Source organism: Virgisporangium aliadipatigenens (genome assembly GCF_016863615.1).
In the GTDB taxonomy this organism is placed as follows: domain Bacteria; phylum Actinomycetota; class Actinomycetes; order Mycobacteriales; family Micromonosporaceae; genus Virgisporangium; species Virgisporangium aliadipatigenens.
In genome coordinates, this window is sequence record NZ_BOPF01000002.1 from 283,878 (window position 1) to 394,983 (window position 111,106).

A 111,106-nucleotide genomic window follows, 5' to 3' on the forward strand; every position below is an offset into this window, starting at 1 on the left:
ATCGCGAGGAACTCGTCCTGGCTGCGCTGCGCCACGCGGGCCACCGCGGCCGGGTCGCCGGACGGGATCGTGAACATCTGCTGGAACAGGTGCGGCTGCTGCCGTCCGACCGCGATGAGGGCGGTGAGCGCGGCGCGGAGCCGGTCGACCGGTGCGAGCGCGGCGTCCGCGCGCAGGGCCCGCTGCCCGGCGATGTTGCGTTCCCACGCCTCGATCGCCACCGCGCTGAGCAGGCTCTCCTTGTCGGCGAAGTGCTTGTACGGGGCGCCGCGGCTCACTCCGGCTCGGGCGCCCACCTCGCGCAGGGTCACCGCGCTGGGGCCGCCCTCGTCGAGGAGTTCGGCGGCCGCGTCGACGAGGGCGCGGCGGGTGGCGGCGGCGGACTCCACACGGCTGATCATGCCGACCATTCTACGGTTGACAGTGTCACCCGAACGCGGCTACCGTCGTTCGGGTGACAACGTCATCTGAAACTCGGGAAATGGTCGTGGTGACCGGGGCGTCCACCGGACTCGGTGCGGCGACCGCGCGGGAGTTGGCCGGTCGGGGGTTCCATGTGCTCGCCGGTGTGCGTCGGGAGAGCGACGCCGACGCCATCCGCGCCAACGGCGTCGAGCCCGTCATGCTCGACATCACCTCATCGGAGCAGATCGCCGCGCTCGCGGCCCGCGTCGAGGCGGGGCCGGCACTGCGGGCCCTGGTCAACAACGCCGGCATCGCCGTCAACGCGCCCGTCGAGGCGCTGCCGATCGACGACTGGCGGTGGCAGTTCGAGGTGAACCTCTTCGGCCAGGTGGCCGTCACCCAGGCCCTGCTGCCGGCGCTGCTGCGCAATGCGGGCCGCGTGGTGAACATCAGCTCGATCGGCGGGCGGGTCGCGCTGCCCACCTACGGCGCCTACGCCGGTGCGAAGTTCGCGCTGGAGGCCGTGAGCGACGCTCTGCGCCGCGAGATGAAGCCGCACGGGCTGCAGGTGGTGGTCGTCGAGCCGGGCGGCGTCGTCACCCGGCTGAACGGCCGCGCCGTCGCCACCGTGCGGCAGCTGGCCGACCGCATGACCGCCGCCCAGCACCGCCGGCACGACGGACTGATCGAGGCGATCATCTCGCACTCGGCGGCGTTCACGAAGGCGGGCACGCCGGCCGACCGGGCGGCGCAGGTGGTCGCGAAGGCCGTGACGGCGCGCAAGCCGCGCACCCGCTACACCATCGGACGCGACGCCGCCCTGATGACGCGCGTGCCGCGGTTCGTCTCCGACCGGGTGCTCGACCGGATGCTCGCCGCCGACCTGCGCCCGCACTTCCCGAAGGGGTAGGCGGGTCTCGTCGACCGGCGGCGCGGAAAATTTCGGCCGGGGTGTAGTAGCGGGCGTCCGCCGTTCGTCATGGACACATGGATCACGTGACAGGTGTGGGAGCGGCGGTCGCGGTGACCGTTCGGGTCCCGCGGGAGCGGATGTGGGAACTGGTCACCGCCGTCGAACGGATCGGCGAGTGGAGCCCCGAGGCGTGGGGCGGCGCGTGGTGCGCGGGAGCCGACGGGCCCGTGCCGGGCGCCCGGTTCACCGCCCACAACCGGTTCCCGAACGGGCTGCGGACTACGGTGACCTGCGTGGTGACCGAAGCGGAACGACCCCGGGTCTTCGGGTGGAACGTGCTCGACCCCACCGGCGACGTCGGTTCGGCCTGGCGCTACGAACTGCTGCCGGGCGAGGAACCGGGGACGACGCTGGTGCGGCACACGTTCACCCACGGGCCGGGCGTCACCGGGGCCCGGCAGTCGCCCGGGGGCCTCGACGGCAGGCTGGAGACCTTGCGCCGCAACATGACCGCCACGATTACCGCCATGACGGGAGCACACCGATGAAATACCTGATGCTGGTCTGCTACGACCCCGCCGACCGGCCGGCGCCCGACGACGCCGCGCCCGACGTGGAGGAGTGGGTGCGCGAGATGGACGCCAAGGGCATCCGGATCACCGGCAACCGCACCCGGCCGGCGAGCGATGCCACCACGGTGCGCGTGCGGGACCGGCAGGTGCTGCTGACCGACGGGCCGTACGCCGAGACGCGTGAGCAGATGGCCGGGTTCGACATCCTGGAGTGCGCGGATCTCGACGAGGCCGTCGAGGTGGCGTCGAGGCATCCGATGGCCTGGGCGGGCATGATCGAGATCCGGCCGTTCTGGCCCGATGACGAGTCCTGAGGAACTCCTCGCCGGGCTGTACGCCGACGGGTGGAGCCGGATCGTGGCCGTCATGGTCCGGCTCACCCGCGACATGGACCTGGCGGAGGAGTGCGCGCAGGAGGCGTTCGCGAAGGCGCTCGTCTCCTGGCCCGCGTCCGGGGTGCCGGACCAGCCGCTGGCGTGGCTCACCACCGCCGCGCGCAACCACGGGCTCGACCGGCTGCGGCGGGCGCGGACCGAGGCGGCCAAACTCCGGGAGGTGGCGCTCTCCGACAGCTCGCCGCCGGACTTTCCCGCCGACGGCGACATCCCGGACGAGCGGCTCGAGCTGATGTTCACCTGCTGCCACCCGTCGCTGAACCTGGACGCCCAGGTGGCGCTGACGTTGCGGAGCCTGGCCGGGATGAGCACCGCCGAGATCGCGCGGGCGTTCCTGGTGCCGGAGAAGACGATGGGGCAGCGGCTGTTCCGGGCCAAGCAGAAGGTGGCGCACGCGGGCATCCCGTTCCGCGTGCCGCCGGCGCACCTGCTGCCGGAACGGCTGCCCGCCGTGCTGCACGTGCTGTACCTGCTCTTCACCCAGGGCTACGGCGATCCGGCGCACGCGCGGCTGAGCCTCGAGGCGATCCGGCTCGCCCGCGTGCTGTGCGCCCTCATGCCCGACGAACCGGAGGCGCTCGGCCTGCTCGCCCTCATGCTGCTGCACGAGGCGCGGCGGGCGGCCCGGTTCGACGACGCCGGCGACCTGGTGACGCTGGAGGAGCAGGACCGTGCGCGGTGGGACGCGGCGCGGACGGCCGAGGGCGCGGCGCTGGTCGAACGCGCGTTGCGCCGCGGGCGCGCGGGGGCGTTCCAGATCCAGGCCGCCATCGCCGCGGTGCACGCGAGCGCGAACGACCCGGCGCGGACCGACTGGGCGCAGATCGTCGGCCTGTACGACCACCTGGCGCGCCTGGCGCCGAGCCCGGTCGTGGACCTCAACCGGGCCGCGGCGCTCGGCATGGCACACGGCCCCGAGGCGGCGCTGCCGCTGCTCGACGCGCTGGACGAGCCGCTGCGCGACTACTACCTGCTGCACGCGACCCGCGCCGACCTGCTGCGCCGCGCCGGGCGCCCGGACGCGGCGGCGGGCAGCTACGAAGCGGCGCTCGCCCTCGCTCCCACCGAGGCCGAACGCCGCTTCCTGCGCGGGCGCCTCTGCGCGTCTACTCCGCGTCGATGAACGCCAGCGTGGTCGTGGCGAACAGCGGCGAGTCGACCACGTTGTAGTGCGTCAGCCCGGGCAGGATCGCCAGCGCGTGCCCACCCTTCGGCCGGCCCTCGCCCATCCAGCCGCCGTCGCGCTGACCGCCGTCGAGCAGCCCGAACACCTCGACGAAGTGGCTCGGCGGGCACATGTCGGCGTCGGCCGCGACGATGCAGGTCGGCACCTGGAGCCCGCGCACCTCCGCGGTGAAGTCGAAGTCCACCTGCATCGCCGCGCCGATCTTGTCGAGCAGCTTCGGGAAGTCCTCCGGGCGCGGCGCCACCCGCTGGTACAGCTCGTACATCGGCGTTTCCTTCATGAACTCGACCGCGGCCGCGTTGACCTGCCCCTGCTGCGCCAGAAGCTCCGGGTAGGTGGCCGAACGGCGGATCCCCGCCGAGGCCACCACCAGCCGCCGCACCTTCTCCGGGTGGCGGATCCCGACCTGCAGCGCGACGCCGCCGCCGAGCGAGAAGCCCGCCACGTCCGGCTGTTCCAGGCCCAGGTGCGCGATGAGCGCGCCGATGTCGTCGCCCATCGTCGGAATCTCCAGCGGCCGGTCGACGTCGGCGGTGCGGCCGTGCCCCTGCAGGTCCGGCAGGATCACCTGGTGCTGCTCGGCCAGTGCGTCCAGGACCGGCCCGTAGAACATCTCGCCCGAACCGAGACCGCCGTGCAGCAGCACCAGCGGCCGGCCGCTGCCGTGGGTCTCGTAGTAGAGGTTGATCCCGTTGACCTCGGCGTAGGACATTTCGGCTCCTTTGTGATTTCCGTGTCAGTCGTCAGTGTCGACCGGACGGGTCGCCGGAACTCATCGCTTCGGAAGTGTCATACCCGTGGTTTAGGTTGCGGGGGTGAACGACGTGGCGATCGAGTCCCAGCTCGAGCCGTATCGGCGGGAGCTGACCGGCTACTGCTACCGGATGCTGGGCAACGCGTTCGAGGCGGAGGACGCCGTCCAGGACACGATGGTGCGCGCCTGGAAGGGGTTCGACCGGTTCGAGGGCCGGTCGAGTTTGCGTTCGTGGCTGTACCGCATCGCCACCAACGTCTGCCTCAACACGCTCGCCAGCGCCCAGCTGCGCGTGCGGCCGATGGACCTGGGGCCGGCCGGCTCCGGCCACTCCGACAACCCGGGGGAGCCGCGCGCCGACGAGATCTGGGTGGGCCCGGCACCGGACGACCGCGTGCTGCCGGAGCGCGCCGACCCGGCCGACGTCATCGCCGGGCGCGAGTCGGTGCGGCTGGCGTTCGTCGCCGCGCTGCAGCACCTGCCGCCCAAGCAGCGGGCCGTGCTGATCCTGCGCGAGGTGCTCGCCTGGTCCGCCCAGGAGGTCGCCGAGCTGCTCGACACCAGCGTGCCGAGCGTCAACAGCGCGCTCCAGCGGGCCCGCGCGACCCTCGCCGCCACCGACACGGCGGCCGACGTGCACCGGCCCCTCGACGATGAGCAGAAGGCGCTGCTCACGAGGTACGTGTCGGCGTTCGAGGCGTACGACCTGGACGCGTTGACGTCGTTGCTGCACGAGGACGCCACGCTCAACATGCCGCCGCTGCCGCTGTGGCTGCGCGGGCACGCCGACATCCGGGCGTGGATGGGCGGGACGGGCATCGGCTGCGTGGGTTCGCGGCTGGTGCCGGTGACGGCCAACGGGCAGCCGGCGTTCGGGCAGTACCGCATCGCGGCCGACGGGGTGGGGCACGAGCCGTGGGCGTTGATCGTGCTGGAGGTGTCGGGCGGGAAGATCTCGGTCGTGTCCAACTTCCTCGACACGGCGCGGCTGTTCCCGCTGTTCGGGCTGCCGGCGCGGCTGGGCTGACCGCGCCGCTCAGGCCTGCGGGCCGCCCTCGGCGACGGGCTGCGGGTCGCCTTCAGCGGTGGGCTGCGGGCCGCCCTGGGCGATGGCCTGTTGGTCGCTTCCGGCGCGGGGGCGCGGGTCGCCTTCGGCGAGGACCCTGCCCAGGCCGACCAGGGCGATCAGGCGCCACAGGTCATGACCGGCGCCGGTGATCTCCAGGCGCCGGCCGTGCCGCCGCGCGGTCAGCCGCAGCCGGGCGATCGCCTCGACCGTCACCAGGTCCGGTGCCACCACGGCGGAGACGTCGCAGAGCACCGGTCCGGCCGGGTCCCCGGCGCACGGGTGCAGCGCCGCGGCGAGGTCGGCGCAGAGCACCGGAACGTCCGCGCGCGTCACCGTCGCGCCGAGGCGGAATCTCATGCCCGTACCGACCGGTGAGCGGAGCGAAACTCATCGCAGCGCCGCCTCGACGACGGCGACCCGTTCGGCGAGCGGGCCGGGCGGCACCTCCACCAGGGTGAAGCCGCACTCGAGATACGTCTCCTCGTGGATCCGTTCGAAGCGCAGCGAGTCCGCGAAGCTGATCCGCCGCGCGGCGGTCGGCTCGACGAATCCCTGGTTCCGGACGAAGAAAACCGTCGGCCGGTAGAACGCGACGGCGCGGGCCACCGCGGCGGTCAACGCGGGCGCGGCCGGCAGCCCGGCGTACCGGCTCAGGGCCAGGGTGCACACCGGCGACCGGTCGAAGAAGACGTCGCCCGACGCCCGGACGCCCTCCTCGCGCCGGCGCTGCAGGTCGAGGATCGCGTCGATGAACCCCGGGAACGGCTGCTGCTGCCCGAGCGCGAGCCGCAGCGCGATCACGTCGGTGGCCGCCTCCTCGACGACGGCGTGGCCGTGCAGTTCCAGCATCCGCAGCACCGCCGTCTTGCCGGCCCCGGGGGTGCCCGTGAGGACGAAATTGCGCACGCGTTCGCACGCTCCCTACGAAAGATGGGTGTGGTGCGAGGCGCACCGGAGACGGCCACGAGCGTGACCTCGCGAGTACCGTACCGCTCCCGCCCGCCGGGGCATACGGCCTAGCCTCCTAGGATGGGTTAGGGCGTGTGCGCCCGGTCGCCGGAGGCTGTCCTCGTGTAGCCGGCGAGCGTCGCGGGTACGGAGCGACCATGCCGAAGTTCGTGACGATCGGGTACGGCGACGCCGCCGGCTATGAAGGCACCGACGCCGCGGTGCGCGACGCGGCCCACGCGCACGACGCCCACCTGCGGGAGCGGGGCGTCGAGATGGGGATCGCCGGCCGTCCCGTGCAGGTGCGCAACCACGACGCCGCCGGGGTCAGCGCGCAGGAGGGGCCGTTCATGCGCTCCGAACTGCCGGTGGCCGGGTTCGCCGTGATCGAGGCGGAGACGATGGAGGAGGCCGTGGCGCTGGCGTCGCGCACCCCGTGCGCGGTCGCCCACGGCGTGGTCGAGGTCTGGCCGTTGAACGACGCGGTCTAGCCACCGAGCGCCGCCGCGGCGGCCAGGGCGGCGTAGCGCTCGGCGAGGCCGGGTGCCGCCGGGGCGCGCATCAGCGCCAGTTCGTGGAAGAGCGGCGCCGTCGCGGCGACCAGCACGGCCCGCGGGTCGGCGTCCGGGGCGGCGTCCCCCCGGGCGATCGCGCGGGTGACGACGACGGCGGCCCGGGCGTACCTGTCCTCCCAGAACGCCCGCAGCGCGTGCGCGGCGGCCGGCGAGCGGAACGACGCGGCGATGAGCGCCGTCGTCACCGGCGGCCGGCCGGTCAGCGCCTCGATCACCTGCGCGTTGACGGCCGTCAGATCGCCGCGCAGCGAACCGGTGTCGGGCGGCTCCCAGGCCTGCTCCCGCGCCGCGTCGAGGGCGTCGGCGAGCAGCCCGCCCGGGTCGCGCCAGCGGCGGTACACCGTGGTGCGGTGCACCCGCGAACGGGCGGCGACGGCGTCCACGCTCACCGCGTCGAAGCCCTCCTCGGTGAGGATCGCCGCGACGGCGGAGAGCACGCGCTCCCGGGTGTGCGCGGTGCGGCCGCCCGGCCGGCGGGTGACTTGCGCGTCGTCGGGCATTCGTTAATGCTACATCCGTCGCGTTAACGATGGGGGTGCGCATGCGCGTGATCGAACTGCCGGACGGCTGGGCGCCGTACGCCCTGGCCGCCGACGCCGACGGCGGCATCTGGATGACGCTCGTCGCCCCGGCCGGGCTCGCCCGGCTGGATCCCGCGGCGGCGGCCGGTCCACCGGCGTTGCACGGGATCGGTGCGGATGCCCGGCCGATGCAGCTGGTTGCCCGTTCGACCGGATCGGTGGCATACCCGCGGACCGACGACCGGATCGCCCACCTCGCCCCCGACGGCGCCGAGAGGCTGGACGAACTGCCGGCGGGCGCCAGCCCGTACGGCATCGCGGAGGCGGGCGGCGACCTGTGGTTCACGGCCACGGGCCTCGACCGGCTCGGGCGCCTCGCCCCCGACGGGACGCCGACCTGGGTCGAGCTGCCCGCCGGCGCGCGGCCGGCGATGGTGACCGGCACCGCCGACGGCGCGGTGTGGGCCACCCTGAACGGCGCCGGCGCGCTGGCCCGCCACCACGACGGCGAGCTGGAGATCCGCCCGCTGCCGGCGGGCGCGGCGCCGGTCGGCATCGCGGCGGACGGCGACGGCGTCTGGTACGCGGACATCGCGCGCGGCCTGGTCGGACACACGGCCACCGGGGAGGTGCGCCTCCCGGACCCGGCCTGCCGGCCGCACGCGGTCGCCGCCGACCCGGACGGCGGCTGCTGGGCCACGCTGTGGGGCTCCGGCGAACTGGCGCGGATCACCGCCGGCGGGGAGATCACGATCCACCCGTTGCCGGGAGCGGAGCCGCACGGGCTGGTCGTGACCGGCGGTCACGTCTGGGTGGCGATGGAGAGCGGCTCCCTCGTCGCCGTCCCTCGGTAGCGGAACCGGCGCCGACGATCGCACCGCTGACGACCGCGGTCAGCGTTGCGGCCGTGATCTTCATGTGCGGCGAGCGATTGTCGAACGACGCCAGTAGCCTCATGTCCGCTCACGTCTGTCGCGTCTCGGCGAGCTGAGCGAAAGATGAGCTGTTCGGTACTGAAAAACGGGGGTATGTGGCGTTGCTTCATATCGATCGGACCCAGGCGCGGCGGATCGCCGTTCGGGCGCAGCTGCTCGACGCCACCCGCCCCACCGGCCTCCTGGACACCCTCCGGCGGCTGACGCTGCTCCAGATCGATCCGACCGCCGCGATCGCGCCGAACGCGGACCTGGTCGCGTGGTCGAGGCTCGCGGACGCGTACGACCCGTCCCAGCTCCAGCAGGCGGTCGAACGGGACCGGAGCGCGTTCGAGCTCGGTGCCATGATCCGCCCGATCGAGGACCTGCGGCTGTACCTGCCGGACATGCACACCCGGCCCCGCGACGCCAAGGCACGCGAGTGGCTCGCGGCCAACGCGACGTTCCATCGGGACGTGCTCGCGCTGCTGGCGGAGAAGGGGCCGCTGCTGTCCCGCGACATCCCGGACACCAGCACGGTGCCGTGGCCGTCGAGCGGCTGGACCGACAACCGCAACGTCACGCAGTTGCTGGAGATCCTGAACAACCGCGGCGAGGTGGCGATCTCGGCGCGGCGCGGCCGGCAACGCCTGTTCGACCTGGCGTCGCGGGTCTATCCGACCGTCGCCGCGGACCTCTCCGTCGAGGAGGCCGCGCGGCTGCGCGACGAGCGCCGGCTCGGCGCCCTGGGCATCGCGCGCGCCCGGACCACGGCCTATCCGGTCGAACCCGCAGACGTCGGCGAGGCCGGGGAGGAGGCCACCGTCGAGGGGACCAAGGGGACCTGGCGGGTCGACCCGACCCTGCTCGGGCAGCCGTTCGAGGGGCGCACGGCGCTGCTGTCGCCGTTCGACCGGCTCGTGCACGACCGGACCCGCATCGAGGAGATCTTCGAGTACGAGTACACGCTGGAGATGTACAAGCCGGCGGCGAAGCGCCGATGGGGCTACTTCGCGCTGCCGATCCTGCACGGCGACCGGCTGGTCGGGAAGCTCGACGCGACCGCCGACCGCAAGGCCGGGGTGCTGCGGGTCAACGCGATCCACGAGGACGCGCCCTTCCCGAGGGCGGCCGTCGACGACGAGATCGCCGCCCTCGCGGCGTGGTTGGGGCTCGACGTCGCCCGTGCGTCATGATCGACGGGTGGAACTGCGCCCCTCGTATCCCGTCCGCACCGAACGGCTGCTGCTGCGCCCGCTGACCGTCGCCGACACCGATGCGCTGCTCGCCTACCGGGGCGATCCGCAGGTGTGCCGGTACCTGCCGTTCGCGCCGATGGACCGGCGGGTGATCGGCGAACGCTTCGCCGGCGTCTGGGCCACCACCGCACTGACGGACGAGGACCAGGCGATGACCCTCGGGGTCGAACTCGCCGCCACCGGTGAACTCGTCGGCGACGTGGTGCTGTTCTGGCGCAGTCGCGAGCACCGCCGCGGCGAGATCGGCTACGTCATGAACCCCGACCACCACGGCAAGGGCTACGCCACCGAGGCGGCGCGCGCCCTGCTGCGACTCGGGTTCGACGAACTGGGCCTGCACCGCATCACCGCCAGCCTCGACGAACGCAACACCGCCTCGGCCGCGCTCGCCCGCCGCCTCGGCATGCGCCAGGAGGCCCGGCTGGTGCACAACGAGTGGTTCAAGGGCGAGTGGAGCACCGAACTGGTCTTCGCCATGCTCGCCGAGGAGTGGGCCGCGCACCGCTAACCTTGGATGAATGCCCACTCCTGAGCAGATCACCCGGCACGACTCGTTCGACCCGCCCGAGGGACAGTCGGTCTGGGTCGGGAACGCCCGCCCGCGCACCGGCATCCACGTGGTCGACCCCGATCCGGCGTGGCCGGCGGCGTTCGCGGCGCTCGCCGACCGGATCCGTGGCGCGCTCGGCGAACGCGCCCTGGCGGTCGAGCACGTCGGTTCGACCTCGGTGCCGGGCCTGCCGGCGAAGCCGATCATCGACATCGACCTCATCGTCGAGGACCCGGCCGACGAGGCCACCTACGTGCCGGCACTGGAGGCCGCCGGCTTCGTGCTGGTGATCCGCGAGCCGTGGTGGCAGGAGCATCGCTGCTTCACCTCCGACGAGCCGAAGAGCAACCTGCACACGTTCGGCCCGGACGCGGCGGAGCCGGTGCGGCACCGGATGTTCCGGGAGTGGCTGCGTGCGCATCCGGAGGACCTGGCGCTCTACCGCGACACCAAACTCGCGGCCGCCAAGGCGTCGAACGCGGCCGGCGAGCACGTGATGGAGTACAACGCCCGCAAGGAGTCGGTGATCCGGGAAATCTACGACCGGGCGTTCCGTGCGGCGGGGCTGCTTCCCACGCGTTGACGCTTGCACGTGGCCATGCGGCAGGCGGATGGTCGGCATCCGCATTCCGCGTTGGCGGGCCGCGGCGGACCCGGTCACATTGGCCGGCATGCCACAGCCATTGATCGCGCTGGCGGTCGCCGCCGCCGCCGTGCTCCTGCCGGCGCGGCCCGCGGCGGCGCACCCGCTCGACGTCTACCTGCAGGCGGCGTACCTGAGCCCGGCACCGGACGCGATCCGGCTCGAACTCGCCATCTCCCCGGGTGTCCTGGTCGCCCCGGACGCGCTGGCCGACCTCGACACCGACGCCGACCGGCGGATCACCGACACCGAGGCCCACGCCTTCGCCGAACGGGTCCTCGCCCGCCTGCACATGAGCGTCGGCGACACGGTGCTGCGGGCCGGCCTGACCGGGGTGGAGATGCCGCCGTACCCGACGATCCAGGCCGGGTACGGCACGATCCGCCTCTTCGCACGGGCGCCGGGAGCACCCGCCGGCCCGGGCGCGTTCGAGCTGCACTTCCGCAACGACCACGTGCCGCGGGGCGCCGCCTACCAGGTCAACGCCACGGTGGAGGAACGCGGGCCGGTCGCGCTCGGGCGCCAGCAGCGCGATGCGACCCAGCGGGAGAGCCGCATCGGCTACCGGATCGACCCGACGACCCGCTCCCCGCAGGTGGTCGTCTCCCGCCCCCGAACCTCCGACCGCCTGGCCGGCGTGCTCGAGTCCGGGCCGCTGTCGCCGGCCGTGGTGCTGCTGGCGCTGGCGTTCGCGGCGCTGCTCGGCGCGTCGCACGCGTTGACGCCCGGGCACGCCAAGACGCTCATCGCCGCGTACCTCGTCGGCAGCGGCGGCACCCTCCGCAACGCCCTCACGCTCGGGGCGGTCGTCACGTTCACGCACACGGCGTCGGTGATCGGGATCGGGCTGGTCGCGCTCCTCGCCGGCCGGGTGCTCGTGCCCGGGGTGCTGATGCCCGTCATGGCGACGGTTTCCGGGGTGCTCGTGCTCGCCATCGGGCTGCGCCTGGTGCGCCGGCGGTGGCCGGGGAGCGGCCTGTCCGCCGGGGGAGGCGCGCGCGGCGCCGGGGTCCCGCCCGGTCCCGCGCACGTGTCCGGATCCGTGCGCCCGTCCGGCATCGGGGGTCTGGCCGGCGTCGGCGACGCGCACGGCTCGCGCGGTGACGCGCACGGCTCGCTCGGCCGTGTGCACGGCCCTGGCCGAGGGCATGATCACGGGCACGGGCACAGTCACCTGCCGCCGGACGGCAAGGTGACCGCGGGCGGCCTCATCGGCATGGGCGTCTCCGGCGGGCTCGTGCCGTGCCCTGAGGCGCTCGGCGTCATGGTGCTGGCCGTCGGCGTCAACCGGACGCTCTTCGGCCTCGGCCTGATCCTCGCGTTCAGCCTCGGCCTCGGCGCGGTGCTGGTCGGCCTCGGCGTCCTCCTGGTCCGGTCGCGCCGGTTGATCGACCGCTTCGCGCGGGTCGGCGACCGCTGGGGCCGGGTGCTGCCGTTCGTCAGCGCGGTGGTGGTGACCGTGCTCGGCGCCGGGCTGCTCTGGCAGGGCGTGCGCGCCGGCCTCCCGCTGATCGCCGGGCCGTGAAAGGCGCACGCGACCGGCTCGTGAAGGGTGCGGCGGGTCAGCAGACCGTGCCGCCGTAGTCGTCGGTGGGGTCGCGGTAGATGCCGTGGACGTGGTTCGTCGCGTCACCGCCCATCGCCTGCGGGGCGTACTCGACGACGACGTGCGGGCCGGTGATCCGGAAGTACGCCGCGCTGCCGGCCGCCGTCGGGCCGTACCAGGCGAAGTGGGTGTCGGGGAGGTCGTCGCGCAGCTGGGCGCGCCGGGCGGCGTTGAGGCGTTCGGTGCCGAGCCCGCCGTAGCGGTCGAGCAGGTCGAGGAACGCGGCCCGCTGGGCGGTTGTCATCGCCGAGCCGGGCAGCCCCTCGGCCGGGATGCGCCGGCAGTCCTGACCCGCGCCGAGCACCAGGTCGACGGGGGTGCCGCCGAGCACCGCCCGCTGCCGCGCGTTCGCGTCGAACGAGTTCACCAGCGCGAACGCCCGATCGACGATGTCGCCCAGTGGCCGCACCGTGGTGCCGCCGGCCGGGTAGCTCGCCGGCTGGGCGCCGAGGAAGCTCGGGGTCAGTGAGAGCCGATCGCCCCGGATCGTCGCGTTGACCGTCACGTGATGGCCGCCGAACTGCCACTGCCACGGCTCGGTCGCCGACGGTTCGCCGATGAGCGCTATCCAGTAGTGCTCCCGGCCGTAGGTGATCCGGCCGCCGCCGGCGGGCATCGCGTCGTCGGCCGACCACTGCGCGACCACCCGTTCGTAGCCCTCGGCGCTCAACGTCGCCCGCATCAGCGCCAGGAACGCGTCGAGCTGCGGCCGGTCGAGGTCGCCGGTGCGCACGCCGCGGCGTTCGTAGAGGCCGGCCGGCAGGTTGGACCAGCGCTGCTTCTGCGCACGGTCGCCCCGGTCGAACAGGACGGCGTCGCGCTGCCGCGCGTCGAGCGTGCCGAGAAACGCCTGGGCCGCGGCGGCGATCCCCACGTCGGCGGCGCCCGAAGGGGGCGCGGGCGCGGGCGAGACCGTCGGAGTGGGCGCGGCGGCCCGATCGGGGGAGGCGGTGCACCCGGCGAGACCGAGCGCCAGGATCCAGGCCAGGGAGGGATGGACGCGCATGGCGGCCAATCTGGCGGCTCCCGGCGCCGTCCACCAACGCGAAAGCCGTATGCATACTATGCGCATGCCGCATAGCGAACTCGGACTGTTGCACGAGCTGCGTGCCCTCGCTGTGCTGCTGGAGGAACGCCACGTCTCCCGCGCCGCCGTCCGGTTCCACCTCAGCCAGTCGTCCATGAGCCGCACGCTGCAGCGGCTGCGCGCGCAGTTCGGCGACGAACTGCTGGTCCGCGCCGGCGCCGACTACGAACTGACGCCCCGGGCCCGCGAGATGCAACGCGAGCTCGCCCTCCTGCTGCCCCGCATCGAGAACCTGGTCGCCGGCCGCGGCTTCGACCCGGCCACGGCGACCGGCACGCTGCGCATCATCGGCACCGACTACACGACCTCGACGCTGGGCCCGCACCTGCTGCCCCGGCTGTACCGGGAGGCGCCCGGCCTGGAGATCCGCGTCGACCAGCGGGACCAGGACAGCTACGCGCATCTCGAACGCGGCCGCGCCGACCTGGTCCTGTCGCCCGTGGTGCCCTCGGCCCCGCTGCGCTGGGAGCAGCTGTTCACCGACGACGTGGTGTGCGTGGTCGACCGGGGGCATCCCGAGACGAAGCGCCTCGCGCTGGCCGACTACGTCGCCGCCGACCACGTGGTGATCACGACGATCGCGCAGGAGCAGCCGCTGATCGAACGCTGGCTGCACGACCTCGGCCGCAGTCGACGGGCCGCGCTGCGGGTCTCCCATTTCAGCGCCGCGACCGTGGCCGTTCCGGGCACCGCGCTGGTGGCCACGATCCCGCGCCGGCTGGCCGAACTCCAGGCGGCCGACCCGCGGCTGAAGCTGGTCGAGGCGCCGGAGGAGTTCGACGCGCTCGCCTACGGGATGGTCTGGCACCCGCGCCTGGAGACCGACCCGGCGCACAGCTGGCTGCGCGCCACGGTCCGCGCCGCGGCCCGGGAGATGCGCTAGCAAAGCCCAAGAGATGCGCCAGCAAAGCCCGGGGATGCGCTAGTTCAGGCCGCCGCCGCGCACCCGGTGGGCGTGCTGCACGAGCGCGATCAGCACGTCCTTGCCGGACTGCCGCTGCCGCGCGTCGCAGAGCACCACCGGCACCTCGGGATCCAGGTCGAGCGCGAGCTGCACCTCATCCAGTTCGTAGCGGCGGGCGCCCTCGAAGCAGTTGACCGCCACGATGAACGGCGTCCCGTCGGACTCGAAGTAGTCGATCGACGGCCACGAGTCGGCGAGGCGCCGGGTGTCGGCGAGCACGACCGCGCCGAGCGCGCCCAGCGCCAGTTCGTCCCACATGAAGCGGAACCGGTCCTGCCCGGGCGTGCCGAACAGGTAGAGCACCAGCGAGTCCGAGATGGTGATGCGGCCGAAGTCCATCGCCACTGTGGTGGTCTCCTTCGCCTCCACCCCGGACAGGTCGTCGACCCCGACGCTCTCGCTGGAGAGCACCTCCTCGGTGCGCAGCGGCGCCGACTCGCTGACCGAGGTGACGAGGGTGGTCTTGCCGACCCCGAACCCGCCCGCGACCAGGATCTTCACGGCGGTCGGGACCGGGTCGGCCGGGTCCGTTCCGTCAGAGTTGGCGTAAACCATCGATCAGCGCCTCATAAAGTCGGGAGTGGGGTTGGTCGGCCGGCCCGGGGTCGTGGATCCGGATGAGGCCGGCGTCGAGCAGGTCGCCGAGCATGACCCGCACGGTGCCGAGCGGCAGGTTCAGGTGCGCCGAGATCTCGGCGACGGAGAGCGGCTCGCGGCAGCGCCGCACGATGGCCTGCTGCTCCGGTGGCAGATGTTCGAGCCCCGGGCCGGCGTCGGCCGCCGGCGGGTTCCGGGTGGCGACCACCATGGAGATCAGGTCGAACGTGCCGCGCACCGGCCGGGTGCGACCACGCGTCATCGCGTACGGCCGCACCACCGGACCCGCCTCGTCGTCGACCCACACGTCCTCGTCGTGCCCGCGACCGGCCGCCGTCACCGCTCACCCATCGCCGGCCACCTGCTCGTCGCTGCGCGGCGGCGTGCCGAGGAACTTCCCGGCGCGGGTGACCAGCATCGCCATCTCGTACGCGATGAGCCCGACGTCGGCCTCCTCGGAGGCGAGCACGCACAGGCAGGCGCCGTTCCCGGCCGCGCTGACGAACATGAACGACGTCTGCATCTCGATGATGGTCTGTCGGGGCGGCCCGCCGCCGAAGCGTCGTCCGGCCCCCTTGGCGAGGCTCTGGATGCCGGAGGCCACGGCGGCGAGGTGCTCACGGTCGTCCCGTTCGAGCCCGCGGGACGACGCGACGAGCAGCCCGTCCACGGACAGGACGATGGCGTGCTGGGCGTGCGCCACCCGTTCCACCAGATCGTCCAGCAACCACGTCAGGTCACCGCTCGAAGCTGTTTTCTGCACGGCGTTGGTCTCTCTCCTCGTTGATGGACGCGGCGGCGGGGAGTTATTCCGCGGCGTCTGGGTCGGTGAGGCGCGCGGCCGCTGCCCGGCCCTCGCGGGTGCCCTGCTGGTAGGAACCCATCCGGCGGCGGATGTCCTCCGGCGACGAGCCGTCGGTGACGGCCGGTTCGGACGGCGGCTCCTCGGCGGGGCCGGAACCCGGCGCGGGCGGGGCGGCCCGGCCGGCGGTGGGGCGCCGCTGGCGGACCCGGATCGGCAGCCCGGACGGGGTCTGCGAGCCGCCGAGCGCAACGGTGTCGGCGTCCTCCTGGGACACCGCGGCGCCGGCCGTCGCACCGTCCACATCGGACGGTGGCCGGGCGTGGCGGGGACCGGCGGACGGCACCGGCGAGGGCCGCTGCGGCAGCGGCGGCAGCGGTGCGGGTGCGGGCGGCGGCAGGTCGGCCGCACCCGGCGGGGCGTTCTCGGGGGCGCCCGCGGCGTTCGTGGCCGCGGTCCGCGTCGGGGGAGCCGGGCGGGCCGCGGCCGCCGCCGTGGGCTCCGCCGGCAGGGGCAGCGGCGCCGGCTCGTCGGGCTCGGCGTCGTGGACGGCCACGATCGAAAGCGGCAGCAGCACGATCGCGAGCGTGCCGCCGTAGGCGGAGTCCTTCAGCTGCACCCGCACGCCGTGCCGGGCGGTGAGCCGGCTGACGACGTAGAGGCCGAGCTGGGAGGCGTTGTCCGACAGGCGGTACTCGCGGTCGCTGGTGATGCGTTCGTTCGCGACGGCCAGGTCCTCCGGGCTCATGCCCAGGCCGCGGTCCTCGATCTCGACCACGTAGCCGTTCGCGACGAGCTGGCCCTTGATCTCCACGACCGTGTGCGGCGGGGAGAACGAGAGGGCGTTGTCGATCAGCTCCGCCAGCAGGTGGATCACGTCGCCGACGGAACGGCCGGTCAGCTCGACCGGGCCGAGCGGCAGGACGTTCACCCGGGTGTAGTCCTCGACCTCGGCGACGGCGGCGCGCACCACGTCGACGACCGGGATGTTCCGGCGCCAGACGCGGCCGGGGTTGGCGCCGGTGAGCACCAGCAGGTTCTCCGCGTTGCGCCGCATCCGGGTCGCCAGATGGTCGATCCGGAACAGGTCCTCGAGGTCCTGCGGGTCGTCCTCGCGGCGTTCCATCCGGTCCAGCAGCGTCAGCTGCCGGTGCACGAGCGCCTGGGTGCGCCGCGAGATGGACAGGAACACGTCGCGGACGCTGCGCCGCAGCTCGGCCTGCTCGACGGCGGTGCGGATCGCGGTCTCCTGCACCGCGTTGAACGCCGTCGTCACCTGCCCGATCACGTCGTCGTCGCCGAGGGCCAGCGGCGGCGCGGCGGCGGCGACGTCGAGCTTCTCGCCCTGCCCGAGCCGGTTGACGACGTCCGGCAGCCGCTCGTCGGCCAGGTGGTGGGCCGCGTCGCGCAGCTGCTCGAGGCGGGCCACGAGGGCGCGGGCGGTCGAGATCGACAGGCCGATCGAGGCGATGACGGCGATGAGGCCGAGGCCGGCCGCGAGGAGCAGCCGCAGCAGCACGCCCAGCGCCACCGGCGTGGAACGCCCCACGATGTCGTCGCCGCCGGTGAGCACCACGCCGTGCAGGGTGGCCAGGGCCGGCTCGACGGCGGCCCGCCACTCCTCGTTGGACACCGGCGGCTTGGCCCCGGCCTTGGCCTCGTTGACGACCTTGTCCTCGAGGGCGCGCAGGCGGGTGAAGTCCGGGCCGGCGGCCGCGGCGTCGTAGCGGGCGCGGTCGGCCTCGGTGAGCTTGGCGGCCGTCTCGGTGCCGAGGAAGCGCTGCGTCCCGACGAACTGCGTGAACTGGTGGTGCTCCGTGGCGGTCATCGAGCCGGCCGCGATGACGCCGGTGAACATGGCGTCCTCGCGGGAGATCAGCTCCCACATGCGGTTGAGCTGGATGAGCGCGGCCGCGTCGGCGGCGATCTCCTTGTCGTCGAGGCCGGCGAGGGAGTCGTACACCCGGAAGATGCCGTCGATGACGCCGGTGAACGCGTCCGCGGCCTTGCTCCGGTCGATGGTGCGCGTGTCGACCGCCTTGCGGGTGGCGGTGAGCGCGTCGAGGCCGGCGAGCAGGCCGTCGATGCGGGCGCGCAGTTCGTCGCCGGTGGCGAGGTCGGCCTGCCAGTCCTGCACCGAGGAGCGGAACGCCCGGGCGTGCCGTTCGGCGTCGGCGCGCGCCGCGGCCAGGGCGTCGCGGGGTGCGGTGGCCGGCCCGCCGAGGTACGCGGTCGACAGGCGACGCTCGGTCTGCAGGTCGAGCAGCAGGGGTTCGCTCGGCTGGTAGATCTTGCTGTTGTGGGTCTGCACCCACAGGAGGCCGAGCCCTTCCCGCCCGGTCACCCAGGCGGCGAACGCCCAGAGCAGCACCAGGGAGAGCAGCAGCGCGACGATCTTGCCTCGTAGATTGGTGGTACGGGAACGCACCGCACCGGAAGCCTTGCGGCGCCTTGGAAAGATCGCGGGCACTGCGGCACGCTAGCAGTGCCCGTTCGGGGTCTCAAGCGGAAGACGGGGCGGATACCGCGTAAGGACGGGCAAAATTCCCGAATACCTGCGTATCAGTCATAGTTCACGCGTGATGAACAGCGCCGAAAGTATTGCCGCCTCCACTATGGACTCCGGTAGATACAACTCCTTGCCATACCACAAGGTGGGACGCGGGTGGTCGACGGCGGCGCGCAGGAACGCGGTGCCCCGGCGCAGCGCGTCGTCGACCGGCCCGGGCCGGCGCGCGAGCAGGTGCAGGGCGTAGGCGGTCTCCTCGGCCGTTGCGGTGAAGCGGCCCCAGGAGCCGTCGGCGCGCTGCGTGGCCCGCACCCACTCCGTCGCCCGCCGCAGCGCCGCGGCGACCGCCGGCCCGCGACCGGCGCTCTCGAGCGCGAGCGCGCAGGAGACCGTGGCGTAGTAGGGGGAGGCGTGCCAGCGGTCCTGCCACGAACCGTCCGGGAGCTGCCGGCCGACCAGCACCTGCGTGAGCGCCGCGGACTCCCCGGAGCGCCGGCCGAGCGCCTCCAGCACGTGCGCGTTGGTGCTGACCGAGAAGCCGTCCTCGCCGGGCCAGGTGCAGAAGCCGTGCGCGGTGCGGTAGTGCCACAGGGCGTCGCGGTCCGGCGGGCGTCCCAGCCGGGACAGCGCGTACAGCGTCACGGCCGTGGTGTCGGCGTCGGTCGGCAGGCCCGGGCCGGTCGCGATCCCGGTCGGGCCCAGGCCGGCGGCGAGGGAGTCCAGCAGCGCCGGCGGCACCTCGACCGGCATGCCGCTGCGGGCGATCCAGGAGAGCACCCACGCCGTCTCGAAGGCGGGGATCGGGGTGGGGCAGGGTACCGGGCCGCCGTGGCGGGCGGTGAGCGTTCGGAGGAAGTCCGCTCCGGCGGGGCTCAGCCGCGCGGCCGTCGCGGCGGGGGAGGCGCCGACGATGCCGTCCTGCGCCGGGCCGTCGCCCAGGACCTCCAGAAAGTGCCGGGCCTTCGGTGGTACCGGCCGTCCGTCCGCGATCCGTTCGCGCAGCGCCGCCAGCCTTGTCCGGTCGAACGGCGTGAGCAGGGCGAGCCGTTCGGCGAGCGCCGGCACGATCAGTTCGATCGCCGGGGTGTCCGGCAGCGGTGTGCGGCCGTCGAGCAGGAGCTTCAGCGCGCGCGTTCCCCGGTCGACGGCCGAGGCGAGGTCGGCCCGCGTTCCCCAGGAGGGAACGTCCCCGCGGCGCACCGCGGCGAGCGCCTCGACCGCGCTCAGCGTCGGCACCAGCGCGTACCCGCCCGGCATGCCCCAGGTGCCGTCGGGATGCTGCCGTTCGACCAGGAACCGCACCCGCGCGGCGTGCCCGGACAGCCACGGCGCCAGCACCACGAGGCGGGCCGTCTCGTAGACCGACGGCGCCACCCGCCCGAACGGCTCCGCCAGCAGGCCGGCCACCAGCCGCCGGGCTGCGGCCACCGGCGCGTCGTTCACCGGCCGCCCCAGAAGTCGGTGACGTCGTAGAACCCGACGGCGAAGCCGATCTGGCGGGCCAGCACCGCGCCCTGAGCCGGTTCGAGGCCGTCGAGCAGCCGCCGGAAACGCCGGGTCTCCCGGTCCAGCGCACCCTCCACGGTGGAACGGTCGACCAGCGCGAGCGCGTTGAGGTCGCCGGTCGCCGCGTCGCGGTCGTGGGTGGCGAGGTCGTTGACGAGGCGCAGCACCCGCTGGCCCGCCCGGGCGGCCGTCAGGAGGCCGTCCAGTGTGGACAGCCCGTCCAGCGTGCGCAGCCAGTGCGACACGGCCACGAAGACGAAGCCGGTGTTGTCGGCGTTGTCGAGGTACTCCGCGAAGGACGGTCCGGGGCCGGCGAGCCAGCGCCTTTCCCGTTCCATCGCGGTAATGGTCTTGTCGAGGGCGGCCGACCAGAAGGGCCGGCGCCCGCTCGGGATGTCGGCGCGGACGACGGCGAGGAGCCGGCCCAGGTCGCCCACGGCGGGTGCCCCGGCGGCGACGGCGCGGCAGTCCGCGAGCGCCGGGCCGGGATCCGCGGCGCCGGCGTCGACCAGCCGGTCGAGCGCGAAGACGAACAGCGTGGCCCGGTCGGCCACCCGCAGCGCGTCCACGGTGGACTCCGGCGCGGCCGTCGCGTTGGCCAGCGCGACGGCGTGCAGCAGCGCGGCGTCGAAGCTCCGGTCCGCGAAGAGGTCGGGATACTCGGCGACGCGCCGCCGCAGGTCCCGCTCGCCGGCCGCGGCCAGCGCCGCGATCCGCCCCACCTGCGCCGCGGATGCCAGCGGGTCGGTCACCGCGGGGTCAGCACCACGCGTGCCGGCACCTTCGGGCGCAGCGACGCGCCGAGCCGGGGCGTCAGGTCGGCCGGCCCCTCGACCCGGAACCGGAAGCGCCGCAGCAGCGTCGCGATGATCAGCGGCGCCTCCAGCAGGAACAGGTGCTGGCCCAGGCACTGGTGCGGCCCGCCCCCGAACGGGAAGAACGCGAAGCGATGATGTCGCCGCTTCGCCGCCCAGCGGTCCGGGTCGAACTCGTCGGCCCGCTCCCACAGGGCGTCCAGCCGCTGCGTCGCGTAGGGGCTCACCAGCACCGTGCCGCCCGCCCGGATCCGCGTCCCGTCCAGCACCTCCTCGGCGACGGCGGTGCGCGGGATCATCCAACCGGCCGGCCACAGCCGCAGCAGTTCGTCGATGACGCAGCGGGTGTAGGCGCCGGTCGCGCCGCTCTCGGCGGTGAGGCGTTCCTCGACGTCGGGCCGCCGGGCGAGGACCGGCCACAGCCACGACAGCACGGCGATGGTGGTCTCCGTCGCCGTGGAGAACATCGCCACCACGTCGTCGCGGATCCGGCGCAGCGGCACGTCGCGCTGCCGGCACAGGGCCGACACGATGTCCTGCCCGTCGCCCGGCTCCCGCAGCGCGTCGTGGATGACCGGGTACACGATGGCGTCGATGGTCCGCACCGCCGCGTCGAACGCCCGGTCACCCGGCATCGGCACCCGGTCCGGCATGAACGGCACCGCGAAGCGGGACACCATCGTGGTGGCGACCGTCCCGAGCGCGTCCACGATGCGCATGGCGTCCGGCACCGAGATCCGGTCGGCGAACAGCACCCGCATCGTCGCCCCGCACACGATGCGGGTCAGCATCTCGTCCACCCGCACCGGCCGTCCCGCGGCGGCGTCCGCGTCGAGCGGATCGACGGCCGCGCCGATCGCCCGTTCCAGCTCGGCGACCATGGTGTCCAGGCGCGGCTTGGTGAACAGCGGCTGCAGGACGCCGCGGCTCGACTCCCACTGCGGCCCCTCGGTCACCAGGATCGCCTCGCCGACGGCCCGGCGCACCGGCCGCCACAGCAGGCCCTTGCCGTCGCGCACGTAGTTGGCGGCGTTGTCGCGCAGCACGTGCTGCAGATGTTCGGGATCGGTGACCAGATACGGCCGGAACGTCCCGAGGTTGAGCCGCACGACCTGGCCGTCGGCGCGGTTGGCGGCGTCGACCAGCGCCTGCATGGGATCCCGGAACAGCGTGGAGACGACCTGACGGCGCGAGACCGATGTCGGCATGGGCACCCTTCGCGACGACCCCGTTCTTCAGTTGTAAATAGAGTTTCATTGTTCGGCGTGGATCGCTAGACGTGATCGTCTACTCGGCGGTTTGCGACAGTCGTTTCTGCCACCACCGCCGCTTGGGCTTGCCCGCATGTGCGGGTACTTCCGGCGTTTTCGGCCGTTCCTCGCGCGCGGCGGCGCGGTCCTCGTGCCACTGTGCGAGCACCTTCTCGACGTCGACCAGCTTCACCGGCAGCCGTCCGTCGTCGGGTGCCCGCCACGACGCCCGGATGCTCGTGTTGAGCGCCTCGACGAACTCGCGCACCCGTGCGGCGTCCGACAGGCCGCGCACCGTCTCGCGCAGTTCGTCGACCTGCCGGCGGATCAGCACCGCCGGTGGCAGCATCCCGTCGGCCGACGCTTCGTGCCGGCTCAGGAAGCTGCGCAGCCACCAGTCCTCCTCGTAGGCGCTGCCGCGATCCGGCAACGGCTTTCCCGCACCGGGGAGGTCGTCGAAGTCGCCGCGCTCGGCCGCCTCGCGGATCTGCCTGTCGATCCAGGACTCGAACCGCATGCCGGGCGGCTTCCGCTCGGTCATCGCCACCCCCCTTATATTGCGTTTCGTCCACGGTACCGGGGCGTGTAGAAGTGGGGGCGTGGCGCAACCCGTTCTGCGGACCGAGCGGCTGGTCCTCGTGCCCCTGGCCGACGAGCACCTCGACCTCGAGGTGGAGCTGGACTCCGATCCGGAGGTGCTGCGTTTCCTCTTCGGGCGCGCCCGCAGCCGGGACGAGGTGGCCGTCGCCCACGAGCGGCGGATGGCGGCGGCCGTCCCGGTCGACGGGCTCGGCAACTGGATGGCGTTCACGCCGGAGGACGACTTCGTCGGGCTGATGATGCTGCCGCCGACGGATCAGCCGGGCGCCGCCGAGCTGGGCTACCGGCTGCTCCGCCGGCACTGGCGACAGGGGCTGGCGAGCGAGGCGTCGCGGGCCCTGCTGGCGCACGGGTTCGACACCGTGGGGCTGGCGCGGGTGATCGCGACGACCATGACCGTCAACACGGGTTCCCGGCGCGTGATGGAACGCCTCGGCATGCGCTACGTGCGCACGTTCCACCTGGAGTTCGACGATCCGGTGCCCGGGACCGAGCAGGGCGAGGTCGAGTACGAGATCACCCGCTCCGGGTGGGCCGGCCGGCCTCCCCGTTGAGGTGGCGCGCCTGCTGCGGGGTGGTGCCCGACCACTGGTGGAACGCGCGGTAGAACGAGCTCGGTTCGTCGTATCCGAGCAGGAACGCGATCTCGCCGACGGTGATCTCCGGACGGCTCAGGTAGTGCCGGGCCAGCCGGAGCCGGGTCCGTTCCAGGACGGCCTGGAAGGTGGTGCCCTCGCGGGCCAGCCGGCGCTGCAGGGTTCGGCTGCTCAGCGCCAGCCGGCGGGCCACGTGCGCGGCGGTGCCCTGGCCGGCGGGCAGGAGTTCGAGCAGGGCGGCGCGGACCCGGTCGGCCGTCGACTCCACCCGGTCCAGATCGGCGAGGCGCCGGCGCAGGTCCGCCTCGAACACCTGCCACATGGCGGCGTTCACGGTCAGGAACGGCAGCCGCGCGTCGTGTGCGGTGAAGGTGACCGTGACCGAGGGGCCCGGTTCGATCGGAATCCCCAGGTAGGCGCGGTACCCGTCGGCGGCCGGCGGGGCCGGCATGGTGGCCCGGGCCGGGACGACGCGGGCGCGGGTGCCGAGCCGCGCGAGCGCCACCCAGAACGCCAGCTCGTAGGCGACCAGGCCGGCCGGCGGCTCCGGCGCGGGCGGCATCTCGGTGGTGACGCTCAACCCGTCGCCGCCCGTGGTGACCGTGAGCTTCTGCGGGCCGGCGAGGCGCTTGTACGTGGCGATCCGCGCTGCCGCGTGCGTCAGGTCGGGGCTGCACAGCGCGGCGAACAGCGGCGTCTGGAACGTCTCGGCGGTCATCAGCCGGGCCATCGTGGCACCTAGCGCGGGATCCCCGGTGGCCTCCTCCAGGGCGGTGAACACCCGGTAGAACTGCGCGGCGGTCAGCGTCACCTGGGCGTTGCGGAAGAGATCCTCGGGAAGGCCCGCGGTGCGCAGCACGGGGCCGGGCGCGACGCCGAGATCGGCGAGGATCGCACCGGTCGCGGAGGGGAACGTGAACAAATCCGCGGTCACGCCCGCACACTAGCGACATCGACGTCGAGGCCGGTGAGCCGCCGCGAGATCTCCCACAGCACGCGGATCGCCTCGTCGGCGCCCGGGCGGATCAGCCGGCGGCGCACCGGCGGCCCGCCCATGAACCAGCGCGGCCCGTACATCGTGCCGCCCTCGGCGTCGGGATCGGTGGCGGCGCGCAGCTGGCTGAGCGCACCGCGTTCGGGGGACATGCCGTAGCGGTTGGCCAGGCGGGGCAGCAGCCCGCTGCGCAGCCCGCGCCCGGTGAGGTGCACGGCGAGGCCGCTGCGGGTGGCGCCCGGGTGCGCGGTGAGCGCCCGCGCCGGCAGCCCGGCCGCCCGGAACCGGCGGTCCAGCCCCTGCGCGAAGTGCCGGTTGGCGAGCTTGGAGTCGTCGTACGCGCGGAACGGGTCGTAGCGGCGTTCCTTCGCGTTGAGGGGCCGGCCGCTGTGCTGGGCGTTGCTGGTCACGGTGACGACCCGGGCGGCCGGCGCGCGCACCAGCGCCGGCAGCAGGTGCGCGGTGAGCGCCCAGTGCCCCAGGTGGTTGACGCCCAGCTGCGTCTCGAACCCGTCGACGGTGCGCCCCTGCGGCGTCGCCATCACGCCGGCGTTGGCGATGAACAGGTCCACCCGCGGGTGCGCGCCGAGGATCCGTTCGGCGGCGCGGGCGACGGACTCCAGCGAACCGAGGTCCAGCTCCACGCACTCGGCCGAAGCGTCGCCCAGCCGATCGAGGGCCGCCGCACCCCGTTCGCCGTCGCGGGCGGTCAGCACGACGTGTGCGCCCTTCGCGGCGAGCGCCCGCGCCGTGGCGAACCCGAGGCCGCCGTTGGCGCCGGTCACCACCGCCACGCGGCCGCGCTGATCCGGGATGTCGGCTGCCGACCAGGACATGTTCACGCTCCTCGGGAGGGGTTGCCCCGATCACGCTAGGAGCGGGCGGCGCGATGATCAGTAGCCGATCGCGCCACCTGTGTAGCCATCCGCGCCACGCGGGTCGCGTATGTGTCGGCCATACGTTCGTGCGCGGGATGAAAGCCGAACGGTTCGATTCCGGACAGTGCGTCCGACGTTTCCGCCGATCATCGATGAAATCGCTAGCCTGTCCCGGTGACCGCCCTTCACTGTGCGATGCTCGGGCTCGCCGGCGCAACCGTCATAGAGGTATTCCAATTCGCCGGCGATCTGTACAAGTCGCGGCGGTGGCCATGGCGGAAGCGGAACGAGATCGCACCGCTCATGACAGCGGTCGTGCTGCGACTCGGTGGATCTTTCATTCTCGCATTTGTTCTCGGTGCCGACGGAAAGATCGATTCAGCGTCCGCTTCCGCCGCGGTCGGAATGGCGGCTCCGGTCGTGACCGAGAAGCTCATGCTGACGGCCCGCGCGATCGCGGGCGGTCTGGGAGGAAACGTCGATGCGGGGAAGTGACGGCTTCCTGTCGCGGCTGCTGGACGACCTCTGCGGCGTCCGGGTGCCCGGTGCCGGCGGTTCTCCCGCGCCGCGAACGTTCGGCGGTCGCGTGTTCGCGGCGTTGTGCGGCGACCGGCTCTGGACCGACAGTCCGGAGCAGGTGCTCGAGCCGGCTCCTGCGTTCCCACGAGCGGGACATGGGCTTCCGGTACTCGACCTCGGGGTCATTCCGGCGGCGGTTCAACCGGTCGGGTGGTCTTTCGGCCGCCGGCGGGATCGGACGATTGCCCTGGCGGGGGCCGTTGCTCTGGTCGTTCTCGTCCTCGGGCTGACGGCGCAGCTGAGAGGAATCTCCGAGCGTGGGCCGGATCGTGTGGGGGGCGCCGTGGCGGCCTCTCCGGCGTGCGGCTACCGGATCGCTTATCTCGGTGTGCTGAGCGGGGACGCCAAGGCCGACAGCGAGGCCGCGCGCAACGGCGTTCAGATGGCGATCGACAATTTCAACCGGGAACACGCGGGCTGCGCGGCGTCGCTGCGGGAGTTCGACACGAAGGGCGAGGCCGAGACGGCGGCGCGGCTGGCGCATGAGATCACCGCGGATCCGTTGATTGTGGGCGTGGTGGGGCCGTTCTGGTACGACGAGGCGCTGCGGGTGCTGCCGATCCTCGACGCCGCCGGCATTCCGGTGATCTCGCCGGCGTTGTCGATGTCGGAGTTCAGCGGCAGGTACAAGACGTTTTACCGGACTGTGGCATCGGACGCGGACCAGAACGCCGCGGCGGTGCGTTACCTGTTGAACGACTTTCGGGCGCGGAAGGTCTTCGTGGTCGCCGACAAGGACGACCCGACTTTGGAGATGGCCGCCGACGCGCGGGTGAAGCTGAACACGGCGTTCGTCGGCCGGGCCGACATCGAGACGAACCAGACCGATTTCGGTGGCATCGTCGACCAGATCACCTCGGCGACGGCGGACGCGGTCTACTACCTGGGCTATCCGGCAGCGGGTGGCGAGTTCGTGAAGCAGGTCCGCGCGGCCCGGAAGGACATCAAGATCATTGGTTGGGACCGGATCTTCCGCTCCTCGTTCGTCGAAAAGGCCGGCAAGGAGAACGCGGAGGGCGTCGTCATCACGTGCCCGTGCGTGCCGCCGCTCGAGGCGAATGAGAACTTCGGTGAGGACTACAAGAAGCGGTTCAACAAGGTCGGCTACAACGCGCCGGAGGCGTACGACGCCGCGAACGTGTTTCTCGACGCGATGGCCGTGGGCAAGGTGACGCGGGCCGAGGTGGCGAGCTACGTGGACTCGTACGACAGGGTGGGTGTGTCGCACCGGATCAGGTTCACCGTCAAGGGCGACCTCGACCCGAGCACATCGGCGGTGTGGGCGTTCACGGTGAAGGACGGTCAAATCACCGAGGAGAAGCTGATCGGTTGAGCCGTGCACGCCGTGCTCACCGACCGGGGTGTCGAACCAGGGGACTGGTGAGTTCACCGGAGTCGGCCACGCCGTCGCGCACAGATCGACGCCGGGGTGCGAGACTGCCGCATATGTCTAGAACGCGCATCATCCGCCGAGCCGGCGCCACCCTGGCGGCCGCGGCCGCCGCGCTCTCCCTGCTCGGCGCGCCCGCCCGCGCCACACCGCCCGATCCGGGCGTGACCGGGACGATCCTGTGGCAGAAGACCGTCGGCGACCAGGACCTGACCCTGCGGGAGATCCACCTGCCGCCGCACACCGACACCGGGTGGCACTACCACGACGGCACCCTCTTCGCGTGGGTCAAGGAGGGCACGCTGAGCCACTTCGACTCGACGTGCGCCTCCGACGGGGTCTACCCGAAGAACAGCCCGATCGTCGAGGCGCCCGGCAGCGGCAACGTCCACATCGGCCGCAACCTCGGCGACACCGAGCTCGTGCTGCACGTCCTGTACGTCCTGCCCACCGGCAGCCCGTTCTCGCGGGACGCGCCGAACCCGGGCTGCCCGTTCGAGTAGCGGAAAGTGTGACCGGCCCGACACACCAGGAATTGCACACTGTCCCGGTAGGTTGGGCCGGTCATGACCACTGTGGGATTCATCGGTAGCGGCAACATCGGCTCGACCGTCGCGCGGCTCGCGATCGCGGCGGGCTACGACGTGGTGCTGAGCAACTCGCGCGGCCCGCAGACCCTGGCCGACCTGGTGAAGGAGCTGGGGCCGCGGGCCCGGGCGGCCACCCCGGCCGAGGCGGCGCAGGCGGGCGACCTCGTGGTGGTGACCGTTCCGCTGCACGCCTACAAGGCCGTGCCGGCCGCGCCGCTCGCCGGCAAGACCGTGCTCGACACGAACAACTACTACCCCGATCGCGACGGCCGGGTCGCCGCGCTGGACGAGGGCACCGCGACGACCAGCGGCCTGCTGCGGGAGCACCTGGCCGGCGCGCACGTGGTGAAGGCGTTCAACAACATCTATTACGTGGATCTCGCCGCGCTCGCCCGTCCGAAGGGGGCCGCCGACCGCAGCGCCCTGCCGATCGCCGCCGACGACGCGGGCGCGAAGGCCGCCGCGACGGCGTTCCTCGACGCCGTCGGCTACGACGCGGTCGACGCGGGGCCGCTGGACGAGAGCTGGCGGCAGGAGCGCGACACGCCGGTGTACGTGCAGCCGTACCGGGAGCGGCCCGCGCCGGCCGAGGAGATCGTCGCCCTGCTCGCGGAGGCGAAGCGCTGATTTTCGCTCGCGCGGCCGCGCGTGGGGCGCGGCCGCAAGTGGTGGGGCCTTGTGCGGGTTATCGGGGCGTTTGACATGCGTAAGGCCCCGCTACTTGAGCGCGTTGATCAGCGCCGTCAACAGTGGGCCGGGGGCGTGGGTGTGGACCAGGTCGACGCGGTGCACCAACCGCGGCGCCGTGACCGGCACGCCCTGCGGTGCGGCGGTCGCGGGCAGCACGGTCAGCCCGTGGCCCGCCGCCACCAACGCGAGCAGCGTCGCGGAGTCGCCGCCCGGATAGGTGAGCACCGCCCGGGCCCGGTCGAGGCCGGCGGCCGCCCGCACGTCGGGCAGGAGCGCGCTGTCGATCCAGACCGCGTCGGCGAGATCGGACAGCCGCACTCCGCCGCGCGCGGCGAGCGGATGCCCCGGCGGGAACGCCACCGCCACCGGCGACTCGGCGATCGGCACGGTGCGCAGGGCCGCCGTGCCGGGCAGCGGGTCGGTCGGCGCGACCACCCCGTCGACCAGCCCCGCGTCGAGCGTGCCGGCGGCCACCGCGGCCAGGATCTCGGCGCGCGGCAGGGTGCGCAGCGCGAGCGGCGCGTCGGGGCGTTCGCGGCGGACGGCGGCCAGTGCCGCGGCGACCGGGCCGGCCGTGGGGCCGCAGAACCCGAGCGTGAGGCTCCCCGGCGGTTCGGCGGCGTCGCGCACGTCGGCCCGGGCGGCGTCGAGGCGCAGCAGCAGCGGCGCGGCGTGCTGGAGCAGGCGGGTGCCGGCCGAGGTGGGGCGCACCGGGCGGCGGTGCAGCAGCGTGACGCCGAGGTCGTGTTCGAGGGCGGCGATCTGTTGGGAGACGGCCGACTGGGTGTAGCCGAGGTCCGCCGCCGCGAGCGAGAACGACCCGTGCCGGGCCACCGCCACGAACGTTCTGAGCAGGTGCGGGTCCACGACATCAGCATCGCTCATGTGGGCACCACGGATCATCGTTGGACCTGATGCGCACGACCCGCCGAGGATGATCGCATGATCGCTACCACGCTCGCGCTCGTCGGCGACCGCTCGCCGCACGTGCGTTCCCACGCGCGGATCCCGACCCTGCTCGACGCCCTGCGCACCAACGACCGCCTCGACGTCGACGCCGTCTGGGTACCCACCACCGACGCCGCCGAGCCGCACGCGCTCGACGGCTTCGACGCGGTGTGGCTCCTGCCCGGCAGCCCGTACGCCAGCGAGGCCGGCGCGCTGAACGCCGTCCGCCACGCCCGCGAGACCGGCACCCGCTTCCTCGGCACCTGCGGCGGCTTCCAGCACGCCCTGCTGGAGTACGCGCGCGGCGCCTGCGGACTGGCCGACGCCGGCCACGCCGAGAACGACCCCCACGCCGACGAACCGCTGATCGTGCCGCTGTCCTGCTCACTCGTCGGGCACGAGGGCCCGGTGCGGGTGACCCCGGGAACCCTCGCCGAGCGGGCGCTCGGCGCCGCGCACACCGTCGAGCGCTACCACTGCGCGTACGGGCTCGATCCCCGCTACCTGGAACCGTTGCGGGCCGGCGGCCTGCGCTTCACCGGGCACGACGACGACGGCGAGGTGCGCATCGCGGAGCTGCCCGGGCACCCGTTCTTCCTGGCGACCCTCTTCCAGCCCGAACTGGCCGGCGACGGCACCCGCGCGCACCCGCTCGTCCGCGCGTTCCTGTCCGGGGTATGAGGTCGTCCGACCTTGTCCAACGCGAGGCGTCGAACGCCCGGCCGGGCGATAGCGTCCCCGGCCATGCGCAGCCTCAGCCAGGAGGAGCTCGACCGGCTGGTCCGCTCCGACCGCAATCTCAAGATCTCCCTCGTCGTCACGCTCGCGCTGCTCGTGGCGCTGCTCGCCCTGCTCATCGCCAACGACGTCCCGCTGGTCCTCGGCGGCGGCCTCGGGATGCTGATCGGCCTCGCCCTGCTGATCCCGCAGCGCCGCCTCCTGTCCGACCTGGGACTGTCCAAGGAGGAGGCCCGCGAGATCCTGCGGCGCCGCCGCGAGGAACGCAGCGGGCTGGCCGCGCTGCCGCCCGAGGCGCGCGCGGCGCGGGCCACCCGGCGGGCGAACATCTACCTGGGCCTCGGGATCGCGTTCATCGTGGTGCTGGTCCTGTCGGCCGGCTACTTCTTCGGCGAGGCCGGCAAGACGCACCCCGAGGGCGAGCCGCTGAACCCGTGGTTCGGGGCGAGCTTCTTCATCGGCTTCGCGGCCCTGGGCCTCGGACCCGGCTTCCTGTACGCCGCGGCGGCGCGGCGCCGGGAGGCGGAGTCGTGGCGCGAGATGTGACGCGCGGTGGCGCTCCTCAGCCCGTTCGACCGAGTGCGGAGAGCCGGGCGCGGACCTCGTCGGCCTCGGGAAGGCCGAGGTCGTCGTAGATCGCGAGGGCCCGGTCCCAGTGCTCGCGGGCGAGCCGCGGGTCGCCGAGGGCCTGATGCGACCACCCCAACCCGACGTGGGCGAACGCCTCCTGGTCCAGGCACTCGCCCAGGCGCGCCGACTCCAGGGCGGCCAGGTGCTCGTCCAGCGCACGCTCGGGACGGCCCTGCGCGAGGGCGACCGCACCGAGGCCGTTGAGCGCCGACGCGGTCCCGTCGTTGTGCTCGCCCACCTCGCGGAACATCTCCAGCGCCCGCCGGTGGTGCAGGCCCGCGTCGGCGTGATCGCCGGCGCGTGACGCGACGCGGCCCAGCCCGAGCCACGCCCACGCGTGGAGGTGCCGGTTGCGGGTCTCGCCGAAGAGCACCAGCGCGGCGCGGTAGTGCTTCTCGGCCTCCGCGTCGCGAGCGCACCGCAGCGAGGCGTCGCCGAGGTTGACCGTCGCCACCGCCTCACCGTCCCGGTCGCCGTGGCGGCGCATGACGGCGAGCGCGGCGACGATGTGCTGCACGGCGCGTTCGGGGCGGCCGAGGCGCTGCTCCGTCGCGCCGAGGTTGTTGAGCGCCCGCGCCTCGCCCACCTCGTAGCCCGCGAGGCGTTGCGCGGCAAGGGATTGCTCGTGGTACGGCAGCGCGCGCCGGAAGTCGCCGCGGGACAGCTGCACCATGCCGAGGTGCCCGGCGGCCCGGCCCACCCCCGCGTGGTCGCCCAGGCCGCGCGACAGCGCGAGGGCGCGTTCGAGGTGGGCGGCGGCCTCGTCGTTGCGGCCGAGCACCAGGTACATGCCGCCGAGCCCGTTGTGCGCCTCCGCCTGGCCGGCCGGGTCACCGGCCCGCGTCGCCGCGTCGAGCGCGGTCGAGTGCAGACTGAGCGCCTCCTCGGCGTGGTTGTTGGACAGGTAGCGGAAGAGCGTCACCGACAGGGTCACCGCGTCCGCGGCCCGGTCCCGCGCGGCGGCGTTGCGCGCGAACGCGATCAGGCACGCGCGCTCGGCGTCGAGCCACGCCAGGGCGGCCCCGGGGCCGTCGAGGTCGGGCAGGTCCGTGGCGGGCGCCGGGACCCGCGGCCGGCGGTGCGCCTCGGCGGGGTACAGCCGGTCCATCGCCGCACACGCCGTCCCGAGGTAGTAGTGCGCGAGCCTATCCAGTGACCCATCACTGTCTACTGTGGACAGGTCACGCGCGTAGGCCCGCAGCAGGTCGTGCATGCCGTACCGGCCGCCGTCCAGCGGGCGTATCAGATGCTTGCGGGACAGGCGGTCCAGCGCCGCCCGGGCCTGCACGGCCGGCAGGCCCGCGAGCGCGGCCGTCGCGTAGCCGTCCACGTCGGTGTGCGGATGCCGGCCGAGCAGCCCGAACACCCGCGCGTCGGCGGCCGAGAGCTGGCGCAGCGACCACGAGAAGACCGCCCGCACGTCGACCCGGGAATCGCCGCCCGCGTCGAGCAGGTCCAGCCGCCGGCGCTCGTCGGCGAGTTCGGCGGCCAGGGCCGTGAGCGTGGTCGTGGGGCGGGCGGCGGCCAGTTCGGCGGCGACCCGCAGCGCCAACGGCAGCCGCGCGCACCGCCGCGCCAGCAGCCGCGCCGCGTCGGGCTCGGCGTCGACCCGCGGGCCGATGAGGGCGTGCAGCAGGCGTTCGGCGTCGGCGGCCGGCAGCAGGTCGAGGTCGAGCCGGGCGGCGCCGTGCCCCACCACGAGGCCGGCGAGGGAGTCCCGGCTGGTCACCAGCACCAGGCAGGAGGCCGTGCCGGGCAGCAGCGGGCGCACCTGTTCGGCCGTTGCGGCGTTGTCCAGCAGGATCAGCAGCCGGCGGTCGGCGGTCTCGCCGCGGAACAGCGCCGCCCGCGCGTGCACGTCGGCCGGCAGGTCCGCGCCGGCGATCCCGAGCCCGCCGAGCAACGCGGCCAGCGCCTCGTGCGCGCCGAGCGGGGCACCCGGGTCGTAGCCGCGCAGGTCCACGTGCAGCTGCCCGTCCGGGAACCGGGCCCGCCACCGGTGCGCCCAGTGCACCGCCAGCGAGGTCTTGCCGACGCCGGCCGTGCCGGTCACCGACACGATCCGCACCCCGTCGACGGGCGGCGTCACGAGCGCGTCGAGGAACGCCAGCTCCGTCACCCGGCCGGTGAACCCGGCGACGTCGGGAGGCAGGTGCCGGGGAACCGGCCGGGCCACCGGACCCGCCGCCCGCCGCAGCTCCTCGACCCGGTCCCGCGCGGTGGCGAGTGCCCGCTGTTCGGCCGGCGTCGCGCCGAGCAGCTGCGTCAACGCGTCGAACCGGTCCGCCGGTGCCAGGCTCGTCCCGCTCAGGTAGCCGCCGACGATGCCGTGCGACCAGCCGGCCTTCTTCGCCAGCGCCCGGTAGCTGACCCGGTGCGCGCCGATCGCGCGGGCCTGGCGCAGCCGCAGCCGGCGCAGCACCGCCGCGAGGTCGGCGACGGTTGCCACGCCGGTGAGTTCGAGCACCGCTCCATCAAAGCAAGCGGCGCAAGGGGCTACGGATTCGGTGGGTACTGCTCGCCGGCCTCCACCGCGATCGGCAGCCTGTTCTCCGCCGGGGGCAGCGGGCAGGTGGCGAACTCCGTGTACGCGCACGGCAGGTTGGTCGCCCGGTTGAAGTCGAGCACCACGTGGCCGTCGGCGTCCGGCGGCCCGATGTTCAGGTTGCGGTTGGCCGCGTAGGTGGTGACGCCGGACGTCTCGTCGGTGAACAGCGCCTGGAACGTGCCGGCCGCGATGCCGTTGAACACGGTCAGCGCCAGCGGGGTGCCGTTCACCTCGAACTCGACGCGCCCCGGCGACTCGTACACGTGCTCCAGACCCTCGACGGCGGCGCCGACGGTCACCTGGCGCGGCGGGTCGGACGGGACGAACCGCCCGTCGAGCACCCACGCGTCGCTCGGCGCGTAGGCCGGCGTGCCGTTGTACTTCTTCAGGATCGGGCTGTCCGGATGGCGCGGGCGCACGATGTCGTACCCGCCGCGGCGGGCCACCTCGATGACGGCGTCGCCCCAGCCGGCCTTGATCTCCTTGCGCTCCTCGATCGGGCCGAACGCGTAGCGGCCGGTGACGGTGGTGCCGTCGACGACCAGGCTCTCGCCCCCGTCGAGTTCGACGACGACGCCGTCGGGACCGGTCGTCCAGGTGCCGGGCGCGTCGGGGATGCGCTGCGGATCCGGGCCGAGCCAGTACAGGCCGGTCACGGCGAGGAAGCCGTGCTTGTCGGCGCGACGGCGTTCGTGGGCCTCGTGCCAGTCGTTCCACTGCTGGGTGCTCATGCTGCGAGCCTATCCCCCTCTAGTCGGTAGGAATTGGGATCCGTGCCACAGCCAGGATCCGGCGCAGCCGGTCGGCCGTCGGCAGGTTGGCGCGCGCCTCGTACGCGTGCCGCTTGCGGGTGTCCCAGGCCGGCCGCTCACGCACCTCGACGGCGGTGAACCCGGCGGGCAGGCCAGGTCGACCAGCGTCTCGCCCGAACGCAGGCGCAGCGCGGCGGCGAACTCCCGCAGGCCGGTGAGCGGCACGAACGAGAACGGCTCCACCTCCGGCGGCAGCGCGGTGTCGAGGATCGCGCCGAAACGCCCGCGCAGCCAGGCCGAGCGGCCCACCCGGGTGAACGCGCCATCGAACGACATCACTAGACACTAGCGCGCCTAAAGCCGATGCGGCGGCGCCGCGGATGCGGCACGCTGTGCGCCGTGCAGGTGCGGGAGTTCCGGGACGGCGACTGGCCCCAGGTGTGGGCGATCGTGCGGGAGGTCGTACGGGCGCGGGAGACGTTCCCGTACGACCCCGGCATGACCGAGGCGCAGGGGCGGGCCACCTGGATCGAGACACCGCCGGGGCTGACCGTGGTGGCGGTCGACGGCGACCGGGTCCTCGGCACCGCGAAGACGGGACCCAACCGCGCGGGCCCGGGCGGGCACGTCAGCACCGCGAGCTTCATGGTCGCCGCGCCGGAACGCGGCCGCGGCGTCGGCACCGCGCTGCTGCGCCACGCGGTCGACCGGGCGGCGGCGGACGGCTACGCGGCCATGCAGTTCAACGCGGTCGTCGAGACCAACGAATCGGCCGTCGCGCTGTACCGCCGGCACGGCTTCGAGGTGGTCGGGACGGTGCCGCGCGCCTTCGAGCACCCGACGCGGGGACGGGTCGGCCTGCACGTGATGTACCGCGAGTTCGGAGCGCGATGAACCTCGCGGACACCAAGCACGCCTACCGATCCGCGATCGAGGAGTGCGCGCGGAGCCTAGCGGCGGGAACGGTCCCCGTCGAGCGGTGCCGCGCGGCGGCCGTCGCCCGGATCGACGCGATCACCCGATCGGCGAAGCGGGCCATCGACACGCACACCACCCGCCCCGCCCTGTCGGTCAACACCCGCCGGGGTCTCGTGGCCAAACTGGAGGTGCTCCACGGGCGGGCGATGGCGCGACTCGACGCCGTGATCGGCGGGGAAGTGGTGGGATACGACGATGAGTGACAGCTGGGACGAGGAGTTCTCGCCGTCGGGCGCCGCCCGCAACACCCTGCGCTGGGCCCACGGCCACGGCGCGTCCACCCTCGGCGAGGCGTACGACCTGCTCGAGCAGTTCGAGGTCAGCAACGACGTCCCCGAGGTGCTGGGCCATGACGACACCGTCGAGGACGTGCGGGAGGAGTTGGAGCACGGGCTCGAGACCGTCGGGCCGGAGGCCTCGCTCGCGAGCCTGCTCTAGAAGGTCACGGACACGGTCGGCCCGCCGTCGGGGTTCGGGGTCACCGTCAGGTCGGCGCCGTGGCGCCCGGCGACGGCGTGGCCGGCACGACGGGTCCGGTGTTGCCGATCGCGAGGATCGGGTGGACGCACCCAATATCATCCGGGCGGTGGGGGAGTCGCTCGCGTTCCGGATGAGCCGGTGGTCGGCCGCGCATCCCGCACGGGTGGACGCGGCCGTCACCGGGGTGCTCGCCGCCGGGTGCGTGCCGGCCGGCGTCGCGCTGGCCGGTGCCACCGGGCTGCTGCTGTCGCTGGGGCTGGTCGTCCCGCTCGCCGGGCGGCGGCGTTCCCCGCTGGGCGCCGCCGCCGTCGTGGGCGCGGTCGCGGTGGCGCAGCTCGTCACTTTGCCGTTCTGGCTGCCCGCCGACCTCGCCGTGGCGCTGGTCGTGCACACCGTCGCGGCACGGGTGCCGTCGCGGGCGGCGCGGTTCGCCGCGCTCGTCGTGGGCGTCGCCGGCAGCGTCGCCGCCGGCTTCCGCTGGAGCACCCCGCCGGAGTACCGGGCCAACGCGCTCGCGGCCGCCGCCGTGTTGTCCCTCCTCACCGTTCTCATCTGAGGGAACGGGAACCTGGTACGCGGCCGGAACATCGCCCACCGGCAGCGGGAGCGCCTGGTGGCCGCCCGCGACGTCCACGACATCGTGGCGCATTCGCTGGCGGTCGTCATCGTGCAGGCCGACGCGGGCCGGTACGCGGCCGGCCGGGAACGCGAGGTCCTGGCCACCGTCGCGCAGACCGCGCGGGCCGCCCTCGCCGACGTGTACCACCTCATCGACCTCCTGCGCGACGAGCCGGAACGCCCGGACGCCCTGCACCGCCTCGTCGGGACCGTCCGCACGGCCGGCCTCGACGTGCGGCTCGACGCCCGCCCGAGCGTCTTCGACGGGGTGCCCGCGCCGGTGCGCACGGCGGCGCTGCGCGTGGTGCGGGAGTCCCTCACCAACGTGCTCAAGCACGCCGGCCCGGACGGCGCCGCCGAGGTGACCCTGCGGCGCACCGCCGCCGGGGTGAGCGTGCGGGTCGCCGACCGGGGCGCGACGGCCCGGCCCGGCACCGGCCACGGCATCACCGGCATGCGCGAACGCGTCACCGAGCTGGGCGGCACCTTCGAGGCGGGTCCGCAGCCCGGTGGTTTCCTGGTGGAGGCGACCGTCCCGGCGGCGGCCCGGTGATCCGCGTCTTCCTCGTCGACGACCAGGAACTGGTCCGCGCCGGCTTCGCGATGATTCTCGACGCGGCGCCGGACCTGACCGTGGTCGGCTCGGCCGGCGACGGCGCCGCCGCGCTGGCCCTGCTGGCCCGCCCGGAGCACCGTTGCGATGTGGTGCTGATGGACATCACGATGCCGGGCCTCGACGGCATCGAGGCGACCCGCCGGCTGCTCACCGTGCCGCACGCGCCCCGCGTCGTCATGCTCACGACGTATGACAGCGACGAGAACCTGGTGGCGGCGTTGCGGGCCGGGGCATCCGGGTTCCTCGCCAAGACGGCCGGGCCGGAGGCGCTGCTGGCGGCCGTGCGCGCGGCGAACGCCGGTGACGCGCCGGTCGCCCCGCACCTGGTGCGCCGGTTGATCGACGCGTTCGTGCTGGCGCCGGCCGCACCGGTGCCCGCGCCGCCCGGACCGGATCGGCTCACCCCGCGGGAACGGGAGATCCTGGCCGCCGTCGGCCTGGGACTCAGCAACGCGGAGATCGCCGGGCGGCTGCACGTGCCGGAGTCGACGGTCAAGACGCATCTCGGTTCGGTTCCCTGAGCCAGGGCCCGTCCGGGGTGACGGGGCGGGCCGCACCCAGGGCCACCACGGCGGCCGTGGCGAGCACGCACACGCCGGCGGTGGTGCCGACGGCGAGCGGCCAGGTGCGAAGGCCCGGGCGGGTGATGCCCACCCGGTGCCACCCGGCCCCGGACCACCCCTCGCGGGTGACGGCCAGCATCATGAGCAGCGCCACGAGCACCGGCGAGAACGCCAGCACCAGCCCGTCGAGCACGGTGGCCGTGCCGAGCGACATCCCCAGCACGAGAACGACGTAGGTGACCGCTGCGACGCGGTCGGAGAGTCGGAACACACCGGCGAGTCTTCGCGGATCCGCCGTCGCGGCCATCCACCCCGGATCGGAATTCGGCGGCCCGGATCGTCCCCGCGGACTAGCCTCCCCGGGTGACCTATCCCGACCTCTTCGGATTGACCGGGGCCGAGCGCGAACGCCTGCGCGCCACGTTCGGCGAGGCCGCCGAGCTGTATCACCGGGCGCGTCCCGGCTATCCGGCCGCGCTCTTCGAGGACCTGACCCGCCTCGCCGGCCTGACCCGGGGTTCGCGGGTGCTGGAGATCGGCTGCGGCACCGGCCAGGCGACGGTCCCGCTGGCCCGCCTCGGCTGCACCGTCGTCGCCGTCGAACTGAGCCCCGACCTGGCCGCGGTCGCCCGGCACGAGCTGCGCGCCTTCCCGGACGTGCGGGTCGACGTGGGCGCCTTCGAGGAGTGGGCCGCGCCGGAGGAGCCGTTCGACCTCGTGCTGGCGGCTACGTCGTTCCACTGGATCGACCCGGAGGTACGGGTCCGCAAGCCCGCCGATCTGCTGAGGCCCGGCGGATCCCTGGCGGTCGTCGCCACCGACCACGTCGCCGGCGGCACCGAACGGTTCTTCGTGGACGTGCAGCGCTGCTACGAGCGCTTCGACCCGCAAACGCCGCCGGGACTGCGCCCGACGCCCGGTGCCGGCATCCCCGACGAACCGGTCGAGCCGGCGCCTGCGCGGTTCGGCCCGGCGCTGTTCCGCCGCTACGAGTGGGAGGTTGCCTACACCACCGCGCAGTACCTGGACCTGCTGATGACGTACTCGGGGCACCGGGCGATGCCCGCGCCGGCGCGGGACGGGCTGCTCGCCTGCGTCGCGGGCCGCATCGACGGCGACCACGGCGGCCGGATCAGCAAGCGCTACCAGACCCGCCTGACGCTCGTTCAGCTCCGGTAGGCGGGCGCGTCGGCGAGCGGCGCGTCGCCCCAGCGGGATTCCGTCGCCGCGAGGACCCGTTCGGCCAGCGTCGCCAGCCGGGGCAGCACGTCCGGGCGTTCGGCGGCGAGGCGCATCCGGTGCCGGATGACGGCGCGGCGGGTGGGTCCCCGCAGCCCGCCGCCGGGTGGCGTGTCGGCCTCCTCGAAGGCGCCCCGCAGGAACCACGCCGTGGACAGGAACGCCCACGCCGACACCGTCACGTCGAGGTCGCTGTCCACAATGGACGGTGCGGCGGCGCGCCAGCGTTCCAGGGCGGTGCGGGCGACCTCGGCGGGCAGGCCCCACGAGCACCAGCACGTCGGCCACGGGACGATCAGGTACGCCGCGTCCCAGGCGACGTGCTGATGGTCGGCCTGTTCGAAGTCGAGCAGCACCAACCCGTCCGGGGTGAGGACGTTGTTGTCCGGGCACGCGTCGGCCGGGGTGAGCGCGTGCGCGCCGGGGCTGAGGGCGTCGGGTGCGGCGCGCAGTTCGTCGAGGGCGCGCGGCTCCGGGGCGATGCCGAGCGTGGGCAGCAGGTCCGCGAGCGTGCCGGCCGCCTCGTCGAGCAGCGCCGGCATGACGTCCACAGTGGACGGATCGGTGCCGCTCGCGGCGGCGAGGCGGGCGGCGTCGCCGGTGGTCGCCGTGTGCAGCCGGGCGAGGGTGTCGGCCCACGCGTGCAGCATCGTCGTGGCGCGCGCGGCGTCGTCGCCGAGGAGCGCGTCGGCGAGGTTCGGGCCGGTGCCGAGGTCGCGCAGCACGACCAGCGGCGGGTCGGCGACGACGGCCAGGAGTTCGGGCACGGGCAGGCCGCGTCCACCGAGGACGGTCAGCGCGGCGGACTCCCGGCGCCAGTTGTCGACGTGGCCGGGGGCGTGCGCCTTCACCACGACCGTCTCCGGGCCGCCGTCCACCGTGGCGCGGACGACGTGGGCGCGTTCGCCGCCGGCCAGCCGGGCCACCTCGCTGAGCGGGCGTCCCAGGGCTTTGCCGGCGGCCGCGAGCAGTTCCGGTGTCACCGCAGCTGCCCCGCCGCGAGCCCGCGCTGCACCTGTCGATGGAACGCCACATAGCCGGCCAGCACCGGCACGATCGCGATCGTCATGCCGGCGAAGAGGCCGCTGAAGTCGCCCCGGTAGCCCTCGTTGACGGCCAGGGCGGTCAGCCCCTGCGCCAGCACCCAGCGCTTCTCGGCGCCCTCGCCCTGCATGAGCACGATCGGCAGCACGTACTGGTTCCACTGGAAGAGGAAGTTGAAGATGCCCACGCTCACCAGTCCCGGTCGGGCCATCGGCAGCATCACCCGGAAGAAGAGTCCGAAGTGGCCGCAGCCGTCCACCATCGCCGCCTCGGCCACGGTCGAGGGCAGCGTGCGGAAGAACGCCGTGAGGAAGAAGACCGTGAACGGCAGCGAGTACGCCGCGTACACGAACGTCAGCCCGGGCAGCGTGCCGAGCAGCCCGAGATTGCGCACCACGAAGAAGAGCGGCACCAGCGCCAGGAACACGGGGAACATCATCCCGCCGACGAACCCGAAGTACACCACCCGGTGCCCGGGAAAGCGGTAGCGCGCCAGCACGTACGCGCCCATGGCGCCGAGCAGCATCGTGAGCACCAGCGCGCCGGTCACCACCACGGCGCTGTTGAGGAAGTAGCGGCCGATGTGCGCCTCGTTCCAGGCCCGGCCCCAGTTGTCCCAGCGCAGCGTGGCCGGCAGGCCCCACGGGTCGGTCAGGATCTCCTCGTCGCTCTTGAACGAGCTGACCGCCACCCACACCAGCGGCAACGTGGTGAGCAGCGCCCACAGGAACAGGAACCCGTGCGAGAACACGGGTACGACGCGGTCCCTCATCCGGCTTCGACCTTCTCCCGGCGGGTCACCCGCAGGAACGCCGCCGCGACCGACAGCGTCAGGAAGAACATCGCCACCCCGATCGCCGACGCGTAGCCGAACTGCGACTCGTTGAACGCCGTCTTGTACAGGCGCAGCCCGACGACGTCCGACGCGTAGCCCGGCCCACCGTCGCTGACGATCTGCACCACCGCGAACCCGTCGATGGCCAGGATGGCCAGATACACCCACGCCACCTGGATGGTGTCCCACAGCAACGGCACCGTCACGCGCACCAGCGTCGTGACCCGACCGGCACCGTCGAGCAGCGCCGCCTCGTAGATGTCGCGGGGCAGCGACTGCATCGCCGCGCTGAACAGCACCACGTAGAACCCGACGTTGCTCCAGAGCAGGACGACGGCCACGCACCAGAAGGCGAAGCGCGGGTCACCCAGCCAGGGCTTCGCGAGGCCGTCCAGCCCGACCGCGCGCAGCGTGCCGTTGACGACGCCGGTGTTCGGCGCGTACATCTCCTTCCACAGCACGCCGATGACGGCCACCGACAGCACCTGCGGGAAGAAGTACACGATGCGGTAGACCGGGGCGCCCCGCACGCCGTGCACGCCCACCCGGTCGCGCCGCCCGCCGACGTTGAGCATCGAGGCGAGCACCAGTCCGAGGACGATGGTCACCACGGGCAGCAGCGCGAGCAGCACGGCGTTGTGGCGCAGGGCGTTCCAGAAATAGCCGTCGTCGAGGAGCCGACGGAAGTTGTCCAGGCCGACGAACTCGTACTCCGGCGAGAGCCCGCCCCAGTCGGTGGCCGAGATCTGGAACGCCTGCGCGTACGGCGAGACCACGAAGACGCCGTACAGCAGCAGCGGTGGGACCAGGAACGTGACGATGAACAGCCATCTGCCCCGCGCCATTCACGCCCTCTTGTACTTCTTGACGGAGGAGTCGCGCGCGATCTCGTCGGCGGCCTGCTGGCACCGGTCGACGAACTGCTGCGCGTTGATCCGCTTGGCGAACATGTCCGCGCAGGCCGCGTTGACGAACTCCCGTTCGAGCTTGCGGTAGTAGGAGTTGTACAGCCACGTGAACGTGTTCGTGCCGGCGGCGTCGAGCAGTTTCGTGACGGAGGTGAGCCCGGGCGCCGGAGTGGAACTCGTGGCCCCGCGTACCGACGTGAGGCTGTTGACGCGAGTGGTGAAGTCGGAGGCGCCCCTCTTCGACAGCATCACCCGCAGGTACTCCAGCCCGCCGCGCAGGTTCTTCGCCTTCGCCGGCACCACGAACGGTTCGCTGCCGGCCCCGCGGATCGCCTCGAACGGCAGCCTGTCGCCGGTGCTCAGCGACGGCACGGGGGAGACGGCCATCCGGAAGTCGGGCGGCGTGACGGCCTTCTGCTCGTTCTCCAGCCAGGAGCCGCTGGAGTAGAACGCCGCCTTGCCGCGCGACCACTCGGTCTGCGCCTGGATGTGGTCCATCCCCTCGGCGCCCGGCTGCACCAACCCGTCGGCGGCCAACTGGTAGAACGCGTCCGCGGCCGTCCGCACGGCCTCGTGCTTCCAGGCGTTCGGCTCCAGGTTGTCGATGGCCTTGAGGACGTCGAGCCCGCCGAGCTTGCCGGCCGCCGCGAGGATCGGCCAGCTCATGTACCGCGCGTGCACACCGGGATAGGTCCACGGGGCGATGCCGGCGGCCTTGATCTGCTTGCACAGCGCGATCATCGCGTCCCACGTCCTGGGGTACTGCCAGCCCTTGTCGGCGAAGAGCTTCGCGGAGTACCAGATGCCGTAGGCGGAGTAGGCGTAGTTCAGCGAGAGGAACCTGCCGTCGTAGGTGCCCATCTCGACGATGCCGGGCTGCAGCGTGTCGCGCACCTTCACCTTCGGGTCGTCGAGCGTGGGCGCGTCGAGCAGCGGCCCGAGGTCGGCGAGCGAACCCTGCGACACCAGTCCGTTGAAGTCGATCTGGAAGCCGCCCGAGTTGTTGAGGACGTCCGGCACGTCGCCGGCGACGAAGCGCGGCTGCATCGCCTCCTGGATCTTCTGCGTGGCCGAGTGCTTGATCTCGGCCTTCGGATAGCGTTCCTTGTACATCGCCTCGTGCGCCTTGGCGTACTCCTCGCCGAAGCCGCCGTTGAAGATGACGACCTCCAGCGGCGCGTCCTCCTTGACGCCCAACGGGTTGGCGGTGTTGACGTCGCCCTCGGCGCTGTCGCTGTCGTCGTTGCCGCCGCCCATCGCGCAGCCGCCGAGCAGGGTGCCGCCGACAGTTCCGGCACCGGCGACCGTCATGAGGCCGCGCCTCGTCAGTCCCATCGAGATCCTCCCCCGAATCCGTGCTAGGTGGTGGCCGGCACCCATCCGTCCGCCACCAGGCGGGCCTCGTCGGTGAACAGGGCGCCGTGCCGGTCGAACGCGAGAATGTGGTCGGCGTAGACGCCGCGGCCCTGGGCGCCGACGTCGGTGCGGTAGCTCCACCGCAGGTGCGTGGCACCGGCGGGCAGGCTCGCCGTCACCTGCCACCACCGCCGCCCGCCGTATCCGGTCAGCGGGCCGTCGGCGGTGAACCCTCGGCCGGGCGCGCGCAGCGCCAGCGGCACCGTCGTCCACGCCGCGCCGTCGGCCGACGACTCGACGGAGACGGCGTCGTAGCGCGGTTCGGTGTCGTACCAGAGGAGGAACGTCGCCGCGGCGCCGTCCCGCGCCGGACGATCCAACGGGGCGGTCAGCGTGACGGTGCTGTTGTCGCGGCGTTCGGTGCGCCACGCGCGGCCGCCGAGCGGGGGCCGCACGGGGTGCGCGTCGGCGAACGACCGCGCCAGCGCGCGCCGGGCCACGGTGTTGGTGCCCCATGCGCGGTCCGGGTGCACGCGGTTGCTCAGCAGGATGAGGAACGAGTGGCTGAGCGGGTCGACGACCACGGAGGTGCCGGTGAAGCCGGTGTGCCCGAACGTCACCGGCGAGGCCATCGCGTCCATGTAGGAGTGCTTGCCCAGCTCGAACCCGAGCCCGCGGTCGCTGTCGGGGTACGACAGCTCGAGGCCGGCGTTGTAGTTGACGAGCGTGTCCCGCACGGTCCCCTCGCGCAGGATCCGCCGTCCTTTGTAGACACCGCCGTTGAGCAGCGTCTGGCACAGGATCGACAGGTCGTCCACGGTGGAGAAGAGGCCGGCGTGGCCGGAGACACCGCCGAGCGCCCAGGCGTTCTCGTCGTGCACCTCGCCGTGCACCATGCCGCGCCCGACGTAGGGCTGGTACTCGGTGGCGGCGATCCGGTCGCGCAGTGCGGCCGGCGGGTTGTACCGGGTGTCCTTCATGGACAGTGGGCCCGTGATGCCGTCCCGCACGGCCCGCGCCAGGCCCTTGCCGGAGACGCGCTCCACGAGCACGCCCAGCGCGATGAGCCCGATGTCGGAGTACACGTACTGCTTCCCCGGCGCGGTGCCGTCGACGACGGGCGTGGCGAGCGCGGCCGCGAGGCGTTGCGCCGGGGTGGGGTAGAGGCTGTAGAACGGCAGGAACGCCGGCAGCCCCGAGGTGTGCGTCAGCAGGTGCCGCACGGTGACGGTCGGCTTGCCGAACTCCGGCAGGTAGCGCGCCACCGGCGCGTCGAGCGCCACCCGGCCGGCCTCGACCTGCTGCAACAGCGCGATCGTGGTGAACAGCTTCGACACCGACGCGACGTCGTAGATCGTGTCGACCCGGGCGGCCCGGCGTTCGGCGGGCGGCAGCTCGACGCCGATCGCGGCGTAGCGCACGGCGTCCCCGACCGCGAAGCGCTGCACCACGACGCCCTCGTGCGCGGCGAGCACCGTCGCGCCGGCGTAGGCGGGGTGGTCCGGATGGTCGGGTGTGGGCCGCAGGTACGACGCGGCGATGTCGCGCAGCGCGGCGACCGGCCCCGGCAGCAGGCCGACCTGCCCGGCCGCGCCGGCGCGCAACACGTCGTCGCGGAACGTGATCTCGGCCGGCGTGACGGTCGGCGGTCCGGCGGCGGGGGGCGGGGCCGCGCCGGCCCGGCTGCCCAGGCTCGCGACGAGGCAGGCGACAGTGCAGAGCAGCACCGACGTTCGCCTCATCATCAATACCTTTCGACGTATCGATGGCAGTTGTTGGCCAGGATGGTGCTTTCCTTCAAAAGTTGCAAGGGCTCCGAAGGTTATTGCCACCCAGTCGTATCACTAGTAGTTTCGCCGCCATGACCGGTAGTAGGCGGCGTTTCCTCCAGGCGGCGGGCGCCGGCGCGGCGGCCGGTGCCGGACTCGTCGGTTCCGCTCCGGCGGCCGCGCTGCCCGGACTGCTGCCCCGCGTGCCGGTGCGCACCGGCCTGGACCGGCTCGCCGCGTCCGACTGGGAAACGCTTCGCGGGCAACGGGTCGGCGTCGTCTCCAACCCGACCGGGGTGGACCGGGAGTACCGGCACCTGGTCGACCGCATGCACGCCGACGGCGTGTCGATCGGCGGCGTGTTCGGGCCCGAGCACGGGTTCCGCGGCTCGGCGCAGGCCGGCGGCAGCGAGGGCACCGGGATCGACGCCCGCACCGGGCTGACCGTCTACGACGCCTACGGCGCCACCCAGGAGGCGTGGGCGCGGATGTTCACCGCGGCGGGCGTGCGGACCGTGGTCTTCGACATCCAGGACATCGGGGCGCGGTTCTACACGTACATCTGGACGCTCTACGACTCGATGTGCGCGGCGGCCCGGCTCGGGCTGCGCTACGTGGTGCTCGACCGGCCCAACCCGGTGGGCGGTAAGGCGTTCGGGCCGATGATGACGGCCGGCTACACCTCCGGCGTCGGCCGCAAGGAGATCGTGCAGCAGCACGGCATGACCGTGGGCGAGCTGGCCCGCTTCTACAACGGGGAGTTCCTGCCGGCCGAGGCCGGGCGCCGGGTGCACCTGGAGGTCGTGTCGTGCCACGGCTGGTTCGGGCGGCTGCGGGCCGGCGACACCGACCTGCCGTGGGTGCTGCCCAGCCCCAACGTGCCGACGCCCGACACGGCGATCGTGTACCCGGGCACGTGCATGTTCGAGGGGGTCGCGTCGCTGTCCGAGGGGCGCGGCACCACGCGGCCGTTCGAGCTGATCGGGGGGCCCGACTTCGACTACCGCTGGGGCGACCTGGTGAACTCCTACGGGCTGCCCGGCGTGGAGTTCCGCGAGGCGTACTTCACGCCGACGTTCAACAAGTTCACCGGCCGGTTGTGTGCAGGGGTGGAGGTCAAGGTCACCGACCAGGCCGCGTTCGACCCGATCCGCACCGGCGTGGCGATGGTGGTAGCGGCGCGCACGTTTCCCGCCTTCGCGTGGCGGGTCGACGGGGGTGCGCGCCCCTACTGGATCGACCTGCTCACCGGTTCGCCGCGGATGCGCACGATGGTCGACGCCGGTGCGCCCACCGACGAGGTGGTCGGCGCGTGGCGGGACGAACTGGCCGCGTTCGAGGCGCGGCGCCGGCCGTACCTGCTCTACTCGCGGCCCGGCTCATGACCGGAGGTCAGTCGACGGTGGACGGTCGGGTCCACCGTCGTGCCGGTGAGGCGCGCGAGCGCCAGCGCGGCGGCGCCGCCGGCACCGTCGGACGCGGTGCGCGGCCGGACTTCGTAGCGTTCGGCGACGGCGGCGCGGATCTCGCGGGCGATCGGGCCGTCCCGCAGGAGCACCGAGCCGCCCAGCACGACGGGCCGCCCCACGCGCGGACCGACCGTGTCGAGGCTGTGCAGCAGTCGGTCCCGGGCCTCGGCGCAGAGCCGGACGGCCACCGGGTCGCCGTCGTCGGCGGCGGCGCTCACGTGCGGCGCCAGGCGGCCGAGCGCGGCCGGCGGTTGCGCGAACGCGGCCGCGAGCACCGCCTGCGCCAGGGCCTCGCGTTCGTCAGGACCGGCCCAGGACCGCGCCGGAAGGCCGGCCCAGGACTGCGGGGGGATGCCCAGCAGCACGCACGCCGGCGCGACGAGCGCGGTCGGCTCGCCCCGGCCGTCGAGGGCGGCCAGCACGGCGCGCAGCGCCCGCACGCCCAGCCACACCCCGGAACCCTCGTCGCCGAGCAGCCAGCCGTAGCCGTCGCAGCGCCGGGCGACGGCACCGCCGGCGAAGCGCACCGCGACCGCGCCGGTGCCGGCCAGCAGCAGCGCCCCGTCGGGCTCCGCCGTCCCCGCCGCGAACGCCACCTCCAGATCGGTGACCGTGTGCACCTTCCCGGTGAGCCCGACGCGCTCCCAGGCGTCCGCGGCGGCCGCGCGGAACCCGGTGGCCCCCGCCCCGGCGGAACCGGCCCCGCCGAACACGCCCAGCCGCACGTCGCGTCCGTCCAGAGTGGACAGTGCCGCTCCCAATGCGGCGGCGAGCGTCTCCACCAGGGCGCCGCCGCTGCTGTGCGGATTGGCGCCGCCGGCCCGGCCCCGGCCGGCCACCGTGCCGTCGGGTGCGGCCACGACACATCGGGTGCGCGTGCCGCCCGCGTCGACCCCCACCACCATCGTCCGGCTCATCAAGGAAGCATTATCGCGTGACCAGTTCCCCCGGAAAGACCACTGCCGCGGTCCGGGCCCGCGGCCTGCTGCCCTCCCTGTCCCCGGCGGAACGTCGGGTCGCCCAGGTCGTCATCGACGAGGCGGCGACGGCCGCCCACCTGACCATCACGGACCTGGCGCGGCGGGCCGGCACCTCCGAGTCCACGGTCATCCGCTTCTGCCGCGCGATGGGCCTCGGCGGATACGCGGAACTGCGCCTGGCCCTGGCGATGGAGGCGGGCCGGTCGGCGCCCGAGGAGAGCATCGGCAGCGACATCGGGGAGGGCGACGACCTGGCCGGGGTGGTGCGGAAGATCGCGTTCGCCGACGCCCGCGCGATCGAGGAGACCGCGGCCCAGCTCGACCTCGCCGTGCTCGAACGGGTCGTCGACCTGGTCGCCGCCGCCCGCCGGGTCGACATCTACGGGGTCGGCGCGAGCGCCTTCGTCGCCCAGGACTTCCAGCAGAAGCTGCACCGCATCGGCCGCGTCGCGTACGCCTGGAGCGACCTGCACGTGGCGCTGACCAGCGCGGCGCTGCTCGACGGGCGGGACGTCGCGTTCGGCATCTCACACACCGGCAGCACCGTGGACACCATCGAGGCGTTCACCGAGGCCGGCCGGCGCGGCGCGCACACCGTCGCCCTGACGAACTTCCCCCGTTCGCCGATCGCCCAGGTCGCGGGCCACGTGCTGACCACGGCCGCGCGGGAGACGACGTTCCGCTCGGGTGCGATGGCGAGCCGCCTGGCACAGTTGACGGTGATCGACTGCGTGTTCGTCGGGGTGGCGCAGCGGACGTACAAGGAGACCAGGATGGCGTTGGAGGCCACCTACCAGGCCGTCAGCGGCCGGCGCGTCGGGCGGCGCGGGTGAGCGCGCTGGCGCGCACGGAGCAGCGCAACCCGCGCAGCGCCGGGATGGACCGGATGCCCACGCTCGACCTGCTGCGGCTGGTCAACGAGGAGGACCGCGCCGTTCCGGACGCCGTCGGGAAGGTGCTGCCGGAGCTGGCCGCCGCCGTGGAGCTGGCCGTCGCCGCGCTCTCCGCCGGGCACCGCGTGCACTACGTGGGGGCCGGGACCTCGGGCCGCATCGCGGTGCTCGACGCGGCCGAGCTGATCCCGACGTTCGGGATCGAGCCCGGCCGGGTGGTCGCGCACCTGGCCGGCGGCACCCACGCGCTGACCAACCCGTCCGAGGGCGCCGAGGACGACGAGAGCGCCGGGGCCGCCGTCGCGGGCGAGGTGGTCGCCGGCGACCTGGTCGTCGGATTGACCGCATCCGGTCGAACGCCGTACGTGCGCGCGGCTCTCGTCGCCGCGCGTGCCCGGGGCGCCGCCACGGTGCTCATCTCGGCCAACCCGGCCGCCCCGATAGCGTCCACTGTGGACGTTCACGTCGGCGTCGACACCGGTCCGGAGGTGCTCACCGGCTCCACCCGCATGAAGGCCGGCACGGCGCAGAAGCTCATCCTGAACGCGTTCTCCACGGCCGCGATGGTGCGCCTGGGTCGCACCTACTCCAACCTGATGACGGACATGCTCGCCAGCAACGAGAAGCTGCGCGACCGCCAGGTGCGCATCGTGGCCGAGGCCACCGGCGTCGACGTGGCCGCCGCCCGGGAGGCGCTGCGCGCGTCGGCCGGCGAGGCGAAGGTGGCCGTCGTGACGCTGCTGGCGGGCACCGACGCGCACCGCGCGCGCGACGCCCTGGCGGCGACGCACGGCTACGTCCACGACGCCCTGCGCCTGCTGAACGGCCACGCTTGACCTCAAGTGCGGTTGAGTCCCTACGTTCGCTCGCATGGATCTGGCACACCTGACCGACGCCGAACTGGCGGCCCAGCCCACCACCTATTGGACCGGCGTCGCCCACGAGGCCCTGTCCGCCTTCACCCGTGCGCGGCAGGCCGAGTTCGGGTTCAGCCAGCCGCAGTTCTGGCTGCTGCGCCACCTCTCCACGAACGACCTCTCGCCCGACGGCCGCGGCATGACCATCCCCGAGCTGGCACACGCGATGCGCACCTACCTCCGCCCCGAGGACGACCTGGGCGCCGAGGCCGACGTGCTGCTGGGCCGGGGCTGGCTCACGCGTGACGGGGAGTCCAGGTGGTCGATCACCGACGCCGGCGAACGGGCCCGGATCGGCATGAAGGAACGCGCACCCGCGATCCGCGCGCTGATCCACGCGGGGATCGACGACGCCGACTACGCGGCGGCGCTGCGGGTGCTGGACCGGCTGATCCGCAACGTCACGGATCCCGCCGGCCGGTGATGCCGGAAAGGATGGTGACCAGCGTGTGGTGGAACGTCTCCGCGGCGTCGAGGTGGGCGCCGTCGACGACGAGCCGGGCGACGGTGGGGTAGCGGCCGGTGTCCAGCATGCGGGTCAGGTAGGGGCCGAGCGCGGCCTGCCAGTCCGACACGTCGGTGCCGGTGGAACGGGCCGTGCGGCGCTCGGTGATCTCCCTGCGCAGCGCGCCGACCAGGAACGCGTTCAGCGCCCCCACCGCCCGCTGCAGATCCTCGATGCCCCGCACGCCGGGCGCCCGGCTGAGCGCCGCGGCCGTCGACTCGCCCACGGCCAGCGCGTGCGGGCCCAGGTGCGGCCGCGCCCCGAGCAGGTCGACGAACCACTCGTGCTCCAGCGCGACCTCGCGCGTGCGGTGCACCACGGCGAGGAGCGTGGCGCGCCATCCGGTGTGCTCGTCGGCCTCGGCGATCCGGGCGTACACCGCGTCGACCATCAGGTCCAGCAGTTCGGAACGGTTGGCCACGTAGTCGTAGAGCCGCATCGGGCCGACGCCGAGTTCCTTGGCGAGCTTGCGTACCGACAGCCCCTCGAGGCCCTGCGCGTCGGCGATCCGGATCGCCGTGGCGGCGATCTTCGCGCGGCTCAGCGGCACCGGCGCCGCCCGGGGTCGGGGCTCGGGCCGTTCCCAGACGGGCAGCGGTGCGCTACCGTACGGCATATCCATAAGGTACACCGTACGGTAACGGAGATGACGATGCGAATCGCGATCGCCGGTGGCGGCCTCGGCGGCCTGACGCTGGCGCGGATCCTGCGCCGGCACGGCATCGAGGCGCGGGTGTACGAACGCGACCCCGGCCGCGCCGCACGTTCCCCGGGCGGATCGCTCGACCTGCACCCGGAGTCCGGGCAACGGGCCCTGGCCGACGCCGGCCTCGGTGACCGGTTCCGTGCCGAGGCCCGGCCGGAGGGCGAGGAACATCGCATCCTCGACCCCGCCGGGCGCGTCCTCGTGCACCACCGGCCGCCACCCGGTTCGTTCGCCGGGCGCCCCGAGATCGACCGCGGCGTCCTGCGCGAACTCCTGCTCGACTCGCTCCCCGCCGAGGCGGTGCACTGGCGGCACCGGCTCGCATCGGTGACGCCACGACCCGAGGGCGGGTTCGGCCTGACGTTCGACGGCGGCACCCGCGCCGGGTGCGACATCCTCGTCGGCGCCGACGGCGCACGCTCGGCCGTCCGACCGCTGCTGACCGACGCCCCGCTGTCTCCCGTGGCCACCCTGGCCGAGCTGAGCATCACCGACGCCGACCGGTACCACCCGCACCTAGCCGAACTGGTCGGCCCCGGCAACCTCTGGTGCGTCGGAGCCAACCGGATCCTCGCGGCGCAACGGCTCGGCGACGGCACCATCCGCGTCGGGGCCTCCCTGCGCGCCGACGAACGCCACCCGGACAGCAAGCGCGCGCTGTTGGACGTCTTCGACGGCTGGGATCCCGGCCTCACCGCGCTCATCGAGGCCGGCGACGGCCCGCCGACCGTGCGCACGATCGAGGCGATGCCCACCGGCACCCGCTGGGAACACCGCCCCGGCATCACGCTCATCGGCGACGCCGCGCACCTCATGCCGCCCGTCGGCGAGGGCGCCAACCAGGCCATGCTCGACGCCGCCGAACTGGCCGCCGCGTTCGCCGCCCGCCCGGCCGATCCCGACGCGGCGATCCGGGCTTACGAGGAGGCGATGTTCGCCCGGATCGGGCCGATCGCCGAGATGTCGGCGCGGGTGCAGGCGATGATGCTCTCGCCCACCGCGGCCGAGGACATCGTCCGCTTCTTCGCGCCCCACCCCGCCACTGCGCGAGACGGTCACTCCGTCTGACGGAGGGTGGCGAGTTTGTGGAGCATTCTCGGCAGCTCCGGCACCGTCCACCCGGTCGGCCGGTCCGCCGCCTCCGCCCGCGGGTACCAGCGCCAGCCGCCGAACTCGCCGGGATCCGGCCGCATCGCCTCCGCGGGGTCGACGTCCAGGACGAACCAGAGGCTGCAGTCGAGATGGCTGTGCGGGCCGACGGTGCGGCTGACGGTGACGAAGAGTGGCCGCCGCTGCGGGGTCAGCGGGTGCGGCCGGGCCGCGATGCCGAGTTCCTCGTCGGCCTCCCGCACGACGGTCTCCCACGGCGGCTCGCCCGGCTCGACGTGTCCGCCGGGTGGCAGCCACAGGCCGGCTCTGCGGTGCGCGACGAGGAACACCGCGTCGGTGTCGGCGCGGTAGGGCAGGAAGTAGGCGACGAGGTGCTTCGGCGGGTCGGCCGGTGGCACCCGCCGGTACAGTTCGGCGCCGCTGTCGATCCAGGAGAGCACGTCGGCGCGGTCGGCGGCCTCCCGCTCGTCCAGCGGCGCGACGCCGGCCACGAGTCCGTGCAGCGCATGGCGTTCGGCGGTCATGTGCTTGCACCTTACAACCGGTGCGGCTACGGTCTCGACGAGTGGTTGCGATTTACAACCGGAAGGGGCCGCCGTGCTGACGCGGGTCGCGGAGGGCGTGCTGGTGCACGAGAGCGAGTTCTGCCAGAGCAACGCCGTCGTGGTGCGGGGCAGCGACGGCGTGCTGCTCATCGACCCCGGGATCACCGAACGCGAGCTGACCTGCCTGGCGAACGACCTGTCCGACGCGGGCCACCCGGTCGTGGCCGGCTTCTCGACGCATCCGCACTGGGATCACCTGCTCTGGCACGAACGCCTCGGCGCGGCCCCGCGGTACGGCACGGCCGCCGGTGCGGCCGCCGTTCGCGAGGAACTGTCGGACCCGGACGCGAAGGAGCAGATCGTCGAACACCTGGCGGAGACCGAGATCGCCGGACAGGTTCCGCTGGAGCTGTACGGCCTCGTCACCGCCCTGCCCGACGGGACGACACACGTGCCGTGGGACGGCCCGCGGGTGCGGATCATCGAGCATCGGGCGCACGCGCCGGGCCACGCGGCGCTGTTCGTCGAGGAGCGGGGTGTGCTCGTCGCCGGCGACATGCTCTCCGACGTCCTGATCCCGATGTTCGGCCTGGGTGGTCCGGCCGACCCGTTCGAGGACTACCTCGCCGGGCTGCGGCTGCTGGCGGGCGTCGCGGACGACGTCGAGGTGGTGGTGCCCGGGCACGGGTCGGTCGGCGGGGCGGGCGAGGTCGGCGCACGCGTCGCGCGGGATCGGGAGTACGTGCTCGCCCTGCGGGAGGGGCGGAATCCCGACGATCCGCGGATCGGCCCGTCGGCCAGGCCCGGGTGGGAGTGGGTCGGCGACGTGCACGAGGGGCAGGCCGCGCGGTTCGCCCCGGGACGCGCTTGATGCGCTGACCGCAATCGATACGATGTCGGCTCTCTCGTCACGGGGCCGATGAAGGGATTCGGTTGTCGAACGCGTTCGTCGGGCGCACCGTGGAGCTGGCCCTCCTGCGCACCGCCCTGGACCGCGGTTGCGTCGTGGCGCTGCGCGGGGATCCGGGCATAGGAAAGACCCGGCTCCTGGAGGAACTGGCCGCCGACGCCGAACGGCGCGGGTTCCCGGTGCTGGCGGGCCGGGCGGCGGAGTTCGAGCGGGAGGTGCCGTTCGGCACGGTGCGCAACGCGCTCGCCGAACACTTCGACGAGGCCGCCTCGGGGGAGTTCCTGCCGGCCGAGCGCTACCGGGTGTACCGCGCCGTGCGCGGGCTGCTGGAGCGCACCGCCGCCGGGCGCGGGCTGGTGCTGCTCCTCGACGACGTGCACTGGAGCGACGAGGGCTCCCTCGAACTCCTCGACCACCTGCTGCGCCACCCGCCGCGCGGCCGGGTCGTGGTGGCGTTCGCCTACCGGCCGAGGCAGGCGCCGGAGCGGCTCGTGCGGTCGGTCGAGGACGCCGTGCGGCGGGGTGTGGCGACGGCGCTCGACGTGGGGCCGTTGACGTTCGGGGAGGCGGGTGCGCTCATGCCGGCCGCGGCCGGGCCGGGGGAGCGGCACCGGCTGTACGAGGCGAGCGGCGGCAACCCGTTCCATCTGGAGATCCTCGTGCGGGGCTCCGGGCGTTCCACCGAAATCCTGCCGGCGCTGGCACCCACGCCGCGGACGGTCCTGCACGCGGCGGCGGTGGCCGGCGACGGCGCCGACCCGGGACTGCTCGCGGCCGTCGCGGAAATGTCCACAGTGGACACCCTGGCGGCGCTGGACCACCTCGCCGCCCACGACCTGATCCGGCCGGACGGCCCGCGCGGCTTCCGGTTCCGGCATCCGCTGGTCCGCGCGGCCGCCTACGAGCACGCGGGTCCCGGGTGGCGGGTGGCCGCGCACGCCCGGGCCGCCGCCGAGCTGGCCCGCCGCGGTGCCCCGGTCACCGACCGCGCCGTCCACGTCCAGGCGTCCGCCCGGGTCGGCGAGCTTTCCTCGGTCGAACTTCTGCTGGCGGCGGCGACCGAGGCCATGCGCGCCACGCCGGCCACCGCGGCCCACTGGTTGCACACGGCGCTCGGGCTGCTGCCCGACGGGCCGCAGAACATCGGCAAACGGCTGGCGCTGCTGCATCTGCGGGCCCAGGCGCTCGGCTACTCCGGCCGCCTCGCCGACAGCCGCGAACTCCTCGAACAGATCCTGCGGCTGCTCCCCGAGGGCTCGCCGCCCCGGGTCGGCGCGGTGACGTTCCTGACCATGCTGCAACACCTGCTCGGCGAGCACGCGGAGGCGCGCGCCCTGCTCCGCCGCGAACTGGCGACCCAGACCGGCGAGGGCGCCGACGTCCTGCGCGTGGCGCTGGCCCTGACCCACCTGATGCCCGGCGACGCCGACGACACGGCCGTCGAGGCGGCGATCGCGACGGCGCGCGACACCGGCAACCGGGGCCTGCTGCTCGGCGCGCTCAGCAAGGGCGCGATGTCGAGCCAGGCGTTCGACGTCGACGACGCGCGCCCGGTCGCCTGGCTCGACGAGGCCGCCGAACTGGCCGACGCCATGCCCGACACCGAACTCGCCGGCCGGCTCGACGACGTCGTCTTCCTCGGCCTCGGCGAGCTGTACCGGGAACGTTTCCGGGCCGCGCTGCGGCACATCAGGCGGGCGTCGGACGTCTCCCGGGCGACCGGCCAGAGTCACCTCATCGGCTCGCTGCAGATGATCGAGGGCGTGCTGTACTGCGACACCGGCGACTTCCGCGCGGCGCTGGCGGTGCTGGACGACGCGCTGGAGTCCGTGCTGCTGACCGGTGGCCGCAGCGCACACTCGCGGGTCCAGGGCTACCGCTGCTGGGCCACGCTCTGGACCGGCGACGTCGCGACCGCGAACGCCCTCGGCGAGGAGGCCGTGGCGCTGACCACCGGCGCCGGCCGGGCGGACTGGCAGCCGGCCACGGCGGAGGGGATGCTCGGCTGGGCCCGCTACGCGGCCGGCGATCTGGACGGCTGCGCCGAGGTGCTGCTGAGCGCCGGTGGCGGCCCCGACCTGCCGGCCATCCGGCCGGTGTGGCAGCCGCGCTGGTACGAGGTGCTGGCCGCCGCCGCGGCCGCCGCGGGGGACCACCGGCGTGCGGGTGACATGGCGGCGCGCGCGGCCCGGCTGGCCGTGGCGCCCGGCCTCTCCCGCCGCGCCGGCATGATCGCGGTGACGCAGGTGCACGCGGCGCTCGCGAGCGACCCGGCGGCCGCGGCCGAACACGCCGGCCGGGCCGCGACGCTGTTCACCCGCGCCGGCGACCGGGCCGGGGCGGCCCGCGCGCGGACCCTGCTCGCCGCGGCCTACCAGGCACTCGGCAAGACGGAGGAGTCCGCCCGGGAGGCCGAGGCGGCGCGGCGCGGGTTCGCCCGCTGCGGTGCCGCACCGGACTGGCTCTTCCGCGCGGCCGGGATCCCGCTCGCCGCCGACCCGGTACCGCTGACCCGGCGGGAACAGGAGGTGCTCGCCCACCTCGCGCAGAGCCTCACCGCGGCGGCCATCGCCCGGCGGCTCGGCATCAGCACCGGAACCGTCCACAAGCACCTCGCCGCCGTCTATCGCAAGCTCGGGACCGGAGACCGGCTGGCGACCGTCCTCCGGGCCCGTGAGCTGGGGCTGATCCCCGATTAGCCGATCGTCTTCTCGCCGGTGTGGTTGAGGAGGTAGGTGGTGTCGACGGGCAGACCGGTCGGGGTGGTGCAGGCGACGACGGCGCTGTCGTCGCTGGCGAACGACTCCACCTTGCAGCGGAGCCCGCTGCCGGTCGCGCCGACGTGCACGACGCCTGGTTTCACCGTTCCCCAGCCGTAGTTCACCAGGTAGCGGCCGGTGCCGAGGCGGGTGATCCGGCTGGTGCCGTCGAGGAAGCGGTAGGTGTCCACCGGTTCGTAGTCGGCGGCGAGCGCGAGGTGCGCGAAGAGGTACGAGGTGCCGTGCCCGCCGCTGGGCCGGCAGCAGACCGCGCCGTCGATGATGTTCCCGTTCCGGACGTAGGTCATCGTGAACTTCGAGTCGGCCGGCCCGCCCGTGCCGCCGTAGCAGCGCACCTGGACCCGCACCGACGTGCCGGAGGTGCTCCAGTTGAACGGGTTGCACCACTCCCCGCCCGGCCCGTAGCCGGTGACCTGCACGTGGCCGCCGAGCCCACCCAGCCCCGGAACGTCCACCGTGTACACGCCGGCCGACTGGCGGGTGATCGTGTTCGCGGCGCCGCCGGAGGAGTTGTACTGGTAGTTCGCCGGCGGGGTGTACGCGGCCGCGGTCGGCTGGCTGCCGAAGACGTAGGCGAACGGGTAGCCCCCGGACAGCGGCGCCTGGTTGACGTAGCTGAGCGTGAAGCGGCTGTTGACCGCCGCGCCCGCGGTGTCCCGGCAGCGCACCTTGACGCGTTGCGAATCGCCCACCGGCGCCCAGCTCTCCACCTTGCAGTACGCCGCGTCGGTGCCGTACGCCGTCACGTGCACGGTGCCGGCGGAGGCGTTCTGGCCCGGGAGGTACACCGAGTACAGGCCCACGTCGTCGGAACAGATCTCGTTGCGGGCGAGGTCGCCGAGGCTGTTCCAGTTGCGGGTGCCCGGTGCGAGGCACATCGACGCGTCGGGGTCGTCGGACCAGACGATCGCCCGACCGGTCTGACCCGCCGCGTGTGCCGCCGTGGGAACCAGGACGCCCGCCGCGATGACGACGGCCGCCGTGAGTCTGTGGAATCGCATGCGCGCAGCATCCCGTCGACCGGCCGCACGGCGACATACCGAGAACTCGCCATGGTGATATCGCTCGACATCACCGATACGGTGCGGGGCATGGTCACGTTCGCGGTCGACGACGTCACTCCCGCCGCCTCCCCGTTGCCGACCCGACCGGTGGGCGGGCTCTTCCCGGACGCGCTGGCGTACGGCGGCGATCCGGCGCTGCCGGTGATCGAGCCGGACGGCGTGCACCCGTTGCTCAGCGCGGTGGCGCGGGCGTTCGCAGACCATCGGCCGCTGGTGCTCTCACCCGACGCCGTGTGGCTCACGATCGCCGGCGGCGTCGCGCAGCACGTTCGCCTGCACGCCGAGGAACTGCGCCCGAAGCTGGTGCGCCACAACGGAAGGAAGCGGCTGACGATCGTCATCGACGGGCCGGTGCCGACCGACGCGCAGTCGTGGGCGGAGCTGACCGACAGCTTCGGCAAGCTGCTCGCCGCGGAGGTCGACGACGCGGCCCTCTTCGAGTGCGACTTCACGACGAGCACCGAGGTCGAACGCACGGTCGGCCGGATCGTCATGCTGGACGCCTACTCGCCTTACTTCTCGCTGTGGCTGTCGGCGGTGTGCGGCATCCCGTCGATCACACTCACCGGCACGGTGGAGGACTGGCGGCGCATCCGGGCCCGGGTCACCGCCCTGGAGGGCACGTTCGGCCTGGAGAAGTGGTGCCGTTCGCTGGCCCCGATCGCCGACGAGTTCGTGCGGGCCGCCGCCGGCGAGGCCGATCCACTCTTCTGGCGACGCATCTACAACCCGGTCGACGCCTACGGGGGCGAGATGATCACCGGCTGGGTGACCCGCTTCTACCCCTACCTCAAGGGCACCTCCGTCGACGTGCCGAACAGCATGCTCGACCTGCCGGTCGGCGAACCCCGCGACGTCCCGTCGAGCGGCGAACGGTTCTACCGGGGGCCGGGGCTGCGCAGCACCAGCGTGCCGGCCACCCTGTCCAAGGTGATCGTCAACCTCAACGACCGGGTCGCCGGCGACAACAGCGCGGTCGCCCTGCACGGCGGGCTCGTCGGCGTCACGCAGGATCCCGACGGCGCCCTGCGCCCCGTCGCCGGCTGGTACCTCGCACCCGCCCCGTACGAGATCGGCGAGGTCATCGACCGGCTCGTCCGTGAGCACGACACCGCCCCGGCCGAGGAACGCCCCTGGGAGGGCCCGGCCGAGATGCTCGCCCTGTACGGGCGGCTCGGCGCCGCCTCGCTGTTCGACGGCGCGTGGCGGCTGACCCCGGCCGGCGGGCGCCAGCAGATCCGCACCGACGTGCGGGGCTTCTCGATGCAGCGGCTGTTCGACCTCTCCGACGGACGGGTGATCGCCGCCGCCACCGACTACCGCGCGGACACGACGTACTGGGTCGTGTGCCGCACGGCGGAGGTGCGGGAGGACGAGTGGCACACCTACCACAGGCTGGCCGACGCGCCGCAGGACGTGCCGCTGCTCGGAACGTCGCTGGCGATGCTGCTCGACGCCGCCATGGACTCCGGCGGCGACGTCGCGCACCTGGAGACCGGCCGGCTCAGCGACCTCGCCGCCGGCGGGTGACCCGGGCGCTCACCGCGTGGCCGGGTCGCTCCACCGGCCCTCGTGGACCATGTCGCCGAGCGGGCGCCGGCGGTCCGACAGGTCCCGCGGCGGTTCGTCCTCGTCGGCGTATCCGATGGTGAGACCGACGACCGGATGGAGACGATCGGGAATGCCGAAAGTGTCCTTGAACTCCGGGATGGTCTTCGGCGACAGCCCGATGTAGCACGAGGCGAGGCCCTCGTTGAGCGCGGTGAGGTGCATCATCAGGGTCGCGGCGCCCGCGTCCATGTCCCAGTACGCCGCGGGCCACCGGCTCTCGGACCGGTCGGTCCAGCCCTTGTCGCCCTGGGCGTACCGGTCGAGGTAGCGGTCCCGGTCCGACAGCGCCCAGATGACGAGGGGCGCGGTGACCCAGAACCCGCGGGCCCGGTACGCCTCGCTACGCCGCTGCGCTTCGGTGGCCGTCGAGTCCCCGCGCGTGTTCCAGGACAGTTTCCACAGGCTCTCCAGATCCTCGGCCTTGCGGATCACGAGGAATTCCCAGCCCTGGCTGAATCCTCCCGACGGCGCGCGAACGGCGTGGCCGAGGAGCTTGTCCACCAACGGCTGCGGCACGGGCCGGTTCGGGTCGTACCGACGTACCATCCGGCGGCGTCTGACCAGTTGATCGAATTCCATGGTGAATTCTTCCGGCACGGCCGCCGCCGGACACAAGTCCCCGATCAGGATCGTCGAGATACCCCCAGCGGTTCGACCTAGTACCGGAAGCGGTTCACCGTGGCGGCCAGCCCGGCGACCACGCCGGTGATCGCCTCCACGCCTGCGCTGGCCTCCTCGGCGGCCTTCGCGGTGTCGGTCGACGCGTCGGCGACGCCGGTGATGTTCTCGGCGATGTGCGCCGAACCGGTCGCGGCCTCGCCGACGCCCCGGCCGATCTCGCCCACCGTGGCCGTCTGCTCCTCCACCGCGGAGGCGATGGTCGTGGCGTAGCCGTTGATCCGGCCGATGACGGTGCCGATGCGCTGGACCGAACCGATGGCCGCGTCGGCGTCCCCGCGGATCGCGTCGATGCGGGCGGTGATGTCGCCTGTGGCGCGTGCGGTCTCCTGCGCCAGTTCCTTGACCTCGTTGGCCACGACCGCGAAACCGAGCCCGGCACTTCCCGCGCGGGCCGCCTCGATGGTGGCGTTCAACGCGAGGAGGTCGGTCTGGGCGGCGATCGCGTTGATCAGGCGCACGACGTTGCCGATCTCCTCGCTGGAACGGCCCAGCGCGCTGATGGTCGCGTCGGCGGATTCGGCCATGTCGGCCGCCTCCCGCGCCACGCCCGCCGCGTCGCCGGCACTGGAGGCGATCTCCGCGATGGAGGCGCCCATCTCGTCGACGCCGGCGGCCACCAGCCGCACGCTGTCGGAGACCTGAGCGGCCGCAGTCGAGACGGTGGTGGCCTGGGTGCTGGTCTCCTCCGCGCCGGCCGCCAACCGGTTCGACAGCGCCGAGAGGCCGGCGGAGGAACGGGCCAGCTCCGCGCCGGCGTCGGCCATCTGCCGCACCAGGCCCTGCACCCGTTCGTTGAACCGGTTGAACGCGCCCGCGACACCGGCCAGTTCGTCGCGTCCGGAGGCGTCCAGGCGGGCCGTCAGGTCGCCGTCGCCGTCGGCGATGTCCACCAGGCGGGCGCGCAGCTCGGCGAGCGGCCGGGTGATCGAGCGCACCAGCAGCGGGGTGCTCGCCCCGGCGACGAGCAGGCAGAGCAGGCCGACGACCAGCATCGTGCTCCGCCCGGAACCGGCGCTGTCGGCGGCCGCCGCGACGGTGGCGTTCTCGTCCTCGACGATGAGCCCCACCAGCGTGTCGACCGCCGCCGTCACCCGCTCGTAGTTCTCGATCTCGGCGCCGACGACGAGTTCGTTCGCCGCGCGGATCGTCTCAGGGCGGCCGGTGCGGTAGGCGGCCACCAGTTCCACGTCGGTCGCCATGAACGCGTCGACCGCCGCGGCGGCCTCCCGAACCGCCTGGCGCTCGGCGCCGGTGAGCCGCGGTGAACGGTCCAGCGCGTCCAGTGCCGCCCGCAGGCGCTCGGTCGCCTCGAGGAACGCCTTGCGACTGCTCGCCCCGTCGTCGGTGGCGCCCGGCAGCCCGCGCACGACGTCGAACGCGTAGGCGGTCTGCCAGCCGTTCCAGTCGGCGGCCAGGTACTTGACGTCGAGCGCGTGTCGCGTCAGCTCCGCACTGTCGCGCACCTCGGACGTCGAACGGGTCTGCGTGTCGAACCCGACGTAGCCGACCGCCACCAGCGCGGCGACGACGGCGAGCAGCAGGCCGAACCCGGCGAACAGCCGCAGTCGGATGGAGAGGTTCCGCATCACACCCTTCTCTTCGTCCAGGCGGCCGGACAGCTGAGTATCGGCCGGCGGCCCGCGCGGGACCCGGGACCAAGGTCCCGACACCACCGGTGCGCAGGCGTTCCGAAGGCATGCCGAAGGTCCCCGCGGAGCGATTCCTTCTCCTCTGCAGGACGGCGCCCGGCGCTGACAGGCTTCCTGTCAACAGCCGATCGACCTGGTGCGCCGGGCATCACACACGGAGCTTTCCATGAAGCGCAGGACCTTGGACGTCATCCTCAGCATCGGCGGACTCGGGCTCGCCGTTCTCGTGCTCGTGGTCGGGATCGTCCTGACCGCCAACGCCAACTTCGCCAACGACTACGTGCGTGACCAGCTCGGCCAGCAGCACATCACGTTCAAGCCGGCCGCCAACCTGACCGCGGAGGAGAAGAAGTCCGAGTGCCTGGTGAAGTACGCGGGCCAGGCGTTGACCACCGGCAAGCAGGCGGAGTGCTACGCCAACGAGTTCATCGGCCTGCACCTGAAGTCGACCGCCGGCGGCAAGACCTACGCGGAACTCGGCGATGTGCAGACCCAGCTGCGCGCCCAGATCGCCACGGCCACCCAGGCCGGCGACACCGCGAAGGCGACCGACCTGCAGAAGCAGCTGACCGAGGCGACGACCCAGCGGGAGACCGTCTTCAAGGGTGAGACCCTGCGCGGCCTGCTGCTCACCTCCTACGGCTTCAGCGAGTTCGGCACCAAGGCCGCGCAGGCCGCCACGGTCGCCTACCTCGCCGCCGGGCTGCTCTTCCTGCTCGCCGCCGCCGGTGTGGTCCACGCGGTGCGGACCCCGGCGACCGTCGGGTTCGCGGTCCCGGACTCGCCGAGGGAGCTGATCGAGTCCTGACCGCGTCGAGCCCGCACACCCCACTCCGGACCCGGACGGCGGAACCCGCCTCCGGGTCCGGCGCCGTTCGCGGAGGTTCCGCGAAATCGGTCGGGCGGGGGTGTCGAGAATGTGGTGGCGGCTCCGTCCCCGGGGTACGAGCGGCCACGAGGGCCGGCCGAGACGAAGGAGAACCACCGTGAAGTACCTGCTGCTGAAGCACTACCGTGGCGGCCCTGCCCCCGTTGTCGACCGCGGCTCCATCTACACCTGGACGCCCGAGGAGATGGACGCGCACGTGCAGTACATGCGCGATTTCGCCGAGAAGCTGAAGGAGACCGGCGAGTTCGTCAGCGAGGAGGCGCTGTCGTCCGAGGGGGCCTGGGTGCGCTTCGACGGCGAGGGACGCCCGCCGGTCACCGACGGGCCGTTCGCCGAGACGAAGGATCTCATCGCCGGCTGGATGATCATCGACGTGGAGTCCTGGGACCGCGCCGTCGAACTGGCGGGTGAGCTGTCCGCCGCGCCCGGTGCCGGCGGCGAGCCGATTCACGAGTGGCTGGAGGTGCGGCCGTTCTACGGCGCGCCGCCCCTGGTGTCCGAGTGAACGACGCCCTGCTGCGGGAACTGGTGCCCGCGGTCATCGGCATCCTCGTCCGGCGCGGAGCGGACTTCGCGTCGGCCGAGGACGCCGTGCAGGAGGCGCTGATCCGGGCGCTCGAACACTGGCCGGCCGACCCGCCGCGCGACCCGAAGGGGTGGCTCGTGGCGGCCGCGTGGCGCAAGTTCCTCGACGCGGCCCGGTCGGAGTCGTCGCGGCGCGGGCGGGAGCTGGCCGTCGACGCCGAACCGGCACCCGGCCCGGCGGCCGACACCGACGACACGCTGCGCCTGTACTTTCTGTGCGCGCATCCGACCCTGCCGGCGGGTTCGGCCGTCGCGCTGACCCTGCGGGCGGTCGGCGGCCTCACCACCCGTCAGATCGCGGCGGCGTACCTGGTGCCCGAGGCGACCATGGCGCAGCGGATCAGCCGCGCCAAGAAGAAACTGGAGGGGCGGTCGTTCGACCGGTCCGGCGACCTCGGGACCGTGCTGAGGGTGCTGTACCTGGTCTTCAACGAGGGGTACGGCGGCGATGTCGACCTGGCGGCGGAGGCCATCCGGCTCACCCGCCAGCTCGCCGCCCTGACCGCCGAACCGGAGGTCGCCGGCCTGCTCGCGTTGATGCTGCTGCACCACGCGCGCCGCGCCTCGCGCACCGGGCCGGCCGGTCGGCTGGTGCCCCTCGCCGCCCAGGACCGTTCGCGGTGGGACACCGGGCTGATCGCCGAGGGGGTCGACATCCTGCAGCACGCGCTGGCCCGCGACCGGCTGGGCGAGTACCAGGCGCAGGCCGCGATCGCCGCCCTGCACGCCGACGCCCCGAGCACGGACGAGACGGACTGGGTGCAGATCGTCGAGTGGTACGACGAACTTCTTCGTCTCACCGACAGCCCGGTGGTGCGCCTCAACCGGGCGGTGGCGGTCGGGGAGGCCGACGGCGCGCGGGCCGGGCTGGCGGCCCTGGCCGAGGTGAGCCCCGACCTGCCGCGCCACAGGGCGGTGGCCGCGTACCTGCACGAGCGCGACGGCGACCTGAAACGGGCCGCCGCGCTGTACGCCGAGGCGTCCCGCGTCGCCGCGAGCGTGGCCGAGCGCGACCACCTGGCCCGGGAGGCCGCCCGGGTGCGGCAGCTTCTATGACCACATTCCGCAAACGTTTTCATTCTTGATGGCCTTTATAGACCGCGATCTCTTGACAGCCTCCTGAAACACGTTCCACACTTCCCGGCAACGCACGAACGCGCCGGAGGAGGCGGTCGTGGCCGTCACGATCAGGGATGTCGCCCGCGACGCAGGGGTCTCGGCGTCCACCGTGTGCCGCGCACTCTCCTCGCCCGAGCTGGTCAAGGCGGAGACGCGGGAACGGGTCAGGCGTTCGGCGAGCGCGCTCGGCTACTCGCCCAACAAGGCGGCCCGGGGACTCATCACCGGTAGGACGGGCAACCTCGGGCTCATCGTTCCCGATCTGGCCAACCCGTTCTTTCCCGGGGTGGTCAAGGGCATCCAGGCCAGGGCGCGCGAGCTGGACTACGCCGTCTTCGTGGCCGACACCGACGAGGTACCCACCGCCGAGGCCGAACTGGTGCAGGCGCTCGCCAAACAGGTCGACGGCATCGTGCTGTGTTCGCCGCGGATGAGCGAGTCCGCGCTGCGCCCGCTGGCTGAGCAGACCCCCACCGTCCTGCTCAACCGGCGGGTGAGCCGCATTCCGTCGGTGACGTTCGACAACCTCGACGGCATGCGTCAGGCGGTGGCCCATCTGACGGCCCTGGGGCACCGCCGCGTCGCCTACGTCGGCGGCCCGCGCAGTTCCTGGTCCAACCGCGAACGGCTGCGCGGCCTGCGCACCGCCGCCGCGGCCAACCGGCTGGAACTCGTCGAGGTCGGCAACGTGCTTCCCCAGTTCACCGGCGGAATCGCGGCGGCGGATCTGGTGCTCGCCGCGGACGTCACGGCGGTCGTGGCCTACAACGACCTCATCGCCCTCGGCCTGCTGAGCCGCTTCCGCGCCCGCGACGTGGACGTGCCCGGGCACATCAGCGTCATCGGCATCGACGACATCGCCATGTCGGCGATGGTGCACCCGCCCCTGACCACCGTCTCCTCCCCGGTCGAGCAGAGCGGCCGCGCCGGTGTGGACCTGCTGCTCGACCTCATGGAGAACCCCGATCGCACCGCGACCGCCCGCCGCGAGCTCGACACCCACCTGACGGTGCGGGGCTCCACCGGCCCCCTGCACCGGCCCTAGAAGGGACCCCTCATGAAACGTCCCACCCCCATCGTCCTGGCGGCGCTGTGCGCGCTCGCCGCGTGCGGCGCACCCGACTCCGGCGGCTCCACCGACACCGGCGGCGACGTGCCGGAGAAGCCCGGTTCGGCCGTCACGCTGAACGTGCTCGACGTCGCCGGCAATCTCCAGCTGACCCAGGGGATGATCGACGACTTCGCCGCGAAGAACTCCGGCATCGTGTCGAAGGTGACCTACACCAAGGCCACCGCCCCGGAACTGGTCGGCAAGGTGAAGGCGCAGCAGGACGCCGGCCGGGTCGACATCGACCTCGTGCTGACCGGCGTCGACGGGCTCGCGGCCGGGATCGACCAGCAGCTGTGGACGCCGCTGCTGCCGAAGTACGCCGACCGGCTGCCCGGCATGCAGGAGTACCTGCCCGGTGCTGCGGCGATGCAGAAGCTCGCCGGCGACTTCGGCGTCACGGTCACCTACTACCCGTCCGGGCCGCTGATCGAGTACCTGCCGTCGAAGGTGCCCAACCCGCCGAAGTCCGCGCCGGAGCTGCTGGAGTACGCGAAGGCCAACCCGGGCGCCGTGCAGTACGCCCGCCCGTCGAACTCCGGGCCGGGACGGACGTTCCTCATGGGGCTGCCGTACCTGCTGGGCGACAGCAACCCGAAGGATCCCACCAACGGCTGGGAGAAGACCTGGGCGTTCCTCAAGGAGCTGGACAGGACCATCACGCTCTACCCGTCCGGAACGGGCGAGACGATGAAGAACCTCGCGAACGGCTCGGCGAAGGTGATCCTGTCGACGACCGGCTGGGACATCAACCCGCGCGTGCTCGGCCAGGTGCCGAAGGAGGCGAAGGTCGGGACCCTGCAGGGCTTCCACTGGGTCACCGACGCGCACTACGCGGTCGTGCCGAAGGGCGTCTCGACGGACAAGCAGGCGGCCGTGCTGCAACTGCTGAGGTTCATGCTCACCAAGGAGCAGCAGGCGAAGGCGTACGACAAGGGGTACTTCTACCCGGGGCCGGCGGTGAAGGACGTTCCGCTGTCGCTGGCGCCGGCCGACAGCCGCAAGGCCATCGAGGACTTCGGGCGGCCCGAGTACGAGGCGCTGATCGCCGGCAATCCCCTGGAGGTGCCGCTCGGTGCCAAGGAACTGGTGGCGGCGTTCGACCGCTGGGACCGCGAGATCGGCGGCGCGAAGGTGAACAAGTGACCGCATCCTTCGAGGAGCTGCGGCTGGAGGGGGTCAGCCGCAGCTTCTCCGGGAACGCCGCGCTCGCCGACCTCGACCTGACCATCCGGCGCGGCGAGTTCATCGCCCTGCTCGGGCCGTCCGGCTGCGGCAAGTCCACGGCGCTCAACTGCCTCGCCGGCCTGCTGCCGCTCACCGGTGGGCGGATCTGGTGCGACGACACGCGATTGGACACGCTGCCGCCGGAGAAGCGCGGCTTCGGCATGGTGTTCCAGAACTACGCGCTCTTCCCGCACCTGTCGGTGTGGCGCAACATCGCGTTCGGGCTGCAGATGCGGCGGCTGCCGCGGGCCGAGATCCGCAAGCGGGTCGACGACGCGGTGCATCTGGTGCGGCTGAAGGAGCACGTCGCCAAGCTGCCCGGCCAGCTCTCCGGCGGGCAGCAGCAACGGGTCGCCATCGCCCGCGCCGTCGTCCTCGAACCGTCACTGGTCCTCATGGACGAGCCACTGTCCAATTTGGACGCCAAGCTGCGGCTGGAGATGCGCACCGAGATCCGCCGCCTGCACCAGACGCTCGGCCTGACGACGGTCTACGTGACGCACGACCAGGAGGAGGCGCTGTCGCTCGCCGACCGGCTGGTGGTGCTGCGCGACGGGAAGGTGCAGCAGATCGGGCCGCCGGAGGAGGTGCACACCCGCCCGGTGAACAAGTACGTGGCCGACTTCATGGGCTACCGCAACCTCGTCCTCATGCAGGCGTCCACTGTGGAGGGTGGCCGGGTCACCGTCACCGGGCACGGCCTCACGCTCGTCGGCACGCCGGTCGGCGACATCGAGCCGGGTGACGCCGTCGTGGTCGGCGTGCGCCCCGAGGACCTGCGCATCGGTGACGTCGTCGAGGACGGGCCGGCGGCCGTCGTGGAGGTCGTGGAGTACCAGGGCCGGGAGGTCGCCGTCGAGGCGCGCACGGCCTCCGGGATCGAACTGCACCTGCGCACCGATCGCCGCCCGGCGCCGGGTGACCGGATCGGCATCGCGGTGGATCCGCGGCGGCTGCTGGTCTTCCCCGCCGGACCCGACTCATGAGCCGGGTCTCGCTGCGGCACCGGCTCGCCGAACGGGGCATCGACCGCAACCTGCTGCTGTTGCTGCCCGCGGCCGTCTTCGTGCTGACGCTGTTCATCTACCCGTTCTTCTACGGGGTGGGGCTGTCGTTCCAGCCGAAGCGCGGCGGGCCGCTGGGTGCCTATCGGGAGTTCTTCACCGACGCGTACCTGCGCGACACCGTCTGGACCACGCTCAGGCTCTCGTTGCCCGCCGCGCTGCTGAACGTGCTCGCGTCGGTCCCGATCGCGCTGCGGATGCGGGGCCGGTTCCGGGGGCGGCGGCTGGTCACCACGATCCTGGTCGTGCCCATCACGCTCGGCACCGTGCTGACCGCGCAGGGGCTGCTCAACTTCCTGGGGCCGACGGGCTGGTTCAACCGCATCCTGATGTCGGTCAGGATCGTGGACACGCCGGTGAGCCTCACGCACAACTACTGGGGCGTGTTCCTCTCGCTCGTCATCACCGGGTTCCCGTTCGCGTTCCTGCTGGTGCTGTCGTACCTGTCCGGCATCGATCCGACGCTGGAACGGGCCGCCGCAACGCTCGGTGCCGGCCGCTGGCAACGGTTCCGACGGATCACGTTGCCGCTGCTGGCGCCGGGGCTGGCGACGACGTTCTGCCTCACGTTCGTGCTGGCGTTCAGCGTGTTCCCGTCCGCCGTCCTCGTCGGGGATCCGAGCGGGACGACCCGGGTCATCTCGATCGCCGCCTACGACGCCGCGTACGTCAAGTACGACTACGCCCTCGCCTCGGCCGTCGCGGTCGTCATGGGTGTCGTCGAACTCGTCGTCATCGCGACCGTCCTCGGTGGACGGTCGCTGCTGTACACCGGTTCCACGTCGGGAGGGAAGGGATGAGCGGTCGTCGCATCGTCGCGTCGCCGGGCGCCTGGCTCGTCTGGGGCGCCGTCGTCTTCTTCTTCGTGAACCTCGCCGGCGTCATCGGTTCGGTCGTGGTGTCGTCGTTCGGGACGCGCTGGTTCGACACGTGGCTGCCCGAGGGCGGGTGGACCACGAAGTGGTACTCGCAGGCGTGGGACGAGTTCACGCTGCTGCCGGTGCTGACCGTGACGCTGGAGGTGTCGCTGCTCGTCGTCGGCGTCTCCGTGCTGATCGGGGTGCCCGCGGCGTACGTGCTGGCGCGGCGGTCGTTCCCCGGCAGGCGCCTGCTGTATCTGCTGTTCCTGCTGCCGATCCTGATGCCGCCCATCACGTACGGGATCCCGCTCGCGACCGTGCTGTACAAGTACGGGTTCGCGGGCAACCTCAGCGGGGTGGTGCTCGCCAATCTGGTGCCGTCGGTGCCGTTCGTGATCCTGACGATGACGCCGTTCATCGAGCAGATCGACCCGGCGATCGAACGCGCCGCGCGCATGTGCGGGGCCGGCACGACCCAGGTGTTCCTGCGGATCCTGGCGCCGCTGCTGGTGCCCGGCATCCTCGCGGCGTCGATCCTGGTGCTGGTGCGCACGGTCGGGATGTTCGAGCTGACGTTCCTGACGGCCGGGCCGGACTCGCAGACGCTCGTGGTCGCCCTCTACTACTCAATGTCGGCGGCCGGCATCCGCGCCCAGCAGAGCGTGGACGCCATGGCCGTCATGTACACCTCGATGATGTTGGTGCTGCTGGTCGTGGCGCTGCGGTTCGTCAATCCGACGCAGCTCGTCGCGCGCGTGAAGGAGGACGTGTCCGAATGAGGATCGTGGACGCGCGGGTCATCGTGACCTGCCCGGGGCGCAACTTCGTCACGCTCAAGATTGTCACCGACGAGGGCGTGACGGGCGTCGGCGACGCCACGCTCAACGGCCGCGAACTCGCCGTCGCCGCGTACCTCACCGAACACGTGGTGCCGCTGCTCGTCGGCCGCGACCCGGCCCGCATCGAGGACACCTGGCAGTACCTGTACAAGGGCGCCTACTGGCGGCGCGGACCGGTGACGATGAGCGCCATCGCGGCCGTCGACACCGCCCTGTGGGACATCAAGGGGAAGGTCGCCGGGCTGCCCGTGTACCAGCTGCTCGGCGGCCGCTGTCGGGAGGGCGTGACGGTGTACGGGCACGCCAACGCCGAGACCACCGACGAGGTGCTGGTGGAGATCGCCCGCTACGTCGACCTGGGCTACAGGGCGGTGCGCGTGCAGACCGGCGTGCCGGGGCTCGCGAAGACGTACGGGGTCAGCGGCGACCGGATGTTCTACGAGCCGGCCGACGCGGCGATCCCCACCGAGGCGGCGTGGTCGACCGAGAAGTACCTGACCCACGTGCCGAACGTCTTCGCCAAGGTGCGCGCCGAGTTCGGCCCCGGGCTGAAGCTGCTGCACGACGTGCACCACCGGCTGACGCCCATCGAGGCGGGGCGGCTCGGCAAGGCGTTGGAGCCGTTCGCGCTGACCTGGATGGAGGACCCGGTGCCGGCCGAACTCCAGGAGGGGTTCCGGCTGCTGCGACAGCACACGACGACGCCGATCGCGGTGGGGGAGGTGTTCAACACCATCTGGGACTGCCAGCAGTTGATCACCGAACAGCTCATCGACTACATCCGCACCACCGTCGTGCACGCCGGTGGGATCAGCCACCTGCGGCGCATCTACGACCTCGCCGCGCTGTACCACGTGCGCAGCGGCTCGCACGGCGCGACCGACCTGTCGCCGGTGTGCATGGCGGCGGCCCTGCACGTCGACCTGTCCATCCCGAACTTCGGGCTCCAGGAGTACATGCGGCACACGCCGGAGACGGACGAGGTGTTTCCGCACGCGTACACGTTCGACCGGGGGTATCTGGATCCGGGGGACGCACCGGGACTCGGCGTGGACATCGACGAGGAACTGGCCGGGCAGTATCCCTACCGCCCGGCCTCCCTGCCGGTGAACCGCCTGGAGGACGGCACCATGCACTCGTGGTGACGTGATCAGCTGACGGTCATCGCGAAGCTGTTGTCGGTGAAGGCCGCGCTGCCGTTGGTGCCGCTGATCTCGAAGCCGAACTGCACCTCGCCGACCGTCACGTCGGCCCACCAGCCCTGCGTGCGCAGCCAGGTGAGGATCGCCTTGACGTCGACCGTGCCGGAGTTGGTGTTGCTCGTGCGCAGGAACGAGTACACCGCGTTGGCGCCGTTGTTGCCGCGGTAGACGTTCCAGGTGTGGCCGCCCAGGCTCAGATTGCGGAACGCGGGGACGGCGCCGTTCTGGTCGTACGCGTCGGCGATCGGCCCCACGGCGCCGTTCCAGTTCATCCACAGCATGACCTCGTAGGCCCAGTTGTTCGCCCAGATGTCGTACGTGGTGGCGTAGTTGCCGCTGCCCGGCACCGTCACGTTGAACGAACTGGTCAGCGTGCCGATCGAGCTGACCGTGCGGTTGAGCGAACCGCGCACGGTGTGCGGGTAGGACTTCACGCCGGAGGTCATCGGGTGGTTGGCGATGACGCCCCAGTTGGTGGGGCTGCGCGCCCAGATGGTCTGGCTGCCGGCGCCGGAACCCCAGATGTTGTTGTAGAGCGTGTATCCGTTGCTCTGCCAGGTGTCCCACTGGCCCGAGGCGACCCAGACGGCGTCGGACGGGACGCCGGGCGTGCCGGGGTTGGCGGGCGTCGGGCTCGGGGATGCCGGACCGCCGGTGGCGCTGCCCGTGCACGCCACTCCGTTGAGCGCGAAACCTGTCGGGACCGGGTTGCTGCCGGTCTGCGAGCCGTTGAAGCCGAACGAGGCGGTGCCGTTGGTGCCTAGTGCGGCGTTGTAGGAGGCGTTGCGTGCGGTCACCTGGGTGCCGGCCTGGGTGACGGTGGCGTTCCACGCCTGGGTGACGGTCTGGCCGGCGGCGTAGGACCAGGTGAGGGCCCAGCCGTTGATCGGGCCGCCGAGGTTGGTGACGGTGACGTTGGCGCCGAACCCGCCCGGCCAGCTGCTGCTGATCGCGTAGTCGACGCGGCAGCCGGTGGCCGCCGATGCCGGGGGAGCGGTGGCGAGGATCGCCCCGGCCGCGGCGAGGAGGGCCGCTGCGGCCGGGGCAAGGACAGGTGTACGTCTTCGCATGACTGTCCGACCTTCCACGAGGCACAAGTTTGTTGGGGGTTCAAACTTAAGAGCATCGATGGGAGGGGTCAACCGGTGCTGAAATGTGCAGGCCCGTCAGCCGGCCCGCGACGCGAACGCCCGGCGGTTGGCGCGTTCGAGCAGCTGTTCCGCCCGGGACTGGGCGCGCAGGGCGGACTGGCACGCCGCGACGGCGCGGCGGCGGAGTTGCTCGGTGGTCGCCCGTCGCTGCTCGGCTCGGCGACGGGCCTGTTCGGCGAGGGCCTGCAGCTGTAGCGCGCGCCGACGGATCGGGTGTAAGTCGTCCACGAAATTCATGCCGCCGGTTGACAACCGTTGTGTCAAATCGCCCCCGCGGTACGCTTCGCTGAGCGACTGAGAGCGACGCAATGTACACAGCTTGCATCGGCGAACGGGCACTCGGAGGGGCGGATGTCGGCGCAGCAGCCGGTCGAGCGGGCCGCCGTGGCGTCCCGGGATCTCGGTGAGGTGCACGAGCTGATCCGCCGTCGCTACGTCGAGAACCTGCCGCGCATCGTCGGTCCCACCGACGGTTTCGCGTTCCGCTCCGAGGCGGCCAGCGCCGGCGGCCTGTCCATCGACCGCATCGCCTGGTGGGCGGACATGTCGATCGCCACCGACCCGTTCGAGACGACCGTGGTGGCCACCGTGCTCGACGGGACGTTCCACATGAGAGGCGGCCGCCTGGAGGGCCGCGGGGTGCGGGGCGACTCGCTGCTCTACCCGTCGCGCGCCGCCCTCCAGGTGCTGATGGAACGGGTCACCTGCCAGGTCGTCCAGCTTCCCGCGGCCGCGATCGACCGGGTCGCCGCCCGGGCCGGCGTCGACCCGGTGGACCTGCGCTTCGACGGCATGGCCCCGGTCTCGCCGGCCGCCGGGCGGCAGTGGCTGGCCACGATCGCCTACCTCAGCCGGCTGCTCGCCGGCGCCGGTCCGGCCGGCATCCACCCGTTCATGCTGAGCGCCGCGATCGACGCGGCGGCCACCGCGGCGCTGACCGTCTTCCCGAACACCACGATGACCGTCGACGCCCCCGGGCCGGGACGGGTCGCGCCGGCCGCCGTCCGCCGCGCCGTCGCCCACATCGAGGCGCACGCGGGCGAGCCGATCACCGTCGAGGACGTCGCCGCCGCGGCCGGTCTCGGCGTGCGGGCGCTGCAGGCGGCGTTCCGCAAGCATCTCGACACCACGCCGGTCGCGTACCTGGCCCGGGTCCGCCTCGAACGCGCCCATCACGAGCTGCGCGCGGCCGGGCCCGGCGTCACCGTCGCCGAGGTCGCCCACCGGTGGGGGTTCGGCGATCTCGGGCGGTTCGCCGCCCGCTACCGCGCGGCGTTCGGGCGGCTCCCGAGCCACACGCTGCGCACCTAGCGCCTGCCATTTGCCGTCGAACGCCTACTGCTCCAGCGACGCCTCGGCGGCCGAGACCGGCGGGCCGACCCGCAGCGCGTAGCCGATCACCCCGGCCGCCAGGAACGCCCCGGCCGTGATCGCACCGATCCGGTTCTCCGGCGGCTGGATCATCCACAGCGCCACCTGCCGCCACCCCGGCCCGCCCGGCACCTGCAGCAGGCACTGCACCGCCGCCCACGCCAACGGCACCTGCCACGCGTGTCGCGCACCGGCGAGCGCGGTGCCGAGCCCGATCAGCCCGATCAGCCCGGCCGCGTTGCGCACCAACGCCTTCTCCGGGCCGAAGTCGGTGCCGACCAGCCGCGCGGCGATCAGCAGGCCGGCCACCAGCACCCCGCACGCCACGAGGTGCAGCACGCGCCGGGGCGGCCAGGGCAGCGCGGCGGTCTTCTCCAGCGCGGCGTCGTTGCCGGCGAGCGTCGGCGCGAACGGCACCGCGGCCAGGGCGGCGGTGAGCACCGTGAGACCGGTGTTCACCTGCGCGTCCTTGGTCATGCCGGCCCAGGCGGCCGCGACGGCGGCGATGGCGCCGGCCGAGGCGGCCACGGCCGCGGGGACCCGCCGCGAGCGCAGGTACAGCGGCACGAACCGGCTCACCGGCCCTCGCCCTCGCCGGTGAGGATCGGCATCAGTTCCTGCTCGCAGCGCGCGGCGGCGTCCCGCAGGGCGGTCACCCGACGCAACTGCTCCTGCTCCGGCAGCGCGCGCAGCGCGGCCAGGGCGTCGCGGATCTCCTGCTCATGATGGTCCGTGACGAGGTACCCGAACGGCGGGAAGTACATCCGGACCATGTCGGTACCCAGGAGCCAGGCGCCGGAGACGCTCATCGCGATGTCGTCGGGCGCGCCGCACCCGGACCAGTACGTGCCGCCGCCCATGACGATGCTGTCGGTCACGTCCGGGTCCTTACCCGTGTCAGGATCGATTTCCAGGGTGAACTGCACCGTGCCCGGCTCCGGCTTCACCAGCTGCCACTGCTCGCTGTCGTTGCGGCCGAGATGCGGCAGCCGCACCTCCACCGCGCGGGTGGGGGCGTTCGGGAGCTTGGCGAGTGCGGCCAGCGCGCGGCGGGCCTGCGGAGCGACGTCCTTCAGCATGTGCGCGTGCACGGCGGTCAGGCACACCTGCGGGGTCCCGTCGGCGCACACCAGCGCCTGCGCCGCGCGGTCGATCTGCCACTGTCCCGCCGAGCCGGGTGCGCTGATGAACATCAGCCCGGCCAGGCCGGCGGCCAGCGCCCCGAACGCTCCCGTGCGCGACGCCCACGAGGTGCCCACGGCGAACAGCAGCCCGGCCGCGATGAAACCGGCCGCCAGTGCCGTTCGCGCGAGGAGGGCCGTGGTGGAGACGGTCTCCCAGGCGGCGTCCGGCGGATTGTTGATCATCAGGTCGAGATGGTGCAGCGGGCTCTTGGCCGGCATGCTCTGCACCGCGAACTGCACCACGAGCGTGGCGGCCGCGAGCGCCGGCGGCAGCAGCGGCGACCCCCACCGGCGGCCGACGGCGATGCCCAGCCACCCGGCGCCCACCAGCACCAGGGCGTCGACCAGCGGCGCCACGAACCCCCGCGCACCCAGGTAACCGTCGACCACCCCGGCGGTGAGCACCGCACCGAGCGCGCCGACGAGCAGGTGGGTGGCGGCGACGCCGATGCCGAGCGCGGCCATCGCCGGCAACGACCGCTGCCAACGGGGCCGGCCGGTGCTGTCCATCAGCTCCCGCGCCCGGGTGCGCCGGTCCCGCCTGCCGAGCACCACCCCGCCGGCCAGCGCCAGCGGCATGAGGACGAACATGTACGTGCTCTGCGAGTAGCCGAAGCGCAGCCACTGCCCCCACCAGAACTGATACATCGCGCCGACGCCGAGCGCGGTGATCAGGAACAGCAGCAGGGCCAGACCCTTGGCGTTCGAGCGGAGCAGCTCGATGCGCAGCGGGCGGGTCATCGGGCACCGCCCCGGTGCTGCGCGAGCAGGTACGAGTAGCCGCGCTCGGCCGGGCTGTCGCCGACGCCGCCGTTCTCGCCGAGGCGCACGAGGTCGGCGGGAACGCCCTGGTGCACCAGTTTCCCGAGATCCATCAGAACGACGTCGGAGCACGCCGCCACGACGTCCTCCACCAGGTGCGTGGAGACCAGCACGCAGGCCTCGGTGCCCAGTTCGCGGATCAGCTCGCGGAACTCCACGCGCTGTTCCGGGTCGAGGCCGACGGTCGGCTCGTCGAGCAGCAGCAGGTCCGGCTCGTTGACGATCGCCTGCGCGATGCCGGCCCGGCGCAGCATGCCGCCGGAGAGCGACTTGAGTCGCTTGTCGGCCCGGTCGGCGAGGCGCACCCGTTCGATGGCGCGCTGCGCCGCCGCCGGAACGGCCGACGCCGGCATCTCGCGCAGCCACGCCATGTACTCGACGTAGTCCCGCACCGTGAAGCGCGGGTAGTACCCGAACTGCTGCGGCAGGTAGCCGAGCCGGCCGCGGGTCCGGCGCAGTTCCCGCGTGCGGGCGGCGTCGGTGCCGAGCAGGCGCAGCGTGCCTCCGTTCGGCCGGACGACCGTGGCGAGGGCGCGCATGAGCGTGCTCTTGCCGGCGCCGTTCGGGCCGAGGAGGCCGTGCACACCGGTGCCGAGCGCCAGGTCGAGCCCGTCGACGGCGAGATGCCGCCCGGCCTTGACCTTCAGCGCCGTTGCCTCGATCGCCCAGGCGTGCCGCGTCGGTGCGATCTCCTGTGCGCCTATCGCGCGAACCATCTGTGTTCTCCTCATGGATATCAGCGCCAGTGGGCGGGGCCGCGCAGGTCGTCCGCGCGCAGCACCGCCGTCACGGCGAGGATCAGGGCGGCCGCGGCCCAGCCGGGCATGGTCTCGAACCGGAGCAGGCTGTCGACGACGGTCGGTTCGTCGCGGAACCACGTCGCCGCGAGCACCGTCAGCAGCCAGCCCCCGCTCAGGAGCCCCGCCGCCGTCGGGACGCCCACCCGGCCGCCGAGCAGCAGCGTCGCGCCGGTGAACGTCAGGCAGGGCAGCAGCCACAGCGCGGGATTGCGGCCGAGGCCGACCCCGGCGGCGGCCAGCAGCGGGAACACCATCGCGAGGACGGTGAGGCTGCGGCGCAGCAGCAGTTCCACACCCGCCCGGGAGGTACCGGCGATCAGCTCCCAGTTCGGGTTGGCCCGCCGGGACCAGGCGACCGCGAGGCCGGCGAGCGGCGCCACCGGGGCGATCAGCAGCACGGTCGAGGGCCGGTCCGGGAAGTTCCGGTCGAGCAGGAACGCCGCGAGGATGGCGACGGAGGTCGTCACGATCCAGGCGAGCAGCGACCAGTCGGTCCAGCGCAGGAACCACCGCCGGAACCGGCGCCGGGCCACCGGCCGCGGCCCGGTCCGCGCCTCCTGGAGGATCGCCGTTCTGGCCTCGCCGAGCAGGTCCGCGAGCGGCGGCGGGGCCAGGTCGGCGAGCCGCCCCCGGCAGTGCGCGCACCCGTCGAGGTGCGCCTCCAGGGTCCAGATCGCGGCGTCGTCCAGCGCCGGCTCACCGCCCGCGTATGCGGCCAGCGCCGCCGGTGGAACGTGGGCGGTCATGCCAGCGCCTCCCGTAGTGCGTTGCGTGCGCGCCGTGCGCGGCTCTTGACCGTTCCCTCGGGCACGCCCAGCAGGACCGAGGTCTCCCGGACGGTGAACCCGTCGAGCACCATCGCGGCGAGCACCTCCCGCAGCTCCGGTGCGAGGTCGTTGAGCGCGGTCGCCAGCTCGAGGCCGATCGACCCGAGGGCCTCGTCCTCGGCGGCCGGCACGCTGCGCACCGGCAGGTGCTCGGCCGGAACCTCCTGGGTGCGGGCGCGCTTGCGCAGCGCGTCCACGAGGCGCCGCGCGGCGATGGTCCAGATCCAGCCGGCCGCGCTGCCGCCCGGCGCGTCGGTGCCCCCGGAGCGCCGGATCCCCGCGAACGACCCGGCCGCCCGCCACACGGTGACGTACGTGTCCTGCAGGACCTCCGCGACGATGCCGTCGTCGCGACACCGGCGGCGCAGCCGCATGGCGAGCCACGGCGACGTTCGGCGGTACAGCTCGTCGAACGCGTCGAGGTCGGCCCGCGCCACGCGGCGCAGCAGGCGTTCCTCGTCGTCGCTACTTCTTCCCACGCCCAGATGGTCGACCACGACCGCCCGGATGGATCACGTGTGCGAGTGATCCAGGTCACATGCGGCCGGCTCCCGCCTCCGCCGCGCACGGAGCCGGGAGCCGGCGGTGATCGCTCAGATCAGGTTGAGCACCTTCGTGGGGCTGTTCCGGACCGTCTCCACCGGCAGCATCGGCGTCAGGGTCACCCGCGCCTGGAGCTCGTCCGGGTTCGGCTCCGGCGGTTGGTCCTCGTTGAGCAGGTCGCGGCTGACCGCGAAGGTGTGGTCGCGGAAGAGGGTCGGGGCGTTCTCGGCCCTGATGATGGCCGCGCTGACGTCGGCGATCAGGTCGTCCACGCCGTCCTCGCCGGCCCCCTGGTCGATCCCGAAGATCTGGATGCACTCCAGGTACTCCAGGCGGGAGCGGACGTCGAAGTCGGTGAACGTGATCGTGTAGCGCACGCGCACGTTGAGCAGGTTGAGGTCGGTCGGGTGTGCGAGCAGGTCGACCGTCACCGCACCGGGGATGGATGCCATGTCCTGGTTCCTTCGGGTGTCGTGGTTCAGCGGCTGAAGAGGCGGCGCGCCGTACGGGCGCTGATCGGGTGTGCGAGCCGGACGCGGCCGGCGCGGAACGCCTCGAGCGGCGATTCCGTTCCGCCGGCGAGGCGCAGCACGGTGTCGCGGCTCGCCAGCACGGTGAGGTCCGCGGCCTCCGTGGACCGTCCGGCGGGGTCCAGCGCGATCCGCCAGACGAGTTCGTCGCCGTCGGGGGTGCCGCGGAGTTTCCCCGCGATGCCGCTGTCGCCGGCGGCGTGCAGTTCCTCGACGAAGCGGTCGATCAGGGACCGGATCTCCTGGTCGGTGACGGTGGGTTCGCTGCCGGCTCCGATGAGCCGCGCGGTGTTGGGCATGGTGCGTTCTCCTGGGTCCGCTCGGGATCGTTCGTACGACGGCAAGCGTGCCGACGATGCCCCGTCGTGCCCATGCGGAATTCCGCGTACCAGGAGTGTGCGTTCTTGGACAGCTAGTGGAGCACCGTCACCGTGAACGGGGCGGTGGTGCTGCCGTTCGGGGTGGTGACCGTGAGCCTCGCCCGGAACACGCCTCTGCGGGCGTACCGATGGGAGGCCGTCGCGGTGTAGATGCCGTTGGCGGTCTTGTTGGTGCCGGAGACTCCGCTCAGCGTCGCGGGGGTCGTGCTGCCGTCGCCCCAGTCGACCGTCGCGGAGACCCGGTCGAGCGGCACGCCCGGCGCGGCGATCGAGGCGATCGGGCCGTTGACCGGACGGCCGCCGACGACCCGGTCCGGTGCCGACACGTCGACCCGCCACGGCACCTGCGGGGACGGGTAGAAGTTCGCGCCCCGCAGCTGCCACCGGGCGCCGTGCCCGGCCAGGCGGGTGACGAAGGAGGCCAGGGTGCGCTCCGGGTGCGCCCGCGGCGACCAGCCGATCTCCGCCGCCGCCGGCAGCCGGGGGAACGCCTGGAACTCGAAGTCGGCGAGCGTGCGCAGCGTCTCCGACCAGATCGGCGCCTCGACGCCGAGGATGTTCGCGTCGGTGACGGCGGGCAGGACGGTGCCGTCGGAGAGCGTGCGGGCCGGGATGTACGAGGCCGGGTCGCTGCTGGTGCCGGACCAGTTGTAGACCTGCGCGACGTCGAGCCGGCCGGCCCACTCCAGGCCGAGCGGACTGCCCGCGAACTGCTTCATGTCCAGGTACATGTGGTTGGCCGGCGACATGACGACCCGCATGCCCTTCTGGACGGCGTGCCGGGCCGAGTCACCGGCCGGGCCGGTCGGGTCGCCGTTGTTCCAGTACTGCGCCACGGCCGGCGTCGAGGCGTCGAAGTTCGCCTGGGAGATCTCCGCCCAGCCCATGACGATCTTGCCGCGTTCCCGCACGATGCGCGCCTCGTGGTCGACGAAGTCGACGTAGCGTTCGTGCGACAGGGTCGTCGGGGGCACCTCGTCGCCGCCGAGGTGGTAGTAGGGCCCCGGCGACATGGCGGTGAGCTGGGTGATGATGTCGGTCAGGATCGCCCAGGTGTGCGGGCTCTCCGGGCACAGGGCGCTGTAGCCGACGTCGCCGGTCAGGTTCCACTGCGGCGGGGTGCGGTTGGTGCAGTTGACGTCGGGCAGCACCGGATCGGCCTCGGGTCCGGCGTAGGACATGACGATCGCGTTGGTGTGCCCGGGGGAGTCGACCTCGGGGACGACGGTCAGGTGCCGGGCCGCCGCGTAGGCGACCACGTCCACGTACTCGGCCTGGGTCCAGAAGCCGCCGGGGTCGTTGTCGATGGAGAACTGGCCGCCGATCTCGGTCAGCTCCGGCCGGCCGTTGATCGCGATCCGGAAGCCCTGGTCGTCGCTGACGTGCAGGTGCAGCACGTTGATCTTGTAAGCGGCGGCGCGGTCGATGAGGCGCTTGACCACCTCCGGCGGCTGGAAGTGCCGGGCGATGTCGAGCATGATGCCGCGGTACGCGTACCGGGGCGTGTCCGTGATCCGCACGCCGGAGACCGACCACGGCCCGGGTCGCACCGTCGGGCTCTCGATCCAGGGCGGCAGCAGTTGGCGCAGCGTCTGCACCCCGTAGAACAGGCCGGCCGCGCCCGCCGCCTCGATCCGCACGCCGGTGCGGGAGGCCGTGAGCCGGTAGCCCTCGTCGCCGAGGTCCGCGGCGTCGCTCAGGCGCAGCGCGATGTCGCCGGGCCGGGCCGCCCCCGCCGACACCTCCAGGGGGTAGCCGGTCGAGGGGCGCAGGATCGCCGCCAGATCGGCCGCGGCGCGACGCGTCCCGGCGGTGTCCGGGGCGACCGCGATCCGGCTCTGCGGGCGCAGCGTGAAGGTCTCCCCGGGAACGGCCTCCGCCGCGGCCGGCAGCGGCACGACCGTCGGCGCCGCCGCCCGCGCCGCGCCCGCGAAGGCGGGTCCCTGGGTGGCCAGCGCGCCCGCCTGAACCGCGAGCGCGACGACCAGTGCCATCCGTCCGTGCCGCATCGACCTGCTCGGTGTCCGCATGTCCAGATCCTCCCCGCTCGGGCGCGCGCCGTCCGGCGATCAGTGCGATAGACACTAATCAATGGGGAGTCGGTGGTCTAGTCCAGCGGCAGCAATGCGAGCGGCACGTGGTGCTGCCCCGCGTGGATGTCCCGGTCGCGCGTGCTGCCCTGGCTCACCGGACGGGGGAACGAGATCTTGACGACGTTCAGCTCCGGGATCCGGAAGAACCGGATGCCCTCGGCCGGGATGTCGTACAGCCGCGCGATCACCCCCGCGTTGAGGAACAGGTCGTCGGCGACCAGCGCGTACCCGTCCGCGTCGCGCATGAAGAGCTCCATCGTGATCCAGAACGGCCCGGCGTTCTTGGAACGCACCTCGTGCGCGAGATCTCCTACGACCCGGTCAGGCATCGAGCACGCTCCGGAAGAGTGCGGTCGGCGAGTCGACGTCGACGACGTGGTTGAGGACGAACTCGTAGGCGGCGCCGCGTTCGGTCTCGGCGGGTGAGGTGGCGAAGGCGAGGCTGGGCAGATAGTCCATGTCGGGCGTGGGTAGGTGCAGCATCAGCGGGTTGGCGACCTTGGCGATCGCCGTGGCGGTCTGCTGGTCGACCGCGTTGACGAGCAGCATGACGCCGACCTCGCGCGGCGGGCCGGCGGCCGGGTCGATGTGTTCCAGGACCGCGTTGTAGCCGTAGAGGCGGATGTCGAGGATGTACTCGTCCTCGGTGAGCCCGAGCGTCTGCGCGACGCGTTCGGTGAGGACCATGCGCAGCAGCGCGGCCCAGGTGTCGATCTGGCTCAGGATGTGCGGGTCGCGGATCGCGGTGAACGACATCGTCTCGTAGCCGGAGATCCGCGCGCCCTCCAGCTTGATCGTGTGCTGGTCGGCGAGCTCGAAGCGGGAGCCCTCGACCCGGACCCGGCGCTCGTCCAGGGCCCGGTAGGTCGCGTCGCTCACCACCAGCGTCCCCGCCGGTTCCCTCATCTCGAACGGGTTCACCGTCTCGTACAGCATGTGCGCGGCCACGGTCGTGGGGGTGCACGCGGCGGCCGGATCCAGCGGCTCGACGGTGAAGCCGTTCGCGTCGATCGTGGCGAACACCCCGCCGGAACGCGGGTTCGTGGTGCACTGCGCGCCGCACTCGACGATCTTCGCGGCGTGCCACGTGGGGCCGGCGGGCATGCCGTGCATCAGGGGAAAGGCGGCGGCCACGGCGGTGTCGGTGGCGCGCCCGGCGAGAACGACATCCGCACCGGCCCGCAGCGCCTCCTCGATCGGTTCGTGCCCCATCATCCCCACGATGTGCGTGCAGCTCTCCAGCACGTCGGCCGTCAGCTCGCCCGCGGGCGGCAACGGGTGGATGCGGCGCTCCTTGAGGTCAGCGGCGTTCTGCTCGCTGTAGATGCGCGCGATCCGCAGACCCAGCCCCTCCTCGGCCAGGATCCCCTCGGCGATGCCGGCGACCCAGTCGACGCCGGAGTCCGTTCCCGAGGTGCCGCAGGAGCCGACGATGAGCGGGATGCCGGCGGTGGCCGCCGCGCGCAACAGGACGCGCAGGTCGCGGGCGACGGCCGCGGCGGCCGTCTTCGCCGTTCCCCGGCCGAGGTAGTAGGGGCCGGAGTCGGTGGAGCCCCCGTCCACGGCGATGACGTCGGCACCGAGGGCGAGGCCGCGCTCGACGGACTCGGGCGGGAACCCGGCGCCCAGCATGCCTGCCGGCACCAGGATCCGCACGGTGTCTTTGTCTGGCAAGGGTTTTCCTTTCATAGGATCGCGGCGGCCGCGGCGCGGCCGGCCTCCCTTCCGGAGAAGAGGCAGCCGCCGAGGAACGTCCCCTCGAGCGCGCGGTAGCCGTGCATGCCGCCGCCGCCGAAGCCGGCGACCTCGCCCGCGGCGTACAGCCCCGGCACCGGCGAGCCGGCCGGGTCGAGCACCCGCCCCAGCAGGTCGGTGTGCAGGCCGCCGAGGGTCTTGCGGGTCAGCACGTGCAGCTTCACCGCGATCAGCGGCCCCGCCTTCGGATCGAGGACGCGGTGCGGCGGCGCGGTGCGGATCAGCCGGTCCCCGCGGTAGCGGCGGAAGTTGGTGATGGCGGCGATCTGCATGTCCTTCGTGAACGGGTTCGCCAGCTCCCGGTCGCGCGCCTCGACGGTGCGGCGCACGTCGGCGAGGTCGAGCAGCGGCTCGGGCGTCTTGGCGTTCATGCCCTTGACCAGTTCGTCGAGGGTGTCGGCCACGACGAAGTCCGCGCCCTTGCGCTTGAACGCGTCCACCGGCGCCGGCGCGCCGCCGCGCACGCGGCCGAGCACCTGGCGGACGTTGCGGCCGGTGAGGTCGGGATTCTGTTCGGAGCCGGAGAGCGCGAACTCCTTCTCGATGATCTTCTGCGTGAGCACGAACCAGCTGTGGTCGTACCCGGTGGCGCGCAGGTGATTCAGGGTGCCCAGGGTGTCGAAGCCCGGGTACAGCGGCACCGGCAGCCGTCGGCCGCGCGCGTCCAGCCAGATCGAGGAGGGGCCGGGCAGGATGCGGATGCCGTGCAGCGGCCAGATCGGGTCCCAGTTCTGGATGCCCTCGACGTAGTGCCACATGCGGTCGGGGTTGATGACGGTGCCGCCGGCCGCCTCGGTGATGCCGATCATGCGCCCGTCGACGTGCGCGGGCACGCCGGAGAGCATCTGCTCCGGCGGGGTGCCGAGGCGGGTGGGCCAGTTGCGGCGCACGAGGTCGTGGTTGCCGCCGATGCCGCCGGAGGTGACGAGCACGGCCTGCGCGGTGAACGCGAAGTCGCCGATCGCCGTGCGGGAGGTGGCCGTGCCGCGGGCGCCGTCCGCCGGTTCCAGGACGGTGCCGCTGACGCCGGTCACGACGCCGTCCGTCGTGGTCAGCGCGTCGACGCGGTGGCGGAACGCCAGCCGCACGAGCCCCCGCTCCGCGGCCTCCCGGACCAGGCGCACGAACGGCTGCACCACACCCGGGCCGGTGCCCCAGGTGATGTGGAAGCGGGGCACCGAGTTGCCCGGGCCCTGCGCGTCGTAGCCACCGCGTTCGGCCCAGGAGACGATGGGGAAGAACGTGATGCCGCGCCCGCGCACCCAGCTGCGCTTCTCGCCGGCCGCCCACGCCACGTACGCCTCGGCCCATTTGCGCGGCCACTCGTCCTCGGGCCGGTCGAACCCGGCCGTGCCGAGCCAGTCCTGCCACGCCAGTTCGTGCGAGTCGCGGATGCCCATCCGGCGCTGCTCGGGCGAGTCGACGAGGAAGAGCCCGCCGAACGACCAGAACGCCTGCCCGCCGAGGCTCTGCTCCGGCTCCTGCTCGACCAGCACGACCGACCGGCCGGCGGCGACCAGTTCGGCGGTGGCGACCAGTCCGGCGAGGCCGGCGCCGACCACGATGGCGTCGGCGGTGGTGGTTTCCGTGTTCATCTGCTTCCTCACTGCGACGGGGTGATCAGAAGATTGTTCACGGAAGACTGGGGTTTTCCATGGAGCGCCGCGACGAGTTCGCGCGCGCCGGCCAGTCCGGCGTCGCGCCGCGCCTCGGCGGTCTGCCCGGCCATGTGCGGATGGACGGTGATCCCCTCGACGGCGCGCAGCGGGCTGTCGGCCGGCAGCGGCTCCGCGGCCACCACGTCGAGCGCGGCACCGGCGATCCGGCCGGCGGTGACGGCCTCGATCAGCGCGTTCTCGTCGACGATCCCGCCGCGCGCCGTGTTGATCAGGTAGGCGCCGGGCCGCATGAGGGCGAACGCCCGCGCGTCGAGCAGGTGCCGCGTGCGCGGCGTCAGGGCGGTGTGCACCGACACGAAGTCCGACTCGCGGAGCAGTTCGTCGAGGCCGACGAAGCGCACGTCGGCGGGGCGCAGGTCGGCCGGGACGCCGCTGGTGCACAGGATCGTCATCCCGAACGCCGCCGCGAGCCTCGCCACCCGCTGGGCCGACGCGCCGAAGCCGATCAGCCCGAGCGTCCGGCCGCGCAGCTCGTGCCCGTCCGCGCGCGGCCAGCCGCCGGCGGCCACGCCGCGGGCGTTCGCGACGAGGCGCCGGGCCTCGGTCAGGAGCAGGCCGATCGTGTACTCGGCGACGGCGTTGGCGTTGATGCCGGGCAGGTTGCTGACGCTGATGCCGAGGCGGGTGGCGGCCGGCACGTCGATCGAGTCGTAGCCGACGCCGGTCCGCACGATCGCGCGCAGCGTGGGCGCCTTCGCCAGCACGTCGGCGGTCATCGGTTCGTTGGCGATCAGTGCGCCCTCGGCGCCGTCGAGGTGGGCGACGAGGTCGGCGGGGTCGCGCCGGCCGCGCATCGGGGCGTGCCGGGTGGTGAGACCCTCCCCGGCCAGATAGGTGTCGACCTCGTCGCCGGGCGTCAGGTAGTCGGTGGTGATGAGGACCAGACCCATGTGGTGGAACGCTAATTTGCTACAGCAAAATCGTCAACAGGCAGCATCTATTCGTTGCTGCCGCATGGGCTACAGTGCTCGGCATGAGTCAGCAGCGCGCGCACCGCATCGCCGTCATCCCGGGCGACGGGATCGGCAAGGAGGTCGTTCCCGCCGGCCTCGACGTGCTGCGGGCGGCCGCCGACGCGTTCGACCTGCGGCTGGAGTTCGAGGAGTTCGACTTCGCGTGTGCCGCCTACTGGCAGGCGCACGGCGCGATGCTCCCGCAGGACTGGCAGACCATCCTGCAGGGCTTCGACGCGATCTACTTCGGCGCCGTCGGCTGGCCGGAGGTCGTTCCGGACCACGTGTCGCTGTGGGGGAGCCTGATCCAGTTCCGCCGGGTCTTCGACCAGTACGTCAACCTGCGCCCCTGCCGGCTCATGCCGGGCGTGCGCGGCCCGCTCGCCGGCCGGGGGCCGGGCGACATCGACTTCCTCGTCGTGCGGGAGAACACCGAGGGCGAGTACTCCTCGGTCGGCGGCCGCATCTTCGAGGGGACCGAACGGGAGACCGTCCTGCAGGAGACCGTGATGACGCGCATCGGCGTCGACCGGGTGCTGCGCTACGCGTTCGAGCAGGCCCGGCGTCGCCCCGAACGCCACCTCACCTCGGCGACCAAGAGCAACGGCATCTCGATCTCCATGCCCTACTGGGACGAACGGGTCCGCGCGATCGCGGCCGAGTATCCCGACGTGACCTGGGACCAGTACCACATCGACGCGCTGGCGGCCCATTTCGTGCTGAACCCGGACCGCTTCGACGTGGTCGTCGCCAGCAACCTGTTCGGCGACATCCTCTCCGACCTCGGCCCCGCGTGCACGGGCACACTGGGCATCGCGCCGAGCGCCAACATCAACCCGGAACGCCGGCACCCCAGCCTGTTCGAGCCGGTGCACGGCTCCGCGCCGGACATCGCCGGGCGGGGCGTCGCCAACCCGATCGGGCAGATCTGGTGCGGGTCGATGATGCTGGAGCATCTCGGGCACCCGGCCGCCGCGGCGCACGTTCTGGCGGCGATCGAGAGCGTGCTGGCCGAGGCGTCACCGCGCACGCTCACCCCGGACCTGCACGGCACCGGCACCACGGCCGGTCTCGGCAAGGCCATCGCCGAACGGGTGCGCGCCACGCCGCCGGCGTGACCGTAGCGGCCGCGGGTAGGGGCGGCCCGCCGGTCCGGTTGAAAGTTTCACGTGCCACGACCGCATGTTTCCCGGTTCTTTCCCGGTGCCCCGGCACGCGATTGACGCGTTTCAATCGACAGTTATAACGTATGACGTCTTACCGGACCGGTGCCGCGACCACGAGACCGTGGAGCGGGCGCCGGACCCACCCCCAACACTCCCCGCCTCGCCATCCGGGCCCGCACCACCTCTCACCACCTCGGTGACCGTCCCGCCGGCTGTGCACGGCCGCGCGGGCGCCCGACGCCGTCCCGCCACGGCCGACGGCGCGGCTCCCGAGCCACCCCCGAACCCACACTGAACCCGAAGGTGTGACCGTCCATGCGTACACGCGTCTTAGCGGCGGCCGCTGCCGTCGCACTCTCCACCGTCGGCACCGCGGCGATCATCGTCGGCCCCGCCTCGCCGGCCGCCGCCCACCCCGTCAACGCGGCCGACTTCCAACAGGTCGAACTCGCCCGCGGAGTGGCCGAGATGGGCGAGCCGATGTCGATTGCGGTGCTGCCGGACCGTTCGGTGCTGCACACCGCCCGCAACGGGGTGCTGCGCCGGACCACCGCCGCCGGCGTCACCGCCGTGATCGGCACCCTGCAGGTGTACACGCACGACGAGGAGGGCCTGCAGGGCGTCGCGGTGGATCCGGGCTTCGCCGGCAACCGGTTCGTCTACCTGTACTACGCGCCGCCGCTGTCCACCCCGGGCGGCGACGCGCCGGCCACCGGCACCGACTTCTCCGCGTGGAACGGCGTCAACCGGCTGGCCAGGTTCACGCTCAACGCCGACTTCACGCTCAACACGGCGAGCCAGGTGACCGTGCTGGAGGTACCGACGAGCCGCGGCATGTGCTGCCACGTCGGCGGCGACATCGACTTCGACGCCGCCGGCAACCTCTACCTGTCCACCGGGGACGACTCGAACCCGTTCGACTCGAGCGGCTACACCCCCATCGACGAGCGCACCAACCGCAATCCGGTCTACGACGCGCAGCGCAGCGCCGGCAACACCAACGACCTGCGCGGCAAGGTGCTGCGGATCAAGGTGAACCCCGACGGGACGTACACCAACCCGTCGGGCAACCTCTTCCCGCCGGGCACCGCCGGCACCCGGCCGGAGATCTACGCCATGGGCTTGCGCAACCCGTTCCGGCTCAGCGTGGACAAGCCGACCGGCGCGCTGTACGTCGCCGACTACGGGCCGGACGCCGGCACGGCCAGTTCCGCCCGCGGACCGGCGGGGCAGGTGGAGTTCAACCGGATCACGTCCGCCGGCAACTACGGCTGGCCGTACTGCACCGGCGGCAACACGACGGCCGAGACCTATGTGGACTACGTGTTCCCGTCCGGGCCCTCGGGCAGCCGGTTCAACTGCGCCGCGCCGGTCAACAACTCCCCGCGCAACACCGGGCTCACCAACCTGCCGCCCGCCCGGGCCGCCTGGATCACGTACGACAACTGTTCGGTGGCGGCGTTCGGCTGCGGCTCGGAATCGCCGATGGGCGGCGCGGTGTACCGCTACGACGCGGCCAACCCGTCGACGGTCAAGTTCCCGGCCGCGCTGGACGGGCACTACTTCGCGACGGAGTTCGGCCGGCGCTGGATCAAGACGATCGACGTGAACGGCGACGGCTCGGCCGGGCAGATCAGCGAGTTCCCGTGGCGCGGCACGCAGATCATGGACAGCGCCTTCGGTCCCGACGGCGCCCTGTACGTGTTGGACTACGGCACCGGCTGGGGCAGCGGCGACGCGAGTTCCGCCCTGTACCGCATCGAGTACAACCAGGCCGGCAACAACCAGGCGCCCGTCGCGCGGGTCAGCGCCAACCGGACGTCCGGTGCGGGACCCCTGGCCGTCACCTTCTCCTCGGCCGGCTCCGCGGACCCCGAGGGCGGCGCACTGACCTACGCGTGGAACTTCGGTGACGGCGAAACATCCACGGCGGCCGGCCCGAGCCACACGTTCACCGGCAACGGCCAGTACACCGTCTCCCTCACCGTGCGGGATCCCGCCGGTCTCACCGCGACGGCGTCGGTGGTCGTCACTGTCGGCAATACCGCACCCACGGTCGCGCTGACCGCGCCGACCGACGGAAAGCTGTTCGCCTTCGGCGACGCCGTTCCGTACACGATCACGGTGTCCGACCCCGAGGACGGCACGGTCGACTGTTCCCGGGTGAAACTGACCTACCTCCTCGGCCACGACGAGCACGCGCACGCGATCACCTCGAGCACCGGATGCTCGGGGACGTTGACGATTCCCGTCGACGGCGAGCACGACGACGCGGCGAACCTGTTCGCGGTCTTCGACGCCGAGTACACCGATCAAGGCGCCAATGGTCAGCCCGCCCTGACCACGCACACCCAGCAGGTCCTGCAGCCGAGGCACCGGCAGGCCGAGCACCGCACCATGCAGTCGGGCACCGGCCTGTTCAGCAAGGCGACGGCGGAGGGCGGGCAGACCGTCGGCGACATCAGCAACGGCGACTGGATCGCCTTCCAGCGTTACGCACTCGCGGGGGAGAGCCGGTTCACCGCCCGGGTCTCCTCCGGCGGCTCGGGCGGCACGCTCTCGATCCGCGCCGGTACACCCACCGGCACGGTGCTCGGCACCGTCACCGTGCCGGTGACCGGCGGCTGGGAGACGTTCACCGACGTGTCCACGACGCTGTCCGGAGCGCCGGCCGGCACCACCACGCTGTACCTCACCTTCTCCGGCGGCTCCGGAACGCTCTTCGACGTCGACGCGTTCACGTTCGGCACCGCGCCGGGCAACGGCGGCACCGGCCGGATCGTCGGCGCCGGCGGTTCGTGCGTCGACGTCAACGGGGCCAGCTCCGCCGACGGCGCCAAGATCCAGCTGTGGACCTGCAACGGCGGCGCCAACCAGCAGTGGACCCGCAGCGGCACGACCTGGCGGTCGCTGGGCAAGTGCATGGGCGTGGCCGGCGGCGCCACCACCGACGGCAGCGCGGTGCAGCTGTCGACCTGCAACGGCTCCGGCGGCCAGAACTGGACCGCGGGAACGAACGGATCCCTGGTCAACACCCAGTCCGGCAAATGCCTCGACGCGAACGGCGGCGCCTCCACCAACGGCACCCAGCTCATCATCTGGAGCTGCCACGGCGGCACCAACCAGCGCTGGACCACGCCATGAGAGGAACCACGACCATGCGAAAGATCCTCGGTGTCGCGGCCGCCGCGTCGCTGATCCTGGCGGGCACCGGTAGCCCGCCGGCGAGTGCGGCGGACACGCCCTACGACGTCCTGGTGTTCTCGAAGACCGCCGGATTCCGGCACGACGCGATTCCCGCCGGGATCCAGCTGATCCGGGAACTGGGCTCCGCCAACGCCTTCACGGTCACCGCGACCGAGGACGCGAACCAGTTCAACGCCACCGATCTCGCCCGGTACGAGGCCGTCGTCTTCCTCAACACCACCGGCGACGTGCTGAACGCCACCCAGCAAACCGCCTTCGAGAACTACATCCGAGCCGGCGGCGGGTACGTCGGCGTGCACTCGGCAGCCGACACCGAGTACGACTGGCCGTTCTACGGGGAACTGGTCGGCGCGTACTTCTCGTCCCACCCGGCGATCCAACAGGCCACCGTCCGGGTGGAGAACCGGGCGCACGCGGCCACGGCCGGGCTCGGCCCCACCGTGGCGCGTACCGACGAGTGGTACAACTTCCGCACCAATCCCCGGTCGTCGGCCCGGGTGCTGTCCACATTGGACGAATCGAGCTACTCCGGCGGCACGATGGGCGCCGACCATCCGCACACCTGGTGCAAGACCCTCCAGCGTGGACGCTCGTTCTACACCGGCAGCGGCCACACCCAGGCCAGTTACAGCGAGCCCGGCTTCCGGGCACTGATCCTCGGCGGCATCAGGTACGCGGCCGGCCGGACCAGGGCCGACTGCCGGCCGGAAACCGGCTACACCACCCTCTACAACGGCGCCACCACCGGCTGGTCGCAGGCCGGCCCGGGCGGGTTCGGCAACAGCAACGGCACCCTGACCTCCTCCGGCGGGCTCGGCATGCTCTGGTACAGCGCCAGGGAGTTCCGCTCCTACTCGCTGAAGCTCGACTGGCTGGTGCCGGGTGACGACAACTCCGGGGTGCTCGTCGGGTTCCCGGCGGGCAGCGACCCGAACTCGGCGATGAACAACGGTTACGAGGTGCAGATCGACGCGACCGACACGCCGGACCGGACCACGGGAGCGGTGTACGGGTTCGCCTCGGCCGACCTCGCCGCCCGCGACGCGGCGCTGAACCCACCCGGCGAGTGGAACACCTACGAGCTGTTGGTCGAGGGCGAGCGCCTGCAGGTCTTCCTGAACGGCGTAAAGATCAACGACTTCACCAACACCGACCCGGTGCGCTCCCTGGCCTCCGGGCACATCGGCATCCAGAACCACGGCACGGGCGACGACGTGTCGTTCCGCAACATCCGGATCAAGGAGTTGGGCGGCACCGCGCCACGGGTCGGCCCGATCACCGGCGCCGCGGGCAAGTGTGTCGACGTCAGCGGCGGCAGCACCGCCGACGGCACGAAGATCCAGCTGTGGGGCTGTCAGGGCAGCGCCAACCAGCGGTGGACGGTCAACGCCGACACGTTGCGCGCGCTCGACAAGTGCATGGGCGTCGCCGGCGGCAGCACCGCGAACGGCGCCGCCGTCCAGCTGTCGACCTGCACCGGCGTCGGTGGGCAGAACTGGCGCCCGCAATCCAACGGTTCCCTCGTGAACCCGCAGTCGGGCAGGTGCCTGGACGCCAACGGCGGCAGCACCGCCGACGGCACCCAACTGATCATCTGGACCTGTCACGGCGGCGCGAACCAGCGCTGGAGCCTCCCGTGACCCGCGGCTGGGGAGAGAACATGGCGGAAATGACACGTCGGCACCTGCTCGCCGCCGGAGCGGCCGGGGCCGCCGGGGCCGCTCTGGTGCCGGCCGGTCGGGCCACGGCCGCCGCGGCCGATCCGGCGGCACCGGCCCGGGCGCTCGCCGCCGGCGACCTGACGCTCCGCTACGACGAACCGGCGGGCACCGAGTGGTTGCGGGCCCTGCCGCTCGGCAACGGGCGCCTCGGCGCCATGGTGTTCGGCAACGTCGACACCGAACGGCTGCAACTCAACGAGGACACCGTCTGGGCCGGCGGTCCCTACGACTCGGCCAACCCGCGCGGCGCGGCCAACCTCGCGGAGATCCGCCGGCGGGTCTTCGCAGACCAGTGGACCCAGGCGCAGGATCTGGCGAACCAGACGATGCTCGGCAGCCCGGCCGGACAGTTGGCGTACCAACCCGTCGGCAACCTTCGGCTGGCCTTCGGCAGCGCCACCGGTGCGTCGCAGTATCTGCGGACCCTCGACCTGACCACCGCCACCGCCACGACGACGTACGTGCTGAACGGCGTGCGGTACCAGCGCGAGGTGTTCGCCAGCGCGCCGGACCAGGTGCTGGTGATCCGGCTGACCGCCGACCGGGCCGGTGCGATCACCTTCACCGCCACCTTCGACAGTCCACAAAGGACGACGGTGTCCAGCCCGGACTCCGCGACGATCGCCCTCGACGGCATCTCCGGCACCATGGAGGGCATCTCCGGCTCGGTGCGCTTCCTCGCCCTGGCCCACGCGAACGTCACCGGCGGCACGGCCAGCAGTTCCGGCGGCACGCTGCGGGTCTCCGGTGCCACGAGCGTCACCCTGCTGGTATCCATCGGCTCCAGCTACGTCAACTACCGCGTCGTCAACGGCGACTACCAGGGCATCGCGCGGCGGCATCTCGACGCCGCCCGCGGCGTCGGCCTCGACCAGTTGCGCGCCCGGCACGTGGCCGACCACCAGAGGCTGTTCAACCGGGTCACGGTGGACCTGGGTCGCACGGCGGCGGCCGACCAGACCACCGACGTGCGGATCGCCCAGCACGCGAGCGTCAACGATCCGCACTTCTCCACCCTGCTGTTCCAGTACGGCCGGTACCTGCTGATCGCCTCCTCGCGCCCGGGTTCCCAGCCGGCGAACCTGCAGGGGATCTGGAACGAGGAGATGGCGCCGTCCTGGGACTCGAAGTACACCGTCAACGCGAACCTGCCGATGAACTACTGGCCGGCCGACACCACGAACCTGTCGGAGTGTTTCCTGCCGGTGTTCGACATGATCAGGGACCTGACGGTGACCGGTGCCAGGGTCGCCCAGGCCCAGTACGGCGCCGGCGGCTGGGTGACGCACCACAACACCGACGCCTGGCGCGGTGCGTCGGTCGTCGACGGCGCGCTGTGGGGCATGTGGCAGACCGGCGGCGCCTGGCTGTCCACGCTGATCTGGGACCACTACCTGTTCACCGGCGACGTCGAGTTCCTCCGCGCGAACTACCCGGCGATGAAGGGCGCCGCTCAGTTCTTCCTCGACGCCCTGGTCGCCCACCCGACGCTCGGCTACCTGGTCACCAACCCCTCGAACTCGCCGGAGCTGCCCCACCACCCGAACGCCAGCGTGTGTGCCGGACCCACGATGGACAACCAGATCCTGCGCGACCTGTTCAACGGCGTCGCGCGTGCCGGCGAGACCCTCGGCGTGGACGCCACCTTCCGCATGCAGGTATTGGCGGCGCGGGACCGGCTGGCTCCGATGCGGGTCGGCTCGCGGGGCAACATCCAGGAGTGGCTCGCCGACTGGGTGGAGACCGAACGGACCCACCGGCACGTCTCGCACCTCTACGGCCTGCACCCGAGCAACCAGATCACCCGACGCGGGACACCCCAGTTGCACCAGGCCGCCCGCCAGACGCTGGAACTGCGCGGTGACGACGGCACGGGCTGGTCGCTCGCGTGGAAAATCAACTTCTGGGCCCGGCTGGAGGACGGCAACCGCGCGCACAAGCTCCTCCGCGACCTGGTGCGCACCGACCGCCTCGCGCCGAACATGTTCGACCTGCACCCGCCGTTCCAGATCGACGGCAACTTCGGCGCCACCTCCGGCATCGCGGAGATGCTGCTGCACAGCCACAACGGCGAGCTGCACGTGCTGCCCGCGCTGCCGTCGGCCTGGCCGGCCGGCAGCGTCACGGGTCTGCGCGGTCGCGGCGGGTACACCGTCGGTGCGTCGTGGGACGCCGGCCGGACCGAGCTGACCGTCACACCCGACCGTGGTGGTGCGGTCCGCGTCCGCAGCCGGGTCTTCACCGGCACCTTCGACCTGCGCGACGACACGACCGGCCTCGCCGTTGCGCCGACGCGCGTGGAGACCGATCTCATCGAGTTCGCCGGCCAGGCCGGGCACACCTATCGCGCGTCGGCGGTGCGGTCCGGACCGGTGGAGACCGGCGTGAACTACCGGCTCGTGGCCCAGCACAGCGGCAAGGCCGCCGACATCAGCGGCGCCTCCACCGCGGCCGGTGCGCCGCTGATCCAGTGGCAGTCGGGCGGCGGGCTCAACCAGCAGTTCGACTTCCTGGCCTCCGACGGCGGTCACCACCGGATCCGGGCCCGGCACAGCGGCCTGGTCCTGCAGGTCGCCGGCACCGGCACCGGCGCCGACATCACCCAGCAGGTCGACGCCGACTCGCCCGCCCAGCAGTGGCGGGTGGCGGACCAGGGCGGCGGGGTGATCAGTCTGGTCAACCGGCAGAGCGGCCTGGCGATGGACGTGTGGCAGGCCTCCACCGCCGACGGGGCCCGCATCTCCCAGTGGAACCTCACCGGCAGCGCCAACCAGCGCTTCCTGCTTCAGCGCAGCTAAGCCACAGAGGAGCTTCGCAATGACGAAACACAGGTTGTTTCCGGGTGCGGCAATGGCCGCGGCACTGCTCGTGCTGGCCGTGGGCGGCGTGGCACAGGCCGGCCCGGCCCACGCCGCCGCGCCGTCCGTCGAACTCGTCGCGGCGGCGACCCCCGGGTGCGGAAAGGCGCCGACGCTGTCGAGCGGTACCCACACGATCCAGAGCGGCGGCAAGAACCGCTCATTCATCCTCAGCATCCCCGCCGACTACGACAACACCCGGCAGTATCGGCTGGTCTTCGGTTTTCACTGGTGGGGTGGCACCGCCGAAGCGGTCGCCTCGGGTGGCAGCGACGGTGACGTCTACGCCCACTACGGACTCCGGCGCCTGGCGAACAACACCGCGATCTTCGTCGCTCCCCAGGGCATCGGCAACGGATGGGCCAACTCCGGCGGCGAGGACGTGACGTTCGTCGACGACATGATCCGACGGCTCGACAACGACCTCTGCATCGACACGGCGCAGCGCTTCTCCGTCGGCTTCAGCTACGGCGGCGCCATGAGCTACGCGCTCGCGTGTGCCAGGCCGACGGTCTTCCGTGCGGTCGCCGCCATCGCCGCCCCCGGACCCATCAGCGGATGCAGCGGCGGCACCCAGCCCTTCGCCTACATGGGGATCCACGGCGTCGGTGACAACCCCGCCGCCGGACGGGCGCTGCGGGACAGGTTCGTCGCCAACAACGGCTGCACGCCGCAGAACCCGCCCGAGCCGGCCGCGGGTAGCCGCACCCACATCACCACCGCCTACGCCGGATGCCGGGACGGATACCCGGTGGTCTGGGCCGCCTTCGACGGCGGGCATCAGCAGGGCCCCGTGGACGGGTGCGCCGGATGCGAGAGCGGTGCCAGGAGCTGGGTCAAGGACGAGGTGTGGAGGTTCTTCACGGGTGGGACGACCCCGACCCCCACCACGTTCCGGCTGCGTGGCGAGTCCTCCGGCCGGTGCCTGGACGTCAACGGCGCGAACTCGGCCAGCGGGTCCCAAATGATCATCTGGGACTGCCACGCCAACGCCAACCAGCAGTTCAGCCAGAGCGGCCGGACCCTGCAGGTGATGGGCAAGTGCCTGGACCTGCCCGCAAACCCCGCCGCCGGCGCGCGGGTGCAGATCTGGGACTGTGACGGCGGCACCGACCAGCAGTGGAACCTCAACAGCAACGGCACGATCAGCAACGTCCAGTCCGGCCTGTGCCTGGACGTCAACGGCGCCGGCACCGCGAACGGCACCGCCGTCGTGGTCTGGACCTGCCACACCGGCGCGAACCAACGCTGGGCCCGCATGTGAGCAGGGGCGAAGGCGGCCGCGTTCGGCTCGGCCGCCTTCGCCCGCGCCGCGCTCGGCCGCCGGCGTGAACGGCGGCTGCTATCCCGGGATAGTGACGGTCAGCGGCGCGCTGCGGCCCGAGAAGTCGTTGTCGCCGCTGAGCGCCTCGACGGTCACCGCGTACGTGCCGCCGGGGGCCACCGAGCAGTCGATGTTCAGCAGTTCGAAGACGGTGACACTCGTGGCGGAACCGCTGTGCAGCAGGTTGTCGCCGGAACGCAGCAGGTACGAGACACCGGCCGGATGCGACGAGGCGTCCCAGGCGATCGCGGTGAGCGCGCCGCCGGCGAACACGCCGCGCAGGTTCGTCGGGACGGGCGGCGGCGGCAGCGTGCGCGCCGGCGTGCTGACCGTGATGGACACCGGCGGGGACGAGTTGCCGGCGAGGTCGACCGCGCGCACGGTGCCGGTGTAAGTCGCACCCGGCACGAGCCCGCCGAACCCCTGCAGCGGCTCGAAGGCGCGCTCCTGAAGGGTTCCGAGCGCGACGTCGTACATGACCGTGCCGGAGTTGTCGGTCGAGGCGTCCCAGGCGAGGTAGAGCCAGGTGTGGCCGGCGCTGTGCAGGCGCAGGTTCGTCGGCGTGGTGGGTGGGGTGCGGTCGCCGGACGCGGCCGCCGCGGGGGAGGCGAGTGCGGTGGCGGCGGCGAGGGCCAGCCCGAGGACGGTCGCCCAGATCCGCCGGTGTGGAAGACGCATGCCCGGTGGGCGTTCCGGGCCGTTCCACCGCCGTCAGGTGCCGCCGGGCGGGGTCGGCTGTACGCCGGCGGACCAGGCGCGGGCGGCGTTCTCCGCGATCCGCTCGTAGTGCTGGTCGCCGATGAAGTGCTGCAGCGCTCCCTCGACGGCCAGGGTCGCGACCCCGTGCGCGAGCGCCCACAGCTGCGCGGCGCGTTCGGCCAGCGGCTCACCGTCGAGGTACGGCGCCAGGGTGTCCTCCAGGCGTTGCTGCACCCGTTCGGCCTGGCCCAGCATCTCGGGATGGCGCAGCCGGTCGATGCCGGGCGCGAACATGACCTCGAACCGGGCCGGGTACTCCAGGGCGAACCGCAGGTAGGAGACCGCGATCTGCGCCGCGTGGTCGCCGAAGGACTGCCCGGCGAGGAGCGTGTCGAACCGCGCCTCCAGTTCGCGGAAGCCCAGCATTGCCGCGGCGGCGAGCATCGAGTCGCGATCGGCGAAGTGGCGGTACGGGGCGGAGATGGAGACCCCGGCCCGCCGCGCGGCCTCGGAGACGCTGAACCCGCGTGCGCCGCGCTCCCGGACCAGCTCCATCGTCGCGTCGATGAGCGCGTTGCGCAGGTCGCCGTGGTGATACGGACGCCCCTGGCCCATTGCCGGCCTCCTCACCTCGGACGAACCTCGATGTTGCAGCCTCTCACATTCGTGATCTAGCCTCATGTAAGAACCTCTCACATGAGGCTCTGTCCGCCGCACCGCGAGGGGATCCGCATGCGTTACGAGGGCACCACCGCGCTGGTCACCGGCGCCAGTTCGGGGATCGGCGCCGAGTTCGCCCGGCGGCTGGCGCGGCGCGGCGCCGACGTGGTGCTGGTCGCCCGCCGCGCGGACGCGTGCGAGTCGCTCGCCGCCGAGATCAAGCGCGAGACGGGACGCGCGGCGCACGTCCTGCCGTTCGACCTCACCACGCCGCGCGGCGGCTATCTGCTGGCCGACGCCGCCGCCGCGCGCGGGATCGGCGTCGACACCGTGGTCAACTGCGCCGGGGCCGGGCTGACCAGGCCGTTCATGGACTCGACCGAACGGCAGATCAGCGATCAGCTGCGGCTGGACATCGACGCCACGGTGGACGTCTCACACGCGTTCCTGCCGCAGCTGATCCGTTCGGGGCGGGGCGCCCTGATCAACTTCGGCAGCTTCACCGGATACCTGCCCGTGCCCAACATGGCGGTCTACGCGGCGTCGAAGGCGTTCGTCATCCGGTTCACCGAGGCGCTCGCCTACGAACTGCGCGACTCCCGGCTCACCGTGCTGGCGGTGTCTCCCGGGCCGACCCGCACCGAGTTCTTCACGTCGTCCGGGACGAGCACCGACGGCCTGCGCCTCCAGACGCCGGATCAGGTCTGCACGACCGCCTTCCGGGCCCTGGACCGTCGCCGCCCTCCGGTGAGCGTCATCAGCGGCGCCGCAAACCGGTCCAACCGCCGGCTCGCGGACCTCCTGCCCCGGCGCACCGTGATGCGGCTGATGGAGTCCAAGGCCGCGGAGTGAGGCCGGCGGGCCGGCCGCCCGCCGTCAGCCCTCGTCCTCGCAGTCGCGGCCACGGGCGATCAGGTCGCGGAAGTCGGCCATCTTGTCGCGCATGACCCGCAGGTCCTCGTCCAGTTCCGGGCGCTGCCGGTGCAGCCGCTCCTCCTGCGCCTGCAGGATCCGCAGCCGCCGCACGGAGTGCTCCGGGGTGCCCGGCCCCGACTCGACGAACCGGCGGGTGGTCGTGGGGGTGCTCACGCGGCAAACCTACGCCGCACCCGGGCCGGCCAGCTCAGGTCGGCGAGGTCCAGCACGAACCGCCAGCGCACGTCGTTGCGGGACAGGCCCTCCAGCGCGCGGCCCACCTCCCGCGCCGGGACCCGCTCGACGTCGGCCGTGATGCCGTGGCCGGCCGCGAACTCCAGCATCTCGCGGGTGCGGGTCCGGCCGGCGCTGCCCGAGGCGCTCAGCCGCTTGTAGCCGAGCAGCAGCGCCATGGCCTCCGGTTCGTAGCGGTCGGGGATGCCGAGCATGCAGAGCGTGCCGTCCATCCGCAGCGCCCGCAGGTACGGGGACGGGGTCGTGCTTAGCGAGGCCGCCCAGACCCACCACGCCGACCAGCCGCCCGGGGCCGACGTTCCAGCGGCGCAACGGCTCGAAGACCGTCGCCCCGGCACACATCAGCGGCGCCGCGCCGGTCGTCTTTCGCATGATCGCGACGCTAGGCGCTGGAGTGCGCTCCAGCGCAAACACGGCGGGACTCAGCTGCCGGCGAACTCCGGGATGAGTTCGCCGATCAGCCGGATGCTGCGCAGCACCGCGTCGTGCTCCAGGTGACCCACCTGGTGGAAGCACATCAGGCGGTCGATGCCCAGCTCCGCGTACACCCGCAGCTTCTTGCGGCAGGTCTCCGGGCTGCCGACGATGAGCGAGTCCTGGTCGCGCAGCGCGTCGAAGATCTCGTCGTCGGAGACGTGCTCGCCGGCCAGGATCCGCCCGATGCAGATCTGCGCGTGGTTCGGCGGCGCGGCGGCCGCCTGTTCCGCCCGCAGGAACTCGCCGGTGAGACCGCCGCCGTCGGCCGCCGCCAGCAGCGCCTGCTGCCGGGCCGCCATGTCCATGAACTGCCGCTTGGCCTCGAAGAAGGTCAGCGCCCGCACGGTGTACCAGGCGGCGGCCGCGGCGGCACCGTTGCGCACCGCCTCCGCGTCGGTGTCGGCGCAGTGCACGAAGGTGAAGAACGCGATCCGGTCGTTGACGAACGCGCCGACGGGGCGTTCGCACTGCCGCACCGCCGCCCGGTACAGCTCGATCATCGAACGGACCCGGGGCAGCGCCTCCCACAGCGTGGTGCCGAGCACGCCGACCCCACGCCGGCCCGCCTCCTCGAACGACGCCGGACTCGCCGCCGCCTGCCACAGCGGCGGATGCGGCTTCTGGAACGGCTTCGGCCCGATCGCCACGTCGTCGATCCGATAGGTGTCGCTGGTGTACGAGAAACGTTCCTCGGTCCACATGCGCGGAATCATCTCGAACGCCTCTTGCGTCTGCGCCCGTGCCTCCGCCGGTTCGATGTTGAACAGCCGCCATTCGGGAATCGTCGAACGGGTCAGCCCGAATTCCAGCCGTCCCTCGCTGAGATGGTCGAGCATCGCACCGCGTTCGGCGGCGCGGATCGGATGGTTGAACCGCCCCGGCGCCAGCACCGCGGAATGCCCGATCCGGATCCGGTTGGTGTGCTGGGAGATGGCGGTCAGCATCAGCTCCGGCGCGGACGAGAGGCTGAACTCCTCGGCCCCGTGATGCTCGACCTGCCACCAGCACCCGTAGCCCATCTCGTCGGCCAACCGCGCCTGTTCCAGCATCTGCAGAATGCGCCGGTGTTCGTGATCGCCGTTCCACGGCTTCGGATTCTGAACCTCGCTGAAGATATCGATCAGCATCGGCATTCCTCCTGTCGCCCGGTTTCAAGCCCTCCCGCATCGTTCCACGAACATTGACGTGAATGGCTTTTCATGCCCTGTTCAGGCGGCGTATCACCGGAACGAGGAGAAGTGCGGCGCACACCGCTGCACTGACCCCGCCGCCGAGCAGGAGCAGATCGCGCGGCGCCACGACGGAGGAGACCGGGCCGACGAGCGCCTGCCCGAGCGCGAGCCCGCACACCGACCCGGCCACCTCGTACGCGGTGACGCGGTTCAGCACGTCGCGCGGCACCAGTGTCTGCACGCTGGTCGACCACATCACCGACCAGAACGCCCACGCCGCCCCGCCGACCAGGTGTCCGGCCATCAGTTCGGGCAGCGGCAGTTCCAGCGCGATCGACAGGGGCAGGCAGGCGAAGCCGGTCAGCGCGACGGCGCCGGCCGCGAGGGGGCGCGCGGGGCGGATCCGCATCGCGGCGAGCCCGCCGAACACGGTTCCGGTGCCCATGGCGGCCATCGCCCAGCCGTACGCGGGGGCGCCGAGCCGTTCGCCGATCAGCTGCGAACCGAGCGGGATGAGCGGGCCGAAGACGAGCAACGAGAAGAAGACCCAGATGACGATCACCGACCACATCCACGTGCGGGTGCGGAACTCGTACCAGCCCCGGCGCAGGTCACGCAGCACCGTCGAGGGTTCCCTGCGCACCTCGAACGGGGGCAGCAGCGCCAGGCAGCACGCGCTCGCCAGGAACGTCGCGGCGTCCAGGGTGTAGACGGCGCCGGGACCGGTCAGCGCCGTCATCACCCCCGCGAGCACCGGCCCGCCGAGCTGGGTCGCGGCGTCGGCGATCTTCAGGGTGGCGTTGGCGCGCTGCGGATCCCCGGCGACCAGCGGCACCATGCCGTTGACGCCCGGCTGGAACATCGCGGCGGCCGTCCCGGCGAGTGCGGAAGCGAGGAGCAGCAGCCACAGTGGGGGCGTTCCCACGAAGAACGCGATCCCGACGGCGAGCTGGGTGACGGTCCGGACCAGGTCGGCGCCGACCATCATGGCGCGGGCGCCGATCCGGTCCGCGAAGACGCCGCCGAAGAGGATGAACAGCACGAACGGCGTCGTCCAGACGGCAAGAACGTACCCCACCCCGGAAACCCCGTACACCGCGCCGACGGCCAGCGCGGCGGCGACCGGCATCATCGCGTCGCCGAGCATCGACACCGCGCGGGCGCCGAAGTAGAGCGAGAAGTTCCTGGTCCACAGCTGCTTCGCGGCGGCGTCAACGATCATCGGGGAGGCTGGCACGATCGGCAATTCTGGTCGCCGGCGGGCCGGGTCGCAGGCGCCCGGCCGGACAGGCCTGGGTACATTCCGGCCATGCGAAACCGCGTGGTCGCCCTCGTCGGCCCGACCCTGGAGCTGTATCCGGTGACGTGTGCGTCGGCGGTGTTCGGATGGCACGGGCCGGACATCCCGCACCGCTACGACTTCCGGATGTGCACCGAGCGGCCCGGGCCGGTGCGCACCACGCTCGGCGTCGACGTCGTCGTCGAGAACGGACTCGAGGCCCTGGCCGACGCCGACACGATCCTGATCGCCGGCTGGTGTCCCGGGCCGGACGTGCCGCCCGCGCTCGGCGACGCCGTCCGGGCCGCCCACGCGCGCGGGGCGCGGATCGTCGCGACCTGCTCCGGGGTCTACGTTCCGGCGAGTCTCGGGCTGCTGGACGGCCGCCGCGCCGCGATCCACTGGGAGTGCGCCGGCGCGCTGGCCCGGCAGTACCCGCGGATCAGCACCGACGCGACCGTGCTCTACGTCGACCACGGCGACGTCGCCACCGCCGGCGCCACGGCCACCACGATCGATCTGTGCCTCAACCAGGTCCGGCGGGACCACGGTGCCGCGCTGGCGATGCGGATCGGCCGGCAGCTGTCGGCGCCGCCGCTGCGCGAGGGCGAACAGCGGCAGTATCCGGCGCTGCCGACCACCGGTCCGGTGCCCGACCCGATCGCGCCGCTGCTCGACTGGATCGCCGCGAACCTGCACCGGCCGCTCAGCCTCGAGGACATGGCGACCCGTTCCGGGGTGTCGCCGCGCACGCTGAGCCGCTACTTCGCCGACCAGTTGGGCACGTCGCCCGGGCGGTGGCTGCTCGACCGGCGCATCGCCAGCACCCGCGCGCTGTTGGAGGAGACCGACCTGCCGGTGGAGACGATCGCCAAGCGGGTGGGACTCTCCTCGGCGGTGAACCTGCGCCGCCACTTCCGGCACACGTTGCGCACCACGCCGGGCGCGTACCGGCGGGCGTTCCGGTCGACGCCGGCCTGAGCGGGGTGGCGCGTCGGGAGGCGACCCGGCAGCATGTCGATGTGTCCGCCGTTGATCACCTCACCGCCGCCGTCCGTGCCGCCGACACCCTCGGCGCCGGCGGCGATCCGCTCCGGGTCGAGAGTTCGCTGGCCGCGGCGGTCGGGGCCGCGGCCGCCGCGCTCGGCGCGGACCATCCGGACGTGCTGGCCGCCTCGTGCCGGCTGGCCGCGCTGTACCGGGAGCGCGGTGAGCTGTCCGAGGCGCGCCGGGTCCTGGAGACGGTTGTCGAGTCGGGGCGGCGGGTGCACGGTACGGCGCATCCGTCCGTTCTGGAGGCGACGTACGGGCTGGCGCTGGTCGCGGACGAGTTGGACAACGCCTACGAGGCGCGGCGCAACTTCGACCGGCTGGTGCGGCTGGGGCCGGCCGTGCTCGGGGCCGAGCATCTCTGGGTCGTTGCCGCGCGGCAATATCTCGGCCTCGCGTCGCCCGCCCCGGCGGCGCCGGTGCTCATCGCGCCGGTGACGGCGGTACCGGTGTCGGGGGCGCCGGTCACCGCGGTCCCTGTGTCGGCGGACCCGGTCACGGCGGTGCCGGCTCCGGCCGCGCCCGGGTCGGCGGTGCCGGTCTCCGTGGCCCCGGCGGCTTCGGTGCCGATGGCGGAGACGCCGGAGCGGGACGGCGCGGAGCCCGTGCCGGGGCGGTCGCGGCGGCTGATGGTGATCGGGGCCGTGGTGGGCGTGGTGGTGGTCGTTCTCGTCGCGGTGGTGCTGGCCGTCGTGCGCACCGGCGGCGACCGCGGCGCGGCGGCGAAGCAGACCGCCCGGGACGTTCCCGCGCCGGCGGCCAGCGCGGCCGTTCCGCCGCCGGGTCCGGCTCCCTCCGCCGGGGAGGTGGTGCCGTCCGCGGGTGGCCCCGGCGCCGTCGGGCCCTCCAGCGTTCCCCGGTCGAACGCCCCCGCGCAGAGCCCCACGCCGGCCGGCCCGCGCACGTTCAACGGGCGGTACCTGATCAGACCCGCGCACACCGGCCTGTGCATCGGCGAGGGGCCGGAGCTGTTCAAGAACACCGGCCGCACGGTGCTCGGCCAGCACGCGTGCGCCAACGTCACCCCGGCCACCCGCCTGGAGCCCACCGGCACGAACGTCTACCGCATCCTGCTGGAGGGCTCCGGCGTCGGCCCCTGCGCCTCGGTCGACTACGACGGCACCTACGACGGGCTGCTGCTCGCCGGGCGGGCCTGCAACAACCAGCCCAACCAGCGGTTCACCCTGGAACCGGTGAGCGCCCCGGCGGTGGGGTACCGGCTGCGTTCGGTGTCGGGGCCGCAGTACTGCATCGGCGTGCTGGAGGGCAAGAAGCAGGACGGCGTGCAGATCATGCAGGCGAACTGCTCCGGCGGGGCCGGCGAGGTCTACACCCTGGAGGCCCGCTGACGCGCCACCCGGCTATGCGCCGGACGAGATCAGGAGGTGGCCGAGCGGGGTGAGCAGGTGGCGCACGGTGTTGCGGTCACGCTCCCTCGCCACCAGCCCGGCGGTGCGCAGCGCCGTGATGTGTTCGCTGGCGGTGGAGGACGGCTGCCAGCCGCCGGTTCGACGGCAGCTCGTTGGGGATCGACGCGTGCACGGCGCTTATCCGGCTCTGCGGCGGCGGTGGCACGTGCAGTACCGGCGGCTCGCCGTCGTCCTCTGACGCGTCAGTCGGCGAAGTCGATGCTGCCGGTGCGGCGGCCGGCGGCGGCGAAGCGTTCGAAGAGCAGGCCGGCGACCAGAAACCATGCGGCGCCCACCCCGAGTGCGAGCCCGCAGTCGCGCAGGACCTCTCCCGGAGCGGCGTCGCCGGCCAGCCCGCGCACGGCGGCCACCCCGTGCGTGAGCGGGAGCGCCCGGGCCGTGGCGCCGACCCACCCCGGCCAGAACGACACCGGCACCATCACGCCGCAGATCAGCATCATGACGGTGTTGGCGACGTTGCTGGAGACGTTCCGCAGCGAAGGTAGACCGAGCACGGCGGCCCCGACGGCGAGGCCGAACCCGTAGGTGGAGACGGCCACCACGACCAGGCAGCCGACGGCCGCGACCGCCCGCCACGGCGTCCACGTGACCCCGAACGCCGGCCCCACGGCGAACAGCGCCACCGAGGCCGTCGCGACGCCGCTCGGCAGCCACTGCACGCTGCGGCCCACGAAAACCGGCAACAGGCGGGTGGGCGCGGCGACGAGCAGCGGCAGGGTGCCGGCCTTGCGTTCCCAGGAGGACGACGCGACGCACATCATCACCTCCAGCGCGGTGACCATGACGGCGTTGCCGACGAAGAGGAAGCGCAGCCGCTCGGGCGAGTCGAGCAGCACGCCGATGAGGGCGAAGAAGACGACCTGCATCACGATGCGTCCGAGCCACCCGAACGTCCACGTCACCGGCGTGTAGACGACGCGCAGGTCGGCCATGGCGTTGGCCGCGCTCGCCCGGACTACGCGCAACGCCCGCCCGGCCTCACGCATGGCCCAGCGTCCCGGTCCGGCGCAGGCGGTCGACCGCCCGGCGCAGCGCCAGCAGCCCGGCGCACAGGCCCAGGAACCCGAGCCCGGCGATCGCCCCGAGCCGGGGCAGCACACCCTCCACAGTGGACGCGTCGACGGCGTCGCGCAGCAGGTCCGAACTCCACGACAGGAACACCGCCCGGCTCGGTGCGGCCAGCCAGTCGGGCAGCAGCGACACCGGCACGATCACCCCGCCGAGGACGTAGAACGGGTAGCTCAGCGAGTTCTGGAAGGTGCGTGCGGAGCGGGTCAGCACGAACACGGCCGACATGAGCCCGGCGGTGCCGGCCATCGCGAGGGCGCTCACGAGCACCGTCGCGGCGAACACCACCGGGTGGGCGACGGTGACGACGACGCCGAAGACGGCCCACGCGGCGAGCCACGCCTCGACGAAGCCGAGCAGGCTCACCAGGGTCACGGCGGCCACCCGCCCGATGATGACGGCCGCGAACGACGACGGCGTCGCCACGAGCGCCTCCAGCGACCCGTTCTCGCGTTCGGCGGCGACGAGTTCGCCGGCGACGAGCAGCGCCATCTGCCACAGCGCGATCAGCGCGGGTGCGAGGACGGCGTGGCCGGCCAGGTCGGCGCGGCCGGCGTGCCGGGTGATGGCCAGGAAGACCAGCGTCATCAGCGGCGCGGTGACGAGGGCGAGCAGGTGGTCCGGCCGGTGCGGCAGTTCGCGCAGCTGGAAGCGGAAGCCGGCCAGCGCACTCATTTGTTCACCCGCATTCCGCGGTCGCCGATGACGTGCAGGTAGACGTCGGCGAGGCTGGGCAGGGCGGTGCTCACGTCGCCGACGCCGGCGTCCACCAGCAGGCGCAGCACGGCGGGTGCGGCGTCCTCGGCGCCGGTCTCGACCCGGATGCGGTCCGGCGGGACGTGGTGGACGGCGCGGACGCCGGGGAGCGCGCGCAGTTCGTCCACTGTGGAGGGGGGTACGTCGCGCGCCTCGACGCTCGCGTAGCGGGAGATCCACGTGCCGAGCGTGGCGGGGCGTTCCGTGGCGAGGATCCGGCCACCGTCCACAAGGGACACCCGGTCGCAGACCGCCTCCGCCTCGGCCATGTCGTGCGTGGTGAGCAGGACGGTGCGGCCCTCGGCGCGCAGTTCCCGCACCAGGTCGCGGAAGTCGTGCGCGGCCACCGGGTCCATGCCGGTGGTGGGCTCGTCGAGCAGGACGACGCGGGGGTCGCCGACCAGGCCGCGCGCCAGGTGCAGCCGCTGTTTCATGCCGCGGCTGAACCCCTCGACGCGTTCGTGGGCGCGGTCGGTGAGCCCGAAGCGCTCGAGCAGGGCGTCCACCCGCTGGGACAGGCCGCGGCCGCGCAGTCCGTAGAGGGCGGCCCAGAACTCCAGGTTGGCGCGGGCGGTGAGCCTGGTGTAGAGGCCGCGTTCGCCGCCGAAGACGATGCCGACGCTCCGGCGTACGGCGGCCGTCTCACGAACGACGTCGTGACCGTCCACTGTGGCCGTTCCGCCGGTGGGCAGGAGCACGGTCGAGAGGATCTTGCAGAGGGTGGTCTTGCCGGCGCCGTTCGGGCCGAGGAGGCCGTGCACCTCGCCGGCCGGGATGGTCAGGTCGATGTGGTCGAGCGCCACGGTCTCCCGGCGGCGCCGGCCGCCGCCGAAGGTGCGGTGCAGGCGTTCGACCCGGATCGCGGGATCTGTGTCGGGCATGGGGCCATCGTGCCGACGCGGCCGGGACGCGCGCATACGCATAAATGACTACGGTGGGCGGATGGTGCCGCTGTTCGGCCGGGAGGGCGTGCTCGCGCGGGTGCGGGAGCTGCTGGGCGACGGTGCGCGGGCGGTGGTGCTGACCGGGCCGGCCGGGGTCGGCAAGAGCCGGCTGCTGCGCGAGATCGCCGCCGAGGTGCCGGACGCCCGGGTGGTGGACGACCTGCACCGGCTGTCCGCGCGGCGGCTGGCGGAGCTGGTCCGGCCCGCCGAGGGTGTGCTGCTCGCGGCCGCCCGGGACGAGCCGGCGCCGCACCTGCTGGCCGCGCTCGACGCGTGGGCGCCGTTCGTCGTGCCGCTGCCGGGCCTCGACGTGGCGGCCGTCGCCGCGCTCGCGGAGGCGCTGCGGGGCGGGCCGCTGCCGGTCCGCGCCGCCGTCGACCTGCACCGCCGTTCCGGCGGCCGGCCGTACTGGGTCGAGCTGCTGCTGCGCGGCGAGCTGCCGCCGCTGGTCGCCGATTCCCTGGTCGAACGGGTATCGGCGGCCGGCCCCGACGCGCGCACCTGCGCGGAAGCGGTCGCCGTCCTGGGCACGCCGGCCGATCCGGACATCGTCGCCGCCGTGCTCGGCGTCGAGCCGGACGCGCTCGTGCCCACGCTGCGCACCCTGCTGGACCGGCGGATCCTCGGGCAGGGCACGGGCGGGCTCGTGGCGTTCGACCAGGAGGTGATGCGGGAGGCGCTCGTGGCGCGGGTGCCCGAACGACAGCGACTGCGCTGGCGGGCCGCGGCTCTGGAAGCGGCCCACGCGGCGGGTGTCGACGACGCGACCCTGGCCCGGTACGGCGCCGGCCCCGAGGTGGCGCTGCGCGCCGCGGCCGCCCGCCTGCACGCCGGCGCGGGCACCGAGGCCCTCGCCCTGGCCGAACTGGCCCTGCCCGCCTGGCAGGCGCACGAGATCGCCGCCCGCGGCGCGCACCTCGCCGGCTACCTCGACGACGCCGAGGCGCACGCGCGGCGGTGGCGCGCCGGCACCGCCGAACCGGCCGCCGCACACTGCCTGATCGCCTCCCTGCGGTGGAGCCACGGCGACCTCGCCGGCCAGTGGGCCGCACTGGACGCCGCCCTCGACGCGGTCGACGACGCCCACCCGGCGCGGGTCACCGTCCTCGCCGCCCGCGCCAACGCCCTGATGCGCGCCGAACGGTTCGCCGAGGCGGTCGCCGCCGCCGACGAGACGATCGCCCTCGCCGAACGCGTCGGCGCGGCCGCCGAACGGCGCAGCGCGCTGGTCGACAAGGGCACCGCGCTCTGCTTCCTCGGCGACCGCGGGCCGGGCCTGGCCCTGCTGCGCGCCGCGGCCCGCGAGTGCGAACGCGCCGGCGACCGGCTCACGCTCGGCCGCGCCCTCAACAACGCGCTCGAGCCGAGCCTGCACGGGCGCACCGACGCCGAACGCTGGGCCGGGTACGAGCGCACCTGGCGGCGCGCCACGCGGCTGCGCCTGTCCAACGCGCTCGGCAAACTGGCCCGGCAGGCGGCCGTCCTGGCGCGGACCACCGGCCGGTGGGCGCCCGGCTGGGCGGCCGTCACGGGCCGGCTGCCCGAGGAGAGCGACCGCGCCGAACGGGTCACGCTCGCGGCGGTCGGCGGGGTGCTGGCGCTGGACGCCGGCCGGATCGACGACGCCGCCCGGCTGGCCGAACGCTGCGCCGCGGAGGCGCCCGGGCTGGACCAGTTCTGGGTGCGGGCCCACGTGGCGCTGCTGGACGTGGGCCTGACGGCGCACCGCCTCCCGCCGGCGGCGACCGTTCGCGCGCTGGCCCGGTACCGGCGCGCACTCTCGCCGGCCGACCACGCGCGCCGGCCGCACCGGGCCCTGGCGGCCGCCACGTACGCGCTGGATCACGGGGTGGCGCCGGGGACGGTGCGCGCGTTCCTCACGGCGACCCTGCCCGCCGGCCTGCCCGCGGAGCTGGCCGACGCGGCCGCGCTGCTGTTCGGCGACGGAACGGTCGAGGAGACGGAGGCGGCCGCGGAGCGCTGGCTGTCCCGGGTGGACGGTGCCGTCGCGCGGGCCGACGCGTGCGTGCGCCTGGGCCGGAACCGCCTGCGGCACGGCCGGGCCGGCGCCGCGCTGGACTGCGCCGACGAGGCGATCGGCCTGCTCGCCGAGTGGCCCGGCCCGCTGCTGTGCGCCGCCCGGCGGCTGCGCGCGGCGACCGGGGCCGACACGCCGCGGCTGACCGAACGGGAACGCGCCGTCCACGCGCTCGTCGTCACCGGACTGTCCAATGTGGACATCGCCGGGCGGCTGGGTGTGTCGCCGCGCACCGTCGCCGTGCACGTGTCTCGCCTGCTGGCGAAGACCGGCTGTGCGTCGCGCACCCAGCTGGCCGCACGCGCGCACGCGCACCCGTGATCCACCTGCTGCGATACGCGCTTCTATGATCTCCCCACACGGGGGAGGGACGTACGTTCATGTTTCATTTCGCACCGTCGTCGGCCGAGGCCGGCGTCGTCATCGCGGTCACCGTCATCGGGGTCGTCGCGGCGCTCGGACTGTTGGCGGCGCTCGTGCTGCTGCGGCGGACGGGCCGGCTCGCCACGGCACCGCACTCCGCCGCACCGCCACGCCGGCGACGCGGCCTGACCGTGCTGTTCCTCGGCGGGTCGGTGGCGCTCTGGTTCGGCGGCCGGATCGACTTCGCCGCGCCCGGGCGGGTCGGGCCGTACACGCTGTTCGAGATGCACGGCGCGGGCGATCCCGCCTACTGGGTGGCGTACCAGGTGGGCAGCTACCTGCTGATCCTGCTGTCGGGTCTGCTGCTGCGGTACCGGGCCACGCTGCGCACGGTGCTGGGGCCGCCGGCGCTGCTGGTCGCCGTTCTCCTCAACACGCTGCTGCTCGCCGTGTACCTCAAGCTCGAACGCATCGACAGCAGGCTCATGCCGCAGAAGCTCGCCGGCGTGACGCCGGACGCCGACCAGGCGAGCGACGCGTCGCTGGCCAGCACGACGACGGTCGGCTGGGGGTTGGCGGTCCTCGGTGTGGTGCTGCTGACCGCGGTGGTGGTGCTCGTGCTGGCCGACCGGTACGAGCTGCCGGTGCTCGTCGCCGCGACGGCGGCCGTCACGGTGCTGGCCGCGCCGGTGATGCCGGATGTCAGCTACTGGGGGCAGCGCGCGGACGGCAGCACGGAGCACGTGATGTACACGCCGTTCGAGATCGGTGGGCCGGCGTTCCTGTGGCCGCCGCTGCTGGTGCTGATGGCGGCGCTGGTGTGCGTCATCCCGGTGCTGCCGAAGTGGGTGCGCGGGTTCGCGACCGTGCTGGCGGTGCTGAGTCCGGTGCTGGTCGGGGTGGTGTCGGCGGCGGTCTACGGGCCGATCGAGGAGACGGTCTCGGCGCTGCTGCGCGAGGACGGGTTCCGGGTCGCGGCGACCAGCCTCGGGATGGTGCCGTACCTGCTCATGTTCGCGGCTCTCGTGCTGGTGCCGGTGGCGGCGGTGCGCGGCTGGCGGGCCGGGCGGCGCGGCGGGTGGCTGCGCCCGAGCTGAGCACGTTGCGCGGCCGGGCCACGATGCGCGCATGGACCGCTCGCACGGCGTGCTGCTGCCCGAGGCCCGGCCGCTCCGGGACGCCCTGACCCGGGCGCGGGACCCGGCGACGCCCGGTGACGCGCTGCTGGCGATCGCGGTCGACCCGTTCGTGGTCGAACTGCGCACCGACGCGGCGAACGATCCGTACGTGTACATGGACTACCCCGGCCACCACGCCGACCTGCCCGCGCGGCGGGAGGCGTTCCTGGGCGCCCTGTTCAGCGCGCTGGCCCGGCACCCGAACGCGCCGCCGGACCTGCAGGAGCTGCTGGCGCGCGACGGGTTCGGGGCGGAGCTGATCCACAACCCGAACGCCGCGCCGGAGGTGCTCGACGGGCTGGCCCGCGCCGCCGACGGTCCCCGCGCGGGACTCGCGTCGCATCCGGCGAGCCCGACATCCACCCTGGACGTTCTGGCGTTCGAGGGTGTCGAGCCGGAGTCGGTGCTGCGCCATCGGCACGCGTCGGCGGCGGCCCGGGAGGCGGCGGCGTTCCTGCTCGGCAGCGGGGTGGCCGGGGAGGAGACGCTGCGCCGGATCGCGCGGCACGGGCGGGGTCGCGCGCCGCTGACCGTTGCCCGCCATCCGGGTACGCCGGCGGACGCACTGATGGAACTGGTCCGGCGCACGCCGTTCCCGGACCTGCTGGACGCGCTCATCGCGCATCCGAACGCCGACGCGCCCCTGCTGCGGGCCGTCGGCCGCACGCTGGTGGCGCGCTACGGGCGGCCGCACTCGCGGACGCTGTACACCGAGCCGGGCACCTACGACCCGGCCCAGCGGCGGATCCGCGCGATCCTGGCGCATCCCGCCTGCGACCCGGCGGTGCGCGCGCTCTTCGCCGGCATCGCGCCACTGGTGGAGCTGCCCGTCCCGGAACGCCGTCGGCTCGCCGCCGATCCGCACACCGACCCGGCGCTGTTGACGGTGCTCGGGCTGGACGTCGACCGCAACGTGCTGCACGCACTGGCCGGGAACCCGGGCGCGCCGGCCGGGGTGCTCGCGGGTCTGGCGCCGCGGGGGCGGCGTTCGCCGTACGAGTCGCACAGCTTCGCCGGGCCGCTCGCGGCCAACCCCGGCTGCCCGCCGGAGGTGCTGCGGCGCGTGTACGAGTACGACGCCGGCCGGCTCCACTGTGGACGGTTGCTGCTGGCCAACCCGAACACGCCCGCCGACCTGCGTGAGATCCTGGCGTCGCGCCTGCGTTGACGCGCCGCCGGTCCGGCCGACGCTGCCGGTCGGTCGCCGGTCGATCGCCGGTGTCGGTTGATAGGCAGAAGCTCGCCGGTGGGCTGTCCGTGGAGGGACGCTTCGCGGATGGCGAACAACCCGGACCCGGCCCGCATCACCTCGGCGCTGTGGTACTTCGTGCAGTCGTGCCTGGCGATGCAGCCCGGCACGCAGTACGGCGGCACGTTCACCGACAAACCCGGCTACCACAACACCCGCGACAACCTGTTCCGCCAGGGGCGCACCAACGACTACTCGGTGCGCCTCGACGCCGACCGGGCCGGCCCGGGGGACAAGACCGCCGCGTTCGACTGGACGTTCCCGGACGCCCAGCGGGGGCAGTACGGCACGATCATCCGCTACGGCGAACGGGTCCGGAAGGCGTTCCGGGAAAGGGACCCGCGCCTGCGCGGCTGGCGGGAGGTGCTCATCCAGGCGGACGCCGACGGCAACGCCGAGGGCTACGACTTCAGCAACTGGGCGGAACGCACGCCGGACAGCACGCACCTGTGGCACGGCCACTTCTCGGTCCTGCGCCGCTACCTCAACGACATGTCCGTGATGAACGGCATGCTCTCCATCCTGTTCGGCGAGTCGCTCGACACGTGGCGCGCCGGCCTGTCCCGATACGGGGGTCCGAACATGGCCGAACTGACCGACGCGCTCGCGCGGCAGATCCACAACGCCGACACCTACCTGTGGCGGGGGCTGACCCAGCTCGACGACAAGGTGCCGGACATCAGATCGGCGACCGGCGCGGGCACCGTGGACAACCGGTTCGCGCAGCAGTTCAAGCAGCTGGTGCGGGACGTCGCCGAGTTGAAGGCGCGGCCGCAGGTGAGCGTCGACGCCAAGGCGGTGGCGGCGGAGCTGGTGCGCAACGTGGAGTTCGTCAACACGCTCTCCGCCGCGCTCACCGCGGCGGTCGTCGCGCACATCCCGACGACCCAGGACGTCGCCACCGAGCTGGGCCGCCGCCTGTCGCGGAGCTGACGCTCCACTGTGGACGTCACTGGGCGAACAGTGCCGGCCCGTACTTCAGCACCACGGCGAGCGTGAGCACCAGCAGCCAGATCGTCACGGCGATCAGGTCCAGGTCGGCGGCGACGGCGTCGGCCAGCCGTTGTTGGATCCGCGGCGGCAGGAACAGATTGCCGTCGCGGAGGTTCACGTGCGTCAGGCCCGCGAAGACGAACGTCGTCGACACGGTGACGAGCAGGCACCACGGGCACAGCGCACCGATGTGGAACATCGCCTCGTAGAAGAGCCAGTACGCGAAGAGCAGCCCGGCCGTGTAGACCACCTGCGCGGCGAGCATGAACCAGCGCGGGAAACGCACCCCGCCCAGGCTCGCCACGGCGATCGTGATGACGACCGGTTCGGCGGCGATGCCGAGGAACGCGTTCGGAAACCCGAACAGCCGCGCCTGCCACGAACCGGCGACGGTGCCGCAGCTGATGACGGCGTTGATGTTGCAGGAGAGGCTGGTCGTGGGATCGGCCGCCAGCCGCACGGCATCGACCGCCAGCACGAACGACGCCACCAGGCTCAGCACCGACGACACGAGCATGGTGCCGAAGATCCAACCGTTGCGGTGCCGCGCCTTCAGCAACGCGTTCATCGCTGCCCGGCCGCCGCCTCGACGGCCCGGGCGAGCGGCCCGGCGCTGTACAGGTCCCCGGTGAACGCCTTCCCGTCGACGCGCACGGTCGGCGTTCCGGTGACGCCCGCGGCCGTCGCGGCGTCGGTGCCCGCCAGCACCCACGGCGCGAACCGCCCGTCCCGCAGCCGGTCGGCGACCGCGCCGTCCACTCCGGACTCCACGGCGATCGCGGCGATCGCGGCGTCGGTCAGCCCGGGGCCGCCCTCGGCCGGCTGGCGCTCGTACAGCGCGCGGTTGAACGCGAGGACCCGTTCCGGGGCGGCGTCGGCCACGGCGGCGAGCGCGGCGGCGGACCGGGTCGAGTAGCGTGTGCCGGCCGAGAGCCGGTCGAGGAACGCCAGCGGGTGCAGCTCCAGCCGCATCGTGCCGGCGGCGGTGAGGCGTTCCAGGTCGGCGGCGTTGGCCTGCTCGAAGCGCGCGCAGTACGGGCACAGGTAGTCGAGGTACACCGCGACGGTCACCGGCGCGTCGGCCCTGCCGACGATGACGGCGCCGGCGGCGGTGGCGTTCGCCGGGACGACCAGCCCACCGGTCGCGCGGGGTAGTGCGGCGTCGCCGCCGGTCGCCGCGCGCACCACGGCCACGACGACGGCCGCCACCAGTGCCACGATGACGACGGCGCCGGCGGCGAAGAGGCGGCGGTGCAGCCGCCTGCGACGTTCGGCCGCGGCGGCCGCGAGACGTCGTTGTTCCCGGGCAGCGGTGCGTCTGCGT

The 111,106-nt window shown here is 73.0% G+C and carries 114 protein-coding genes (2 of these 114 only partly in view); 57 read left to right on the forward strand and 57 right to left on the reverse strand.

Annotated features, from left to right (window positions below; translation table 11 throughout):
- A protein-coding gene (locus Val02_RS01900) for a TetR/AcrR family transcriptional regulator (protein ID WP_239151556.1) crosses the window boundary here: on the reverse strand, window positions 1-401 show its 5' portion. 196 nt of this gene lie to the left of the window's left edge; 401 of the gene's 597 nt are visible here — the first part of the coding sequence; the start codon lies at window positions 399-401; its stop codon lies beyond the left edge, outside the window.
- A gap of 80 nt (window positions 402-481) precedes the next feature.
- On the opposite strand from Val02_RS01900, the gene Val02_RS01905 reads away from it, so the two are divergent.
- The 4 genes from Val02_RS01905 to Val02_RS01920 all read left to right on the forward strand — a co-directional run bounded on the left by Val02_RS01905 (window position 482) and on the right by Val02_RS01920 (window position 3,408).
- A complete protein-coding gene (locus Val02_RS01905; RefSeq protein ID WP_203897067.1) occupies window positions 482-1,315 on the forward strand; it encodes an SDR family NAD(P)-dependent oxidoreductase in 834 nt (277 codons plus the stop codon).
- 77 nt (window positions 1,316-1,392) lie between these two features.
- Window positions 1,393-1,866: an SRPBCC family protein gene (locus Val02_RS01910; protein WP_203897068.1), complete on the forward strand. Its 474-nt coding sequence runs from the start codon at window positions 1,393-1,395 to the stop codon at window positions 1,864-1,866.
- Window positions 1,863-2,204 carry a YciI family protein gene (locus Val02_RS01915; RefSeq protein WP_203897069.1) on the forward strand — a complete coding sequence of 114 codons (342 nt, stop codon included), beginning with the start codon at window positions 1,863-1,865 and terminating at the stop codon, window positions 2,202-2,204. Before Val02_RS01910 ends, Val02_RS01915 begins: the two co-directional genes overlap by 4 nt.
- Entirely contained in the window at window positions 2,191-3,408 is a 1,218-nt protein-coding gene (locus Val02_RS01920) for an RNA polymerase sigma factor (RefSeq protein ID WP_203897070.1), read from the forward strand. The genes Val02_RS01915 and Val02_RS01920 overlap by 14 nt, the downstream gene beginning before the upstream one ends.
- Here Val02_RS01920 and Val02_RS01925 read toward each other — a convergent pair.
- Window positions 3,392-4,183, reverse strand: a complete 792-nt coding sequence (locus Val02_RS01925; protein WP_203897071.1) for an alpha/beta fold hydrolase — start codon at window positions 4,181-4,183, stop codon at window positions 3,392-3,394. The two genes, Val02_RS01920 and Val02_RS01925, sit on opposite strands and share 17 nt — an antisense overlap.
- 103 nt (window positions 4,184-4,286) lie before the next feature.
- Here Val02_RS01925 and Val02_RS01930 point away from each other — a divergent pair, with 103 nt between their 5' ends.
- On the forward strand, window positions 4,287-5,252 hold the full coding sequence (locus tag Val02_RS01930; protein WP_203897072.1) for a sigma-70 family RNA polymerase sigma factor: 966 nt from the start codon (window positions 4,287-4,289) through the stop codon (window positions 5,250-5,252).
- 9 nt (window positions 5,253-5,261) lie between these two features.
- Here the strand turns inward: Val02_RS01930 and Val02_RS01935 are convergent, their stop codons facing one another.
- Window positions 5,262-5,651: an STAS domain-containing protein gene (locus tag Val02_RS01935; protein WP_203897073.1), complete on the reverse strand. Its 390-nt coding sequence runs from the start codon at window positions 5,649-5,651 to the stop codon at window positions 5,262-5,264.
- Window positions 5,652-5,681: 30 nt separating this feature from the next.
- Complete coding sequence (locus Val02_RS01940) at window positions 5,682-6,200, reverse strand: AAA family ATPase (protein WP_203897074.1); 519 nt, start codon at window positions 6,198-6,200, stop codon at window positions 5,682-5,684.
- A gap of 200 nt (window positions 6,201-6,400) precedes the next feature.
- On the opposite strand from Val02_RS01940, the gene Val02_RS01945 reads away from it, so the two are divergent.
- Window positions 6,401-6,733, forward strand: coding sequence for a YciI family protein (locus Val02_RS01945; protein ID WP_203897075.1), 333 nt, complete (start codon window positions 6,401-6,403; stop codon window positions 6,731-6,733).
- Here Val02_RS01945 and Val02_RS01950 read toward each other — a convergent pair.
- The gene (locus Val02_RS01950) at window positions 6,730-7,254 is read right to left on the reverse strand and encodes a TetR/AcrR family transcriptional regulator (RefSeq protein WP_203897521.1); all 525 of its coding nucleotides are present in this window, start codon (window positions 7,252-7,254) and stop codon (window positions 6,730-6,732) included. The two genes, Val02_RS01945 and Val02_RS01950, sit on opposite strands and share 4 nt — an antisense overlap.
- 104 nt (window positions 7,255-7,358) lie before the next feature.
- Between Val02_RS01950 and Val02_RS01955 the strand changes: the two genes are divergently transcribed.
- The 5 genes from Val02_RS01955 (at window position 7,359) to Val02_RS01975 (ending at window position 12,229) form a co-directional block, all read left to right on the forward strand.
- Window positions 7,359-8,192 carry a Vgb family protein gene (locus Val02_RS01955; RefSeq protein ID WP_203897076.1) on the forward strand — a complete coding sequence of 278 codons (834 nt, stop codon included), beginning with the start codon at window positions 7,359-7,361 and terminating at the stop codon, window positions 8,190-8,192.
- 176 nt (window positions 8,193-8,368) lie between these two features.
- Window positions 8,369-9,448 (forward strand): DNA glycosylase AlkZ-like family protein, encoded by a 1,080-nt coding sequence (locus tag Val02_RS01960; RefSeq protein WP_203897077.1) that lies wholly within the window; start codon window positions 8,369-8,371, stop codon window positions 9,446-9,448.
- 7 nt (window positions 9,449-9,455) lie between these two features.
- Window positions 9,456-10,019, forward strand: a complete 564-nt coding sequence (locus Val02_RS01965; RefSeq protein WP_239151565.1) for a GNAT family N-acetyltransferase — start codon at window positions 9,456-9,458, stop codon at window positions 10,017-10,019.
- A gap of 10 nt (window positions 10,020-10,029) precedes the next feature.
- The gene (locus Val02_RS01970; RefSeq protein ID WP_203897078.1) at window positions 10,030-10,644 is read left to right on the forward strand and encodes a GrpB family protein; all 615 of its coding nucleotides are present in this window, start codon (window positions 10,030-10,032) and stop codon (window positions 10,642-10,644) included.
- Between the two features lie 88 nt (window positions 10,645-10,732).
- Window positions 10,733-12,229: a hypothetical protein gene (locus Val02_RS01975; RefSeq protein ID WP_203897079.1), complete on the forward strand. Its 1,497-nt coding sequence runs from the start codon at window positions 10,733-10,735 to the stop codon at window positions 12,227-12,229.
- Window positions 12,230-12,266: 37 nt separating this feature from the next.
- Here Val02_RS01975 and Val02_RS01980 read toward each other — a convergent pair whose 3' ends face one another.
- Window positions 12,267-13,316, reverse strand: a complete 1,050-nt coding sequence (locus tag Val02_RS01980) for a DUF3500 domain-containing protein (protein WP_203897080.1) — start codon at window positions 13,314-13,316, stop codon at window positions 12,267-12,269.
- 64 nt (window positions 13,317-13,380) lie between these two features.
- Between Val02_RS01980 and Val02_RS01985 the strand changes: the two genes are divergently transcribed.
- A complete protein-coding gene (locus Val02_RS01985; protein WP_203897081.1) occupies window positions 13,381-14,280 on the forward strand; it encodes a LysR family transcriptional regulator in 900 nt (299 codons plus the stop codon).
- A 39-nt stretch (window positions 14,281-14,319) separates the two neighbouring features.
- Here the strand turns inward: Val02_RS01985 and Val02_RS01990 are convergent, their stop codons facing one another.
- The 8 genes from Val02_RS01990 to Val02_RS02025 form a co-directional block, all read right to left on the reverse strand.
- Window positions 14,320-14,916 (reverse strand): GTP-binding protein, encoded by a 597-nt coding sequence (locus Val02_RS01990; protein WP_203897082.1) that lies wholly within the window; start codon window positions 14,914-14,916, stop codon window positions 14,320-14,322.
- Window positions 14,897-15,220, reverse strand: a complete 324-nt coding sequence (locus tag Val02_RS01995; RefSeq protein ID WP_239152273.1) for a DUF742 domain-containing protein — start codon at window positions 15,218-15,220, stop codon at window positions 14,897-14,899. Before Val02_RS01995 ends, Val02_RS01990 begins: the two co-directional genes overlap by 20 nt.
- A gap of 81 nt (window positions 15,221-15,301) precedes the next feature.
- Entirely contained in the window at window positions 15,302-15,721 is a 420-nt protein-coding gene (locus tag Val02_RS02000; RefSeq protein ID WP_203897084.1) for a roadblock/LC7 domain-containing protein, read from the reverse strand.
- A 43-nt stretch (window positions 15,722-15,764) separates the two neighbouring features.
- Entirely contained in the window at window positions 15,765-18,230 is a 2,466-nt protein-coding gene (locus Val02_RS02005; protein WP_275415533.1) for a sensor histidine kinase, read from the reverse strand.
- A 96-nt stretch (window positions 18,231-18,326) separates the two neighbouring features.
- On the reverse strand, window positions 18,327-19,712 hold the full coding sequence (locus Val02_RS48105; RefSeq protein ID WP_275415534.1) for a prenyltransferase/squalene oxidase repeat-containing protein: 1,386 nt from the start codon (window positions 19,710-19,712) through the stop codon (window positions 18,327-18,329).
- Entirely contained in the window at window positions 19,709-20,527 is an 819-nt protein-coding gene (locus Val02_RS02015; protein WP_203897085.1) for a terpene synthase family protein, read from the reverse strand. The genes Val02_RS48105 and Val02_RS02015 overlap by 4 nt, the downstream gene beginning before the upstream one ends.
- Window positions 20,524-21,798: a cytochrome P450 gene (locus tag Val02_RS02020; RefSeq protein WP_203897086.1), complete on the reverse strand. Its 1,275-nt coding sequence runs from the start codon at window positions 21,796-21,798 to the stop codon at window positions 20,524-20,526. The genes Val02_RS02015 and Val02_RS02020 overlap by 4 nt, the downstream gene beginning before the upstream one ends.
- Window positions 21,799-21,877: 79 nt before the next feature.
- Window positions 21,878-22,381, reverse strand: a complete 504-nt coding sequence (locus Val02_RS02025; RefSeq protein ID WP_239151575.1) for a DnaJ family domain-containing protein — start codon at window positions 22,379-22,381, stop codon at window positions 21,878-21,880.
- Between the two features lie 58 nt (window positions 22,382-22,439).
- Between Val02_RS02025 and Val02_RS02030 the strand changes: the two genes are divergently transcribed.
- Window positions 22,440-22,994: a GNAT family N-acetyltransferase gene (locus Val02_RS02030; RefSeq protein ID WP_203897087.1), complete on the forward strand. Its 555-nt coding sequence runs from the start codon at window positions 22,440-22,442 to the stop codon at window positions 22,992-22,994.
- Here the strand turns inward: Val02_RS02030 and Val02_RS02035 are convergent.
- Both Val02_RS02035 and Val02_RS02040 read right to left on the reverse strand, forming a co-directional pair.
- Window positions 22,957-23,970, reverse strand: coding sequence for an AraC family transcriptional regulator (locus Val02_RS02035; protein WP_203897088.1), 1,014 nt, complete (start codon window positions 23,968-23,970; stop codon window positions 22,957-22,959). The two genes, Val02_RS02030 and Val02_RS02035, sit on opposite strands and share 38 nt — an antisense overlap.
- Window positions 23,967-24,866 carry an oxidoreductase gene (locus tag Val02_RS02040; RefSeq protein ID WP_203897089.1) on the reverse strand — a complete coding sequence of 300 codons (900 nt, stop codon included), beginning with the start codon at window positions 24,864-24,866 and terminating at the stop codon, window positions 23,967-23,969. The genes Val02_RS02035 and Val02_RS02040 overlap by 4 nt, the downstream gene beginning before the upstream one ends.
- Before the next feature lie 216 nt (window positions 24,867-25,082).
- Here Val02_RS02040 and Val02_RS02045 point away from each other — a divergent pair, with 216 nt between their 5' ends.
- The 4 genes from Val02_RS02045 (at window position 25,083) to Val02_RS02060 (ending at window position 28,094) form a co-directional block, all read left to right on the forward strand.
- Window positions 25,083-25,403, forward strand: coding sequence for a hypothetical protein (locus Val02_RS02045; protein ID WP_203897090.1), 321 nt, complete (start codon window positions 25,083-25,085; stop codon window positions 25,401-25,403).
- The gene (locus tag Val02_RS02050) at window positions 25,390-26,820 is read left to right on the forward strand and encodes a branched-chain amino acid ABC transporter substrate-binding protein (protein ID WP_203897091.1); all 1,431 of its coding nucleotides are present in this window, start codon (window positions 25,390-25,392) and stop codon (window positions 26,818-26,820) included. The genes Val02_RS02045 and Val02_RS02050 overlap by 14 nt, the downstream gene beginning before the upstream one ends.
- Before the next feature lie 113 nt (window positions 26,821-26,933).
- A complete protein-coding gene (locus tag Val02_RS02055) occupies window positions 26,934-27,380 on the forward strand; it encodes a cupin domain-containing protein (RefSeq protein WP_239151589.1) in 447 nt (148 codons plus the stop codon).
- A 63-nt stretch (window positions 27,381-27,443) separates the two neighbouring features.
- Entirely contained in the window at window positions 27,444-28,094 is a 651-nt protein-coding gene (locus Val02_RS02060; RefSeq protein ID WP_203897092.1) for an NADPH-dependent F420 reductase, read from the forward strand.
- A 90-nt stretch (window positions 28,095-28,184) separates the two neighbouring features.
- On the opposite strand, the gene Val02_RS02065 is transcribed toward Val02_RS02060, so the two are convergent.
- Window positions 28,185-29,042: a LysR family transcriptional regulator gene (locus Val02_RS02065; RefSeq protein WP_239151615.1), complete on the reverse strand. Its 858-nt coding sequence runs from the start codon at window positions 29,040-29,042 to the stop codon at window positions 28,185-28,187.
- 57 nt (window positions 29,043-29,099) lie between these two features.
- On the opposite strand from Val02_RS02065, the gene Val02_RS02070 reads away from it, so the two are divergent.
- Both Val02_RS02070 and Val02_RS02075 read left to right on the forward strand, forming a co-directional pair.
- On the forward strand, window positions 29,100-29,786 hold the full coding sequence (locus Val02_RS02070) for a CTP synthase C-terminal region-related (seleno)protein (protein WP_203897093.1): 687 nt from the start codon (window positions 29,100-29,102) through the stop codon (window positions 29,784-29,786).
- A 63-nt stretch (window positions 29,787-29,849) separates the two neighbouring features.
- The gene (locus Val02_RS02075; protein ID WP_203897094.1) at window positions 29,850-30,389 is read left to right on the forward strand and encodes a hypothetical protein; all 540 of its coding nucleotides are present in this window, start codon (window positions 29,850-29,852) and stop codon (window positions 30,387-30,389) included.
- A gap of 16 nt (window positions 30,390-30,405) precedes the next feature.
- Here Val02_RS02075 and Val02_RS02080 read toward each other — a convergent pair whose 3' ends face one another.
- From Val02_RS02080 to Val02_RS02090, 3 genes are read right to left on the reverse strand one after another with little or no spacing between them, the layout of a single operon-like run.
- The gene (locus Val02_RS02080) at window positions 30,406-32,940 is read right to left on the reverse strand and encodes an ATP-binding protein (protein ID WP_203897095.1); all 2,535 of its coding nucleotides are present in this window, start codon (window positions 32,938-32,940) and stop codon (window positions 30,406-30,408) included.
- A gap of 29 nt (window positions 32,941-32,969) precedes the next feature.
- Window positions 32,970-33,752 (reverse strand): DUF1684 domain-containing protein, encoded by a 783-nt coding sequence (locus Val02_RS02085; RefSeq protein WP_203897096.1) that lies wholly within the window; start codon window positions 33,750-33,752, stop codon window positions 32,970-32,972.
- Window positions 33,753-33,761: 9 nt separating this feature from the next.
- Complete coding sequence (locus Val02_RS02090) at window positions 33,762-34,109, reverse strand: hypothetical protein (RefSeq protein ID WP_203897097.1); 348 nt, start codon at window positions 34,107-34,109, stop codon at window positions 33,762-33,764.
- A 63-nt stretch (window positions 34,110-34,172) separates the two neighbouring features.
- Here Val02_RS02090 and Val02_RS02095 point away from each other — a divergent pair, with 63 nt between their 5' ends.
- From Val02_RS02095 to Val02_RS02120, 6 genes are all read left to right on the forward strand, one after another.
- On the forward strand, window positions 34,173-34,667 hold the full coding sequence (locus Val02_RS02095; protein WP_203897098.1) for a GNAT family N-acetyltransferase: 495 nt from the start codon (window positions 34,173-34,175) through the stop codon (window positions 34,665-34,667).
- Window positions 34,664-34,954 (forward strand): hypothetical protein, encoded by a 291-nt coding sequence (locus Val02_RS02100; RefSeq protein ID WP_203897099.1) that lies wholly within the window; start codon window positions 34,664-34,666, stop codon window positions 34,952-34,954. The genes Val02_RS02095 and Val02_RS02100 overlap by 4 nt, the downstream gene beginning before the upstream one ends.
- Window positions 34,947-35,189 carry a hypothetical protein gene (locus Val02_RS02105; protein ID WP_203897100.1) on the forward strand — a complete coding sequence of 81 codons (243 nt, stop codon included), beginning with the start codon at window positions 34,947-34,949 and terminating at the stop codon, window positions 35,187-35,189. Before Val02_RS02100 ends, Val02_RS02105 begins: the two co-directional genes overlap by 8 nt.
- A 148-nt stretch (window positions 35,190-35,337) precedes the next feature.
- Window positions 35,338-35,787 (forward strand): DUF7134 domain-containing protein, encoded by a 450-nt coding sequence (locus Val02_RS02110; RefSeq protein ID WP_203897101.1) that lies wholly within the window; start codon window positions 35,338-35,340, stop codon window positions 35,785-35,787.
- 57 nt (window positions 35,788-35,844) lie between these two features.
- Window positions 35,845-36,402, forward strand: a complete 558-nt coding sequence (locus tag Val02_RS02115) for a sensor histidine kinase (protein WP_203897102.1) — start codon at window positions 35,845-35,847, stop codon at window positions 36,400-36,402.
- On the forward strand, window positions 36,399-36,986 hold the full coding sequence (locus tag Val02_RS02120) for a response regulator (protein WP_239151634.1): 588 nt from the start codon (window positions 36,399-36,401) through the stop codon (window positions 36,984-36,986). The genes Val02_RS02115 and Val02_RS02120 overlap by 4 nt, the downstream gene beginning before the upstream one ends.
- Here Val02_RS02120 and Val02_RS02125 read toward each other — a convergent pair.
- Window positions 36,958-37,299 (reverse strand): hypothetical protein, encoded by a 342-nt coding sequence (locus tag Val02_RS02125; protein ID WP_203897103.1) that lies wholly within the window; start codon window positions 37,297-37,299, stop codon window positions 36,958-36,960. The two genes, Val02_RS02120 and Val02_RS02125, sit on opposite strands and share 29 nt — an antisense overlap.
- Before the next feature lie 92 nt (window positions 37,300-37,391).
- Here Val02_RS02125 and Val02_RS02130 point away from each other — a divergent pair, with 92 nt between their 5' ends.
- Window positions 37,392-38,207, forward strand: a complete 816-nt coding sequence (locus Val02_RS02130) for a class I SAM-dependent methyltransferase (protein ID WP_239151643.1) — start codon at window positions 37,392-37,394, stop codon at window positions 38,205-38,207.
- On the opposite strand, the gene Val02_RS02135 is transcribed toward Val02_RS02130, so the two are convergent.
- The 5 genes from Val02_RS02135 to Val02_RS02155 are packed head-to-tail and all read right to left on the reverse strand — an operon-like array spanning window position 38,195 to window position 44,152.
- Window positions 38,195-39,250: a phosphotransferase family protein gene (locus Val02_RS02135; protein WP_203897104.1), complete on the reverse strand. Its 1,056-nt coding sequence runs from the start codon at window positions 39,248-39,250 to the stop codon at window positions 38,195-38,197. The genes Val02_RS02130 and Val02_RS02135 overlap by 13 nt on opposite strands.
- On the reverse strand, window positions 39,247-40,083 hold the full coding sequence (locus tag Val02_RS02140; protein WP_203897105.1) for a carbohydrate ABC transporter permease: 837 nt from the start codon (window positions 40,081-40,083) through the stop codon (window positions 39,247-39,249). Before Val02_RS02140 ends, Val02_RS02135 begins: the two co-directional genes overlap by 4 nt.
- The gene (locus Val02_RS02145; RefSeq protein ID WP_203897106.1) at window positions 40,080-40,991 is read right to left on the reverse strand and encodes a carbohydrate ABC transporter permease; all 912 of its coding nucleotides are present in this window, start codon (window positions 40,989-40,991) and stop codon (window positions 40,080-40,082) included. The genes Val02_RS02140 and Val02_RS02145 overlap by 4 nt, the downstream gene beginning before the upstream one ends.
- The gene (gene ngcE, locus Val02_RS02150) at window positions 40,992-42,389 is read right to left on the reverse strand and encodes an N-acetylglucosamine/diacetylchitobiose ABC transporter substrate-binding protein (RefSeq protein ID WP_203897107.1); all 1,398 of its coding nucleotides are present in this window, start codon (window positions 42,387-42,389) and stop codon (window positions 40,992-40,994) included. It lies immediately after the preceding gene.
- Between the two features lie 23 nt (window positions 42,390-42,412).
- Window positions 42,413-44,152 carry a serine hydrolase domain-containing protein gene (locus Val02_RS02155; RefSeq protein WP_203897108.1) on the reverse strand — a complete coding sequence of 580 codons (1,740 nt, stop codon included), beginning with the start codon at window positions 44,150-44,152 and terminating at the stop codon, window positions 42,413-42,415.
- A gap of 119 nt (window positions 44,153-44,271) precedes the next feature.
- On the opposite strand from Val02_RS02155, the gene Val02_RS02160 reads away from it, so the two are divergent.
- Window positions 44,272-45,564, forward strand: coding sequence for an exo-beta-N-acetylmuramidase NamZ family protein (locus tag Val02_RS02160; protein ID WP_203897109.1), 1,293 nt, complete (start codon window positions 44,272-44,274; stop codon window positions 45,562-45,564).
- Here the strand turns inward: Val02_RS02160 and Val02_RS02165 are convergent.
- Window positions 45,543-46,565, reverse strand: coding sequence for an N-acetylglucosamine kinase (locus tag Val02_RS02165; protein WP_203897110.1), 1,023 nt, complete (start codon window positions 46,563-46,565; stop codon window positions 45,543-45,545). The genes Val02_RS02160 and Val02_RS02165 overlap by 22 nt on opposite strands.
- A gap of 17 nt (window positions 46,566-46,582) precedes the next feature.
- Between Val02_RS02165 and Val02_RS02170 the strand changes: the two genes are divergently transcribed.
- Genes Val02_RS02170 through Val02_RS02180 form a run of 3 tightly spaced genes read left to right on the forward strand, consistent with a single transcriptional unit; the run spans window position 46,583 to window position 48,862 of the window.
- A complete protein-coding gene (locus Val02_RS02170) occupies window positions 46,583-47,461 on the forward strand; it encodes a MurR/RpiR family transcriptional regulator (protein WP_203897111.1) in 879 nt (292 codons plus the stop codon).
- On the forward strand, window positions 47,458-48,357 hold the full coding sequence (murQ, locus tag Val02_RS02175) for an N-acetylmuramic acid 6-phosphate etherase (protein WP_275415535.1): 900 nt from the start codon (window positions 47,458-47,460) through the stop codon (window positions 48,355-48,357). The genes Val02_RS02170 and murQ overlap by 4 nt, the downstream gene beginning before the upstream one ends.
- 34 nt (window positions 48,358-48,391) lie before the next feature.
- A complete protein-coding gene (locus tag Val02_RS02180) occupies window positions 48,392-48,862 on the forward strand; it encodes a winged helix DNA-binding protein (RefSeq protein WP_203897112.1) in 471 nt (156 codons plus the stop codon).
- Here Val02_RS02180 and Val02_RS02185 read toward each other — a convergent pair.
- The gene (locus Val02_RS02185) at window positions 48,840-49,559 is read right to left on the reverse strand and encodes a TetR/AcrR family transcriptional regulator (RefSeq protein ID WP_239151652.1); all 720 of its coding nucleotides are present in this window, start codon (window positions 49,557-49,559) and stop codon (window positions 48,840-48,842) included. The two genes, Val02_RS02180 and Val02_RS02185, sit on opposite strands and share 23 nt — an antisense overlap.
- 30 nt (window positions 49,560-49,589) lie before the next feature.
- Here Val02_RS02185 and Val02_RS02190 point away from each other — a divergent pair, with 30 nt between their 5' ends.
- Window positions 49,590-50,717 carry an FAD-dependent oxidoreductase gene (locus Val02_RS02190; RefSeq protein WP_239151674.1) on the forward strand — a complete coding sequence of 376 codons (1,128 nt, stop codon included), beginning with the start codon at window positions 49,590-49,592 and terminating at the stop codon, window positions 50,715-50,717.
- Here the strand turns inward: Val02_RS02190 and Val02_RS02195 are convergent.
- Window positions 50,705-51,283, reverse strand: coding sequence for an NUDIX hydrolase (locus Val02_RS02195; protein ID WP_203897114.1), 579 nt, complete (start codon window positions 51,281-51,283; stop codon window positions 50,705-50,707). The two genes, Val02_RS02190 and Val02_RS02195, sit on opposite strands and share 13 nt — an antisense overlap.
- A 73-nt stretch (window positions 51,284-51,356) precedes the next feature.
- On the opposite strand from Val02_RS02195, the gene Val02_RS02200 reads away from it, so the two are divergent.
- Both Val02_RS02200 and Val02_RS02205 read left to right on the forward strand, forming a co-directional pair.
- Complete coding sequence (locus Val02_RS02200) at window positions 51,357-52,175, forward strand: MBL fold metallo-hydrolase (RefSeq protein ID WP_203897115.1); 819 nt, start codon at window positions 51,357-51,359, stop codon at window positions 52,173-52,175.
- 62 nt (window positions 52,176-52,237) lie between these two features.
- Window positions 52,238-54,913 (forward strand): ATP-binding protein, encoded by a 2,676-nt coding sequence (locus tag Val02_RS02205; RefSeq protein WP_203897116.1) that lies wholly within the window; start codon window positions 52,238-52,240, stop codon window positions 54,911-54,913.
- Here the strand turns inward: Val02_RS02205 and Val02_RS02210 are convergent.
- Window positions 54,910-55,995, reverse strand: a complete 1,086-nt coding sequence (locus tag Val02_RS02210) for a hypothetical protein (RefSeq protein WP_203897117.1) — start codon at window positions 55,993-55,995, stop codon at window positions 54,910-54,912. The genes Val02_RS02205 and Val02_RS02210 overlap by 4 nt on opposite strands.
- 90 nt (window positions 55,996-56,085) lie before the next feature.
- Between Val02_RS02210 and Val02_RS02215 the strand changes: the two genes are divergently transcribed.
- The gene (locus Val02_RS02215) at window positions 56,086-57,588 is read left to right on the forward strand and encodes a DUF4419 domain-containing protein (protein ID WP_203897118.1); all 1,503 of its coding nucleotides are present in this window, start codon (window positions 56,086-56,088) and stop codon (window positions 57,586-57,588) included.
- Between the two features lie 9 nt (window positions 57,589-57,597).
- On the opposite strand, the gene Val02_RS02220 is transcribed toward Val02_RS02215, so the two are convergent.
- Both Val02_RS02220 and Val02_RS02225 read right to left on the reverse strand, forming a co-directional pair.
- Complete coding sequence (locus Val02_RS02220) at window positions 57,598-58,248, reverse strand: nitroreductase family protein (protein ID WP_203897119.1); 651 nt, start codon at window positions 58,246-58,248, stop codon at window positions 57,598-57,600.
- A 77-nt stretch (window positions 58,249-58,325) separates the two neighbouring features.
- Complete coding sequence (locus tag Val02_RS02225; RefSeq protein WP_203897120.1) at window positions 58,326-59,936, reverse strand: methyl-accepting chemotaxis protein; 1,611 nt, start codon at window positions 59,934-59,936, stop codon at window positions 58,326-58,328.
- Window positions 59,937-60,165: 229 nt separating this feature from the next.
- On the opposite strand from Val02_RS02225, the gene Val02_RS02230 reads away from it, so the two are divergent.
- The 9 genes from Val02_RS02230 to manD all read left to right on the forward strand — a co-directional run bounded on the left by Val02_RS02230 (window position 60,166) and on the right by manD (window position 68,835).
- Complete coding sequence (locus Val02_RS02230) at window positions 60,166-60,807, forward strand: hypothetical protein (protein ID WP_203897121.1); 642 nt, start codon at window positions 60,166-60,168, stop codon at window positions 60,805-60,807.
- A 178-nt stretch (window positions 60,808-60,985) separates the two neighbouring features.
- Entirely contained in the window at window positions 60,986-61,393 is a 408-nt protein-coding gene (locus tag Val02_RS02235; protein ID WP_239151685.1) for a YciI family protein, read from the forward strand.
- Window positions 61,390-62,529, forward strand: a complete 1,140-nt coding sequence (locus Val02_RS02240) for an RNA polymerase sigma factor (protein ID WP_203897123.1) — start codon at window positions 61,390-61,392, stop codon at window positions 62,527-62,529. The genes Val02_RS02235 and Val02_RS02240 overlap by 4 nt, the downstream gene beginning before the upstream one ends.
- Window positions 62,530-62,647: 118 nt before the next feature.
- Complete coding sequence (locus Val02_RS02245; protein ID WP_203897124.1) at window positions 62,648-63,637, forward strand: LacI family DNA-binding transcriptional regulator; 990 nt, start codon at window positions 62,648-62,650, stop codon at window positions 63,635-63,637.
- Window positions 63,638-63,649: 12 nt separating this feature from the next.
- Window positions 63,650-64,846, forward strand: a complete 1,197-nt coding sequence (locus Val02_RS02250) for an ABC transporter substrate-binding protein (protein ID WP_203897125.1) — start codon at window positions 63,650-63,652, stop codon at window positions 64,844-64,846.
- Window positions 64,843-65,913: an ABC transporter ATP-binding protein gene (locus tag Val02_RS02255; protein ID WP_203897126.1), complete on the forward strand. Its 1,071-nt coding sequence runs from the start codon at window positions 64,843-64,845 to the stop codon at window positions 65,911-65,913. The genes Val02_RS02250 and Val02_RS02255 overlap by 4 nt, the downstream gene beginning before the upstream one ends.
- Window positions 65,910-66,791 carry an ABC transporter permease gene (locus tag Val02_RS02260; RefSeq protein WP_203897127.1) on the forward strand — a complete coding sequence of 294 codons (882 nt, stop codon included), beginning with the start codon at window positions 65,910-65,912 and terminating at the stop codon, window positions 66,789-66,791. Before Val02_RS02255 ends, Val02_RS02260 begins: the two co-directional genes overlap by 4 nt.
- Complete coding sequence (locus Val02_RS02265) at window positions 66,788-67,630, forward strand: ABC transporter permease (protein ID WP_203897128.1); 843 nt, start codon at window positions 66,788-66,790, stop codon at window positions 67,628-67,630. Before Val02_RS02260 ends, Val02_RS02265 begins: the two co-directional genes overlap by 4 nt.
- Window positions 67,627-68,835: a D-mannonate dehydratase ManD gene (gene manD, locus Val02_RS02270; protein ID WP_203897129.1), complete on the forward strand. Its 1,209-nt coding sequence runs from the start codon at window positions 67,627-67,629 to the stop codon at window positions 68,833-68,835. The genes Val02_RS02265 and manD overlap by 4 nt, the downstream gene beginning before the upstream one ends.
- Window positions 68,836-68,840: 5 nt before the next feature.
- Here the strand turns inward: manD and Val02_RS48535 are convergent, their stop codons facing one another.
- Complete coding sequence (locus Val02_RS48535; RefSeq protein ID WP_203897130.1) at window positions 68,841-69,962, reverse strand: glycoside hydrolase family 12 protein; 1,122 nt, start codon at window positions 69,960-69,962, stop codon at window positions 68,841-68,843.
- 96 nt (window positions 69,963-70,058) lie between these two features.
- Window positions 70,059-70,271: a hypothetical protein gene (locus Val02_RS02280; protein ID WP_203897131.1), complete on the reverse strand. Its 213-nt coding sequence runs from the start codon at window positions 70,269-70,271 to the stop codon at window positions 70,059-70,061.
- Between the two features lie 123 nt (window positions 70,272-70,394).
- On the opposite strand from Val02_RS02280, the gene Val02_RS47080 reads away from it, so the two are divergent.
- A complete protein-coding gene (locus Val02_RS47080) occupies window positions 70,395-71,354 on the forward strand; it encodes an AraC family transcriptional regulator (protein ID WP_239151691.1) in 960 nt (319 codons plus the stop codon).
- 24 nt (window positions 71,355-71,378) lie between these two features.
- On the opposite strand, the gene Val02_RS02290 is transcribed toward Val02_RS47080, so the two are convergent.
- The 12 genes from Val02_RS02290 to Val02_RS02345 form a co-directional block, all read right to left on the reverse strand.
- Window positions 71,379-71,993 (reverse strand): hypothetical protein, encoded by a 615-nt coding sequence (locus tag Val02_RS02290; protein ID WP_203897132.1) that lies wholly within the window; start codon window positions 71,991-71,993, stop codon window positions 71,379-71,381.
- Window positions 71,990-73,339 carry a hypothetical protein gene (locus Val02_RS02295; RefSeq protein ID WP_203897133.1) on the reverse strand — a complete coding sequence of 450 codons (1,350 nt, stop codon included), beginning with the start codon at window positions 73,337-73,339 and terminating at the stop codon, window positions 71,990-71,992. The genes Val02_RS02290 and Val02_RS02295 overlap by 4 nt, the downstream gene beginning before the upstream one ends.
- Window positions 73,336-74,136 (reverse strand): ABC transporter ATP-binding protein, encoded by an 801-nt coding sequence (locus Val02_RS02300; RefSeq protein WP_203897134.1) that lies wholly within the window; start codon window positions 74,134-74,136, stop codon window positions 73,336-73,338. The genes Val02_RS02295 and Val02_RS02300 overlap by 4 nt, the downstream gene beginning before the upstream one ends.
- A gap of 20 nt (window positions 74,137-74,156) precedes the next feature.
- On the reverse strand, window positions 74,157-74,966 hold the full coding sequence (locus Val02_RS02305) for a cupin domain-containing protein (RefSeq protein ID WP_203897135.1): 810 nt from the start codon (window positions 74,964-74,966) through the stop codon (window positions 74,157-74,159).
- Window positions 74,963-75,526, reverse strand: a complete 564-nt coding sequence (locus Val02_RS02310; RefSeq protein ID WP_239151701.1) for an RNA polymerase sigma factor — start codon at window positions 75,524-75,526, stop codon at window positions 74,963-74,965. The genes Val02_RS02305 and Val02_RS02310 overlap by 4 nt, the downstream gene beginning before the upstream one ends.
- A 114-nt stretch (window positions 75,527-75,640) precedes the next feature.
- Entirely contained in the window at window positions 75,641-76,042 is a 402-nt protein-coding gene (locus tag Val02_RS02315) for a hypothetical protein (protein WP_203897137.1), read from the reverse strand.
- A gap of 26 nt (window positions 76,043-76,068) precedes the next feature.
- The gene (locus Val02_RS02320) at window positions 76,069-76,419 is read right to left on the reverse strand and encodes a hypothetical protein (protein WP_203897138.1); all 351 of its coding nucleotides are present in this window, start codon (window positions 76,417-76,419) and stop codon (window positions 76,069-76,071) included.
- 113 nt (window positions 76,420-76,532) lie between these two features.
- On the reverse strand, window positions 76,533-78,530 hold the full coding sequence (locus tag Val02_RS02325; RefSeq protein WP_203897139.1) for a family 20 glycosylhydrolase: 1,998 nt from the start codon (window positions 78,528-78,530) through the stop codon (window positions 76,533-76,535).
- 77 nt (window positions 78,531-78,607) lie between these two features.
- On the reverse strand, window positions 78,608-78,922 hold the full coding sequence (locus Val02_RS02330; RefSeq protein ID WP_203897140.1) for a DUF4387 domain-containing protein: 315 nt from the start codon (window positions 78,920-78,922) through the stop codon (window positions 78,608-78,610).
- Complete coding sequence (locus Val02_RS02335) at window positions 78,915-80,267, reverse strand: acyclic terpene utilization AtuA family protein (RefSeq protein ID WP_203897141.1); 1,353 nt, start codon at window positions 80,265-80,267, stop codon at window positions 78,915-78,917. Before Val02_RS02335 ends, Val02_RS02330 begins: the two co-directional genes overlap by 8 nt.
- A gap of 11 nt (window positions 80,268-80,278) precedes the next feature.
- The gene (locus Val02_RS02340) at window positions 80,279-81,943 is read right to left on the reverse strand and encodes an FAD-binding dehydrogenase (protein WP_203897142.1); all 1,665 of its coding nucleotides are present in this window, start codon (window positions 81,941-81,943) and stop codon (window positions 80,279-80,281) included.
- A gap of 8 nt (window positions 81,944-81,951) precedes the next feature.
- Window positions 81,952-82,917, reverse strand: a complete 966-nt coding sequence (locus Val02_RS02345) for a phosphoglycerate dehydrogenase (protein ID WP_203897143.1) — start codon at window positions 82,915-82,917, stop codon at window positions 81,952-81,954.
- Between the two features lie 83 nt (window positions 82,918-83,000).
- Here Val02_RS02345 and Val02_RS02350 point away from each other — a divergent pair, with 83 nt between their 5' ends.
- The 5 genes from Val02_RS02350 (at window position 83,001) to Val02_RS02370 (ending at window position 93,196) form a co-directional block, all read left to right on the forward strand.
- On the forward strand, window positions 83,001-84,098 hold the full coding sequence (locus tag Val02_RS02350; RefSeq protein ID WP_203897144.1) for a tartrate dehydrogenase: 1,098 nt from the start codon (window positions 83,001-83,003) through the stop codon (window positions 84,096-84,098).
- Window positions 84,099-84,461: 363 nt separating this feature from the next.
- Window positions 84,462-87,290: a PQQ-dependent sugar dehydrogenase gene (locus tag Val02_RS02355; protein WP_203897145.1), complete on the forward strand. Its 2,829-nt coding sequence runs from the start codon at window positions 84,462-84,464 to the stop codon at window positions 87,288-87,290.
- 14 nt (window positions 87,291-87,304) lie between these two features.
- On the forward strand, window positions 87,305-88,993 hold the full coding sequence (locus Val02_RS02360) for a ThuA domain-containing protein (protein WP_203897146.1): 1,689 nt from the start codon (window positions 87,305-87,307) through the stop codon (window positions 88,991-88,993).
- 29 nt (window positions 88,994-89,022) lie between these two features.
- Window positions 89,023-91,872 (forward strand): glycosyl hydrolase family 95 catalytic domain-containing protein, encoded by a 2,850-nt coding sequence (locus Val02_RS02365; RefSeq protein ID WP_373317852.1) that lies wholly within the window; start codon window positions 89,023-89,025, stop codon window positions 91,870-91,872.
- 19 nt (window positions 91,873-91,891) lie between these two features.
- Window positions 91,892-93,196 carry an RICIN domain-containing protein gene (locus Val02_RS02370; RefSeq protein WP_203897148.1) on the forward strand — a complete coding sequence of 435 codons (1,305 nt, stop codon included), beginning with the start codon at window positions 91,892-91,894 and terminating at the stop codon, window positions 93,194-93,196.
- A gap of 78 nt (window positions 93,197-93,274) precedes the next feature.
- Here the strand turns inward: Val02_RS02370 and Val02_RS02375 are convergent, their stop codons facing one another.
- Both Val02_RS02375 and Val02_RS02380 read right to left on the reverse strand, forming a co-directional pair.
- The gene (locus Val02_RS02375) at window positions 93,275-93,934 is read right to left on the reverse strand and encodes a fibronectin type III domain-containing protein (protein ID WP_203897149.1); all 660 of its coding nucleotides are present in this window, start codon (window positions 93,932-93,934) and stop codon (window positions 93,275-93,277) included.
- A gap of 33 nt (window positions 93,935-93,967) precedes the next feature.
- Window positions 93,968-94,570: a TetR/AcrR family transcriptional regulator gene (locus Val02_RS02380; RefSeq protein ID WP_203897150.1), complete on the reverse strand. Its 603-nt coding sequence runs from the start codon at window positions 94,568-94,570 to the stop codon at window positions 93,968-93,970.
- A gap of 81 nt (window positions 94,571-94,651) precedes the next feature.
- Between Val02_RS02380 and Val02_RS02385 the strand changes: the two genes are divergently transcribed.
- Window positions 94,652-95,467, forward strand: a complete 816-nt coding sequence (locus Val02_RS02385) for an SDR family NAD(P)-dependent oxidoreductase (RefSeq protein ID WP_203897151.1) — start codon at window positions 94,652-94,654, stop codon at window positions 95,465-95,467.
- Between the two features lie 24 nt (window positions 95,468-95,491).
- On the opposite strand, the gene Val02_RS02390 is transcribed toward Val02_RS02385, so the two are convergent.
- From Val02_RS02390 to Val02_RS02405, 4 genes are all read right to left on the reverse strand, one after another.
- The gene (locus Val02_RS02390; RefSeq protein ID WP_203897152.1) at window positions 95,492-95,704 is read right to left on the reverse strand and encodes a hypothetical protein; all 213 of its coding nucleotides are present in this window, start codon (window positions 95,702-95,704) and stop codon (window positions 95,492-95,494) included.
- Entirely contained in the window at window positions 95,701-95,997 is a 297-nt protein-coding gene (locus tag Val02_RS02395) for an MDR/zinc-dependent alcohol dehydrogenase-like family protein (protein ID WP_203897153.1), read from the reverse strand. The genes Val02_RS02390 and Val02_RS02395 overlap by 4 nt, the downstream gene beginning before the upstream one ends.
- 210 nt (window positions 95,998-96,207) lie before the next feature.
- Window positions 96,208-97,389, reverse strand: coding sequence for an LLM class flavin-dependent oxidoreductase (locus Val02_RS02400; RefSeq protein ID WP_203897154.1), 1,182 nt, complete (start codon window positions 97,387-97,389; stop codon window positions 96,208-96,210).
- Window positions 97,390-97,459: 70 nt separating this feature from the next.
- On the reverse strand, window positions 97,460-98,656 hold the full coding sequence (locus Val02_RS02405; RefSeq protein WP_203897155.1) for an MFS transporter: 1,197 nt from the start codon (window positions 98,654-98,656) through the stop codon (window positions 97,460-97,462).
- Between the two features lie 87 nt (window positions 98,657-98,743).
- Between Val02_RS02405 and Val02_RS02410 the strand changes: the two genes are divergently transcribed.
- The 3 genes from Val02_RS02410 (at window position 98,744) to Val02_RS02420 (ending at window position 101,371) form a co-directional block, all read left to right on the forward strand.
- Entirely contained in the window at window positions 98,744-99,694 is a 951-nt protein-coding gene (locus tag Val02_RS02410; RefSeq protein WP_203897156.1) for a GlxA family transcriptional regulator, read from the forward strand.
- A 41-nt stretch (window positions 99,695-99,735) separates the two neighbouring features.
- Window positions 99,736-101,112, forward strand: a complete 1,377-nt coding sequence (locus Val02_RS02415; protein ID WP_203897157.1) for an RICIN domain-containing protein — start codon at window positions 99,736-99,738, stop codon at window positions 101,110-101,112.
- A gap of 67 nt (window positions 101,113-101,179) precedes the next feature.
- Complete coding sequence (locus Val02_RS02420; protein ID WP_203897158.1) at window positions 101,180-101,371, forward strand: hypothetical protein; 192 nt, start codon at window positions 101,180-101,182, stop codon at window positions 101,369-101,371.
- 4 nt (window positions 101,372-101,375) lie between these two features.
- On the opposite strand, the gene Val02_RS02425 is transcribed toward Val02_RS02420, so the two are convergent.
- Genes Val02_RS02425 through Val02_RS02435 form a run of 3 tightly spaced genes read right to left on the reverse strand, consistent with a single transcriptional unit; the run spans window position 101,376 to window position 103,898 of the window.
- Window positions 101,376-102,179 (reverse strand): ABC transporter permease, encoded by an 804-nt coding sequence (locus Val02_RS02425; protein WP_203897159.1) that lies wholly within the window; start codon window positions 102,177-102,179, stop codon window positions 101,376-101,378.
- On the reverse strand, window positions 102,172-102,936 hold the full coding sequence (locus Val02_RS02430) for an ABC transporter permease (protein WP_203897160.1): 765 nt from the start codon (window positions 102,934-102,936) through the stop codon (window positions 102,172-102,174). Before Val02_RS02430 ends, Val02_RS02425 begins: the two co-directional genes overlap by 8 nt.
- Window positions 102,933-103,898, reverse strand: coding sequence for an ABC transporter ATP-binding protein (locus Val02_RS02435; RefSeq protein WP_203897161.1), 966 nt, complete (start codon window positions 103,896-103,898; stop codon window positions 102,933-102,935). The genes Val02_RS02430 and Val02_RS02435 overlap by 4 nt, the downstream gene beginning before the upstream one ends.
- A 61-nt stretch (window positions 103,899-103,959) precedes the next feature.
- On the opposite strand from Val02_RS02435, the gene Val02_RS02440 reads away from it, so the two are divergent.
- The 4 genes from Val02_RS02440 to Val02_RS02455 all read left to right on the forward strand — a co-directional run bounded on the left by Val02_RS02440 (window position 103,960) and on the right by Val02_RS02455 (window position 109,722).
- Window positions 103,960-106,320: a helix-turn-helix transcriptional regulator gene (locus tag Val02_RS02440; protein ID WP_203897162.1), complete on the forward strand. Its 2,361-nt coding sequence runs from the start codon at window positions 103,960-103,962 to the stop codon at window positions 106,318-106,320.
- 59 nt (window positions 106,321-106,379) lie between these two features.
- Window positions 106,380-107,459 (forward strand): hypothetical protein, encoded by a 1,080-nt coding sequence (locus Val02_RS02445; protein WP_203897163.1) that lies wholly within the window; start codon window positions 106,380-106,382, stop codon window positions 107,457-107,459.
- 31 nt (window positions 107,460-107,490) lie between these two features.
- A complete protein-coding gene (locus Val02_RS02450; protein WP_203897164.1) occupies window positions 107,491-108,708 on the forward strand; it encodes a hypothetical protein in 1,218 nt (405 codons plus the stop codon).
- Between the two features lie 108 nt (window positions 108,709-108,816).
- Window positions 108,817-109,722, forward strand: coding sequence for a hypothetical protein (locus tag Val02_RS02455; protein WP_203897165.1), 906 nt, complete (start codon window positions 108,817-108,819; stop codon window positions 109,720-109,722).
- A gap of 16 nt (window positions 109,723-109,738) precedes the next feature.
- Here Val02_RS02455 and Val02_RS02460 read toward each other — a convergent pair whose 3' ends face one another.
- Both Val02_RS02460 and Val02_RS02465 read right to left on the reverse strand, forming a co-directional pair.
- The gene (locus Val02_RS02460; RefSeq protein ID WP_203897166.1) at window positions 109,739-110,350 is read right to left on the reverse strand and encodes a vitamin K epoxide reductase family protein; all 612 of its coding nucleotides are present in this window, start codon (window positions 110,348-110,350) and stop codon (window positions 109,739-109,741) included.
- On the reverse strand, window positions 110,347-111,106 hold the 3' portion of the coding sequence (locus tag Val02_RS02465; protein ID WP_203897167.1) for a DsbA family protein. It continues 17 nt past the right edge of the window; the window shows 760 of its 777 coding nt (coding positions 18-777); its start codon lies off the right edge, out of view; the stop codon is at window positions 110,347-110,349. Before Val02_RS02465 ends, Val02_RS02460 begins: the two co-directional genes overlap by 4 nt.

Bases quoted from the DNA above. Each gene is read 5' to 3' on its own strand.
- Val02_RS02215 (WP_203897118.1), top strand. From the start codon at position 56,086: ATGGTCACGTTCGCGGTCGACGACGTCACTCCCGCCGCCTCCCCGTTG.
- Val02_RS48535 (WP_203897130.1), bottom strand. From the start codon at position 69,962: ATGCGAAGACGTACACCTGTCCTTGCCCCGGCCGCAGCGGCCCTCCTC.
- Val02_RS02100 (WP_203897099.1), top strand. From the start codon at position 34,664: ATGAACCTCGCGGACACCAAGCACGCCTACCGATCCGCGATCGAGGAG.
- Val02_RS01975 (WP_203897079.1), top strand. From the start codon at position 10,733: ATGCCACAGCCATTGATCGCGCTGGCGGTCGCCGCCGCCGCCGTGCTC.
- Val02_RS02065 (WP_239151615.1), bottom strand. From the start codon at position 29,042: ATGAGCGATGCTGATGTCGTGGACCCGCACCTGCTCAGAACGTTCGTG.
- Val02_RS02440 (WP_203897162.1), top strand. From the start codon at position 103,960: ATGGTGCCGCTGTTCGGCCGGGAGGGCGTGCTCGCGCGGGTGCGGGAG.
- Val02_RS02185 (WP_239151652.1), bottom strand. From the start codon at position 49,559: ATGCCGTACGGTAGCGCACCGCTGCCCGTCTGGGAACGGCCCGAGCCC.
- Val02_RS01945 (WP_203897075.1), top strand. From the start codon at position 6,401: ATGCCGAAGTTCGTGACGATCGGGTACGGCGACGCCGCCGGCTATGAA.
- Val02_RS02070 (WP_203897093.1), top strand. From the start codon at position 29,100: ATGATCGCTACCACGCTCGCGCTCGTCGGCGACCGCTCGCCGCACGTG.
- Val02_RS02055 (WP_239151589.1), top strand. From the start codon at position 26,934: ATGTCTAGAACGCGCATCATCCGCCGAGCCGGCGCCACCCTGGCGGCC.
- Val02_RS02195 (WP_203897114.1), bottom strand. From the start codon at position 51,283: ATGACCGCCGAACGCCATGCGCTGCACGGACTCGTGGCCGGCGTCGCG.
- Val02_RS02090 (WP_203897097.1), bottom strand. From the start codon at position 34,109: ATGTCGTTCGATGGCGCGTTCACCCGGGTGGGCCGCTCGGCCTGGCTG.
- Val02_RS02210 (WP_203897117.1), bottom strand. From the start codon at position 55,995: ATGCGATTCCACAGACTCACGGCGGCCGTCGTCATCGCGGCGGGCGTC.
- Val02_RS02300 (WP_203897134.1), bottom strand. From the start codon at position 74,136: ATGGTTCGCGCGATAGGCGCACAGGAGATCGCACCGACGCGGCACGCC.
- Val02_RS02360 (WP_203897146.1), top strand. From the start codon at position 87,305: ATGCGAAAGATCCTCGGTGTCGCGGCCGCCGCGTCGCTGATCCTGGCG.
- Val02_RS02075 (WP_203897094.1), top strand. From the start codon at position 29,850: ATGCGCAGCCTCAGCCAGGAGGAGCTCGACCGGCTGGTCCGCTCCGAC.
- Val02_RS02040 (WP_203897089.1), bottom strand. From the start codon at position 24,866: ATGTCCTGGTCGGCAGCCGACATCCCGGATCAGCGCGGCCGCGTGGCG.
- Val02_RS02395 (WP_203897153.1), bottom strand. From the start codon at position 95,997: ATGGACGGCACGCTCTGCATGCTCGGCATCCCCGACCGCTACGAACCG.
- Val02_RS02250 (WP_203897125.1), top strand. From the start codon at position 63,650: ATGAAACGTCCCACCCCCATCGTCCTGGCGGCGCTGTGCGCGCTCGCC.
- Val02_RS02355 (WP_203897145.1), top strand. From the start codon at position 84,462: ATGCGTACACGCGTCTTAGCGGCGGCCGCTGCCGTCGCACTCTCCACC.
- Val02_RS02375 (WP_203897149.1), bottom strand. From the start codon at position 93,934: ATGCGTCTTCCACACCGGCGGATCTGGGCGACCGTCCTCGGGCTGGCC.
- Val02_RS02020 (WP_203897086.1), bottom strand. From the start codon at position 21,798: ATGCCGACATCGGTCTCGCGCCGTCAGGTCGTCTCCACGCTGTTCCGG.
- Val02_RS02145 (WP_203897106.1), bottom strand. From the start codon at position 40,991: ATGGCGCGGGGCAGATGGCTGTTCATCGTCACGTTCCTGGTCCCACCG.
- Val02_RS01920 (WP_203897070.1), top strand. From the start codon at position 2,191: ATGACGAGTCCTGAGGAACTCCTCGCCGGGCTGTACGCCGACGGGTGG.
- Val02_RS02370 (WP_203897148.1), top strand. From the start codon at position 91,892: ATGACGAAACACAGGTTGTTTCCGGGTGCGGCAATGGCCGCGGCACTG.
- Val02_RS02295 (WP_203897133.1), bottom strand. From the start codon at position 73,339: ATGACCCGCCCGCTGCGCATCGAGCTGCTCCGCTCGAACGCCAAGGGT.
- Val02_RS02350 (WP_203897144.1), top strand. From the start codon at position 83,001: ATGAGTCAGCAGCGCGCGCACCGCATCGCCGTCATCCCGGGCGACGGG.
- Val02_RS02050 (WP_203897091.1), top strand. From the start codon at position 25,390: ATGCGGGGAAGTGACGGCTTCCTGTCGCGGCTGCTGGACGACCTCTGC.
- ngcE (WP_203897107.1), bottom strand. From the start codon at position 42,389: ATGGGACTGACGAGGCGCGGCCTCATGACGGTCGCCGGTGCCGGAACT.
- Val02_RS01915 (WP_203897069.1), top strand. From the start codon at position 1,863: ATGAAATACCTGATGCTGGTCTGCTACGACCCCGCCGACCGGCCGGCG.
- Val02_RS01995 (WP_239152273.1), bottom strand. From the start codon at position 15,220: ATGACGCGTGGTCGCACCCGGCCGGTGCGCGGCACGTTCGACCTGATC.
- Val02_RS02265 (WP_203897128.1), top strand. From the start codon at position 66,788: ATGAGCGGTCGTCGCATCGTCGCGTCGCCGGGCGCCTGGCTCGTCTGG.
- Val02_RS01910 (WP_203897068.1), top strand. From the start codon at position 1,393: ATGGATCACGTGACAGGTGTGGGAGCGGCGGTCGCGGTGACCGTTCGG.
- Val02_RS02220 (WP_203897119.1), bottom strand. From the start codon at position 58,248: ATGGAATTCGATCAACTGGTCAGACGCCGCCGGATGGTACGTCGGTAC.
- Val02_RS01985 (WP_203897081.1), top strand. From the start codon at position 13,381: ATGCCGCATAGCGAACTCGGACTGTTGCACGAGCTGCGTGCCCTCGCT.
- Val02_RS02180 (WP_203897112.1), top strand. From the start codon at position 48,392: ATGGATCTGGCACACCTGACCGACGCCGAACTGGCGGCCCAGCCCACC.
- Val02_RS02330 (WP_203897140.1), bottom strand. From the start codon at position 78,922: ATGCCTGACCGGGTCGTAGGAGATCTCGCGCACGAGGTGCGTTCCAAG.
- Val02_RS01970 (WP_203897078.1), top strand. From the start codon at position 10,030: ATGCCCACTCCTGAGCAGATCACCCGGCACGACTCGTTCGACCCGCCC.
- Val02_RS02315 (WP_203897137.1), bottom strand. From the start codon at position 76,042: ATGGCATCCATCCCCGGTGCGGTGACGGTCGACCTGCTCGCACACCCG.
- Val02_RS01980 (WP_203897080.1), bottom strand. From the start codon at position 13,316: ATGCGCGTCCATCCCTCCCTGGCCTGGATCCTGGCGCTCGGTCTCGCC.
- Val02_RS02305 (WP_203897135.1), bottom strand. From the start codon at position 74,966: ATGACCGCCCACGTTCCACCGGCGGCGCTGGCCGCATACGCGGGCGGT.
- Val02_RS01955 (WP_203897076.1), top strand. From the start codon at position 7,359: ATGCGCGTGATCGAACTGCCGGACGGCTGGGCGCCGTACGCCCTGGCC.
- Val02_RS01935 (WP_203897073.1), bottom strand. From the start codon at position 5,651: ATGAGATTCCGCCTCGGCGCGACGGTGACGCGCGCGGACGTTCCGGTG.
- Val02_RS02455 (WP_203897165.1), top strand. From the start codon at position 108,817: ATGGCGAACAACCCGGACCCGGCCCGCATCACCTCGGCGCTGTGGTAC.
- Val02_RS02320 (WP_203897138.1), bottom strand. From the start codon at position 76,419: ATGCCCAACACCGCGCGGCTCATCGGAGCCGGCAGCGAACCCACCGTC.
- Val02_RS02340 (WP_203897142.1), bottom strand. From the start codon at position 81,943: ATGAACACGGAAACCACCACCGCCGACGCCATCGTGGTCGGCGCCGGC.
- Val02_RS01990 (WP_203897082.1), bottom strand. From the start codon at position 14,916: ATGGTTTACGCCAACTCTGACGGAACGGACCCGGCCGACCCGGTCCCG.
- Val02_RS02425 (WP_203897159.1), bottom strand. From the start codon at position 102,179: ATGCGTGAGGCCGGGCGGGCGTTGCGCGTAGTCCGGGCGAGCGCGGCC.
- Val02_RS01925 (WP_203897071.1), bottom strand. From the start codon at position 4,183: ATGTCCTACGCCGAGGTCAACGGGATCAACCTCTACTACGAGACCCAC.
- Val02_RS02025 (WP_239151575.1), bottom strand. From the start codon at position 22,381: ATGACCGAGCGGAAGCCGCCCGGCATGCGGTTCGAGTCCTGGATCGAC.
- Val02_RS02105 (WP_203897100.1), top strand. From the start codon at position 34,947: ATGAGTGACAGCTGGGACGAGGAGTTCTCGCCGTCGGGCGCCGCCCGC.
- Val02_RS02140 (WP_203897105.1), bottom strand. From the start codon at position 40,083: ATGAGGGACCGCGTCGTACCCGTGTTCTCGCACGGGTTCCTGTTCCTG.
- Val02_RS02260 (WP_203897127.1), top strand. From the start codon at position 65,910: ATGAGCCGGGTCTCGCTGCGGCACCGGCTCGCCGAACGGGGCATCGAC.
- Val02_RS02430 (WP_203897160.1), bottom strand. From the start codon at position 102,936: ATGAGTGCGCTGGCCGGCTTCCGCTTCCAGCTGCGCGAACTGCCGCAC.
- Val02_RS02400 (WP_203897154.1), bottom strand. From the start codon at position 97,389: ATGCTGATCGATATCTTCAGCGAGGTTCAGAATCCGAAGCCGTGGAAC.
- Val02_RS02165 (WP_203897110.1), bottom strand. From the start codon at position 46,565: ATGAGCCGGACGATGGTGGTGGGGGTCGACGCGGGCGGCACGCGCACC.
- Val02_RS02435 (WP_203897161.1), bottom strand. From the start codon at position 103,898: ATGCCCGACACAGATCCCGCGATCCGGGTCGAACGCCTGCACCGCACC.
- Val02_RS02410 (WP_203897156.1), top strand. From the start codon at position 98,744: ATGCGAAACCGCGTGGTCGCCCTCGTCGGCCCGACCCTGGAGCTGTAT.
- Val02_RS02445 (WP_203897163.1), top strand. From the start codon at position 106,380: ATGTTTCATTTCGCACCGTCGTCGGCCGAGGCCGGCGTCGTCATCGCG.
- Val02_RS02160 (WP_203897109.1), top strand. From the start codon at position 44,272: ATGACCGGTAGTAGGCGGCGTTTCCTCCAGGCGGCGGGCGCCGGCGCG.
- Val02_RS02460 (WP_203897166.1), bottom strand. From the start codon at position 110,350: ATGAACGCGTTGCTGAAGGCGCGGCACCGCAACGGTTGGATCTTCGGC.
- Val02_RS01905 (WP_203897067.1), top strand. From the start codon at position 482: ATGGTCGTGGTGACCGGGGCGTCCACCGGACTCGGTGCGGCGACCGCG.
- Val02_RS02345 (WP_203897143.1), bottom strand. From the start codon at position 82,917: ATGGGTCTGGTCCTCATCACCACCGACTACCTGACGCCCGGCGACGAG.
- Val02_RS02365 (WP_373317852.1), top strand. From the start codon at position 89,023: ATGACACGTCGGCACCTGCTCGCCGCCGGAGCGGCCGGGGCCGCCGGG.
- Val02_RS02450 (WP_203897164.1), top strand. From the start codon at position 107,491: ATGGACCGCTCGCACGGCGTGCTGCTGCCCGAGGCCCGGCCGCTCCGG.
- Val02_RS02405 (WP_203897155.1), bottom strand. From the start codon at position 98,656: ATGATCGTTGACGCCGCCGCGAAGCAGCTGTGGACCAGGAACTTCTCG.
- Val02_RS02155 (WP_203897108.1), bottom strand. From the start codon at position 44,152: ATGAGGCGAACGTCGGTGCTGCTCTGCACTGTCGCCTGCCTCGTCGCG.
- Val02_RS02225 (WP_203897120.1), bottom strand. From the start codon at position 59,936: ATGCGGAACCTCTCCATCCGACTGCGGCTGTTCGCCGGGTTCGGCCTG.
- Val02_RS02385 (WP_203897151.1), top strand. From the start codon at position 94,652: ATGAGGCTCTGTCCGCCGCACCGCGAGGGGATCCGCATGCGTTACGAG.
- Val02_RS02190 (WP_239151674.1), top strand. From the start codon at position 49,590: ATGACGATGCGAATCGCGATCGCCGGTGGCGGCCTCGGCGGCCTGACG.
- Val02_RS02060 (WP_203897092.1), top strand. From the start codon at position 27,444: ATGACCACTGTGGGATTCATCGGTAGCGGCAACATCGGCTCGACCGTC.
- Val02_RS02085 (WP_203897096.1), bottom strand. From the start codon at position 33,752: ATGAGCACCCAGCAGTGGAACGACTGGCACGAGGCCCACGAACGCCGT.
- Val02_RS47080 (WP_239151691.1), top strand. From the start codon at position 70,395: ATGTCGGCGCAGCAGCCGGTCGAGCGGGCCGCCGTGGCGTCCCGGGAT.
- Val02_RS02230 (WP_203897121.1), top strand. From the start codon at position 60,166: ATGAAGCGCAGGACCTTGGACGTCATCCTCAGCATCGGCGGACTCGGG.
- manD (WP_203897129.1), top strand. From the start codon at position 67,627: ATGAGGATCGTGGACGCGCGGGTCATCGTGACCTGCCCGGGGCGCAAC.
- Val02_RS02325 (WP_203897139.1), bottom strand. From the start codon at position 78,530: ATGCGGACACCGAGCAGGTCGATGCGGCACGGACGGATGGCACTGGTC.
- Val02_RS02380 (WP_203897150.1), bottom strand. From the start codon at position 94,570: ATGGGCCAGGGGCGTCCGTATCACCACGGCGACCTGCGCAACGCGCTC.